Here is a 113536-nt window from a genome sequence, read left to right as displayed (position 1 = left end):
CTTCGAGGTTCTCGCCGTCCTCATCGCCCGCAGCAAAGACATGGTCGACTTCGGGAACGAGTGTGCGCCGATCAGCCGCCAGGATGCGCGGAGTGTCCCCGATCGAACCGGACAGGAACAACGCCCTCACCTGCGCGTCCCGCACGATGTAGGCAGCTTCCAGGGGCTTGAGATGAGTGGACAGCAGGGTGACGAAGCAGCCGCACCGCGTTGCACCCCAGTAGATGCACGAGAAATCCGGCGAGTTGCGAAGCATCACGCCTATCCTGTCGCCCGGCCTCAGGCCAAGGGAGCGCAGGAGCTGCGCCACCCTGTTGGATCGTTCATCCAACTCGCGGTATGTCAGCGCCTCTCCCGTGTCGGCAACGATCAGAGCAAGCGCCTCGGGAGTGGCGCGCGCATGATGGGACGGGTGGTGGCCGGGCATCGTCCTGTCTCCCTGAAGGGGCGCGGCGTTATCGCCGTCGCCCGTCAAGAGATCAGTATACGCCGCCTTGCTGTTCAGCAAAGTTCCCGATGTCACCCGCAGTGCTGGCGCTGGCCGCCGCGCGAGCCTCCCGCGCATTGCGGATGGACGCCACCAGAGCATCGCGCCGGCGGGTAAACTCGTCCTCCGCCGTGTACTGCCTTGGTTCCGTGTCCGGCTTGAAAGCCTCCCAGATCACCGCCGCCTTGGGCTCGTCGGAAGGCTCGACGCCCATGACCCGTTTGCCGGATGCGCGGTCGATCCGGACCATACGTATGCCCTGCGGCGCAACGAAAGGCCTGCCGCTCCAGCGTTCGCGCGTGGCGAGGACGACATCCTTGAATATCGGTGCGGCGATGCGCCCACCCTGCGCGTAACCGCCAAGCGAGCGAGGAGAATCGTATCCCAAGTACACGCCGCCGACGTAGTCCTGATTGCCGCCCATGAACCAGACGTCGGTCGGGCCATTCGTCGTGCCCGTCTTGCCGAACAGCGGTATCTTGAGATCACGAAGGCGTTCGGCCGTACCCCGCGTCACCACGCCTTCGAGCATGTGGACCGTCTGGTAGGCTGTCGGCGCATCCATGACCTGCTTTCCGACGCGCTGGATGCGCGGCATCGGCTTGCCGTTCCAGTTCGGCATGTTGCAGCCGTTGCAGGTGCTCTTGTCCGCCCGCCAGATGACCTTGCCGTTCCGGTCCTGCACGTAGTCAATCACGGAACCGGAGAACTGCACACCGTTGTTGGCGAGAGCCGCGTAGGCGTTGATCATGCGTGCGACGGTCGTCTCCCCGGCGCCAAGGGCGAACGAGAGGTACTTCTGGTAATCCCCGATGCCCATGTTTCGGAAGGTGCGCGTCACCTTCCCCATGCCGACGTCGTTGGCGATGCGTACCGTCATGAGGTTGCGCGACTGCTCAAGGCCCCACCGCATGGTATGGGAGCCGGAACCACCCGCGCCGCCGAAATTGCGGAAGCACTTGTTGCCGAGGCCGGCGCCCTGGAACACGCAGAACGTCCCGTCGAGCACCTGGGTGGCAGGGGTCATGCCGTTCTGCAGCGCCGTCGCATAGACGAAGGGCTTGATCGTCGAGCCCGGCTGGCGCTCGGCCTGCACGGCGCGGTTGAACGAGTCGAGCCCGGCATCGAAGCCGCCCTGCATCGCCACGATGCGGCCCGACACCGGCTGCTCGATGATCATGCCTCCTGAGACTTCGGGAATGCCGCGCAAGGCCCAGGTCGTGCTGCCGACCGGCTGCGCTGCTACCAGATCGCCCACCCTGGCGCGCTCCGAAACTGCGGTAAGCGTTCCTTCCGTGCCGTCGGAGAAGCCGATGCGGCCCGTGCTGCCCGAAGCCTCAAGGATGACGCCGACACGCCAGTTCCTGTAGTCGATCGTCTTGTTCGCGACGACAAGCTGGCTCTGCCAGTTCTCGAGATCCTTAAGGTGCGCGATCGGTCGCACGAAACCCCGATTGCCATGGTAAAGCAGCAGCCCCTTGCGCAGGGCGTCTCGAACCGCAACCTGCATCTCGGGGTCCAGCGACGTGCGCACCCAGAGACCGCCGGCGTAGACGCTGTTGGGCCCATCTTCGGCCTTTTCGCCATACTGCCCGATCAGGCGGCGACGCACCTCTTCGAGGAAGTACCCGTTGGACGGATCGTACTTACTGGCGCGTTGAGTGACGAGACCAAGAGGCTCGGCTTTGGCAGCCGCCGCCTCTTGCGCGCTTGCCCAGCCATTGCGAACCATCTGGTCCAGAACCCAGTTCCGGCGTTCGAGCGCACGCTCCTCGTGCTTCTTGCGGCCATAGACTTCGGGGGCCCGCGGAAGGATCGCCAGGAAAGCGCTCTGGCTCAGCGTCAGGTTCTCGACGTCGCGGTCGAAATAGGCCCGAGCCGCAGCCTGCACCCCGAACGAGCGGCGCCCGAGCGGGATCTCGTTAAGATAAAGCTCAAGGATCTGCTGCTTCGAAAGAACACCTTCGATGCGGTGTGCGACGATCATTTCCTTGAGCTTGCGCGTCACGGAGTATTCGTCACCGATCAGGATGTTCTTTGCCACCTGCTGCGTGATCGTGGAGCCGCCCTTCGCGCGCTCTCCGCTTCCGTACTTGGAGGCATAATCTACCACGGCACCGGCAAGACCACCGATGTCAACGCCACCGTGCGTCCAGAAGGTGCGATCCTCGGCGGAGAGGAATGCGTTCACGAGCGGCCGGGGAAAATCGACGTATCGCAACTGCACGCGCCGCTCACGAGCGTACGAATAGACGATCTCGCCGTCCATCGCGCGCACCATCGTCGGCAGCGGCGGTTGATACTCCAGCAGCCTGTTCGCATCGGGCAGGTCATGGGACAGGTACACGACAAACCCGGCAGCCCCAACCAGCCCGGCGGCGCCGACATAGCCGAAGCGGCGGAGCCACTTACGCTCGCGCCACGCCTTGCGGAGCGCGACAAAGCGTCCCGACCTTTCGCGGCGAATGCGGTAAGTCGCGTCTTCGGGCGGCTGTTCGCCGGGATCAATCGCGTCGTTCATTGCGGGCGCCCTCTAGCACGTCGTTTCCGCCCAAGGAAACCACCCTCGTCGCACGTCGCGCCCGGCCTGCATTCAGGCCCCCGCATTCCGGGCGAGATATGCGCGCACAGCCCTTGCCGCCACTTGCGCACGTGCATCCTGTCCCGCAGGCGAGGCGAGGATGGCGGCTTCCTCGGGATTGTTGATGTAGCCGGTTTCGAAAAGGATCGACGGTATGTCCGGTGCCTTGAGGACGACGAGAGAGGCCGTCTCCGGGTGCTCCCGGTGCATCGCAAGACCGGCCTCGCGCAGTTCCCGTAGCAGCAGGGTTGCAGCCTGGGCCGAGCGGGCCTGCGCTCCCCGCTGGGAAAGGTCGAGGAGGATCGCGCCCACCTCTGCGCTCGTCCGCGTCAGGGCCACGCCGTTGACACGTCCGGCCCCGTTCTCACGCGCGGCGAAGCGTTCGGCAGCCTGGCTCGAACCTCTTTCCGAAAGAACGTAGACGCTTGCGCCCCGGGCCGATTCGGCCTCGGCGCTATCCGCGTGGATGGAGATGAAGAGGTCGGCGTTCAGGCGCCGTGCAATGTCTGGCCGATCCTCGAGCGCGATGAAGCGATCCGTGTCCCTGGTCAGCGCGACGCGCAGCCCCCCTCCTGCAAGCAGGGCGTCCCGCAGCTTCAAGGCGATCTGCAACGCCACCGTCTTTTCCTTGAGCACACCCTGCCCGGCACCCGGATCGAACCCGCCATGACCGGGGTCGATCACCACCAGCGGACGACTTGCATCGGCCGGACCGTCCACGCGAGGAAGCCCTACAGGTGTGCCGACCGGGGGCAGGTCGAAGCGCACCACGTAGTCGTAGGCCCCGGCCCGCGCCATGAAGGTGCCACCAATCGCGATCGCCGCAGCAAGTAGCGCCAGCACCGCGACGAACGCGAAGATGATCTGCATGGACCGCGACATCGGCCCGCAGAACTAGGACCCTCCCGCCCTGCCTGCAATCCTGCACCCCGGCGCTTTCCCACAGTCTGATCGCACGGCGGCCGCCCCGGCCTGCCGTGAAAGTCCAGTCGGTCAAGCAACTTGCCGAGGTGCGCCATGGATGCTAGGCCCGGACAACCGGGGCGAGAAAACGCTTTCGGTCCTCGCAATCCGGCAACTCCATTCCCATATGGCGGCCGGGCAGGACCGATGAAGCAAAGAAAGCCCCGGCCCAAGGAGCCGGAGGAAATCGTTTTTCCGGAAAACCTTACAGGTTGAAGCGAGCCATGAGAAGCCAGTTGCCGCCCTGCCAGTCGACGCCCGAAGGGGCGTGGGCGGCGTGGTCGCAACGTCATGCGCCTTTGGCGACGCCGCGCAGTTCCTCGCTCGCGACCTCGGCTTCTGTCTTGATGACGGACGGCCCCCTTACCGCTGCCGCAACGGCAGCCACTACTTTCGCCGCGCACGGAGCGCTGGATTGCTCCAAACCTGCGCAAGAACACGCCCCCGTGACATCACCGGGAACACACATCGCCGCCGTGAACGGCCGCGTCGTGATGATCCGGGGCGCATCCGCCTACATCGAAAACAATCGCGTCCTCCTGGCTGATCCGGTCGGGCGTCGACGCGTACGGAGAATACCAAATGGCAACGCGCATGCTGATCGATGCGCGCCACCCGGAAGAAACGCGGGTGGCGGTACTCAAGGGCAACCGCATTGAAGAGTTCGACTTCGAGTCGACCGAACGCAAGCAGATCAAGGGTAACATCTATCTCGCGAAGGTGACGCGCGTGGAGCCTTCGCTCCAGGCCGCTTTCGTGGACTTCGGCGGCAACCGCCACGGGTTCCTTGCCTTCAGCGAAATCCATCCGGACTACTACCAGATCCCCAAGGAGGATCGTGAGGCCCTGCTGGCCGAAGAAGCCGCTCACGCCGAGGAAGAGGCCGCGCTGCGCGCTACCGAGGGCGAGGAAGAGGACGAAAACGAGGACTTCAACGACGATGGCGGCCTGACGGAAGTCGACACATCCGAAAAGGACCATGTCGCCACGATCGAGGACGGCTCGGTCGAGAACCCGTTCCACGCCGACGACGAAGGTGAAGCCGGCGACGAGGAAGGCGAATCCAACGGCGGACGACGCGGTCGCGGCCGTCGCCGCCAGGGTCGCTCGTCGGGCCGTTCCAAGGAAGCGGATGAACTGCGCGCAAAGCGCATGGCCCTGCGCCGCCGCTACAAGATCCAGGACGTGATCCATCGCCGCCAGGTGCTGCTGGTTCAGGTCGTCAAGGAGGAGCGTGGAAACAAGGGCGCTGCCCTCACCACCTATCTCAGCCTCGCGGGCCGCTACTGCGTCCTGATGCCGAATTCGAGCCACGGAGGTGGCATCAGCCGCAAGATCAGTTCGGCGTCCGACCGCAAGCGGCTCAAGTCGATCATCGCTGAACTGGAGCTTCCGCGCTCCATGGGCTGCATCGTCCGCACTGCGGGCCTTCAGCGCACGAAGACTGAAATCAAGCGCGACTTCGACTATCTCGCACGCCTGTGGGACGAGCTTCGCGAGCAAACCCTGCGCTCGGCCGCCCCTGCGTTGATTCACTCGGACAGCGACCTCATCAAGCGCGCCATTCGCGACATATACAACCGCGACATCGAAGAAGTGATCGTCGAGGGTGAGGAAGGTTATCGCGCGGCGAAGGACTTCATGAAGCTCCTGATGCCGAGCCATGGCCGCAAGGTTAAGCCCTACGCCGATCCGGTGCCGCTGTTCCAGCGCTTCGGCGCGGAAGACCAGCTTACGGCCATGTACGACCCTGTCGTCCAGCTCAGGTCCGGCGGCTACATCGTCATCAACCCGACCGAGGCTCTTGTTTCGATCGACATCAACTCGGGCCGCGCCACCAAGGAGCACGGCATCGAGCAGACGGCGGTCGCCACAAATCTCGAAGCCGCCCAGGAGATCGCACGCCAGCTGCGCCTGCGTGACATGGCGGGCCTCGTCGTCATCGACTTCATCGACATGGAATACGGCTCCAACGTCCGCAAGGTCGAGAAGGCGATGAAGGAAGCGCTCAAGAACGACCGAGCGCGCATCCAGGTCGGCCGCATCTCCAGCTTCGGCCTCATGGAAATGAGCCGTCAGCGCCTGCGTACCGGCGTTCTCGAAGCGACAACCCGGTCCTGCCCGCACTGCGACGGGACCGGTCTGGTTCGCACCGCCAGCTCGGCCGGTCTTGCGGCTCTTCGCCTGATCGAAGACGAAGCCGCCAAGGGCAAGGGCATCGTAATCTCGCTGTTCGCCTCGACGGAAGCAGCGGTTTATCTGCTGAACGCGAAGCGGACCGACCTCGCCGACATCGAGGACCGCTACGGCGTCACAGTCGAAGTCATCCCGGAAGGTGAGAACGAAGGCGCGAAGATGCGCGTCATGTCCTCGGGACCGCGCAACGACTTCGTTCCCCGCTTCGAGCCAATTGCCGAAGACGTCGAAGACGACTTCATCGAAGAGGATGAAGAGGACGAGATCGAGCGCGAGGAAGCGGCGGAACGTGGCGAAGCTGCGGATGCCGACGGCGAGAACGGTGAAGGAAACGGTCGCCGCAAGCGCCGCAAGCGCCGCCGGAGCCGCAACCGTGATCGTCGAGACGATCAGGCTGAGACCTCGGACAGCGAAGCGGATGATGCCGAAGCGGTCGAAGGCGATGAGCCCGAAGCCGAAGAGGCCGATGCCACTGAAGAAGCGGATGATGCCGAAACCTTTGCCGCCGACGCAGATGAGCCGGGTGCGCCGAAGAAGCGCCGCCGTCGTGGTGGTCGCCGCAGGCGGGGCCGTCGCGGCGACGAAGGCGATAATGGCGCGGAAACCGCTGAAACCGAGAATGCGGTAGAAGCAGCCGAAGCCGAAACCGTCGCGCTGCCGGAACCGGAATCGCATCCGGCTCCGGAGCCTGTCGCCGAGGCGCCGGTCGAACTCGCGAGCGAGGAAGCGCCCGCCAAGCCGAAGCGTACGCGCCGCAAGAAGGCTGAAACCGTTGCTGCCGAGGCCCCGGCCGCCGAGCCCGTAACGGAAGCGGATCCGGCTGCCGAAGAAGCGCCCGCGAAGCCCAAGCGCACGCGTCGCAAGAAGGCGGACGAAGGCACCGATGTCGCACCTGCGGCAGAGGAAGCTCCGGCGAAGCCCAAGCGTACCCGTCGCAAGAAGGCCGACGACACTGCTGAATCCGCTGCGGCGGCAGAGGCACCGGCGGAGGCGGCTGCCGCCAAGCCGAAGCGCACGACCCGTCGCAAGAAGGCTGAACCCGCGGCCGAAGTTCCGGCTCCCGCCGCCGAGCCGACAGACGAGCCGGCGAGTGAAGCAGGCGATGCCGTCGAAGCGGCAGACGCCGGCACTCTGCAGGGTCCTCGCCGCGGCTGGTGGCAGCGGACCTTCGGTAACTGATCACCGCACAAGACATGGGCGCCGCGCATGACGACAGGTCATGCGCGGCGCCTGCCGTTTGCAGCTCCCTTCTCTCCCTGTCCAACGGCGCAGCCCGGCACTTCTGCGCCTCCTGCCTCCGTCCAGTTGATTGCTTCCTGCGCACGAATGACATGCGTCCTTTCAGCGATGCTGCACCAGGACGCCGCACGATCTGCATGATGCGCCCCGCTCGCGCCTGCTCTCTCCGGGGTCGGACCGGCCGTGTTCGAGACAACTCTTGCCCTGCGCGGCCGAATCGTTAGAGGGGGACCACAAGGCGGCTCATGCCGCACTGCACGATCACGGGGATTCTTTCATGGCGACCTTCACCCTCCCGGCGAACAGCAAGATCAGCAAGCGTGGCAACGTCCACAAGGCCGAAGGCGCCACCCGGGTCAAAAAGTTCACCGTCTACCGCTACGATCCGGATTCGGGTGAAAACCCGCGCTACGACACGTTCGAGATTGATCTCGATAACTGCGGCCCGATGGTTCTCGACGCGATCATCAAGATCAAGAACGAAATGGACGCGACCCTGACGTTCCGCCGGTCCTGCCGCGAAGGCATCTGCGGCTCGTGCTCCATGAACATGAACGGCAAGAACGGTCTCGCCTGCACCACCGCGATCGAAGACCTGAAGGGCGACATTCGCATCACCCCGCTGCCGCACATGGACGTGATCAAGGATCTCGTTCCGGATTTCACGCATTTCTATGCCCAGTACGCCTCGATCCGGCCTTGGCTGCAGACAGTATCGACCACGCCCTCGGGCAAGGAGCGCCTGCAGAGCCCCGAGCAGCGCGAAAAGCTGGACGGTCTCTACGAATGCATCCTGTGTGCCTGCTGCTCGACCTCGTGCCCGAGCTACTGGTGGAACTCCGACAAGTTCCTCGGGCCGGCTATCCTGCTCCAGGCCTACCGCTGGCTGGCTGACAGCCGCGACGAGATGACCGGTGAGCGCCTCGACGAACTAGAAGACCCTTTCCGGCTGTATCGCTGCCACACGATCATGAACTGCGCCAACGTGTGCCCCAAGGGCCTGTCGCCCGCACGTGCCATCGCGGAAATCAAGAAGATGCAGGCCGAGCGCCAGGTCTGAGCGCAACCGGCTTCGACGAAGACGGCCCGTGGCAGACGCAGCAAGTTTCATCCACGCTCCCGACCCGGAGTTTCCGGGTTGGGCCTCGTGGCAGCTGCACGACAATTCGCGGTTCAATACGCAAGGCCTTGGCCGGATGCTCATCCGCTGCGAAGGAGAGCGTAGCGCTCGCCTTCGCCTCATCGAAGCGGAACAGCGTCATAGCAACATCCACAACAACGTGCATGGGGGCGTAACGCTCGCCCTGATCGATGTCGCCATGTTCGCGACCATCTATGCTGTGCTCGGCGCTGACGCGGCCGGCTCGGTGACGCTGGACCTTCAGAACCAGTTCATAGGGGCGGGCCGCGTCGGTGAGCCGCTGGACGTCGTCTCCGAAGTGATGAAGGAGACCCGGCGCCTGGTGTTCCTCCGCGGCACAGTTGAGCAGGGCGATCATCTCGTTGCCAGCTTCATGGGCAGCCTGCGCAAACCGAGCGTCCGATGAGCGGGATGATGGAGCGCTATGAGGCGCTTGTCGCTACAGGCGAACTGCGCTCCGACCCTGAACAGGCGGCAGCGTCCGAGCGGCTGAGCCGTCTCCAGCGCGACCTGTACAAAGCGAACGCCTCCACCAGCCTTATCGGTAAGCTCCTAGGCAGGAAGGCACACGCACCCCGGGGCGTCTACATGTGGGGCGGAGTCGGTCGTGGCAAGTCCATGCTGATGGACCTCTTCATCCAGACCCTGGACATTCCGGCGAAACGTCGCGTCCATTTTCACGCCTTCATGCTGGAGGTGCATGCCCTGCTGCGGGAGGAGCGCAAGAAGGAGACGGGCGACCCGATTCCACCTGTTGCCGCCGCCCTGGCCCGCAACCTGCGCTGCCTTGCCTTCGACGAGATGGTCGTCAACAACTCCGCCGACGCCATGATCATGAGCCGCCTCTTCACGCACCTCATCGAGAGCGAAGGCGTCACCATCGTGACCACGTCCAATCGCGCTCCGAGGGACCTGTACAAGGATGGGCTCAACCGGGAACACTTCCTGCCCTTCATCGCGCTCATTGAGCAGCAGCTCGATGTTCTGACGCTGAACGGCCCTACCGATTACCGCATGCAACGCCTTGGCGGCATGGCGACGTGGCACACGCCCTTGGGGGACGCGGCGACGGCCGCCGCAAGAGAGGCGTTCTATCGCCTCACCGACTATCCTCCCGAAGACAGCGAACACGTTCCCTCAGCCGACATAGAACTGGGTGGCGGCCGTATCCTTCATGTGCCCAAGAGCTTGAAGGGCGTGGGCGTTTTCAGCTTCAAACGCCTCTGCGGTGAACCCCGAGGCGCGGCCGACTACCTGGCCTTGGCACGGGCTTACCATACGGTAATCCTCGTCGGCATCCCCAAGATGGGTCCTGACCGCCGCAATGAAGCGGCGCGTTTTGTCACGCTTATCGACGCTTTGTACGAAAACCGGGTAAAGCTGATTGCCGCAGCCGATGCGGCGCCCGAGGATCTCTATGAGGCGGGAAGCGGTCGCTTCGAATTCGACCGGACGATCAGCCGTCTCAATGAAATGCAAAGCGCAGACTACCTTGCACTTGGTCATGGCGAGGACTGAGAGCTAAAGGCTCAGCCGGAGAGTGCGTTCTCCAGCACCAGACCAAACATGGCGTACAGCGTTCGCTGACAGCGCACCAGAACAGAAACGCGACGGCCTCGTGCCGCCCAATTCTCATCATCCAGACAAAGAAAAAGCGCTTTCCAAAAGACAGGAGTTCTTCTGGAAAGCGCTTCATTTTACTTGCGGTGGTTCGGCCTAACAGCTCGAACTACGGCAGGTGCGGCAATTACATGCCGCCGTTGCCCCACCAGCCACCGCCCCAGATGCTCTTGGTCATGACAGTTTCCCATGTGAACAACCGCGTTTCTGCGGTCGCCCAGATGGTTAACATTTCGTTAAAATGGCTACAAGACTTTTCTAGCTAATCAATCGCGCCCTTCTTCCCGAGACAAAGCTCAAAAAATCCCGATATGGGACAGGTCTGCTGATATGGTAGCCTTGTACGAGATCGCAGCCGAGGCGCGTGAGTGCCTCCAGGTTCTTGAGCGTTTCAACGCCTTCCGCCACCACCACCCGGTCCAGAGAGTGAGCCATTTCGATAATAGACTGCACCAGACGCAGGTCCGCTTCGCTGCTGTCCATCGTGGAGATAAAGGACTTGTCGATTTTGACCTCGCTCGCAGGGAGATAGCGCAAGTAGTCGATCGTGGCGTTGCCGGTTCCAAAGTCGTCGATCGAAAGACGAAGGCCTGACTGGACCAGACGTTGAAGCATCTGGAAGGTCTTGGAACTGCGATCGAGGCGATCTGTCTCGGTGATCTCGAGGATAAGGCGATTGGGGGAAAGGCCGTGGGCGGCGAGTATCTCCGCGATCATGCCTGGCAACGCGGGATTTCTAAGAAGCTGAGCTGCGATGTTGACTGACATCGTCATCTCGTAGCCCTCGCGCTCCAACTCCACTGCCGCTCGGACTGCGTCGTTGAGTACGAAGCGGGTAATGCGCTCGATCCGATGGAATTCTTCCGCAATTCGGATGAACTTGTCCGGGCCGATCGGGCCTCGCTCCGGATGCGTCCACCGCACCAGAGCCTCGGCGCCCGTGATCCTGTTCGACACGAGGTCAAGCTTCGGCTGATAGGCTACCCAGACCTCTCCATTGTCAATCGCGCGATCAAGCGAGGTCAGCAGGGATATCTCCCATTGCGCCTCATGTTTGCGAGCATCGTGCTGAAAGACGAGTTCATCACTGCGGACAGCCTCTTCGGCCGCTTGCATGGCGCTTGCAACGCGTCCTGACAGCGGTCGGTCGAATTCGGAATCGATGCCGCAGTTGAAGGACAGGTCGATCTCTATGCCACCCACCTGAATACCGTTTTGAACGATCCGGTGCAGCCCCTCCAGGTTCTCGAACAAGTCGAAGGTGCTCCGTATGGACGAAAGCCAGACGAACATCCCCCCCTCATGGTAGATCAAGACGCTTTCGTCGCTGATCCGGATCCGGCGAACGATCTCCTTGGCGAGCTGAGCTTCGACATGCTCGGCAAAGCTGCCGATGATTCCGCCGTAATTGCGGATCTTCAAAGCCACCAGAATGCGGGTCGACAGGTCTGGCGAATTCCTCAGCGCCTGAACGCTCGGCAAGCCCGACCCTGCGTTTGTCTCGCTGGCCTCTTCGACCCGGTCCAGATGACGCGTACGCACGATTGCGACCAGCGCAAGACCCAAGGCCGGAGCGATGCTGACTTGAACACTGAAATAGCTCAGGACAAATGGCGCAACACCCAAGAGAACTACAAGCATCCACAGGCGTCGCGAATCCAGGACCTTCCCTCGGCGAAGTCCAGATGCAACCACGAGAAGCGTGATCAGGAGCGCACCCGACCAGCCCAGATCTCGCGGCATGACAGACTTCAAGGTCTGCGCACCGACGATGTGAAAGATTCCTCCAGGAACAGCGACATTCTGGCCGGGAAGCCGGTGCTGATCGCTAAAGGCAGCGCCGACGGGAGCAATGACAACGGTCTTGCCACGTATTTGGTAAGGATCAGTATTGCCCCGCAGCACATCGATGTAGCTAAGTTGTGGGATACTCTTCGCGGAGATTGAAAAGTCGGGGTAGTACAACTCATCGCTGCCGCGGCGGACGCCTGCAATTTGAGCGGAGGCTGTAGGGATATGGCCGATCGGGCTATCGGAGGAAAAGGGGATTTGGACGCTTAGGTTAAGTGGGCGGTGACGCAGCAGCAGGGAAACAGGTTGAGCATACTCGCGGAACATCTTCAGCGGTAAAGCCCCGGCAAAGTTACCCCTGTTGCTGCTCTCTCCCAACGTCGCCCCGAGGTAAACCTTTCCGCGATGCCTCTTCAGCATCTCCAGAAAGCGCTGATCATCCTCTGGCAACCCGCGTTTCGAGAACGAGCGCGCGAAATAGACGTCCTTCGCTCCGGCCGCAAAAAGAGCCTTCAGGACATCGGCATCGTTCGATCTTGTGACGTCACTCCGGCCGAGTTCATCCAAGGTCCGATCGTCCTGGAGCACCGCGATGATCTGCTGGTCCGCCTGTCGCGTGTAGGCCCACCAGCGCACGTTGCGCAGACCTTCCTCAAGGGGCATCCCAAGATCGCTGAGCCCCATGACGACGCCGACGATCGTCGCCCAGAAGACGATCCGGGCACGGGGATTGTGCCAGAGCGAGCGGAGCTGGGCCCAGAATGGCGTCATGGCGCCCGCCCCGCTGAGCGTGCCATGGAAATCGGGACGGCGCGCGGCCGGTGTTGGGTCCCGTTATGAAGGCCGTGTCTGTTCATTCATGCCCTACGAAGGAGGCTTCGATAGGCACGGGCTAATCACAAGGTGCTAAGAAACTGTTTAGTTAATCCGGGGGTGGACGCAGATCAGCGTTTATACCTAAGCATGCCGATTGGCTCAGTGTGCATCCAGACCCGAGAGCGCCCTCTCCAGCATCAGCAGTTGCCACAGCAGGCGCGAATTGTCCGATGTGCCGGCGACATGCGCCTCCACCACGCCCAGCAGCTTGCGCTGGTCCAACCATCCGGTGCGGGCGAGAGCCGCGCTTCCTGCAATGTCGCGTGCGGCCTGGACGAGCGGGCCCCGGAACCATTGCGCAATCGGCGTCACAAACCCCTGCTTGGGGCGGTGCAGGATGTCGTCGGGGAGGTAGCGACGCATTGTGCGCTTCATCAACCACTTTCCCTGACCACGCTGGACGCGCATCGCTTCGGGCAACGTCGCGGCGAATTCGACGAGCCGGTGATCGAGCAGCGGTTCGCGCGCTTCAAGGCTCACTGCCATGCTGGTCCTGTCGACCTTGGTGAGGATATCGCCCGGCAGCCATGACTTCAGGTCAGCGTACTGCGCCCTGTCGAGCCCGGACCGCGCAGGAGCGCTCCTCATTAGATCGAGAACGGGTTCTTCGGCCCTGTAGTCTCCCCGCAGCCGGCGGAACTCGTCCGTGTAAAGCGCGTCCCGCAGTTCCGGCGGCAGGAACGCCATTGAGCGCGCGTAGCCCTCGGCCGAGTCCCCTGCGAGGGAAAGCAGGGTGGACTTGGCCCTCAACGGCCGTGGCGCCCAGTCCGCCTTTGGATAGAGACGGCCCAGAGCGCCGAACACCGGCCGACGCAGACCGGAGGGGATCAGCGTCCGGACCTTGTCTTCCGCGCTTTGGAATACATGCCGACGATAACCGGCCATTGCCTCGTCGGCACCGTCGCCCGAAAGCGCCACCGTCACCGATTCACGAGCGAGCTGGCAAACCCGCCAGGTCGGCAAAGCGGATGCATCGGCGAAAGGCTCATCGAACATCCCCGCAACGGCGTCTATCGCCGCAAAGTCATCCGGAGAGACAGTGCGCGATGCATGTTCCGTTCCGAACTGCCGCGCAATCCTTGTGGCGTAACCCGTTTCGTCCAGGGCTGCGACATCGAAGCCGATCGAGCAGGTGCGCACCGGATCGACGCTCGCCTCCGCCATCAGAGCGACGACGCTCGAGCTGTCCACGCCGCCCGACAGGAAAGCTCCGAGCGGCACGTCGGACACCATGCGCGAAGTCACCGCCTGCCGCATCAGATGGAGAAGTTCCGCCTCCAGGTCGGCCGGCCTGGCGGTTCGCCGCTCCGCGAACGAGACATCCCACCACTGGACGGGCCGCGGCAGCGGCGCGCCGTGCCGCAGCAGGAGGAAATGCCCGGCCGGCAGCTTGCACACGCCCTTGAGGATGGACCGGTGATCGGGAACGTAGCCCCAAGCCAGATAGTCTTCGATTGCCAGCGGGTCGATCTCACGCCGCAGCAGCGGGTGGGCAGTAAGGGCCTTCAGTTCGGACCCGAATACAAGGCTGCCATCGCTGAGCGGCGCATAGAACAGAGGCTTTACGCCCAGGCGATCGCGCGCGAGGAACAGAGTGCGTGCATCGAGATCATAGATCGCGAAGGCGAACATCCCGAACAGGCGGGATACGCATTGCGGCCCCCATCTGCGCCACGCGGCCAGTATGACCTCGCTGTCGCCGTCGGTGTGAAATACCTCGCCCAGTAGCTTCAGCTCCTGCCGCAGCTCACGGTAGTTGTATATCTCGCCATTGAAGACGAGCATCGCCCGGCCGTCCGAAGAGGCCATCGGCTGAGGAGAGCCGGCGAGATCTATGATGGACAGGCGGCGGTGGCCCAGCCCCACGCCCGGAGCCGTCCAGACGCCCTGCCCGTCCGGCCCCCGGTGCGCGATGGCGTCGCACATCGCTTCCACACGGGTGGCATCGACGGGCTTGGGCGTTTCCAGATGATAGATACCGGCGATGCCGCACATGCCTGAAGCCCTTAACGGACCCGCCCGATCCCGTCCATCCACGCGCCGAGCGGCCCGGTGGAGGATCGGAAGCGAGCGATGGACGTCACAGCCGGAATGGAAGCCGTATCCTCCGCCGAGAGAATGAGCATCATCGTAGGCCGGCGGCGGAACATGAGCCGGTCCGCCATGACCGCAAGCTTGAGCCGCGCATTGCTTCCGCTCAACCCTTCACCCAGCCGGTACCAGGTCATCGCCACGCGAACGACCTCACCATTCCCGAGAAGTCGCTCGCCCTTGCCGCCGTCGGGCGCCGCCACAGGTGACTGCCACGACCATGGGCTGGCGGGAACAAGGGCTCCCTGCCCGAAGCCGCCGGCTTCCTTCCCTTCGTCCTGACTGGCGTAGAGGGCAACGAATACATCAACCACCTGCCCTTCCGCATTGCGGTACCTTCCGAGCAGGCGATGATCGGCGCCTTGCGCCCGGGGCTCCCACCAGATCGAGGGGTTGTAATCCACACGGCGCCAGCCATTCACTTCCGGCAAGGCGATCCGCAAAGGCAAAGGCGCGGAAAGGCCGCCGGCGGCAGCCGCCCAGAGGTGGATACCGGCCACTATGGCGGCGAAGCCCATCATGGCTATTCTTGCGCTGCCGCCCGCCTCTTCCAGCCTTGCGAGGCGCCGGGACGCCTGGATTGCGGAGGCATCGATGACCGGCTCGTTCACGGGCCGGTCGAAGAAGCGCCAGGCACAGGCAATCACGATGGCCAGCACCAGAGCAAAGAATATCCAGCCGTAGACGATGTGATCGAAGCCCGCTGCCGCTTCCACCCCGAAGAACTGAGCGGCATAGATCGTGCCCCAGGCCCGCACGCCATTGGCGAGAATGGGCACGACGATGCAGGCCAGCAGCAGGATGGCCCGCCGCACAAGACCCAGGAAGCAGACGTTGGCGGTCAAAGCTCCGAACGCGGTCATCGCAATCAGGAACTTGACGCCTGAACAGGCTTCAGCGACCTCGAAAAGGCCGGCGGGGGTGTCGATGAACACTCCGTCGATCCTGGCCGGTATGCCGCTGAGGTGCGTCAGCCCGATGGTGATGTCGGCCGTTATCATCTGGAGCGCCGGCACCAGTTCCTCTCCGGCCGGGATCAGGAAGGCCAAATAGAACAGCGGAAAGGCGACACCTGCGGTGGCCCGAACGCCGAGCATCAACGGCACGCAGGCGCCGGCCATGCCGACCACGCCTGCCTGTCTGGCAAGATCGAGACCCGAGACAGCACCCAGCAGCCACAGGAACGCCGCACCGAAGAGGAGGACCAATCCGGGCGCCCAGGCTCTTGGCGTCAGAAGCTGAAGGCTGGGCCAACGCTGCCACACGAGCCAGCCTACGATCGGCGGGACCAGCAGGATGTGGTTGTAGGTCGAGATATCCCACCACTGCCGGGCCATGGCGAGCCAGTCCCCGGCAAAGGAAGCGAGCAGGAGCAGCCAGGCAGCACCCAGCCGCGCCGCCGCCGTTCGCCACGGCTGCGAAAGGGTGTGTCGGAGAGAGGGAGGCGACGCGGGTCTCCCTGCCGCCTCAGGCCGCATCGAGAGGTCTCCGGGCATTCGTCCCGACGTGCGAAGGAAGTCCGGCGAGGGCGGCCTCCCAGCTGGCGTTACGTACGATCCAGTCCCGCGCGCAGTTGCCTACCCGCCGCGCCTCGTCGGGCGATTGCGCCAGGTCGATCACTGCTTTGACTATCGACACATCGTCATCGCGGATGATGAAGTCCCTTCCGTCGACGGCATCGATACCTGTCGCCGCACCTTTCGTAAGAACCACGGGGAGAGCCATCGACATGGCCTCCAAAACCTTGTTCTGGACGCCTCGCGCGATATCGAGCGGAACGAGCGCGATATCGCTCCCAGCAAGCCAGGGACGGATGTCGTCGACACGGCCCCAGACTGTCACACCTTCGCGTCCCGAACGAGCGGTCAGCGCTTGGGGCGGGTTGCGGCCGACGACGTGCAGGGTGGCGGAGGGCAACGCCTGGCGCACCATCGGCAGGATGCGATCGATCGCGCGCATTGCCGCCTGGATGTTGGGCGCGTAGTCCATCTGACCCGTGAAGACGATGCGCGGACTTCCCTGCTCGAGCAGCCGCGGCTCCGGGTCCACACCGCCCGGATCGAACTCGACAGCATCGATGCCATTGCCCATGGTGGCGATGGCGCCACTCACAGGCGCAACACGGGACCGCAGCAGGTCGGCTTCCGCATCGCTGATGAGCAGGGTCAACGCCGAGGCGGAGCATATGCGTGCCTCTTCCCGCCGCAGCAGGCGCCCTTCCCGCCGCTCCAGCCAACCGCGCGCACTCCGCGGGCCGCGAGCAGCATAAGCCTCGAACTTCGCGGAATCCACGTCGACCAGATCGGCGACAACCCGGCCGCCGAAGTCGGTGGGTACGTACTGCGCCATCTGTCCGGAAAACACATAGATCGCCGTGACGTCATGCCGCGCCAGAACCTGCCGGACGTAAGAGTGAAGCCGCCGGTCGTCGAACGCTGCCAGGCTCAGCGCCCGTCCGGACCCGATTGCCTGCAGGCCTGCGATGGCAAGAGGCTTTCGGCGTCGCACGAGACGATAGGTGGCACTCACCTGCGCCAGCTGCCGCTCCCACTGCTGGTCACGGGCATCGTCATAGAAGGTGCCGACGTGAACCGGGCCCAGCTGTGCCAGCGCCTTCAGCACATGATGGGAGCGTATCTTGTCCCCGCGATCCGGCGGAAACGGGATGCGGTGCGACAGAAACAGAATATCGCCCATCAGCCGAGGCCACGTGCGATGAGCGGACCCAGCCGATTGGCGATCGGCAAAGGCAGCCGCTGCCAGAGCTTGATCTGCAACGCGAGCTTGCTGCTGGTGGGGTCTGCGTCACGAGGTGGGTGACCGGGCGCCGTCCAGCCTGCATAGGACAGCGGCTCGGGCTCGAACCCCCAGTTCCGCTTGAAGTGATAGGCACCGCTGCCGGTCTTGGAGCGGCCGAAGTCGAAGACCGAACAGCCGCGGCGCCGGGCATGGCACATCAGTTCGAAGTACATGCGATCGTTGGCTCTCAGGCGGCGAGCACCCCATGTTCCCCCGCCCCAATACGGCATCACCGCGCCGTTATGGTAGAGGCTGATGACGCTGGCGACAGGCAGACCAGCGTGACGCACCGTGAGGATATCCGCTCCCTCACCGAAGGCATCGACCACCGCGTCCAACAAGGCGCGGGAGAACACCGGAGTGCCGAGATTGCGGTAGCTTTCACGGAACACCGCATAATGGGCGGCCCGGTCGCGCTCCGATCTGCCGACCTCGATGGTCAGGTCCATGCCGAGCGAGCGGCGCACCTCGGCCCGTTGCTTGCGCGGGATCGCGGCGAGCTGCGCTTCATCGTCTCCGGCCAGACGGCGCGCGAAGTTGCAGTGCGACTGGGTCTTCAGAACCCAGCCGGAACCGGTGGGAGGCAGGTCTCCCCCGCGCAACTCTATGGCAGGGCAGGACAAGCGGAGCGCCAGTTCCTCTACCGCCCTGAACACCGGTTCTCGGTCCGCCTCATCCGTAGTCAGCAACCCTCCCCCGACGGCAAATCCCGTAGAGGCCAGGATCCGTCCGAAAACGGGCGAATGGATGAGGTTGAGCGGTAGAAACGCCGCGATTTCGCCGCCGCGTTCCTGGACAAGCGCAATGGCCCGGTTGCCGGTCGATCGGGCAACAGCGAGGAACCAGGCGGGCCTGTGAAAGGGTGTGCCCAGCGGGTGCAGGGCGACGAAGTCTTCCAGCCGCGCGACCTCCTCAGGCGCATCCAGATCGACAAGCCGCACGCCGTCGCGCAGATGGCCCACATTGAGGTTCATGCCTCCACGGCCCGCTTCAACGGAGCGGCGCGCGCTGCTTCCCGAGCGGCCAGTTCGTCCATCCGGCCCCACGCGAACTCATCGACAAGGCGCCTGAGCTTCGCGGCCATGACGGAAAGATTGGTGTAGTGCCTGAACCGGGATCGCAGGGACGCCCCTTCGACCCGGGGCTGGTCCGGGTCCACCTCCCACGGATGGAAGTAGAACACCGCCGGGCGCCGATCGCTGCGGTTCACCTGGCTCACAGCCCAGCGGGTGAAGCCATAGGGCAGGACGCGGAAGAAACCGCCGCCGCCGGCCGCCAGCCGCCGCCCGAAGGCATGGGCGGTCGTCACCGGGATTTCGATCAGGGCGCTGTCTTCGAGCGGCCTGAATGCGAAACGCGGGGCTGCCCGCCAGCCGTAGTGGTCGTGCGCGATCGGCGCGACGCTGGAACTGTAGACATAGCCCTGCTCTGCCAGCACCTCGAACGCCCACGGTGTGCGGGCGTCTATGGAGAAGCTGGGCGCGCGGTAGCCGGTGACGAGCCGGCCCGAGGCATCTTCCAGCACCTTGCGGGTACGATCGATGTCGGATGCGAAAGCCTGCCGCCCCAGCCGGAACACGCGTTCGTGGTCCCAGCCATGGCTGGCGATCTCATGCCCCTCATCCGAAATCCTGCGAAGCATCGCGGGATAGCGCTCCGCTATCCAGCCGAGCGTGAAGAATGTCGCCTTGACCTCGGCCTCCGAGAAAAGGCGCAGGATCTCGTCGCAATTGCGTTCGACGCGGCAGGGCAGCGAGGACCAGCTGTCCCGGTCGATCACCTTTTCAAAGGCGCCGACCTGGAACCAGTCCTCCACATCGACAGAGAGGCCGTTGATCGGCGCGGACATGGAACGTAGACTTTCGCGTGAAGGGGACAGGGTCAGGCTACCTTGCGCTCTCTGTCGCCGCTCTCGATCCATTCGATCAGCATGGTGAGGGTATGACGAAGCGTGCGATCCGTTTCCGCCAGCCGCGCAGTAAGGCTTTCCGTCCGGGCATCGGCTTCGGCCAACCGGCTTTCCAAAGCCGCAACACGTTCCACAAGATCCTGCGAAGCCGCGCCGCCCTGCTCCTGCGTCGTTGCGGAAAGCTCGGTCAGCGCGTCGCGCAGGTCCGCAATCTGTGAATCGCGGTCGGCGAGCTCCGCCGCGAGGATCCTGCGTACGTGCGTAGCATCAAGCCCGGGTTCCGAGAAAGCAGGCCCCTGCGCCACACCGACAGGGATGTGCGGCCCGCCTAGCGCGTGCTGCTCGTTGTCCTGTGAAGCCGCAGTCACCACGGACAGGGCGCCGTCTTCAGCCATCTCGTCAAGGACCTGCTTGAGCATGGCGACATCGATGCGTTCCTGCTGATCGACCGCTCCCAGAAGAAGCAAGCGGTTCACCAGCTGGTTGATCCGACGGGGAATGCCTCCGGTCGCCTCGTGGATGGCGGGGAACAGATCGGGTTCGAAGCCCGGATTTCCATGCCAGCCGACCCGGGAGAGCCGATGCTCGATGTAGGGCTGCACCTCCCGAACTTCCATCGGGCCCAGATGATGCGTCGCGATCACGCGCTGGCGCAACTGCTCGAGCTGATTGCTCTCCAGCAGCGTCTGGCGAAATTCCGGCTGACCCAGCAGGAGAGTCTGCAGCAAGGGATGCGAGCCGAGCTGGAAGTTGGAGAGCATGCGCAGCTCCTCCAGCGCGCCGATCGACAGGTTCTGCGCTTCGTCGACGATGAGCAGGCACCGGCGGCCCGCTCGTGCCTCGTCATGGAAGAAGGCTTCCAGTGTTCCGAGGGCGGACGCCTTGTCATGCCCCGCGACGGGCAGACCGAACGACTGCGCCACGACGTGGACGATCTCTTCGCCGTCCAGGGCGCTCGTCACGACGTTGGCAGCCGTCATGCGGCTGGGGTCGATCGTCGCCATCAGGTGCGCGACAAGAGTGGACTTGCCGGCCCCGACCTCGCCGGTGATGACCACGAAGCCCTCTCCCTGCGCCAGGCCGTAGCCAAGATACGACAGCGCCTTTCGATGCGTGCTGCTTTCGAAGTAGAAGGCCGGGTCGGGGGTGAGCTGGAAAGGCCTTCCGTCGAGCCCGTAGAAATCATCGAACATCAGGTTGTCCTCTCAGAACGTGTAGCGCAGACCTGCGAGCGCCGAAGCGGTCCACAGATCGTCGATGGAGGGCGCGCCATAGCTTACCCCGTCGAGGCCGAGGGCGACCGTGCCACGCAGGCGCGGCGCCAACAACTTGTAGTAACCGGCCGAGGCCCCATACCCGGCCAGATCGCCCGTGAAGGGATCGTTGCTGCTGATCCAGTTGGCGTAGAGGTTCGCTGACCAGCCTGCATCCGGTCCGAGGCTACCGCCCATGTAGGCCGCAAGCCACCAGTTCTCGTCGATCACCCCGTTCGCCGCGGCAAGGATGGTGCCCTCTGCGGCGATGTATCTGCGCCGGTCGTATCCCGCTCCAAGACCCGCCGAAAGCCGACCGAACTCAAGCGAGTAGCTGGCGGAGACGCCCCGTGCGCGGAAAGTGGACGAACGGACGGTGCCAAGGACACCGGTAAGGCAGTTCCCGCCTTCAAGAGAGGCAACGCAGCCGCGCAATTCCCCGGTAATCGGATCGCGGACGACCTCGAAGTCGTCCGGCAGCTGCTCCAAAGCCCGCCCCAGCTGGCCGCCGAAGCCGGATATGTTGTCGTAGACCGTCACGTTGAACTGGTGCCGATCGCTTGGCGCGTAGGCCAGCGTACCGCCGAAGCTGGTGGAGCCATAACGCCGCCCGAAATGTGCCGAAAGCGAGGTCCGGCGACTTGGTCGCCACATGACGGCCACGTCCCAGGTCAGCCCGCTGACGTCGTAGGCGAGTTCGCGCGGCGCGGACTTGTCCGTGACGTAGCGGCCGTCGGAGCCGATGACAGGGAGGCCGTTCTCATCCAGCAGGACGTCGCGACTGGAAATCTCCACATCCTCATAGCCGACGCTGCCCACAAGGCGGACCGTTCGGCTGACAGGCACCGTCACCATGGCACGCACCTGCATGTCCTGCGTGCGCTGATCCAGATTCGAGATGTCTTCGCGGTTGAAGCTTCCCGCCACGCCCAGACCCACGGGCAGGACCGTGCCGGGAGCGAAGCCTGCCTGAGCGTCCGCCGATTGCGTCACGCTCTTGTCGAACACGTCTGCCGCAGCGGCTGTCTGTGCATCGCGCGCGCCATCCGACTGTTCGACCCTGGTGAAGCCGGCGCGATAGTTTGCAGACACGTCGAGATCTCCCGCGCGCGTCGCGAGCGATGGGCCGGCGTAGACAGAATAGATGGTCGACGTGCCATCACCCGAAAGCGGACCTGCGACCAGGGCCGATCCGCCATTCTCGACGTCGACCTGCGACGCCAGCGCTCCAGCCTCCAACGTGAGACCGCGCGTGACGGTGGCATAGCCGCGGGCGACGCCGCTCACCGCATCGCCGTCGCCCGCTTTCCGCCCCCAGCCGAACTGGCGCTGGTAGCGGATCGATGCGGACGCACCATTGTTGCGCCCCTGAACCGACGCATCCACGCCCGCGGCGATCTGCGTGTAAGTCAGCAGATCATCGCCCGGAGACAGCTCCGCCGTCACGATCTGGTCGATCTCGATATAGGGCGCCACTTCGAGCCGCTTCGTACCCTTCCCACGGCGATTCCCCCGCTCGCTGCGACGAGAGGTCCCGTCCGACGAGGCGGAGGCGGAACTCGCGCTCGCGCCCATGCCGCTTTGGCCGCCGGCCTGCGCATGGCCGGCCGCAGGGACGAGCAGGAGCGCAAGTGTCGTCAGCACGGCAAAGCTGGTGGAAGCCTCCCTGACGCGCCTCATCCCTTATATCCGTAGTAGGAACCGAAACGCCGGCCGCTGGGGCTGAACTGCGCCGCGTTGAGCAGCAGCTGGACGTTGGGGCATGCATTCAGCAGCGTGATCGCATCATCGAGGGCGCCGCGTCCCGTCCTGTCCGCCCGTACGATCACGAGCACCTGCCCGACGTATTTCGCCAGCTCCGCGGCCGGCGATGCCGCGAGTGCAGGCGGCGAATCGAAAATCACGATACGGTGCGGCGCACCCTGCGTCAGCCTGTCCAGCACGCGCGACGTGCGCGAACTCGACAGATACTCGCTGTCCGTGCTGGTGGCTTCACCAGCAGGCAACACGTGCAGTCCCGGAATGTCTGTGCGAAGGACGCAGTCGGCGACGTCGATCGTGCTGTCGATCAGCGCGTCCATGAGCCCCGGTCCGCCCGGCAGCCCGAGAGCGGACAGGATCGACGGCTTGGCGAAATCCGCATCGACGAGAAGGACTTCGCTTTCCTTTTCCGCCGCGATCGAGAGCGCCAGGTTGAGCGCGCAATAGGTCTTGCCTTCACCGGGATGAGGCGAGGAAATGAGCACGCGCTGCGCCATAGGCCCGGCGTTCTGACGCCGTAGGTCGGCCGCCTGCACGAGGAGTTGGCGCTTGACGATCCGGAACTCCTCCAGAAGCGTGGTGACGGCGCCTTCCGGCACGATCAGGCCTTGCTCGCGCAGGTGCTCCCTGTCGACGGCGTGGACCTCACCGGTGAAGGTGGCCACTGCCCCCTCCTCCTCCTGGCGCGGCACTGACGGCGGGGTTGTTCCGGCCGCACTTCGCGCCTGTGCCGCGTCGGACACCGGCTGCCTCGCCCCCGCTGCCACGCGCTGGCCTTCCCGCCGGGAGGCTGCCGAAGCTGATGTTTCGGCTGCGGGGATTGGCCGCCCCATGAGGCTGTTGAAGTCAAAGCGGCCGTCCGCCCGCTCCAGGAGCGACTTCCCGTCCTCTGCATCCTCGTGCTCAGCCTGCGGTCTGCGGTGATGATCGGTCATGCCTGCCTCCTCACGCCACCATGCCGCGCTGGATGAACTCGGCGGCCAACAGCACCACGAAGAAGCCGCCAAGCGCAGCCGTGCCTGCGAAGAAGTACTTCAGACGCTTGGCCTGCAAGGCGCGGGCCGCGTCCGTCAGGTTATGCGAAATGGCTCCCAGGACCGGCAACCCGGTGGCTTTCTCCAGGCCTGAGGTTGTCGCGAAGACAGAACGGACGCGGCTGAGGACGAAGGCTCCCGCGCAGCCACCCGCAACACCGGCCATCAGCACGCCCAGCAGCAGCAAAGGACGGTTGGGGGCGACGGGTGTGCGCGGAGTCGTCGGAGGGTCTACCACCTGGAACTTCACCGCTTCACGCTCCGTCTTCACTTCGCCGCGCAGGCGCAATTCCTCGCGATCCTGCAGAAGCTTGTCGTATTGCTGGCGAAGAACATCGTAGTCGCGGTTGATGCGCTGCGCCTCCGTCGCCAGTTCGGGGTCGGAGATCGCGGACGCGGTGAGCGATGCGATATCGGACTGCGCGGCTGCCTTGCGGGATTGCAGGGCCTGCACGGAAGCCTGGCGTTCAGCCCGGATCGACTGGAGCGAGGTGTAAGCCGGGTTGGGTGTTCCCCCGCCGCTCGCCGCCTCCTGAGCAGCCGCAGCGCGCAAGGCTGCCGCCTGATTACGCGCCGCGATCACATCGGGATGGTTTTCGGTAAGGCCCCTGGCCCGCATGGCCGAAAGATCGGCCTGCGCGCGTGCGAACGCGGACTGAGCGCCGCCGTCCGCAGCGCCCCCCGAGATCGTGCGCGGCGTACCGGCAAGCTGCCCTTCGATGGCAGCAAGGGCGCTGCGCGCCGCCGAGAGATCCGCATCGATGTCCCGCAGGCTCGCACGTGACGTCTCCAGACGTTGCGCCAGGGCGGCACCGCCCAGAGCCATCTCGGGATGTTGGGCCTCGAACGCCACCCGCTTGGTTTCCGCGGCCTCAAGCTCCCGCTCGCGCTGGCGCAGCTGCTGGTTCACGAACTCCAGCGTCTCCACCATGTCGCCACGGTTTCCGGAAAGGTTTTCTTCCCGGAACAGGTCAATCAGCTTCTGGGCCACGTTCTGCGCCAGCTTGGCATTCTCGGCATCGGAGAAGGAAGAATCGTTAGCAGTTGCGGTGATCTCGAAGAGATTGTCCTCCTGTGTCACCACCTTGACGTTCTTGGCCAGTCTCAGCACCGCCGCTTCCATCGCCTTGGGGTTGTCGATCGTGTCGCCCAGACGGGTGGAGCGCACAACCTTCTCCAGATTGACGGCGCTGGTAAGGGTCTGACGGATACGTTCGATGTCGCGCTTCTTATCCGCCACCCCGATGCCGACCTGTTCCGCCAGGGCGTCATCCAGCTGGATGAAGATGCGCGCCCGCGATTCGTAACTGTTCGGAATGAGCGCGACGGCCAACCAGCCGACCAGACAGACTGCCCAGGCAATGCCGAGCGCTATCCAGCGACGATGCCATATGCTGTGCAACCCGGCCAGCAGCTCTTCGTAGAGCGACTCCATGTCAGAAGAAGCTTTCGGGAATGATTATCACGTCGCCGGGGCTGAGCATCACGTTGGCCTTGCTGTCGCCCTTGCGCAGGAGGTCGCCCAGCCGCAGCTTGTATTCCTGCTGCTTCCCAGTCGCCTTGTCGAAGCGGATCAGACGGGCGCTGTTGCCCGCAGCATACTCCGACAGCCCGCCCACCGCGATTATGGCGTCCAGCACGGTCATGTTGGCGCGGTAAGGCAGCGAGGCCGGCTTCTCCGTCGCGCCCACAATGCGGATCTGCTGGCTGAAGGTGCCGGAAAACCCGTCCACGATGACAGACACCAGCGGATCCTCAATGTACTTCGAAAGCTGCAGGCGGATGTCCTGTGCGAGCGCCGACGGAGTTTTGCCCACAGCCGGCATGTCGCTGATCAGCGGAGTGGTGATTCGACCGTCAGGCCGCACCTGCACCTTGGCGCCGAGTTCCGGGTTGCGCCAGACGAACACCGTCAGCTGGTCGAGAGGCCCGATGATGTACTCCTCGCCCGGGCCCTCTTCCATCGCCACGAACGATGCAGCCGGCAACTCCGCAGCGGGGCGAGCAGCGCCGCTGCACCCGGCCAGAGCAGTGCTCGCGAGCGCTGCCAGGGCGACGGATCGAGCGGGGAGTTGCGGCATGGAAAATATCCTCGTCTTGCGCCGGGTTTTCTCCCTCCGCCCGCAGGCGCACGGAACGACCGGCAAAATCAGCCCCGCTATCACCCGAAACGGTGAATTTTGCGTTAGCTGAACGAGACTAATCTCCTGCCGGTGCCATTTCGGGACGGACCTGAAAGCCGGCCGGCTCGGTCAGACCAGCACTTCCCTGGCCGGCCCCTGGCCCAGGAAGGTGGCAGGGCTTGCGCTCGCACCATAAGCGCCCGCGCAGAAGATGGCGACGAGATCACCAACATCGGCCCGCGGAAAGCCCCCCCTGTCCGCCAGCTTGTCAAGCGGTGTGCAGAGGCAGCCGACGATGGTCGCCTCTTCCTCGACTGGCGCGCCGAAGCGCGTGGCTATGGCCGAAGGATAGTTCCGCCGGACCACGGTGCCGAAGTTGCCCGAAGCGGCAAGCTGATGGTGAAGACCACCATCCGTAACCAGGAAAACCTCTCCGTGGCTCACCTTGCGGTCGATCACCTCGGCAAGATAGACCCCGGCTTCACCCACCAGATAGCGTCCCAGTTCCACGCAGAACTCGGTCTCGGCGAGCACGTCCGGCAGGTCGCGCAGACTAGCCGTCAGCTGCTCCCCCACGAACGCGAGGTCAAGCGGTGTGTCGCCGGGGAAGTAGGGAATGCCGAAGCCACCACCCAGGTTGCAGTGCGGCAGGTCCACGCCGCTTTCCTCGGCAAGTCGCCCGGCAAGAGCAATTGTCTGCCTTTGCGTATCGGCAACCGCTTCGGCGTCCAGCGCCTGACTGCCCGCGAAGATGTGGAAGCCGCGCCACGTCGCTCCACTGGCCACCACTTCGCGGACCAGGGCCGGAACGCGCTCCGCATCGATGCCGAATGGCTTAGCCCCGCCGCCCATCTTCATGCCCGACCCCTTGAGGTCGAAGTCTGGATTGACCCTGATGGCCATGCGCGGCGTGATCCCGAACTTTTCCGCTATGGCGAATGCCCGGCGCGCTTCGCCCTCGGATTCCAGGTTGAGCGTCACGCCGCCCCTGATCGCCGCTTCCAGTTCAGCGTTCCGCTTGCCGGGACCGGCGAAGCTGACGCGCTCAAGCGGGACACCGGCGGCACGCACGAGCTCGAGTTCGCCGCCCGAAGCGATGTCGAAACCATCGACCAGGCTCGACATCAACTCAACAACAGGAAGGAAAGGATTGGCCTTCAAAGCATAATGTATTGCCACGCGCTCAGGGAGAGCGGCGCGCAGGGCAGTCACCCGCTGGCGAATGCGATCACCGCTGTAGACGAACAGCGGGGTCGCTCCCGCCTCCGCGATCAGTTCCGTGACGGACCGACCGTCAATCGCCAGAATACCGCCCGCCGCGTCGAAGCCTGCCGGTATGGGACCCAGCGCCTTCATGCCTTCAGCCCCCCATCCAGTTCTGCAGCAAGAACGACCCGGTCCAGCTTTCCGTTCGGGCCTGTCGGCAGTCGCTCTCGCCAGTGAATAATCTTGGGCTGCATAAAGTTCGGTAAGTCCTGCATCAGTTTACGTGGAAGTTCTGAAGCAGCATCTGAAGCATCCGCAGCCGCGCGAACCACAAGGTGAACAGCCTGTCCCAGGCGGTCGTCCGGAACGCCAAGAGCCACGGCCTCCGCGACCAGACCCGTGGCGAGCGCAGCCTCCTCGATCTCCTGCGGCGAAATCCTGTTGCCTGCACTTTTGATCATCGCGTCGCGCCGACCGACGAAGTAGAGCAGGCCATCGTGAGCCCGGCGAACACGGTCACCGGACCAGACGGCTGTCCCGCCATAGCGCGACGCCGGCGGGGCTGGCCTGTAGCGTTCTGCTGTGCGTTCGGGATCCTGCCAGTAGCCTTGCGCGACAAGCGGCCCGCAGTGAACCAGCTCCCCTTCTTCATCATCCTCAGCGATGCGCCCCATGTCATTGATAACAAGCACTTCTGCATGTGGAATAGCCTTGCCCATCGATGTCGGATGCACGTCCACGAGCGCCGGATCAAGGTACGTGGAGCGGAAGGCTTCGGTCAGGCCGTACATGGGAAAGAGCCGGGCTGAAGGAAACGTCGATCGCAGCTTGCGCACGAGGTCCACTGTCAGCGCACCGCCACTGTTCGTCAGGCGCCTCAGCCTGCCGGCGACTTCTGGCGGCCAGTCGAGCTCCGTTACCTGCACCCACAGGGGGGGCACTGCGGCAAGCGTGGTGATGCCATGGCGCTCAACCGCCTTCAGCAGATCGCGCGGCACCAGATAGTCGATCGGAACAACGCACCCGCCTGCGTACCAGGTGGAAAGCAGCTGGTTCTGCCCGTAATCGAACGAAAGAGGCAGTACCGCCAGCGTGCGGTCATCCGAAGCAAGGCCAAGATAATCCGCCACGCTTTCCGCGCCGAGCCAGATGTTGGCATGACTGAGCATGACGCCCTTTGGACGACCCGTCGACCCGCTCGTGTAGAGAATGGCCGCAAGATCGTTCGGATCAGCCGTCGAAGCGCCTAAGTGTCCCTCGAACGCGGCCGCAGCCGTCATGGCGACATCCTCGGCGACAACCCGGCATGCGCGCGGCACATCCCGCACCGCTTCCAGGGTGGCAAGACGCGCCGGCGTGCCGAGCAGCAGGGCCGCCCCGCTGTCGCCAAGTATGTGCGCCACCTGCGCATGCTTGAGCAGGGGATTGATCGGAACGTGCACCAGCCCTGCCCGTGCCGCCGCCAACGGCATGAGACAGGTCATCTCCCCCTTCGCTGCCCAGGTGGCGACACGCGCGCCTTTTTCCGGCACTTCTCGCGCAAGCCAGGCGGCGAGACGTGACACACGTGTTCTTAAGTCCTTCCAGGTAAGGGTCTCCTTGCGAAGCACCAGAGCCTCATCAGCATCGGCGCCGCGCAGAACAAGGTGGTCGAGCGGCAGGATCGTGTATTCGGGACGGCCCGGCATCTGGGGAAAGGCTCCGCGGGGGGAAGGGACGAATTGCAGATCGACTATCACTCTGATCTTAACGAAGTGCAATCCGACGAGGCGCTTGGATCGCTTCTGTCCGCACCCCTTGCACAGGCGCCGTTCGACCGCCTCTCCTGGTGGCAAGGCCTGGCGATCCATTGCGGCATCTCCCCGTTGCTTGCCGTAGCGCGGACGGGGAGCGGCCTTGCGGTTCTGCCTCTGACCGGAGGCCGGGGACATCTGTCCAGTCTCGCCAATTGGTACACGTTCCGCTTCCGTCCCGTCGTGACGGACGGCATGGCGCTGTCGGCGCTTGCCCGGGATCTCCGGAACTGTGCACACCGGATCACCTTGCGCGGAGTGCCGGACGAAGATGGCAGCGCAACCCGGCTGCAGACCGCCTTCCACGACGCCGGATGGCGCGTCCATCGCTCGATCTGCGATACCAACCATATCCTGCCGGTCTGCGGACGTTCTTACGAAGCGTACCTCGCAAGCCGTCCGGGAACCCTGCGCAGCACCATTCGGCGCAAGTCCGGCAAGCTTATCACGCGCGTGTTCGACCATTTCAATCCGCATGCCTGGGATCAGTACGAGACCATCTACGCCCGGAGCTGGAAACCGGAGGAAGGGTCCCTGCCCTTCCTTCGCGCGTTCGCTCAGGCGGAAGGGTTGGCGGGACGCCTGCGGCTTGCCCTCGCTTTCCCCGCGCACGAGCCGGACGCTCCCGCCGTCGCGGCACAGTTCTGGACCGTGGAAGGGGGTACAGCCTTCATCCACAAGCTGGCTCATCGGGAAGATGCCAGGGCCCTCTCGCCCGGTTCCGTCCTTACAGCGCGATTGATGCAGCACGTGATTGACCAGGACCGCGTGACGCTGGTCGACTTCGGCACCGGAGACGACCCTTACAAACGGGACTGGATGGAGCAGCAGCAGGATCGATGGCTACTTGAAATGTTCGTTCCCCACCATCCGAGGAACTGGCGCCCACTCCTTGGCAGGCGCCTGCGGTCACTTGCCGCAAGTGCGAAGCGTCGCTAGAGGGCGGCCGTTGAAAACAGCGCGCCGAGGGGCCATGCCAGACGATACCGACCAGCTGCTCCGCCAGATCCTGACGGACGTGCTTGGCCTGAAGCCCGGTCAGGCGGAGGCCTTCGACGACGATACCGGCCTTTTTGGCCATCTTCCCGAACTTGATTCGATGGCTGTCGCTGGACTGCTGACCGAATTGGAAGATCGCCTGGACATCATTATCGAGGACGACGAACTGGAAGGCGAAATGCTGGAAACATACGGCGCCCTTCTGGCCTTCGTCCGGGCCAAGCGCGGCTGATGGAAGTCCGGGGCATCATCACCCCGGCAAGCTGGTCCTACCCGCTTCCCGCAGGCGGGATCAGAGAGGAATTCGCGATCTGCTGCGATGCGTCGGGTCCGGTACGACTGCTCATCGTGCCGGCGCTGTTCGAAGAGGGAAACAAGCTGCGCCGCCTGACGGTTCGCGTGATGCGCAACCTTGCCGACGCTGGCATCGACACGTTCCTTCCCGATCTTCCCGGCTGCAACGAAAGCCTTCAGGATCTGGCGCAGCAGGAGCCGGCTGACTGGCTCGACGCCGCGATGGCCGCAGCCCGCCACTTCGGAGCAACGCACGCACTCGGCATTCGCGGCGGCTGCATGTTCACGCCCCGCAACCTGCCTGCCCTCCACTACGCGCCTGCCAAGGCGGAGACCATCATGCGCCAGATGTATCGCGCACGGGTTCTCTCCGCTCGCGAGGCAGGGCGTGACGAAACGCGTGAGGCGCTTGCCGAGATCGCGATGACGCAGGGGATCACCCTCTCCGGCTATTCCCTCGGCGCGGACTTCTGCCGCCACTTCGGCACGATGGCACCTACGCCCGGTGGAGCACGGATCCCTCAGGAGGACATCGGCGGCAGCGGATTGTGGTTGCGGGCAGAGCCTGACGACAGCCCTGCGCAGGCTGCCACTCTCGCGAGCCGGATCGTACAGGCGCTCAGCCAGTGACGAGGCGCCACATCACGTTCACCTGTGAAGGCGATCGACTGATCGGCACCCTCGACAGCGCCCCTGGACGAACCGCACTCCTCATCGTCTCCGGCGGCAACGAGGTGCGCGCCGGCGCGTGGAACGGACAGGCCCTGTTCGCCGCCCGTGTCGCCGCACGAGGGTATCCCGTGTTCCGGTACGACCGTCGCGGTGTTGGCGACAGTGAAGGCCATAACAGTGGTTTTCGTGGCAGTGCGCCCGATATCGCGGCCGCATGCGCCGCGCTTCGTGCGGACTGCCCTCAGGTCGACCGCGTCGTCGGCTTCGGCAACTGCGATGCCGCCAGCGCACTGATGCTTGCCCGAGGCGGAGGTCTGGACGACCTGATTCTCTCGAACCCGTGGACGTTTGACGAAGAAAGCGTCTCCTCGCCGCCCGAAGTCGTGCGCGCTCACTATCTGAAACGGCTGAAGGATCTCTCTGCGTTTCGAAGGCTGCTTACCGGCAAGGTGTCGATGCCAGAGCTTGCGCGAAGCCTTCTGCTCTCGATTCGTCGTGTCCCGGTTCCGGCGGGCGGCCTGACGGCCGAGCTACAGCAAGGGCTTGCCGCCTTTCCGGGCCTTGTCCGCATCCTCGTTGCCGAGCGGGATCGGACCGGGCTTGCGTTCCTTGCGCGCTGGAGCCGAACAGACGAACGAATCCGCATCTGTTCCCAGGCATCCCACAGCTACGTGGAGCCCGAAGCTCAGGAATGGCTGCTGAACGAAGTCCTGCAGGTCCTCGATCACCTGCCGCGGTGAGGGATCAGGCCCGTTCCAGGGCCTCGGCGAGTTCCCTCCGAATGACGGCCAGCTGGTCGAAGATCCAGGGCTCGATAGGGCCGGGGCCGGTCATCGTCTCCGCCGTTGGCGCCGAAGCCTCAGTACCGCTCGGTGCGGGCAGAGCCGGCCTGTCCTGAATGGCCTTTGCGGCCCCCTTGAGCGTGTACCCTTCGCGATGAACCAGTCGGTTGATCTCGACGATCAGCGCCACATCTTCAGGACGGTAATAGCGGCGGTTGCCGCTGCGCTTGATAGGTTTCAGCGCCGGAAACTGCTCTTCCCAGTAGCGCAGCACATGCGTTCGGATGTCGAGCGCACTGGCAACTTCGCCAATGGTGCGCAGCGCCTGGGGATCCTTCCCATCCGAAAACGGGCTTTGCTCGCCGGTCTGGACCGACGTTTCTAGAGCCGCTTCTGAGAAAACCATACCTGCCCCTTTAGAATGGACGATACCGTCATTCCGCGGCGATACGGTCCTTCAGCATCTGACTGGCGCGAAACGTCATGACCCGGCGCGGCGTGATCGGTACCTCAACCCCGGTCTTGGGATTACGGCCGATCCGCTCACCTTTGTCCCGCAAAAGGAACGTGCCGAAGCCGGAAATCTTGACGTTCTCGCCATCGCCAAGAGCCGTACACATGTGCTGGAGGATCGATTCCACCATTGCAAGAGACTCGGCACGCGATATGCCCAGTTTGCGATGAATGGCCTCAGCGATTTCGGCCCTGGTCAAAGTATCCGTAGAGCGCATCAAAGCCCGCATCCCCATACTGCGCCGACAGCCCGATAATATTACAAACACGGGGAAAAGCAACGGTACGCCCAATATTGAAGGCAGTTTGACCGTTATTGCAGAAAGTCAGATCCGAATGAGGCTGGCACCCCAGGTGAACCCGCCGCCCATAGCTTCTAGCATGACGAGATCGCCCGGCTTGATCCGACCGTCACGCACCGCCTGATCCAGCGCAAGAGGCACCGAAGCGGCAGAGGTATTGGCGTGCTGGCCGACGGTCATGACGACCTTCTCCCGCGGAAGATCGAGCTTCTTGGCCGTGGCTTCCAGAATGCGCGCGTTAGCCTGATGAGGCACAAGCCAATCGATGTCGGAGGCAGTTATCCCTGCATCTTCAACCACTTCGCGTAGAACATCCGACAGGTTCACTACGGCATGGCGGAAGACTTCCCGCCCCTTCATCCGAAGCTTGCCGACGGTCCCGGTGGTCGAAGGGCCGCCATCGACGTAGAGCAACTGGTTGTGCGCACCGTCGGAATGCAGCCGGGTCGAAAGGATACCGCGCGGGCTGTCGCCGTCCTGCTCCTGCGCTTCAAGCACGACGGCGCCCGCTCCGTCGCCGAAGAGGACGCAGGTCGTGCGGTCTTCCCAGTCGAGGATACGGCTGAAGGTCTCAGAGCCGATGACCAGCGCGCGCTTCGCCATTCCCGCCCGCAGCATCGAATCGGCCACGCCCACCGCATAGAGGAAGCCGGAGCAGACCGCTGCCACATCGAAGGCGATCCCGCCGGGACGGCATCCCAGGCGGCTCTGCACGATCGTCGCGCTTGCGGGGAACGTCTGGTCGGGGGTCGCGGTGGCAAGCACGATCAGGTCAATGGAGGACGCATCGATGCCGGCGGCATCCAGCGCTCTCCGGCCGGCGTCCGTCGCCAGACTGGATGTCGTCTCGTCCGGCTCGGCCACATGACGATTCGAGATTCCGGTCCGCTCGACGATCCACTCGTCGCTGGTATCGACTCGCTCTGCAAGCTGGGCGTTGCTGACGGCCGTGCGCGGAAGCGCAGACCCAGTGCCGAGAAGAACGGACCGAAGCATCAGGCGCGCTCTTCCTGGACGCCGGGAACGCCCTTCGGCATACGCCAGGCCGACCCGCCAAGACGGGCGAGATCCGCAGAGATACGCTCGGTCACGTTTTCCTCCAGAAGCCGCGCGGTAACCGCCACCGCATTGGCCACGCCTGCAGCGTTGGCGCTGCCGTGGCTCTTCACGACGATACCGTTCAGCCCAAGAAAGACGGCACCGTTGTGGTTGTTGGGGTCAAGATGATGCTTGAGCAGCTCAGTCGCGGGTCGCGAGATCAGGAACCCGATCTTCGACCTGAGCGAGCTGGTGAAGCCGCGGCGCAGCAGATCGGCGACAAAGCGTGCCGTGCCTTCCACCGCCTTCAGGGCGACGTTTCCTGAAAAACCATCGGTCACTACAACGTCGACATCGCCGCGGCAGATCTTGTCCGCCTCGGTAAAGCCGTCGAATGACATGGACAGGTGTTCGGCCGCTCCCTTGAGCACAGCGGCTGCATCGCGCAGTTCCTCCGTCCCCTTGGTCTCTTCCGTACCGATGTTAAGAAGGCGAACGCGCGGCTCATCGCGACTGGTGGCGACTCGCGCATAAGCGGCGCCCATGATCGCGAATTGCACGAGATTGCGGCTGTCGCACTCAGTATTCGCGCCAAGATCGAGCATGATGACGTCGTTGTCACCCAGCGTCGGCAGCAGAGCTGCCAGCGCAGGGCGATCGATGCCCGGCATCGTACGAAGGGTCAGCTTGGCAATAGCCATCAGCGCACCGGTGTTGCCGCCACTGACGGCAGCCCCGGCATGCCCAAGCTTCACAGCTTCGATGGCACGCCCCATCGACGTACCCTTGGCACGACGAAGAGCCTGGCTGGGCTTGTCCTCGCCGCTGATGATGCCTTCGGTATGAAGAATCTCGGAGCTTGCCCGCAGGTTGGGATGCTTTTCGAGCGCAGCCTTGATCCGCGCCTCATCACCCACAAGCAGGAACTTGAAACGGTCATGCTGACGGCGCGCAAGCGCGGCGCCTTCGATCATGACGCGCACGCCCTCGTCGCCGCCCATCGCATCTATGGCGATACGCGGCAAACTCATGGGGCTTTCTCCGAAACTCGCCAGAGTATCTTAGGCTTCAACCGCAACGATTTCACGGCCGTTGTAGTGGCCGCAGGACGTGCACAGGTTGTGCGGACGCTTCAGTTCGCCGCAATTTCCACATTCATGGAATGCATCGACCTTCAGCGCGTCATGGCTGCGGCGCATGCCCCGGCGGGAGGGAGTCGTCTTTCTTTTAGGGACAGCCATTTCGGCACCTGTTCCTGCAAATACGTTTCTGTCAAAAAGGCCGCCGGTGACCGTCTCGGGACACGGCGGCTTGCGAAGGCGCGCCTATAACCGATTTGACGCGAGTTGCAACCCGTTACTCGGGATGGATACGCCGTCGCCAACCGCCACCTCAGGCGGGTGCACGCTGCTTTACCGCCTGATCGCTGACATAGGGGTTTGTCCGCCGCTCCTGGCCGAAAGTGCTTACAGGCCCGTGGCCCGGCACGAAGGTGACATCGTCGCCCCACCGCCAGAGCTTCTGCGTGATGGAATGGAGCAGGTCGTCCAGATTGCCGCGCGGGAAGTCCCAGCGGCCGATACCGTTCTGGAACAGAACATCGCCCACCATGGCGAAGCGGCTGGGCTCATGCACGAACACAACGTGCCCCGGTGTATGGCCCGGACAGTGCACCACATCGAGCTCCAGATTTCCCACGGTAACCTTGTCCCCGTCCTGCAGCCAACGGTCAGGTTCAAAGGTGTGCGCCTCCATGTTCCAGCGCGGACCGTCATCGCTCAGCTGCGCGATCCAGAAGCGGTCCTCTTCATGAGGCCCCTCGATCGGAATATCGAGTTCCCGCGCGAGCACACCCGCCTGGCCGCAATGGTCCAGATGGCCATGGGTGATCAGGATCTTTTCCAGCGCTACCCCGGCCTTCGCGACAGCGCCCTTGAGCTTGTCGAGGTCCCCGCCCGGATCAACGAGCGCGCCCTTCATCGTGGCCGTGCACCAGAGGAGCGAGCAGTTCTGCTGCAGGGGAGTCACGGGAATGATGGCCACACGCATGGGCGGCGTGCGCGGCTGGTCTGGGGCTTGCGTCATGCGTGAGGGAATGGCGACTGCGCCGCCGGAATGCAACCGGCCAGAGCCGCCTAGATGGGACCGCCCTTCCACACCACGCGGCCGACGAGTTCGACATCCTTGAGGTTGCATTCGAGAGGCGGATAGGCCGGGTTGTCGCTGAGGAGCACCAGAACTCCGGACCGGGATGTATCGACGCGCTTCACCAGCAGAGTGTCATCCAGTCGCAAAACATGGATGCCATCGCGCAGGCTCCGCAGCGTGCGGTCGACAAGTATTTCATCGCCATGACGCAATGTCGGTTCCATCGAATCGCCTCTGACCGCGATCGTGGAGAGATTGCCGGGCTGCAGGCCGAGTGAACGCAGCCAGCGGTCTGAAAAGCGCATCGTATCGAAAACAAGCTCTCCATTCGCCATCGCGCCGGGTCCGGCCGAAGCGCCGATGCTGAGGCGCGGCACAAGCACCCATTCGCCGCCAGAGCGCCCGTCCCCGCCGTAGGAATTTTCCTTCGAACGGCCGAGCTCCTCCTCCTCGACGCCGAAGAACCGCGCGAGCATGCCGCGATCCTCCTCTTCCAGCTTCCGCGGGCTCCCCTTTCTGACGAACTGCTGGAGATAACTCGGGTTCTTGCCGAGCATGAGCGACAACTTCGACAGGCTGATCTGCCTGCGATCGGCAAGTTCCAGCAAGCGCGCGCGGGCATCATCGTTCGAAACCATGGAATTCGCACCCGTAGGAAATTTCCTAGACATGTTGGATTTTAAGAGGAACAAATGCGGAACAGCAAGAAGAATCCTACAGGAAAGGACAAGACCGGATGCTACTGCGCCAGATTGAGCGCTTCCTACGCCAGACCGACATGCCTTGGACGAAGTTCGGCCGACTGGCGGCGCAGGATCCGCGATTCGTAGCCGACCTGCGGAACGGCCGCGCGCCCCGGGAGGAGCTCGCCGCGCGCGTGCAGCAGTTCATGGCCACCTATGACGCCCAGACGAGGGAGAACGCCCGTGTCCGCTGAGCCGCTCCAGCAAACATTCCGCCGCCCGACTCGCCATCGGCATTCCACGAACGAACCGTGGGCGCGTTTGCTGTCCGACGTACTTCGGCTGGCGGGACCGGGAGCGGAGCTGCTGCACCAGGCGGAACGGCCCTGGGCCAGCGCCACCTTCTCCGGCGCGCGTCACACGATAGCTCTGGTGTTCGAAGGTGAAGCCATCGAGCGTGGAGAGGCGTTTATCGCCGCCCTGCCCGATCACGAATTCACCATACCACGCCACCTTGTCGCCGATGCCGCCGTCGTCGCGGTCGAACATCGGCAGGCCCCACCCCGCCTCGCGATCGAGGTGGAACTTCTGCTCCTCGAGGACTGCTAAATGACGCCATCCCCTCCTGTCCTTCAAACGACCGGAGGGGCCTTACAGCGCCCGGGAAAGCTCCTTGATCTCCGTATTCAGGATAAGGTCGTTTTCCGAGTAGTCCACCGGGCAATCGATCAGGTGGACACCGGGCGTGTCGCGGCAGTGCGCAAGCAGCTCCTTCAGGTGCGCCGCGCTTTCCACCCGGTATCCATTCGCGCCGTAGCTCTGGGCATATTTGACGAAATCAGGGTTGCCGTAGGAGAGCCCGAAATCCGCAAAACCCATGTTCGCCTGCTTCCAGCGGATCATGCCGTAGGCATTGTCGTTGAGGATCAGTACCGTCAGGTTCAAGCCCAGGCGCACCGCCGTCTCGAGTTCCTGGCTGTTCATCATGAATCCACCGTCACCACACACGGCCAGGATCTTGCGGTTGGGATAAACCATCGCACTGGCCATGGCGGAGGGAAGCCCGGCGCCCATCGTGGCAAGCGCATTGTCCAGAAGAACCGTGTTCGGCTTCGTCGCACAGTAGCCGCGCGCGAACCACAGCTTGTAGATGCCGTTGTCGAGGCAGACGATCGCATCGTCCGGCAGACAATCGCGGATCTGCTGAACCGCGTGTGGCGGGAAGATCGGAAAGCGCTCGTCTGCCGCAAGCCGCGCCGTGTGCGCGATTTCCGCCGCGCGATACCGCAGCATCGCCTCGAAATTCCATTTCGGCGAGGGGGCGATGGCTTCCTTGATCTGCCACACGGCATTGGCGATATCGCCTATGACCTCGATGTGCGGGAAATAGACCGGGTCCACTTCCGCCGTCTTGGTCGACACGTGAATGACGACCCGGCTGTCCCGCGTGCCGTCGTTGTGCATGAAGAACGGCGGTTTCTCGATCACGTCATGACCGATGTTGACGATGCAGTCGGCATCTTCGATCGCGCGGTGGACAAAGTCACCGGCCGAAAGCGCGGCGCAGCCGATAAACTTCGGGTGACGCTCGTCGATAACGCCCTTGCCGAGCTGAGTCGTGAGAAACGGAATGCCCGTCTTCGCCACGAACTCGCCGAGCATCTTGCTGGTCATCTTGCGGTTTGCGCCGGCGCCGATGACAAGCAGGGGTCGCCGGGCGTTCTGCAAAGCCTCCACGGCCTGAGCGATCGACTTCTCATCCGCAGTTGGCCGCCGCACGATGGAGCGGGGGACCGGACGAGAATCGGTGTGCTCGTCGGCGATGTCCTCAGGAAGCTCGATGTGCGTTGCACCCGGCTTTTCTTCCTCGGCGATCCGGAACGCTTCGCGCACACGGCTCGGAATGTTGTCGGAAGAGGCTACCTGGTGGGCATACTTGGTGATCGGTTGCATCATCGACACGACGTCGAGGATCTGAAACCGCCCCTGCTTTGACTTCTTGATCGGCTTCTGGCCGGTGATCATCAGCATCGGCATGCCGCCGAGCGTGGCGTAGGCGGCGGCCGTCACGAAGTTCGTGGCGCCCGGCCCGAGCGTGGAAAGGCAGACCCCCGCCTTGCCGGTATGACGACCATATGTGGCCGCCATGAAACCGGCACCCTGCTCGTGCCGGGTGAGGATCAGCTTGATCTGCCTGGATCGCGACAGGGAATCGAGGAAATCCAGGTTTTCTTCACCCGGAACGCCGAAGATGTACTCGACGCCTTCCTGCTCAAGGCATTCCACGAACAGATCCGATGCCTTGCGCTTGTCACCTTCAGCCATGATCCTCTGATCCCCTCTGCACCGGATGCGGGCTGTGGCGTCCGCTTTTGCCGGACTGGCTGGATACCCGTGTTACATCGCCCTCGTCTCTGACGATTCCGCCAGCCCGTCCGAAGAAATTATCACCACGGCAAAAGGACAGCTAGTCCGGCAGCAATCGCGGGCGACGCTCAACCGAGCTTCCATTCCCAACCGAGCGGATCGCCGTCCATGACTTCGACCCCCTTGGCGGCAAGTTCGTCGCGCAGCGCATCGGAGGTCGCGAAGTCCTTCTGCGCCCGCGCATCCTTGCGCCGCAGCAGCACATCCTCGATTTCCGCTTCGGTGATCACCGCCGCCTTCGGGCGCAGGCGCAACGTGGTGCGGCTGGTTGCGAACAGGCCCAGACCGAGCACCGCATCCATGCGTTCGACGACGGCGCGCTTGGCACCAGCGTCTACCTTCTTGGCAGCCAGCGCATCTTCCAGCGCCGTCAGCGCGACGGCAGTGTTCAGGTCTTCGCCGATAGCCGTGTCAAACGCCTCCAGCATCGGAGCGAGTTTGGGGTGTCCTGCATCGCCTGCCTCCACGCCCGCGAGACGTTCGGCCGCCATGATCATGCGCTTGAGACGCACGAGAGCTGCGGCGAGCCCCTCCCATGAAAACTCGAGCTCGCTTCGGTAGTGCGCCTGGAGGCACATCATACGATAGCCGAGCGGGTGGTAGCCCTTGTCGATGAGCAGTTGCAACCGCAGGAATTCACCCGAGGACTTGCTCATCTTGCCGGATCGCTCAACCAGAAAATTGTTGTGCATCCACACCTTGGCTCCGGAGTTTGCCGGTATGTCGAGCCCGTTGGTGCAGCAGAATGCCTGGTTCTGCGCAATCTCGTTGGGATGATGGATCTCACGATGATCGATGCCGCCGGTGTGAATGTCGAACGGGAAGCCCAGGAGGTCACCGCTCATGACGGAGCATTCAAGATGCCACCCCGGAGCCCCTCGGCCCCAGGGCGAATCCCACTCCATCTGGCGCTTCTCACCAGACGGAGTCTTGCGCCAGATGGCGAAGTCGGCCGCGTTGCGCTTGCCCTCGACCGCGTCGATCCGGCTCTCACCCTCTTCCGTCACCGCACGCGCAAGCCGGCCGTAATCCGCCACGGTGGAGACATCGAAGTAGAGGCCGCTTTCCAGTTCGTAGCAGTGCCGGTCGGCGATCTTCTCCGCGAAGGCGATCATCTGCGGGACGTAGTCGGTCGCGATCGACCACTTCGCGGGCTGGCGGATGTTGAGGGCGGCGATATCGGCCCAGTACGCCTGCGTATAATGCGCGGCGATATCCCAGATGGACTGCGCCTGTGCGCGCGCCATCTTCTCCATCTTGTCCTCGCCCGCGTCGGCGTCGTCGGTCAGATGGCCGACATCGGTGATGTTGATCACGTGGGTGAGCCGGTACCCCTTGTAGCTCAGCGTCCGGCCGAGCACGTCAGCGAAGACGTAGGCACGCATGTTGCCGATGTGCGGGTAGTTGTAGACCGTCGGACCGCAGGTGTAGACACGCGCCTCGCCCGGGTGGACAGGCACGAACGGCTCGAGCTTGCGGGTCAGGCTGTTGAAGAGCGTGAGTGTGGGTGCGTCGGTCATGCGCGGGGGCATAAGCGGCATGCCGGCGCAGTCAAGCCACGCCGGCGAAGGCGGCTCAGTCGAAACCGATGAACCGGACCTGCTCGTTAAGCGGCACGCGCGGCCGTTCGAACGTGTTCACCGCCGCGTCGGGATCACGATATCCGATGGCGATACCACAGAAGAGAATGTGGGTTTCGTCGGATACACCGATGTGTTCCTTGATCAGCCGGGCGTAGAGCGACATCCACTCCTGTGGGCAGGAATCCAGCCCCTCCTCCCGAAGCAGAAGCATGATCGTCTGCAGCCACATACCAACATCCGACCACTGCGGCGGCCCCATGAAACGCTCGAAATGGCAGAGCAGGAGAGCCGGCGCGCCGAACGACACGATGTTAGCGTTCGAGAAGTCGCTGCGCGCGTCCGCGTCATCGCGCCGGATACCCATCGCCCCGTACATCGTCGCGCCCAGGTCCTTCAGGCGAGCGAGGTGGCGCGGGGATTGTTCGGGTTCGGAAAAGCTGTACTCGAGAGGATCCTGCGGCGCCGCCCGGCGCATCTTGTCCTGCAAGGCCGCCAGAGGCTCGCCCGTCAGGACCGTCGCTTCCCATGGCTGGAAATTGCATCCCGAAGGCGCCATCCGCGCCCGGTCCAGAACCCGCCGCAGCGTTTCCAGACTAACCGGATCGGACTTGAAGGCACGGATGGAGCGGCGGGTGGCAACGGCTTCTGCTACGTTCATGAATTACCTCGAAAGACGTTCCTGGCGTGATGCCTAAGCTGTCGCTTCAATCGGGAAATTCAATGCCGCCGGTTACGACACCGATCATTCTTCTTCGAACAGCCCTGCCAGTTGCTCGATCATTGTGCCGCCAAGCTGCTCCGCGTCCATGATTGTGACCGCGCGGCGGTAGTAACGGGTCACGTCGTGACCGATACCGATCGCCACCAGTTGCACCGGACTCTTGCCTTCGATCCATTCGATCACGCGCCGCAGATGCGCTTCGAGGTATCCCGCCGAGTTCACCGAAAGGGTGGAATCGTCGACCGGGGCTCCATCGGAAATGACCATCAGGATACGGCGATCCTCCTGCCGCGCCAGAAGGCGATTGTGCGCCCAGAGCAGGGCCTCGCCGTCGATGTTTTCCTTCAGAAGCCCTTCGCGCATCATCAGGCCGAGGTTCTTCTTGGCGCGGCGCCAGGGTTCGTCCGCCTTCTTGTACACGATATGCCGCAGATCGTTCAAACGTCCCGGGTGCTGCGGCTTCCCGTTCGCCAGCCACGCCTCCCGGCTCTGCCCCCCCTTCCAGGCCCGGGTGGTAAAGCCCAGAATCTCCACCTTTACGCCGCACCGCTCCAGAGTGCGTGCGAGAACGTCGGCGCTGATTGCTGCGATGGAGATCGGGCGTCCGCGCATCGAGCCGGAATTGTCGAGGAGAAGGGTGACGACGGTGTCCTTGAACTCCACGTCGCGTTCGATCTTGTAGGATAGCGATTGTCCCGGCGAGACGACCACCCGGGCGAGACGGGCCGCATCCAGCAGACCCTCCTCCTGATCGAAGTCCCACGAACGGTTCTGCTGCGCCATAAGGCGGCGCTGCAGCCTGTTTGCAAGACGCGTGACGACGCCTTGCAATCCCTTGAGCTGCGCGTCGAGATAGGCGCGAAGGCGAGTCAGTTCCTCTTCGTCGCACAAGTCGGATGCACCGACCACCTCGTCGAAGGCCTCGGTGAACACCTTGTAGTCGAAGCTCTCGGGTATGTCCGTCCAAGGGCGGTTCGGGCGGACGGGAAGCATGCCCTCGTCGCCCTCCTGGCCCTCGTCGCCTTCCTCCATGTCGTCGGAGGTATCGCCTTCGGCCTCGCTTTCCCCCTCGTCATCGCCCTGCGACGGTTCGGAAGCCATTTCGGCGGGTTGCTGGTCCTGCCCCTGCTCGCCTCCGTCTTCCTGTTCCTCGGTCTCCTCCTCGCCGTCCATATCGTCGGCTTCGTTGGGTTCCTGGGGGATTTCTTCGGCGCGCGTCAGTTCGAGATGCTGAAGCATGTCCAGCGAAAGGGACTGGAAGGCCTTCTGATCCGCCAGAGACCCGGCAAGCGCGTCGAAATCGGCGCCGGCCTTATGCTCGATCCAGTTACGCACCATCTCCACGCCGGCGCGAGCCGCTTCAGGGATTTCCTGTCCCGTCAGGCGCTCACGCAGGAGAAGCGCAAGAGCCGCCGGCACCGGCACGGCATCCGGCGTTTCGGCGCGGGTGATCGGATCGGAGCCGATGCGGGTCAGCAGGGCGGCGTCGAGGTTATCGCGCATGCCTTCGTAGGAGTTCGCGCCAAGCGCTTCATAACGAACGGTTTCCACTGCGTCGAAGGCAGCCCGCGCCGTTGGCTCTGACGGCGCGTTGCGCAAGTGCAGCTTGTCGTCGTGGTGCCTCAGCTTGAGTGCGAAGCTATCGGCGAAGCCCCGCGCCTGCATGGCTGCGGCCCGCGGGAGACTGCGCCCCGGCATCGGCACGCGGAATGTTCCACCGGTTGAACTGGGGGCGTCGGCGGTCCAGTTCACCTCGATTTCCGCCTCCTGGGCGATGGCGCGGGAGGCGCCTGCGAGGACGGACTTGAAGCGGTCTGCGGGAGATTCGTCGGACATCGTGAGAACGCGTAGCGCATCGCCGCTGCCGGCTCAAACAGGATGCGCAATCGGGCACGCCTGACGTGGAACAGGCCCAGCGCGGCTCGGAGCAAGCGGAACCTGCACCGAGCCCCCCGGACCTGTCCAAGGCGTGGAAGAGAGAGCCTTAGATCGACTGGCCGGTCTTGGCCCAGTCAGCCAGGAAGCCTTCGATGCCCTTTTCGGTCAGGACATGCTTGAACAGGCCCTTGATCACTGCGGGAGGCGCGGTCATCACGTCCGCGCCGATCCGCGCCGCTTCAAGGACGTGGACGCCGTGACGCACCGAAGCGACGAGGATTTCCGTCTCGAACGCATAGTTGTCGTAGATCAGGCGGATGTCGCTGATGAGGCCCATGCCGTCGAAGCCGTTGTCGTCGTGGCGCCCGACAAAAGGCGATACAAACGTGGCGCCCGCCTTCGCGGCAAGCAGGGCCTGGTTGGCCGAGAAGCACAGCGTCACGTTGACCATTGTGCCTTCGCCGGTGAGGGCCTTGCAGGTCTTGAGCCCGTCGATGGTCAGCGGAACCTTGATGCACACGTTGTCCGCGATCTTACGCAGGATTTCCGCCTCACGCATCATGCCGGCATGATCGAGCGCGACGACCTCGGCGCTTACGGGGCCGTCGGTCAGCTTGCATATCTCGGCGGTGACTTCCATGAAGTTGCGGCCGGACTTGGCGATCAAGGAAGGGTTGGTCGTTACGCCGTCCAGCAGACCGGTCTCGGCCAGTTCCTTGATGTCGGCGATTTCTGCGGTGTCTGCGAAGAATTTCATGGCGATGTCCTACTTGGGCGGGCGATTCTGGCCGCGCCTATAGGGGATGGTGTACCGGGGGGCCAGCGCCGGTTGCCACCACGTGCCTAGGGCCAGACCGTTCGCCGCAGGGCCGCGATCAAGCCGGGGTTATGCGTCGCCTCCGGGTTATCCCGTATCTCGGCTTCCTGAGCGCCGATTTCATACCAGATGGCATTGTCCGCCTCCAGCGCCAGAGCGTGAGCGGCATCGGCAAGATCGACGCCTGCAAGAGCGTTCACGGCGGTGTTGAGGATGGGATCCTCGGCGACACGCATGACCTGTTCCAGTTCGGGGATCATCACGTTGACCAGTGCGGACCCCATGGACTGCCTCAGGAACGTGGTAGCGGCCGTACTGCCGCCGCGTAGCAGAGCCAGCGCATCCGGTACGGAAAGAGTGCGTATGGCGTCGTAGACGACCGGCGCAGCAACGCGGGCACCATCCTCGGCGATGCGGTTCAGCTCTTGCTGCAGCTTGTCCTTGAAGTACGGGGAATTGAGCACCTTCTGAGTGACGCTGCCGGGGCGCCCGAACAGCACCGGCAGATTGATCCGCGCGACCGAACTGTCCCAAAAGCCTCCGGGCTGCGTGAGGCGGGCGAAGGCGCGGCGGCTGGAAAGCACGAGCAGGTCTTCGATCTGATCGGTGTATTCCGCCCGCCTCATGGTCGCACAGCCCGAGACCGCGAAACCGGCAGCGAGGAGTCCCCCAAGAATAACCCTGCGCGAGTAGCCGGATGGTGCCGCGACCTGATCCTGCCCCTGATAATCCATCCGCACCTCCTTCACGACACAGACTACCCGCGCCTATATGGGCGCAGATGCAACGTGTCCGACTCCTCGTCTTCAACGCCGCACTGGGCGTCCTTGACTATCGCGTGCCGCAAGGAGTGACGATCCCATTCGGATCAATCGTCGTGGCCCCTCTTGGTCCCCGTCAGATACTGGGCATCGTATGGGAGGCGGAACGCCTGAGCGCGCAGGAAGTGCCGGACGCCAAATTGCGCCCGCTGCTTGAGGTGATGCCCGTGCCTCCCATGTCGGAGCGGTTGCGACGGCTTATCGAATGGACTGCGGATTATTATTGCGCGCCCTTGTCCGCTGTGGCTCGGATGGCGCTCGGCAGCACGGCGGCGCTGCGGGGCGGCGGGACGAGCACCGAGTACCGCCTCACGGGGGCCGAGCCGGCCCGCCTCACACCGCAGCGCTCCGCAGCTCTGGACGCACTTCAGGGCGAGCAGGCCTCGATCCGCGAACTTGCGGAGCTTGCCGGAGTGTCCGAGGGCGTGCTGCGCGGGATGGTTGGCGCAGGCCTGCTGGAGGCGGTCACGGTCGATCTGGACCGGCCCTATCCCCGGGCGGCGCCCGGCTTCGCCCAGCCGGTGCTCAGCGACTTGCAGCGCAGCGCCGCGGACGTCTTCGTCCACGCCGTGCAAGACGCCAGGTTCGCTCCCTTCCTGTTGGACGGAGTGACCGGATCTGGCAAGACAGAGTGCTACTTCGAAGCCGTGGCCGAGGCCCTGCGGCTGGACCGGCAGGTTCTGGTCCTGCTGCCGGAAATCGCGCTGACGGAGAACTTCCTGCGGCGCTTCGAGCACCGTTTCGGCGTTACACCGATCCTCTGGCATTCCTCCCTGAAGTCAAGCGAGCGAAGGCGCGCCTGGCGCGCGATCGTGCAGGGCAATGCGCAGGTGATCGTCGGCGCCAGAAGCGCCCTTTTCCTGCCTTACGCGAACCTCGGCCTCATCGTGGTCGACGAAGCGCACGAGATTTCCTTCAAGCAGGATGACGGCGTGCGCTACAACGCACGCGACGTTGCGGTCATGCGCGCGAAGTTCGAGGGCCTGCCGATCATCCTGGCCAGCGCCACCCCCGCGCTGGAAACGATGCAACTGGCCGAAGCGGGCGTCTATCGCAAGATCGACCTTCCTTCTCGCTTCGGCGGCGCGCAGTTGCCGGATATCCAGGTACTCGACCTGCGCGAGCAGGCGCCCGAACGGGGGCGATGGCTCGCTCCGCCCCTCGTGGAGGCCTTGCGGGATCGACTGGCCAAGGGCGAACAGTCGCTGCTGTTCCTCAACCGCCGGGGCTATGCTCCGCTGACGCTCTGCCGAAACTGCGGCTATCGCTTTCAGTGCCCGAACTGCACCGCGTGGCTGGTCGAGCATCGCTTCAGCCGCCGGCTGGCTTGCCACCACTGCGGGCACGAGGCGCCTGTTCCCGATGCCTGCCCCGAGTGCGGCACCGGCGACTGCCTCGTCGCGTGCGGCCCGGGAGTCGAGCGAATTGCCGACGAGGTGGCGGAGATCCTGCCGGAGGCCCGCACCGCGCTGGTCACATCGGACACGATGAACAACCCGCAAGCCATCGGCGAATTCGTGGCGATGGCCGAAAGCAAAGCCATCGACGTCATCATCGGCACGCAGCTCGTCACAAAGGGCTACCACTTTCCCGACCTCACGCTGGTAGGGGTCGTGGATGCCGACCTCGGTCTTGAAGGCGGCGACCTTCGGGCAGGCGAGCGCACGTACCAGCAGATCGCCCAGGTCGCCGGGCGCGCGGGGCGCGGTGAAAAGCCGGGCGAGGTGCTCATCCAGACGCGCCATCCCGAAGCTTCCGTCATCGCGGCCCTCGCCAACGGCGACCGCGACGCCTTCTATGCTGCGGAAACAGAAGCACGCCGGGATGCCGGAGCGCCCCCGTTCGGACGCTGGGCGGCGATCATTGTCAGCTCCGAGGATCAGGCCGAAGCCCTGTCCGCCGCCCGCGCGATCGGCGGCACGGCGCCAGACCTGCCGGACATGCTGGTACTTGGCCCGGCCCCTGCTCCACTCGCCCTGCTGAGGGGCCGCCATCGCTTCCGCCTTCTCATCAACGCGCGGCGTTCGGCCGAACTGCAGAAGACGCTGCGCTCCTGGCTGGACCCGCTCGACTTCCCCAAAGGCGTACGCGTCAACATTGACATCGACCCGTACTCCTTCGTGTAGGCTAATCCGCCTTTCTCTCGCAGTCTGCCCGCTCGCGTTCAAGCAGTTCACGCTTGATCCGGTCGCCATAGGCATAGCCTCCCAGCGAGCCGTCCGACCGGATCACCCGGTGACACGGGATGAGCACGGCGACGGTGTTCGCCCCGTTCGCCGAGCCCGCAGCACGGACCGCGCCCGGACTGCCGACGGCTGCTGCAATCTGCGCGTACGTCCGGGTCTCTCCGGGCGGGATTCGCTGCAATTCACGCCAGACCGCCTCCTGGAAAGCGGTACCGCGGACGTCCAGCGGGATCGTCCTGGACCGTCCGGGCTGTTCGACCGCACCCACGACGTCTGCAAGCAGCGCGGCAAGCGCCTCGCCTCCCTCGACGAGCGTGGCGCGCGGAAAGCGCGAGGCCAGATCATCCCGGCCTTCGCCGAAGGACACGCGACAAACACCCTTTTCGGTTGCCGCCACCAGCATATCGCCCAAGGACGTCGAGACGACCGCCCAGTGGACGATGACTCCGAGGCCCCCGTTTCGCCACGCGGACGGTGTCATTCCCAGGCGACCGTTGCTCGCTTCATAGAAACGGGATGCCGCGCCGAAACCAGCCTCAAAAATCGCGTCGGTGACCCTTTCGCCTTCGCTCAACAGCGAGCCGGCGCGCTCTATCCGGCGTGCGCGCACGTAAGCGGCGGGTGAAAGCCCCACTGCGCGCTTGAACACCTTCTGGAAGTGAGTCGGACTGTACTCCACTCTGGCCGCCAGCTCTGCCAATGAGGGGCTGCGCTCAATCTCGCCCAGACATTCCAGAGCCTGGCGCACCGCCACCTCTTCCCGGCTGACGTCATTCGGGCGGCAGCGAAGGCAGGCGCGCAAGCCCGCCGCTTCCGCGTCCTCGATGGCAGTGAAGAACCGCACGTTCTCTCGTCGTGGATGCCGCGCGGAGCACGAGGGACGGCAGTATATGCCCGTGGACAGGACCCCGGTGACGAACCGTCCGTCATAGGCGCCGTCACGCTCCCGCACCGCCCGCCATGCGCGCTCATCATCTATGGCTTCCGAATTCATGACCTTGCCCTCATGGAAGGTGAGCACCGCGCCGAGCTTCCGCCATTCGCCATTCCCCATTTGAAAGGCACGGCCTTTTTCCTGCGGCGGCTCAAGACCTCGAATTGCGTCACATATCGCATCAGCGGTTCGCTCCAGTTCTCCACTCGCGTTGGCGCGCGGTGCCTCAGCCCGGCCGCCTTCCAGCGCAACGCCGTGAGGTGTGTTCACCCCAGGCACAAACCCTTGCCCGCGACAGGGCCGATGCAAGGTTTTCCGCCGTTGCCGGGGCACGGAAACCTCCGCCGCCATCCTCACGCTCCCTGCCCGCGAAGCGATTCGCCGCCGGCCTGGATGCCGTTGGACCGACCTTGAAGCGGCGCTGTACTTTGCGCATCCCGTTCCTTGCTTTCAAATGGCTTAGCCACCCATTGGCCACAGACCCCAAGGCGCACCTTGCACTGCATCCCTATCATCGCTATGCGCGCCCCGTCTGCGGGCCGGGGGAGCACGCTGCCGCGTTATGCCCCCAGTGCCCCAGCCCACCCGATGTAAGGATAGGACAGGCGTGGAGAATTCCGGAGGCATCAAGGCCAGCTTGCAGGGACGCTACGCTTCGGCGTTGTTCGATCTCGCCAGCGAACACGGTACGGTTTCGGCCGTGGAGACCGACCTCGAAAACCTCGGCCAGGCCATCCGCGAGAGCGATGAGCTCGCCGCGCTGATTCGCAATCCGCAGATCAGCCGCGACGCGGCCGGCAAGGCGATCGACGCAGTCGGAAGCGTGCTGGGCACTTCGCAACTGACGAAGAACTTCCTGGGCGTTCTGGCGGGCAACCGCCGCCTCTCCGCCCTCCCCGAGATCATCCGCGCTTTCGCCGCGATCGCAGCCGCCCAGCGCGGCGAGGCGACCGCCGAAGTCACTTCGGCTCATGCACTGTCCGACGAGCAGGTCGAGCAGCTGCGCCAGAAGCTGGAAGTGCGTGAAGGCCGCAAGGTGAAGATCAGGACCAGCGTTGATCCCGAGCTTCTCGGCGGCCTCGTGGTCACCATCGGCTCCAAGCGCATCGACAGCTCGATCCGCACTCGTCTCAATTCGCTCGCCCAGGCCATGAAGGGCTAAGAAAGGCAGAACAATGGATATCCGCGCAGCAGAAATCTCGAAGGTCATCAAGGACCAGATCGCCAGCTTCGGCACCGAAGCCCAGGTTTCCGAAGTCGGCTCGGTTCTGTCGGTCGGTGACGGCATCGCCCGTATCCACGGCCTTGACAAGGTTCAGGCCGGCGAAATGGTCGAGTTCGCCAACGGCGTTCAGGGCATGGCGCTCAACCTCGAAGCCGACAACGTCGGTGTCGTGATCTTCGGCTCGGACGCCGAGATCAAGGAAGGTGACAGCGTCAAGCGCACCAACACCATCGTGGACGTTCCCGTCGGCAAGGGCCTTCTCGGCCGCGTCGTCGACGCGCTCGGCAACCCGATCGACGGCAAGGGCCCGATCGTTGCTGACAAGCGCGCCCGCGTCGAAGCCAAGGCTCCGGGCATCATCCCGCGCAAGTCGGTGCACGAACCCGTGCAGACCGGCCTCAAGGCGATTGACGCCCTGGTCCCCGTCGGCCGCGGCCAGCGCGAGCTGATCATTGGCGATCGCCAGACCGGCAAGACCGCCGTTGCCATCGACACCTTCATCAACCAGAAGGAAGCGAACAAGGGCGACGACGAGAGCAAGAAGCTGTACTGCATCTACGTCGCCGTCGGCCAGAAGCGCTCGACCGTGGCTCAGATCGTCCGCCAGCTCGAAGAGAACGGCGCGATGGAATACTCCATCGTCATCGCCGCCACCGCTTCGGAGCCCGCTCCGCTGCAGTACCTCGCGCCCTACACCGGCGCCGCGATGGGTGAATTCTTCCGCGACAACGGCATGCACGCCGTCATCGTGTACGACGACCTTTCGAAGCAGGCCGTGGCTTATCGCCAGATGTCGCTGCTGCTGCGTCGCCCGCCGGGCCGCGAAGCCTACCCCGGCGACGTTTTCTACCTCCACAGCCGCCTGCTCGAGCGCGCTGCGAAGATGAACGATGAGAACGGCGCCGGCTCGCTGACCGCCCTCCCCGTCATCGAGACTCAGGCCGGCGACGTTTCGGCCTACATTCCGACCAACGTGATCTCGATCACGGACGGCCAGATCTTCCTTGAAACCGGCCTGTTCTACCAGGGTATTCGTCCGGCCATCAACGTCGGTCTGTCGGTGTCGCGCGTCGGCGGTTCGGCCCAGACCAAGGCGATGAAGAAGGTTGCCGGCTCGATCAAGCTGGAGCTCGCGCAGTACCGCGAAATGGCAGCTTTCGCGCAGTTCGGTTCGGACCTCGACGCTTCGACCCAGAAGCTGCTCAACCGCGGCGCGCGTCTCACCGAACTGCTGAAGCAGAAGCAGTTCTCGCCGCTTTCGTTCGAAGAGCAGACCGTGTCCATCTTCGCCGGCACCAACGGCTATCTTGACGGTCTGCCGGTCTCGAAGGTGACCGAGTACGAGGCCGAGATGCTCAGCTTCATGCACTCCGAATACCAGGACGTGCTGGACCTGATCCGCTCGACCAAGGACTTCGGCGACGAAGCGAAGAGCAAGACCAAGGCCGCACTCGACGCTTTCGCCAAGCAGTTCGCCTGATGAGCTATACGGTCTTCGCGACCATCCCGGTGAAGCCCGAGCATCTTGAAGATGCTCGGGAAGCGGTGGCGGGCATCGTGCCCCGGACCCGCGCCGAGGATGGCTGCGAACACTTTGAGCCCTATCGGGCGGCTGATGGATCGTCGAACCTCTATATCTTCGAGCGCTGGGCCGACCGCGCAGCGTTCGATTTCCACCATGCGCAGGAATACACCAAGGACGTCTTCGCCAAGTACGAAGGCTGGCTGCGGGGCGCTCCGACGCTGGTGGAAGTGACGGAACTGAAGGACTGACATGGCCAGCCTTAAAGAACTCAAGGGCCGCATCAACTCGGTCAAGTCGACCCAGAAGATCACCAAGGCCAAGCAGATGGTCGCTGCGGCCAAGCTGCGCAAGGCGCAGGCTGCCGCCGAGGCTGCACGCCCCTATGCCGCACGCCTCGCCGAAGTGATGGGCTCGCTGGCCTCGAAGATCACGGTCTCCGAGAACAGCCCCAAGCTCCTCGCCGGCACCGGCAGCGACAAGATTCACCTCCTGGTCGTCGCAAACTCGGACAAGGGTCTGGCGGGCGCCTTCAACTCGAACATCGTCAAGGCCGCCCGCGTCAAGGCGCAGGAACTGGAAGCACAGGGCAAGACTGTCCTGTTCTACCTGATCGGCCGCAAGGGTCGCGCGGTCATTCGCCGCGAATACCCCAACCAGATCGCGCACATGTTCGACACCACGGACGTGCGGGATCCCGGCTTCAACGAAGCGGAGCGGATCGCAGACGAACTCGTCGCCATGTACGAGGCGGGCAAGTTCGACGTCGCGCACCTGTTCTATTCGAAATTCCGCTCTGCCCTGCTGCAGGAACCGACCGATCAGCAGATCATCCCGGTTCCCGCTCCCAAGGCAGCCGCCATCACCGCGGATGCCGTCACTGAATACGAACCCGACGAGGAGGAAATCCTCGCCGCGCTGCTGCCGCGCTACCTGAAGACACAGCTCTTCGGCGCGCTGCTGGAGAACGCCGCGTCTGAACAGGGCGCCTCGATGACCGCGATGGACAACGCCACCCGCAACGCCGGTGAACTCATCCAGAAGCTGACCATCCAGTACAACCGCAGCCGCCAGGCCGCGATTACCACCGAACTCGTCGAAATCATCGCGGGCGCGGAAGCGCTCTAAGAACCGCAGGCAAGGAAACCATAATGGCCACCGCACCCGTGCTTAACCTCACCACTACCGGCAAGATCAGCCAGGTCATCGGCGCCGTCGTCGACGTGACCTTCGAAGGCGAACTGCCCGCAATTCTTTCCGCTCTCGAAACTGACAACAACGGCCAGAAGCTGGTTCTCGAAGTTGCGCAGCACCTTGGCGAGAACACCGTCCGCACCATCGCGATGGACGGCACGGATGGCCTGACCCGTGGCCAGGCCGTGACCAACACCGGCAAGCAGATCTCTGTTCCGGTCGGTCCCAAGACCCTGGGCCGCATCATGAACGTCGTTGGCGATCCCATCGACGAGCGTGGCCCCGTCGGTTCGGACATGTTCGCCCCGATCCACGCCAAGGCTCCCGAGTTCATCGACCAGTCGACCGAGGCTTCGATCCTCGTCACGGGCATCAAGGTCATCGACCTTCTCGCGCCCTACGCCAAGGGCGGCAAGATCGGCCTGTTCGGCGGCGCCGGTGTCGGCAAGACCGTGCTCATCCAGGAGCTGATCAACAACATCGCGAAGGGCCATGGCGGCGTGTCGGTGTTTGCCGGCGTGGGTGAGCGTACCCGCGAGGGCAACGACCTCTACCACGAATTCCTCGACGCCGGTGTCATCGCCAAGGACGCCGAAGGCAACCCGACCTCGGACGGTTCCAAGGTGGCCCTCGTGTTCGGCCAGATGAACGAGCCCCCGGGCGCCCGCGCTCGCGTCGCTCTTTCGGGTCTGACCATGGCCGAGTACTTCCGAGACCAGGAAGGTCAGGACGTTCTGTTCTTCGTCGACAACATCTTCCGCTTCACTCAGGCGGGCGCTGAGGTTTCGGCACTGCTCGGCCGTATCCCGTCGGCCGTGGGCTACCAGCCGACCCTGTCGACCGACATGGGCGCGCTGCAGGAGCGCATCACCTCGACCACCAAGGGCTCGATCACCTCGGTCCAGGCGATCTACGTTCCCGCGGACGACCTTACCGACCCGGCGCCGGCAACCTCGTTCGCGCACCTTGACGCGACGACGACCCTGAACCGCGCCATCTCGGAGCTGGGCATCTACCCGGCCGTCGATCCGCTCGACTCGACGTCGCGCGTCCTTGAGCCCCGCATCGTCGGTGCCGAGCACTACGAGACCGCCCGCCGGGTCCAGGAGACGCTGCAGAAGTACAAGTCGCTGCAGGACATCATCGCCATCCTCGGCATGGACGAGCTCTCGGAAGAGGACAAGATCACGGTCGCCCGCGCCCGCAAGATCCAGCGCTTCCTCTCGCAGCCGTTCCACGTGGCGGAAGTCTTCACCGGCATTCCGGGCAAGTTCGTGCAGATCGAAGACACTGTGAAGTCGTTCAAGGCCGTTGTGGACGGTGAGTACGACCACCTTCCGGAAGCGGCGTTCTACATGGTCGGCGGCATCGACGAAGCTGTCGAGAAGGCCAAGAAGCTGGCCGCGGAGGCCTGATTAGATGGCCCTGCACTTCGAACTCGTCACGCCTGCAAAGCTGGTCCGCTCCGAGGACGTCCACATGGTGGTCGTCCCCGGCACGGAAGGCGAGTTCGGCGTACTGGCGGGCCACGCGCCCTTCATGTCGACGATCGCCGACGGTGCGCTGAAGGTCTACAAGACCGAGAACGGCGCGCCTGAGGAAATCCGCATCACCGGCGGCTTCGCGGAAGTCGGCGATGCGGGCCTCACCGTGCTTGCCGAGCACGTCGAAGGCTGATCGTAAGACGCAAAGAAACAAGAGGCGTCGCCGGCATCTGTCGGCGGCGCCTTTTTTGTGTGTACATTGGCGAAGGTTTCCATCGGCCGGGATCGCTCCGAGGGGGCGATGGCAAATTCAGGCAGAGCGTTAGGTCCTGTTCAGCTTTCAAGCGTTAGCGTCAGGGAAGGAGATTACAGATGGTTGTGAAGTCGATCGGCCCCTCGGTTTTTCTTGTCGCCTCGCTTGCGGCATGCTCGACGCAGGCGGATAGCCCGCCCGCAACTCTGCCGCCAGCAGCCGGGTCTGAGGCGGACTGCGGCGCCGGCCGTTTTGCCAACTATGTGGGAAGCAAGGCCACGCCCGAGTTAATCGCCACCGTTCAGGCATCGCGCAGCAACGCTCCTTTGCGCGTCATAAAGCCTGGGATGGCCGTCACCATGGATTTCCGGAGTGATCGCCTGAATATCGAGGTCGACGAGAGCGAAACGATCAAGCGTTTCTACTGCTCCTGATCGTCCTTGCGGCTGTGCCGATCGGCGCTGGTTTCTACGAGGCTCCAGGTGACGGTTTTCGCCCCTGGCGCTTTGCCTCTTTACATCGCTGCCACACGTGCGCATAGGCACTCCATGACCCTTCGTCTCGGCCTTACCCTGCGACTTACCCGCCCTTGGGCGTGAGGTGACGCGTCGGCCTGCGGCGCGCTCGGCGCTCAAGGGACCCTGACCCGACCATAGCTGCAGACCAAATATCCGAGCGAGATTACCCATGACCATGCTGAAAGACCCCTCGGTCAAGTATCGCCCTTTCCCGCAGATCGATCTGCCGAACCGGCAGTGGCCGTCGCAGGTCATCACCAAGGCGCCGCGGTGGCTGTCGACGGACCTGCGCGATGGAAATCAGGCTCTCATCGATCCGATGGGTGCGGAGAAGAAGAACCGGTTTTTCGATCTCCTGGTGAAAGTCGGACTGAAGGAGATCGAGGTCGGATTCCCCAGCGCGGGTGCGACCGAGTTCGATTTCATCCGTGGCCTGGTCGATCACGATCGCATTCCGGATGACGTGCTGGTTCAAGTGCTCACCCAGTCGCGCCAGGATCTGATCGAGCGGTCATTCGAAAGCCTCGCCGGCGCGCACAGCGCCATCGTTCACCTGTACAACGCTGTTTCGCCGCTGTGGCGCAACGTGGTGTTCGGGATGGAACGCCACGAAATCCGCGCCATCGCTGAAGCGGGCGCCAAGGTCCTGCGCGATCAGGCGGCTCGCCACCCGCAGACGAAATGGCACTTCGAGTACTCGCCCGAAACCTTCTCGACGGCGGAACTCGATTTCTCGATCGAGTGCTGCGAAGCGGTGATGGAGATCCTCAAGCCTACGCCTGAGAACCCCATTATCCTCAACCTGCCGGCTACGGTGGAAGCCGCAACGCCGAACATCTACGCCGACCAGATCGAGTATTTCTGCCGTAACCTGCCCAACCGCGATGCGGCGGTGATTTCGCTGCACACACACAACGACCGGGGCACCGGCGTTGCGGCGGCCGAGTTGGGCCTGATGGCGGGTGCGGACCGTGTGGAAGGTTGCCTGTTCGGCAACGGTGAGCGCACCGGCAACTGCTGCCTCGTGACGGTGGCGATGAACATGTACACGCAGGGGGTCGCACCCGGCCTCGATTTCTCGGACATCGACGAGGTGATCCAGACCGTCGAGTACTGCAACCAGCTCAAGGTCACCGAGCGTCATCCCTATGGCGGCGAACTGGTGTTTACCGCGTTTTCCGGGTCGCACCAGGACGCCATCAAGAAGGGCTTCGCGGCTCAGGAAAAGCGGAACGACCAGATCTGGTCCGTGCCGTATCTGCCGATCGACCCGGCGGACCTCGGCCGCAGCTACGAAGCCGTCATTCGTGTCAATTCCCAGTCCGGCAAGGGCGGCTTCGCCTGGGTGATCGAGCAGGATCAGGGACTTAAGCTGCCCAAGCGGATGCAGGCGCACTTCTCCAAGCATGTGCAGGAACTGGCGGACGAACTGGGCCGCGAACTGCAGGCGACCGACATCTGGGATGTGTTCCGCAAGGCCTACCGCCTGGAAGACGGCCAGCGCTTCCAGCTGATCGATTGGGACGAAGCGAAGGGTGCGGACAACACGCGCATCTTCGCAGGCAAGATCGGCGTCGATGGTGAGGAACGATCCGTTTCCGGCCGTGGCAACGGCCTGATCTCGTCCGTTACCGCCACATTGGCGGATAGCTTTGGCGTTCAGCTCGAAGTGCGCGACTATGCCGAGCATTCGATGGGGCAGAGCAGCGATGCGCGCGCTGCCGCCTATGTGGAATGTGTCCTCGCCGATGGCCGCACCGTCTGGGGCGTGGGCATCGATGAGGATGTGGCTACCGCAGGCGTTCGTGCCGTACTGAGCGCGGCGAACGCCGCCTGACCGACGTCCGCTGCCGGGAAATAGAAAAGGGTCCGATCGAAAGATCGGACCCTTTTTCGTTGCGCGGCGGCCGGATGCGCCGACTTGGTGCAGATCAGCCCTTCTTTTTGGGCAGTTCGATCTCCGCGACGCCAACACACATCTTCACGCCCTTCTGGTTCTCCATCAGGTGCTTGACCTGCACGAGATGACGGCCCTCCTCGTCCACCATCTTGTCGACGACCTCAGCCGTCTGGATCGTGATGTCGCCCGAAAGCGCCGGCCCGCGGTAGTTGGCGGTGGAGTGAACGACCATTCCCCACTCACCGGCCCAGCCTGCGAGATAGTCCGTCACCCATGCACCCATCGATGCACCGTACCCGTAGGCGCGCGGCATCCCGATCTTGCGGGCGTATTTCGGGAACAGATGACCGCGTGAAGGGCCAAAGTAAGCGCCATCGGTCAGCTCCGGATTGATCCGTTCCATGTGCGGATCGTTCTCGTGGCCCGCCATTTCTTTGGTGAAGCCGAGCGCTTCCAGGTTCAGTTCACGGCGGTCGAGCGTCCCCCAGGTGGTAAACAGGAACGAGCGCCATTCCGTCGTGAAGCTGGCCACCGTGTGCGGGCCGAAAACACGCTCCGGCAGCTGGTCGCCCACGTTGACGTCATCCCACCAGCGCTCGTCATGACCCAGGTCATGCAGCATCTGAATCCATGCGAACTTGCGTTCCTCCAGCTGTTCCAGCTCTGCGTCCGTCCATTCCGGCTCCTCGAATTCGGCCGAGTTGACCGTGTCGCCACCTGCCGAAGCGCGGTAACGAATGGCCGTGGAACGCTGCTTTGCGATCAACTCGCCGTTCTGGTTGCGGTAGAAGTTGTCGCCACGCTGGAAGCACGTCGGTCCAAAGCCGGTGTTCTTGACGACGTAATCGAACGGGACCCGCTCGTTGGTGACGACATCTCCGCCGAAGATGCGAGGGCCGTAGTGCCAGAACTCGTCTCCACCGAAGAGCAGGTGCGAGTTCTCGATCTTGCCCACGCATGAAGGCGCCGTCCCGTGCCCATCGTCCATCACGATCGGAAAGCTTTGCGGTGCGACGAGGCGACCCCAGCGGCTGTTGGCGGCGTACGCGGGGTCGAAGTGAGCGAGATTTGGGTAATGCATCGCCTGAACCCAGCGCCGTATGTCATTGTTTCCCAACGGTTCCCGCAAGGGTGAGGAATCAATGACTTTGCCCAGATACTGATCGATATCCGAGCAATCGAACGTTTGCTCCGCAACCTCTGTCATGACGATAACTTCTCCCACAGCACTTAATCGACAATGGTGTCTATTAGTGCAGAGAGGAAACGTCATCCCTGTTGGCTGCTTCGCCAGGCGGGAAACGCGGGGGCGGTATGCCCATCCTCCCTCGACAGTTTTCGCGAGGCGGCTTATGCGAAACGCTTAAGCGTTCGATTAAACGGAGACATGATGCCCCTGCCCGCGCTGTTCCAGTCGCTGCGCCTTCCGGTGATCGCGGCGCCGATGTTCATCGTGTCTAATCCGGAGCTGGTCATCGCGCAGGTTCGCAGCGGGATCGTCGGCAGTTTCCCCGCGCTGAACGCGCGCCCCGCCAGCCAGCTGGACGAATGGCTTCACCGCATCCATGAGGAGACCGCCGGGAGCGGCGTGCCGTTCGCCGTAAACCTCATCGTTCACAAAACCAATTCACGCCTTCAGGAGGATCTCGCGATCCTTGAAAAGTGGAAGGTTCCTCTTGTCATCACGTCGCTGGGCGCGAACGTGGAGGTGAACGCCGCTGTCCACGGCTGGGGCGGAATCGTCCTGCATGATGTGATCGACAACACCTTTGCCCGCAAGGCCGTAGAAAAGGGCGCCGACGGCCTGATTGCCGTTGCCGCCGGCGCGGGCGGCCACGCCGGTCCGCAGTCGCCTTTCGCGCTGGTGCAGGAAATCCGGGAGTGGTTCGACGGTCCGCTCGCTCTCTCGGGCTCCATCGCGAATGGCCGGTCGATATTGGCAGCCCAGGCGATGGGCGCGGATTTCGCCTATATCGGAACGCCGTGGATCGCCACGACGGAGGCCAACGCCGCTGAAGGCTACAAGCAGGCGATCGTCGACGGTCACGCCTCGGACATCATCTATTCCAACCTCTTCACAGGCGTTCACGGCAACTATCTTCGTGCCTCTATCGTGGCGGCCGGGATGGACCCGTACAATCTTCCTCAAGGCGACAAGAGCCAGATGGATTTCGGCTCCGGCGGCAGCAGCGCAGCCAAGGCCTGGAAGGACATCTGGGGCGCGGGACAGGGCATCGGGGCCATTCACCGGGTCGAGCCTGTTGCGGACCGGGTGGCCACTCTGGAGGCTCAGTACGAGGCTGCGAAAGCCGAACTGCAAGCCCGCGCTCCTATAGCGTGATCCCACGGTGAAAGGGCGGCATCAGTCGTCCTGGCCCCAGATATGCAGGCGCTTTCCGAAGCGGGAGGGCTCGACAAGGAATTTACGCGCACCGACGCTGAGCGAGCCCGGTGCGTTCATGCCGCCACGCTTCACCAGATCGTCGATCACAAGTTGCGCAACCTGCACGCTATCGGCGGAGGCGCCTTCCATCTGAATCTCCTGCCCGATGAAGGCGGACAGGCCACGGCTGGTCAGGCCGCCGTCCGGCGCCGGCACGAGTGCGACAAGGCCGCGCGCCGGGAACAGGCCACCGCTAAGCCAGCCAAGCACCATGCGGCAGAAATATCCCGGCTCCATCAGGATGCCCGACGGTCCCCATCCGACAGCGCGAACTGGAAGATCAAGTGCGAGAGCAGCCACAAGGCTGGTCATCACTTTCATCACGGGGTGCAGGGAAGCCCCGGCGCGGATGTGATTTCCCGCCCGCACTTCCACCCGCTCGATCAATGAGCGGTCCGGTGAGCCTTCGAAGCCAAGCCATTGCAGCGGCTGGAAAGCAGGTAGAGCCGCTCCTGGAGCCAGTCCACCAAGGTCGAACGTCAAACCGGCAGCCGTGACTTCAAGCAGGCCTCCCGACAACTCCGCTTCTTCACTGGCGTGTACCCGAAACCCCGCCTCCCGAGCGCGTGCGAGGCATCGGACCATCGCCGCCGCATCCGGCCTCTCGCCACGCCTGAACAGCAAGGTGAATGCGTCCGGACTACCGGTCATCATCTGCCCGTCCGCTGGCTCCGACAGTGCTGACACATTATTCCCCACGTCCGTCATCCTCTCAGAATATGCCCAGGGCCAATCCCTCTGCGATCGCCGCACCAAGTTGGTGGCACTGGTCCAGAGCTTCGGACGCTACCCGTTTTTCGGCAAGTATGGCCTCGGGAGATTGCACGCCAAGGTTTACGATCAGCGGGTCTGCCACTCTCCGCAGCCGCCAACCCGTGACGATGCGATCGATCTGCGCCTGCGCGCCGCGTCCGTCCGAACCCGCCGCTATCGCCGTGGCATAGGGGCGCCCTTCGACCCGGCCAAGCAGCGGATAATAGCAGCGATCGAATAGGTCCTTCATCATGCCCGTCATCGAGCCGAGGTTTTCGGGGCAGACAAAGACGTAGCCGGAGGCGGAGAACAGATCCGCGGGCTGCGCCTCCTCGGCAGCCAGCAGCCGGCCGCGGCCTTCTGCGCCGTCGCAAATTGCCGACGCCATCGCGCGGGCAGCTCCTGTGCGGCTATGCCAGATTATGACGAACACAGAATCGTCTCCCCTCCCCCCGGCTGATCATACCGACGGCACTTCCCGTGGGAAGGACCGTACGGTAACGCTGCCGGCATGGAATCACGATCCGCTTGTGTTTTCGGGATCGACCGTTCGCTGACAGGCAAGGCCTGGCACTGGCGCGGCGGCAATATGGACCTGAGCGAAGGTCCGTCTGGCCTCGAAGATGATATCGTCACGCAACTCCTCCTCTCGCGCGGCGTCGCCCGCGACGATCTGGACCGCCATCGCAACCCTTCGCTTCGGGCGTTCCTGCCCGACCCTTCCGCGTTCCGCGACATGGACGCTGCCGCCGAGAGGCTGGCGCAGGCGGTGATGACGAATGAGACCGTCACCATCTATGGCGACTACGACGTCGACGGTGCGACCAGCGCCGCGTTGCTGATCCTGCTGCTGAGGGGACTGGGCCACACGGCCGGCTACTACATACCCGACCGCCTTCTGGAAGGCTACGGCCCCAGCGGTGAGGCGCTCGTGCGGCTATCCGCAGAGGGCTCCAGCCTGATCGTCACGGTGGACTGCGGAGCAATGGCGCACGAAGCGCTGGAGATGGCCCATGAGGCCGGCGTGGACGTCATCGTGGTGGACCACCACAAGTGCTCTCCGGAGCTTCCGCGAGCCGCCGCCCTCGTCAATCCCAACCGGCTTGACGAGGATGTTCTCGCCGCCTCCCACGGGCATCTAGCGGCTGTCGGCGTTGCCTTTCTCCTCGCCGTCGCGACCGTACGGGCGCTGCGCCGCCACGGCTACTTCGAGAGCCGCCGGGAACCGGACCTCTTCGCTCTTCTCGATCTCGTGGCCCTCGGCACCGTGGCGGACGTTGCAGCCCTGCATGGCCTGAACCGCGCGCTGGTGGCGCAAGGGCTGAAGATCATGGCACGGCGCGACAACATCGGCATGTCCGCCCTGATCGACGCGAGTCGCCTCGGACGCGCCCCCACCTGCAGCGACCTCGGATTCGCGCTGGGGCCTCGCATCAACGCGGGCGGACGCGTCGGGGAATCGACGCTGGGCGTGCGCCTCCTCACCACCACCGACGCGGAAGAGGCCCGGACGATCGCTGCGCAGCTATCCCGTCTCAACGACGAGCGGCGGGCCATCGAACAAGCGGTGCAGGAGATGGCCGAAGCGCAGATCGAGCGGCAGCACAACCGCTCCGTGCTCGTGCTGGCGGGAGCCGGATGGCACCCCGGCGTGATCGGCATCGTTGCGGGCCGGATCAAGGAGAAGACGGGAAAGCCCGCTCTGGTCATCGCGCAGGAGGCCGACGAGGCCGGCAACGGAAAGGGTTCGGGGCGCTCGATCGCGGGCGTGGATCTGGGCGCCGCCATAATCGCCGCGCGTGAGGCAGGCCTCCTCGTGGCTGGCGGCGGTCATGCCATGGCCTGCGGTCTCACCGTGGCCCCCGGCAAGCTGGAGGCGCTGTCGGAATGGCTGGACGACCGCCTTGCCGCCGACGTCACCCGCGCCAGCGCCAACCGCCACATGCTGCTGGACCTCGCGGTGTCGCCGGGCGGACTGACCCCGTCCCTCGTCGAGACACTCGAAAGCGCCGGTCCTTACGGTATGGGCTGGCCTGGCCCGCGTGTCGCGGTCGGCCCGGTGCGGATCGTCAAGGCTGACGTGGTCGGCGCAGACCACCTGCGCCTGATCGTGTCCGGGCCCGATGGCGGCCGCTTCAAGGCCATGGCTTTCCGATCTGCGGAAACGGACATGGGACAGGCTCTGCTCCACGCCTCTCAGGGTCGCAAGCTGTGGCTGGCGGGCCGCGCAAAGATCGACGATTGGGGCAGCCGCCCCGCAGCCGAACTCCACCTCGACGACGCAGCGTTCTGCGATTGAAAAGAAAATCCACAAATTCGCATCGGCAGGGTTGACCACCCCGGGACCGGCCGCTAGAGGGCCGGTCCTGCCTCCGGCGCAACCCGGCTGGCCCCTTCGTCTAGCGGTCTAGGACGCGGCCCTTTCACGGCTGAAACACGGGTTCGAGTCCCGTAGGGGTCACCATCGGTTGCGCGGGAGGCAGCGTTAAATTGCCTTTATGGCCCCTTCGTCTAGCGGTCTAGGACGCGGCCCTCTCACGGCTGAAACACGGGTTCGAGTCCCGTAGGGGTCACCACCAGATCTTGGCGGAACAACAAGGCCCCTTCGTCTAGCGGTCTAGGACGCGGCCCTTTCACGGCTGAAACACGGGTTCGAGTCCCGTAGGGGTCACCAGCTAAGTAGTTGATATTGTTAGGGGGAATCGCGAAAATGCGGTTTCCGTGGCACTTTCGTGGCACATTTGGCGTTTTTCGAGGCCACCCCAGCCCCCGTTCCAGGCTCTTTTAGATCACCTCAATAGCTGCCCAGTAGACGAGGGATTCGTTCGCGGCAGCCGCCACCGACAGGCAAGCCCTCCCCACAGACCAGCCAGACATCCGCGTCAGGAACCGTAGATCTGATTGAGCTTGGCTGCTTCGCGGCCATAGTCCGCGTGATCGATCCATTTCGAGTAGTGCCGGAACAGCATTGCCGCGCTCTTGTGGCCAAGCTGACGGGCGATATAGGCCGGGTTCACCCCGCCCATCAGCGCCGTCGTCGCGTAAGTGTGGCGCGTTTGATAGGCATCACGGCTGCGGATGCCGAGCGCACGCAGTGCGGGATGGAAATAGAGCTTCCGCTGATCCTGCACGTCCGGCCACGGCGTGTTTGTGACCGGGTTGATGAAGATCGGCGAATCGAGCCCCCGCATGAAGCTGTGCGCCTTCTGGCGTCTAAGCACGGCCATCATTCGCGGAGTAAGATCGACGTCGCGCACGGTCCTGGTCTTGGTCGATTTCTCCACGGCCCGGACGCGGGCACGCTCGACCCGGATGGACTGGCGCTTCCAGTCGACGTCGCGCCACTGGACGACGATCTGTTCGCTGGGACGCATGCCGGTCCCGAAGGCGAACTCATACCAGTTCCAGACCTGCTCGTCGTAACGCTCGTGCATATAGGTGAGGATGCGTTCGGTCTCTTCCCGGTCGAACGGGTCCGGCTCGCGTTTCTGATGCTTCTGGCTCTTGATCCGTTCCAGCGGCGAGCGGTCGATCAGCTCGTCGTCGAGAGCCATCTCGAAGATGCCGCGCAGCGGAATGACGTTGTTGTTGATCGTCTTGCCGCTGACCTGCTTCGCCCGGTCGGCGATGACCTTCTTGATCTCGCTCGGCTTGATGCTCTTGAGTTGCCGCTCACCGAAAGCCGGCGACCAGACATTATTGATCGCCGACACATAGTCGGACATCGTCGATTTCTCGACTACGAGCGTTGCGAGCCACTCTTTCGCATAAGTCTTGAAGCCCGCGTATTTGTTCCGGTCGGGTTTGGCATCACCCTTGGGAAACGTGCTTTCATAATCGAAGACGCCGAGATCGATTTCCTGATGGACACGGGCCATCAAGCGCTCGGCCGCCTTGATGTTAGCGGATGTGGGTTGGAGCTGGAGCGTTTCGCGATAGAGCCGCCCGTTCCAGCGGAAGCGGACGCGAATGCAGCTTTTCAGCGGCTCGACGCCAGTCCCTGGCCGTTTTCTACCCATTTGTGGAAGCCTTCGAGGTCGATGCAGATGCTGCCATCGGGAGCGCGGCGATATTCGCGGCCCTGAATCCACACGCCGTCGGCGATCTTTCGATAGACCGCTTTCTCGGTGTAGCCGGTCAGCTCGGCGAAGCGCTTGATGCGCACGTAGCGCGCGCCCGTCATGACAGTGCTCCGGTTGAGGAAAGGAAACCACGGACAGCCAACCGTCCGCTGCTTCCTCTCTCCTCCCGCTCCCTTCCCTTCCGGCCGATCTGCGATGACCGCATGGCCGGCCGACCAGGACGGGCAGGCGCTCGCGAACGTGGGTCTGGATAATCCTCGCAGAAATGGCGCATGGATCGCTGGCCTGTTGGGCAGCGCAAGCAGGCCATGACGCGACGTCAGTCTAGCATTTCGATCCTGGTCCTAAAAAGAGGCCAAGATCGCATATTTGGGCAACCCACTGCCTAATCTCGTGCTTTCGCCTGTCAGCCTATTGGCGTTGTCGCGCCTTGGAAGAGACTCGCAGCGTTCCACTCGCCGTTGTTGATGGCCTCGAAGAATGGGACAAATGATCGGGACGCATGGCGGCCTGCCGCGCGCGATCGCGGGCGCGCTGATTGACAGGAGGGGGTGGAGCCTCGATCGTCTCGGCGTCATCGTCAACATGACCGGTCCGCTCGCCGGCATGGCCTCCGCAATGCTCACCGGGTGGCTGGCCAACAGGCTCGGTCGGCGGCGGATACTTCTTGTCGCAGCGGCCGTTCAGCTTCTAGCCGTTTTCGCCGTGGCGGCAGCGGTCATGGCGACGGCAATCCCTGCCGCTGCCGTCGCCGCATGTGCAGTCGGTTATTTTCTCCTCTACACGCCCGCCGCAACCGCCCTCGCCGTCGTCATGATGGACCGCACCGCCGGTGAGGCGCCGGCCACGGACTATTGTCAGGATGTTTGCCGGGCGCGCGCCGCGATACGCTTGCGGGCCATGCCGATATGCTTAACCGGCGGAGCGTCGATGCCGCGTTCTTCGTTGGACCGATGATCGACGCGGACATCATAGCCGAGCGCCGCGAACTTATCGTTCAGCATCATCGCCCAGGCCGCGCGGATTTCGAGCAGCTTCACGCGGCTGTTCCATTCGCGCGGTTTCCGGCCGAACATGCCGTCGACAATCGGACGGGTCGGTATCAGCACATAGCCATGGTGGCGCTTGCCTCTGGGCGTATCGCCCATTTCGATCAGTGTCAGGTCGGCGGCAAAACCCGCGATGCAAAATATCTCGCTGGCGAAACGCTGCAGAACCGCGATCGACGCCGGCAGGTCCAGTTCATCGGGCAGCGCCACGTCGAACTGACGGCCAAGCTGCGCATCCTTGCGGATTTCGGCGGCTTCGAGCGCGTTCCAGAAACACTCGCGATCCTCCCACTGCGCGGGGCCCCCGGACGGCAGTATCAGCGCAGACCAGGCAACCGCCCGCTTGTTCACGAAATTGGAAAACCGGCCGTAGCGCTCATCGTACAGGCGGCAGCTGTTTTGCCATGCCGCGGCCGCGACGATACTGCGTCCGGCGCCGCGGCTGATGATATTCACATGGAAATGAAAGATCGCCATCTTTTCCGCCTGTCCCAGCGTCACGCCCGAACCGGACCGTCAATTTTCATGACTGGTCCTTCCCGCCGTCCCGCTACCATTCGGGTGAGAGGTCCTGTTTCAGCCCGGCGATCACCGCATCCGAGATCGCCTCAATGCATGTGCGTTCGATGCTGGCCAGGTCACCGTGGATCAGTTGCCGCGGGAACCGCATGCGTTGGCCCGCATAGAGGACAGGCAGCGCGATATGCGCGGTCGATGCACCGAGCCGGAGCAGTGCGATCAGATGATCCTCCAGCCTAATCCCCGGATCGCCGGACTCGATCGCGCGATACCAGCGCAGGCTTCCGCCCATTTCGGTGGCGACCTCCAGCTGCGTCAAACCGAGCGCCTTTCGCGCCTGCCTGATCTTCTCGCCGGAGAGCTTCTTGAGTTCCTTGAAGATCGACAGGTCGACGTCGGCGAATTTTCCATCGGATGCCATATGTCCTTCCTCCCCGGTTCGGCCCGTCGGGCTCTGTGGGTAATCCGGCAAAGGTAGGATCGTGGAGTAACCAGCATCAAGAATAGATGCCGATGATTTTAGAGGAATATCTCTGCCCATTTATAGCGGATGCGCGACCATATTTATGTTTCGACGCACAATGAGCAGTTAATTTCCATTTTCCTCCAAATCGGATCATTCAGGAACTTTATTGCCGAACCGGGACCAGATCAGTCCATGTGATCCCGAAAGCGAATTTATAAGGCTAAGTTCGCATATTTACGGCTAATATCGCCATTTCAGGCACCCCACTGCCGGGGCCTGTTGCAATCCTCTTCGTTTCAAATCACTCAGATCGTGTTGCGAGGGTTCAAGTCGAATCGGACCTGATACTTCGGACCATTAAGTATTCATCAACCATGGCGCGGGGCGCCAACATGGAGTCGTGCATGATGCCGATTGCCAAAGCGATGACGGCTGCCCTGGGCACACTGATCGTCACGACGACAGCCTGTGCCGGACCCGGCGGACATGGCCGACAGACAGTTATCGCGCCGGTGGCCGAGCAGCCGCGCATCGTGGTGGCGACGGTCGATGGGTTCGTTCTGCGCGCCGCCGTGACGAACCGGATGGAGTCGATGCCCGCACCCGTCACTGCCGAGCACATCCCGGTGGGGTCGGGCACGCATGTCGATGCGCGCCTGCTCTCCCGCCCTGCCAGCACTCTTCAGGAGAGATCGCATGCACATCCATAAGCCCACCCGCCTGTTTGGTGCGGCAGCCCTCGTCCTCCCCTTGTTGCTCGCTGCTCAAGGCGCAGCGTTCGCGCAAGCCGCCGATCCGCTTACCGCCGCCGCGCGCGATGCCGAAAGCGAGTTGCGGCAGACCTTCGTCAATCTGCAATTCGAGGATTTCGGGCCGGCGCCCGTCAAGGGCCCGATCTATCAGGCGACGGCGGGCGGCCGCATCATCTACTATGCGCCTGACAGCGAACATCTGTTGTTCGCGGAAATCTACGACCGCAACGGCCAGAACCTCACCGCGCTGGCGCAGAACGCCGCTTCAGCGAAGAAACTCGCCGGGATCGACACCGGCATGGCCCTCGCCATCGGTCCGGCGGGCGCGCCCACGGTGATTGAGTTCACCGATCCCGACTGTCCCTACTGCCGGGCGCTCGACCGCTTCTGGGCGGCGAAAGCGGCCGAAGGCAAGCCGGTGCGGCGCCTGATCTTCTTCGTCTCCGGCATCCACGCCGAGGCCGCCGCCAAGGCCGAGCATGTCCTTTGCTCCCCGGACAAGGAAGCGGCGTTCAAGGCGATCTACGCCGGAACCGCGCCCACGCCTTTGCGCACATGCGCGGAAGGCAAGGCCAGGGTCGAGGCGCATGCCGGGATCGTCGGCAAGACCGGCATCACCGGCACGCCGACCCTGATCGCGGACGGACAGATGATTTCCGGTTTCCGGCAGGCCGAGATCGAGGCGTTCCTCGACGGTAAGAAGGCGCTCGCCAATGCCGGCCGCTGATCGCCTTCCGGCTCCTCACATCGCGAACGCGCGGTGCATCGGCTCTGCCGCTGCCGCGCAAATCCCAATGCCGGCGGCGGGACCCGAACCGGGCCGTCCAGCCTCGCCGTCGGCCGACAGCGATCCTCATCGATGCCGGCAAGCAGTCCCCGGAGCGGCCCATCTTCCCTGGAGCAAGTGCATGTTGAAAACACTCGGCAGACAATCCGCCTCAATCGCCAATGTCGGCATTCCCGTAACCCTGCTCGCGCTGCTCGGGGCCGGTGGGGCTCACGCCTTCTCGGCGCCGGCGGCCGGCGACCTCGGCTACGACATCTACGATATCGTGGTCAATCAAGGGGTCAAAGGCCCGCTCGGCTTCGTCGGCGGCGTCGCGGCCTTCCTGTTCGGCGTGAGCAGGCTCTTCTCGAACATCATGATCGGCATCCCGACCATCGTGGCGGCCGTCTGCCTGATCAAGGCGGACTCGATCCTCCAGACATTCGGAATGGTCATCTGACGGATTGGTCCGCCGCCGCGCCTGGGCGCGGTCGGCGGACCTCAACGGGCCAGGGCGCATGAGGCGCACTGGCGGGACAACCCCCGAAGTTCAACCAGCTTCGCAGGGAGGTCACGACGCAAGGAGGAGAAGGCTCGTGGACGAGCGGCTACCCCAATATCTGCACAAACCCGTCCAGATCCTGTGGTTCGGATCGGACGAGTTCGTGCTCGTGATCACGGTGATCTTCGTCGCCGTGATCGTGGGCGGGATGCTCGGTTGGGCGCTCGTCGCGGGTCTTCTCCTTTTCGTTCCCTGGCTCCGCACCAAGCCGCGCGGCTTCATCCCGCACATGGCCTGGCGCTGGGGCCTGGTCCGCTGGTCCAACTATCCGGGTCCGACCCAGACTCGGTTCTACGAATGAGGCGGGCCATGTTCGGACGCAAATCCCCCGGCACACCCCCACGCGATCCGCTGATCGGCAAGCCGGGCAGCTATGGCATCCACCGCTACCTGCAAGGGGCGAGCAACCTGTTCGAGGAGAACCGGCTGTTGAAGCTCGCCGTCATCGGCCTGTTCGGGATCACGGCGGTGCTGGGCACGGTGATCTACACCTCCAACCAGAACACCCGGACGATCATCGTCCCCTACGGCGCGGGCGGCGACCTCTATGTCACGGGCGGCGAGCCGTCCGAGGCCTATCTGCGCTCGATCACGCGCAATGTCGTGTCGCTCTCGGGCACCTACTCCGCCTACTCCGCGGATCGGCAGTTCCAGGAACTGCTGAGCATCACGCACCCCTCGACCTACAACAGCCTGCGCGACAGCCTCAACCGGCTGCTCGACGAACTGGCCAATAATCCGACGCTCTCGATCGCGACCTATATCCGCCCCGACCAGCCCGTCACCTGGACCCGGACCGAGATTCTCGTGCCGGTCGAGAAGGTCCGGGTGATCGGCGGGGTGATCCGCAAGTTCCGGGGCAATCTTCGGATCCGTTACGTGATCGACAATGGCCGCTTCTGGCTGACCGCCCTCAATGAGGAAAATTTCGATGTCCAGCCTCGCTAAGTCCGCGCGGCCGAGCCTGATGCTGCTCGCCCTGTCGCTTGCCGCTCCGGCCGCCGCGCAATCCATCATGGTTCTGCCCGACCAGACCAGCACGATCCGCCTGTCAAACCGCGACATCAACCATGTCATCTGTTCGGGCGGAGAAATCGAGGACGTCAGGTTCAGCGCCGAAAAGGCGATCGCCGTGGAGCGCGCCGGTTCCGACGCCTGGATCAAGTTCCTCGTTCGCGAGATCGACGACGCCGGGATGGTGACGCGCAGCTTCGTCACCGTGCCGTCTGAGTTCTTCATCACCTGCAACGGCGCGGTCTATGCGCTCTATGCCGAGCCGTCGGATATTCCGGCGCAGACGGTGATGCTCCAGCCCGGCGCTCCCCAGCGCGCCCGCGCCAATGAGGAACTGCTAGGACCCCTGGTCGAAGAAGAGCGTGCAGTCTCGATCACGCTCTCGATGCTCCAGGACCGGATCCCGGCGAGCTTCACCAGCGTTGCGCCCCGATCCGGGCCGATCCGGCTCGCGACGCTGCCGGGCGCCACGCTGGAGGAACGACGCCGCATCGAAATCGACGGGTCCGGCCTCTCGGCATCGGAATATCTGGTCTCTGCCGCCGGCGGCGCGCAGCTCGACGAACGCGGTTTTCTCGACGGCGCGCTCGGCGCCAACATCTTCGCGATCACCCTCGACCGGGGCAATATCGAGGCCGGGGAAGCCGCGCGGCTGATCGTCGTTCGCCGGGGAGCCGGGCAATGAGCGGCGGGGACTCTCGCGGCGGTCGCGGGCCCCGCGGGCGCGGTCCTGCCGATCGCGCGGAGGAACTCGACCTCGACGGCTATGAGGCGGACCGCCCTCGTCCTGGCGAGAATACGCGCGGCCCCGCGCTGCTCGATCTCAAGACGCGGTGGCAAACGCTGACCGCACGCCAGCAGCTGCGTTTGAGGCAGCTTGGCGTTGCCGGTGCGATCGGCGTGCTGGGGCTCGGCCTCTACACGGCCAGCGGCGACAAGACCGAGCAGGCCGCGCCATCGCCCAGTTCGAAGCTCGACATGGGCGCGGGGCTTCGCGGCGACAGCCTAGAGGTCAAGCTGCGCGGCGACCTGCAGAAGATTCTTGATGGACAGCAATTGCTCGGCGATCGCGTCTCCGCCATCGAGGAAGGCAAGGTCGCGCCCGGTTCCGGCACGCCGCCCCATGCGCTGGACGGCGATCTTCCTCCGGCGATCCCCGGCTCGGTTCCCGACTTTCCCGAACCGCCCGCGACCGGTGACATCGATCCTTCCGTCGCGAAGCCGCCCGCGCCGCCCGCCGCGCCGCCAGCGCCTCCGGCCCCGCCGGTCGAGAAGACCGTGGGCGCGATCGGCGCCGCGACCAGTCCGGTCGCGGCCGCCGATGGGGCACAGGCCGCTAAAAAAAAGACGCGGACCATCTATTTGCCACCTGGTTTCATGAAGGCGCGGCTGCTGACCGGGATCGATGCGCTGGCGAGCCGGGATGCGACCAACAATCCCGAACCGTTGATCGCGCGGGTGCAAGCCCCCGCCGTCCTGCCCAATGACGTCAAAGCCAACCTCGCCGGCTGCTTCGTCATCGGCAACGCCACCGGCAGCCTCGCGAAGGAACGGGTCGAAGTCCAGTTGGTCAGCCTCTCTTGCGTCGATTTCGACGAACGCTCGGTGGTCGACCAGCCCATCAAGGGCTTCTTCGTCGACGCCGACGGCAAGAAGGGCCTCTCCGGCAAGGTCGTCACCCGCGCCGGCGCGGCCCTTGCCCGCGCGTTCATCGCCGGGACCATCACCGGGGTCGCCGATACGGTCCAGAATACGGTCGGCGACGTCTCGACCTCGGCGCTGGGTTCGGTGCGCACGCTCGATGCGGGCGACGCCGCCAAGGCCGGCATCGCCGGCGGCCTGTCGCGATCGTCCGAGAAGCTCACCGATTTCTATCTCGATCTCGCGCGCCAGGCGGGGCCGATCGTTGAGGTCGGCGCGGCGAAGGACGTCGTGGTCGTGATCCAGGAGGGCGTCACCCTCGATATCAAGCCGACCGCCGGAAGCAAGTTCTGATGCGCCGGCTCCTCATCCAACAGGGAGTATCGCCCATGCGGCCTCTATCGCCCGCGCGCCGATCGCGCGCCCTCTCCCCGCTTCTTCCGGTCTGCGCCGCCTTCATGCTGAGCGGCTGCGCGACGATGGGCTCGATCATGTCGCCCTATAGCGAGAAGTTCAGTTGCAAGAACGACGATCACGGCCAGTGCATCCACCCTGAGAAGGCCTATGCCGATGCCGTTGCGGGCGTCGCGTCGAAGTCCGATCCGGCGGTCACCAGGGACAGGAAGTTGCTCAGGGACGGCAAGGCCGCGCGCGGTTCCACTGGAACAACGTCGGGCGCCTTCGCCGGTTATCGCGACAGCGTCTATCGCGAGCTTCAGGGGCTGATCGAGCAGCCGGTCACGCCGATGCTCAAGCCCCCGCGCTCGGTCCGCACGCTGATCCTGCCCTATGCCGACCGGCAGCGTCCCGACCGGCTCTATATGCCGCGCTATGTCTATTCGCTGGTCGAGCGTCCACAATGGGTGGTCGGCGACTATCTCGTCGCCCCGGTTTCGCCCGCGTCTCGCGCAAACGTCCTCGAGCAGGTCCGGGACCGCCCCGACGATGGCCAGAATGATGCGGGGCCCCGGCCATGAGCAGCTATCAATCGGGCATGACGCTGGCGCGGCTGCGCCGCAGCGTCGAGCGCGACAGCTATTCCGATTTTCTTCCCCTCGCCGCCTGGGTCGAGGAAGAACAGGCCTTCCTCACCATCGACGATGGCTGGGGATATAGCTGGGAGCTTGTCCCCTCCCCCTACATGTTCGCGCATGTCCATGAGGCGCTGCTGGGGCTGCTCAACGTCAATTTTCCCGAAGGCACGATCCTCCAGCTTCAGAGTTTCGCCGACCCGCTTATCGACGATGCGCTCGACGCCTTTCTCGACCTCAAGACGCGGCCCGATCCGCTGATCCAGGCCTCGGCGCGGCGCACCTTCGACTATCTGCGCGCCGGCACCATGGGCCTGAAGGCCCTGCATGGCATTCCGATCCGCGATTTCCGCACCTTCCTGTCGGTCAAGACGCGCGCGCCGATGGACAGCGACCTGCGCCGCCAGATCGAGGAGCAGCTCGCCAAGCTCGGCATCCGCCCGATGGCGCCGAGCGAGATCATCTCGCTCTACCGGCGCATTTTCAACGGCGTTCATGCGCCCGCGCCCGGCGTCTTCACCCAGACCGCCGACGTGCCGCTGCGCCGCCAGATCATCGATGCCGGGCCGGCGCTCCGCTTCGACGGGCCGGAAGTATATCTGGGCAACCAGGTGGCGCGCTGTCTGACGCCCAAGTCGCCGCCGCGGCGGATCACCGCCGAACGTGCCAATCGTCTCACCGGCGGCATGCGCGGGTCGTCCGAGGACAGCGACCAGATCGGCGGGCCGTTCCTCTATACGCTCAATGTCCTCTTCGATCACTCGGCCTTCGAGATCCACAAGCGCGCGCAGATTCTCTCGGCGCAGAAGGCGGCGGGGTCCTTCGCGGTCGAGGTCGGCAAGCAGATCGAAGAGATCGGGTGGATCCTGGACGAGGCCGGAAACACCCGGTTCGTCTCGGTGATCCCCACCATGTGGGTGTTCGGCCGCGACCGCCATCAGGCCCGCGAGATGGCGGCGCGCGCCAAGCGGCTGTGGGAGAGCGAACCGCTGCCGTGGATGGTCCAGGAGGAATCCTACCTCAACCCGATCCTGCTGGCCGCGAGCCTGCCCTTCGGCCTGTACCCCGAGCGACGCACGATCGGTATGCTGCAGCGCGATTTCCGCGTGCCGGTGCGCGCGGGCGTGCTGATGTCGCCGATCCAAACCGATTTCCGGGGCGGCGGGCGGCCGGCGCTGCTCTACACGGGCCGCAAGGGGCAGCTCATCACGCTCGACCTCTTCGATCCGCGTATCAACAACTACAACTTCATCGTCTCGGCGGAATCGGGCGCGGGCAAGAGCTTCCTGCTCAATAACCTGTGCCAGCAGTATTTCGCGCAGAACGCGCTCATCCGCATCATCGACATCGGCGGCAGCTACAAGAAGCTCTGCACGCTCTGCTCGGGCCGCTACATCGATCTGGGCGAAGAGCATCTCGTCCTCAATCCGTTCGACCTGGGGCTCGCTCTCGACGGCGACGATCGAGAGTCCGCGATCTCGATGGCGGTGTCGATCGTCGCGGAGATGGCCAACGCCGGGACGCGCAAGGGCGTCACCACGTCCGAATGGAACCTGCTCAAGTCCGCCGTGCAATGGGCGATCGAGAGCGGCCGCGCGGAAGCCGGGATCGATGCGGTGCGCGAATGGCTCGGCTCCTATCCGGCCAACACCGTCTCCGATCTCGACCGGGTCGACCACCTCGTGCCCACGGCGCGCGAATTGGCCTTCAACCTGCGTGATTTCGGGTCGGACGGAGCCTACGGCCATTATTTCAACGGTCCCAGCACGTTCGACATCTCGAACGATGAATTCGTGGTGCTCGAACTCGAGCGCCTGAAGGCCATGCCTGACCTGTTCAACGTGGTCGTCATGGTGGTGATCAACGCGGTAACGCAGGAACTCTACCTGTCCGCCCGTGATCGCCCCCGCTTCGTGCTGTGCGATGAAGCCGCGCAGTTCATGACCCGCGAAGAGGGCCAGGACCTGTCGCGCCTCGCCGAGGCGATCAGCCAGGGCTATCGCCGCGCCCGAAAATATCGCGGCAGCTTCGGCATCATTCTCCAGAGCATGAACGATCTGCTGCTGTTCGGCGGCACGGGACAGGTGATCCTGGAAAATGCCGCGACGCGCTTCCTCCTGCAGGGATCGACCTATGACAAGGCGGTCGAAAACAAGATCCTCGACTATTCGGGTTTCGTCCTCGACCTCCTGAAATCGGTCCGCAACAACAAACCGAACTATTCGGAAGTCTTCATCGACAGCCCGCTTGGCCTCGGCATCGCCCGGCTCGTCGTCGATCCGTTCAGCTACTGGATCAACACCTCCGCGCCCGAAGACGTGGCCGCGTTCGAGGCGCTGGTCCGCGCCGGACGCTCGCCGCTCGAAGCGGTGTGCGATCTCGCCGGCGTCGATCCCGCCGGGATAATCGGCACGTCCTGCGATGACGCAGCGCCGCTGAAGCGGAGCGCGCTGTCATGACGCGGCGCTCCCCCTCCCCCGACCAGTTGCCGCTCCGGCTCGTGGAGAGCCCGGATGAGGATATCGAGCGGATCATCGAGGCGCGCGTCGCCGCACGGGCGGAAGCCGACGCATTGCGCTGGCGCTTCCGCCTGGTGGTCATCGAATCCGTGATGATCGCATCGCTCGTGCTCGCGGCCGGGCTGGTGCTCGAACAGCCCGCTGGCATCGTTCTTCGCGGCGCGGCGATCGTTGGCGGCGGCTGTTTCCTGACCGGGCTCATCCTCATCGGCCTGACCGGGGCCGCGGGCCGCTTGCTCGCAAAACTCAGGAGGAAAAGATGATGCTGGACATACTCCCGCCCAGTGGCGGCAATGAGCGCCTGACCCTCGTCGTGCGCAGGCCGGACGAATCCCTTCACGACTACCTGGTCCGCTGCCAGTGGGAACTGGGCGACCGGGTCCGGTTCCTCGCGTCCGTTCGCGATGCGCAATGGACCATCCTAGAAAGCGAGCGCCAGCGCTGGCGGCGGCACGCTCTCCTGCTAACCTTCACCGGGCCGGTCATCACCGCCCTGGCCTATGCCGCTCTTGGCTTGTGCGGGGCCGCGGACAGCGTGCTGCCAGTGCCGCTCATGGCCGGGCTGATCGCCTGTGCCGGAATTGCCGGCGCCGCGCTGGCGATCGGCATCGCCCGCATCATCGACAGCATCCCGAATTGGCTGGTCACGCGGAGGGCACGGAGATGGGCATGAACGGCAGCTTCTCCGGCTCGCCCGACCCGTCGTCGATCCGGCCGCTGATCGGCGACATGATCCGTTGGCTTGCCCGACAGATCGACGGCGGGATCGACGAAATCCCTCCTCGTCCCGGAAAACGGCCGGAGAATCTTTTGATCCGTCCAGGGATGGCCCCGCGCCTGCCGGGCGAGACGCAGGAAGCCTACGTCGAACGCCTGCATCGCTCGAATGAAGCCGTGCTCCTGATCATGACCCGTTCCGCGCTTGCCATGGAATATACGTCCGGTCGGGACGAGAGGATCGCGGCTCTGCGCTTTCGGCAGATCGTGGGCCTCGAAGCGGCGGCGGCCTCGATCATCGTCGGCCTGTTCCTGCTCGTCCCGGAAATGCCCCTGTTCATGCGGGCGGCCATTCTTGTCCTGACGCCGATCGCGCTTGTGCGGGGAGGACTTTGGTTCCTGCACCGCGCGTCGAGGATGGCAAATGCCCTCGCCCGACATGCCGAAAGGTGGGGCCGATGAACGGCATCTTCTCCGGCGCGCCTTGTCCGTCATCCATTCGCCTGCTGGTCGGCACCCATCTGCTGTTGATCCTCCAGTCTTCGCTGGTGCTCTGGTCGGCCCCCGACCTCGGCGGCAGCCAGGCGCTGATCTGGCTCACGCTGTTCCTGGGCGTCACCGCGTTCATCTGCGCGGTCTGCGGCGAGAGTCGTACGCCTGCCGTTCCATGGAGGGAGCGCCGCCGTGGTCGATAGACGTGTCCCCCAAGGCTGGCATGTCCTCGCCATCCAGTCCGCGCTCATCGCCGGGTGTCTGGCCGGCGCGCTGATCGTCGCGGGGGTGGCCCACGCCGAGACATCGACCATTGGTCGTACATGGCCGATCGCCGAGCCCGACGCGATGGCCGAGATCGAGGCGCGTGCCGCAAAGCAGCCGCCCAATATGGCCGAAAAGTTCGGGCCGCGTTCGGGCTGGAGCGCATTGAAAGGCGCGACGCTCGGTGTCGCGCGCCAGAACCAGGTTCGCAGCGTTGTGCCGTTCTACACGCTCGATCAGGAAATCCGGCTGCCGGACGGCAAGCTGCTCTATCCTGCGGGCTTCACCTTCAACCCGCTGACCTATGTGTCGCTGCCGCAGAAGCTGGTGGTCGTGCATCCCCGCGATCTGGGCTGGGCGCTGAAGACCGCCGCGCTCACCGACTGGATCATCCTCACCGGCGGTGGGGACGCAAAGGACGATGCGCTCTCGCTTGGCGAGAAGCACGGCCGTGCCCTCTTCATTCTCGAGGAGCGCGTGAAGGAGCGGTTGGGCCTCACCGTCGCGCCCGTGATCGTCCGGCAGGTCGGCCAGAAGCTGGAGCTGACAGAGGTGCGCGTCGATCGCGCTCCCGTACGAAAGGCCATCCCATGAGTCGGCTCATCTCGATGCTGCGCACCGGCGCGGCGGCCCTCGCTCTTGCGCTCGTCGCGCCCGCCACGCCTGCGCATGCCTCCAAATGCGAGGCGGGCACCGTGTTCAATCCGATCACCAAGGTGCGCTGGAACTGCATCTTCCCGATCACGATCGGGGGCGTGCGGGTGGGCTCCTACGATAAGCTCGACAAGGAACTGGACGCCCAGTCGGCCTCCAAACCGCTCTGCGCCTGCCGCAAGGGTGCGACCTTCTGGTTCGGGGTCAAGGTTTCGTTCTGGTCACCCAATCGCATGGTTGATGTCGTGACCGAGCCGGGCTGCATGATGGCGCTCGGTGTCGATCTCATGCCGACCGGTGGGAAATTGCAGGGCAGCCAGTCGTCGATCTCGGACGGCACCAACACCCGCAAGATGTTCGCGCAGGCGCATTATTACATCTCGCCGGTCTGGAAGATGCTCGACATGTTCACGGACCTGCCGTGCATCGAGGATGATGGCTTCGACGTCGCGATGATCACCGAGGTGCTGCCGACCTGGCAGTCGGGCACATTGGGCGCTATCATCCAGCCCGAAGGCATCCTGTTCGGCAATCCGGCGGCCGGCCTCGCCTGTATGGCCGACAGCGCCGCCGCAGCTGCTGGCAAGGTCATCGATCCCCTGTTCTGGTGCATGGGCTCCTGGGGCGCGACCTATCCGGTCGCCGGCGACATCCATTTCGGGGACAGCGTCGAGGCCTGGGCGGGTCTCGCCGCGCGCTCGACGTTCATGATGGGCAGGCTGGGCGCTCTCACGATCCACTCGGCGGACGGCTGCTCGTTCAAGCCGCAGCCGATCTGGACCAAGAGCCGCTACAAGATGCAGATCATGGAGCCGGTCAAGGGCGGCAAGTGCGTCAACATCGGCCGTCCCGGCGCGCTCTGGACATCGGGCAAGCACGCGCCGGGCAAGGACAATGCCCAATTCATGTTGTTCGAGAAGGCGATCTGCTGCGCGGGGATTTCCACGCCATGAGCAGATCGCTTCCCCCAAACCGTGCGTCTCGCGCGGGTAGCTGCCCCGCTCGTCACGGAACGCTCCCCACCGTGAGCGGGCGCGCGGAAGGAGCGGCGGTGTGCCTTTCAACCGCCGCTCCCCCCTCGGTCAGCGCGGCCGAAAGCCCCCCGCCGGGGCCGGCAATGCCCCCTCCCGCCGTATCTCCGGTGGCGGCCGCGCTGACCATTTTTGAGGGACAGGCCGTCTTCAGGATACTCTCGCCCGGATCCAGCGCGTTCCGGGCGGGAGACGTGCTGCGCTTCGCCCATGGCTCGCGAACCACCCGCGCGAGGACGCCATGGTGAAGCGCGGCATCCTCCTCCTCGCGGCCAGCGCTCTGGCGCCGGCGCCGCTCTCGGCCCAGACGGTCGAGGACCGCGCCCGCGCCGCCGCCGAAGCATCCCGCGCGAAGACCTCGGACAGCGATGCGATCCAGCAGAATTATCTGACGCCGGGGCTTGCCGGACAACCGATCTCGACAGTCGACAACAGCCGGACGTTCAACCCCAATATAGCGTGCCAGAAGACGGCGACGCTGCTCGAACTGATCGCGCAGCCGGCGGCGACCGGCGATATCGGCACGCTGCGGATATCGCGCGACAAGGATCTCGACGGCACGGTCGACCAGACATTGACCCTGCCGGTGCCGGTATCGGGCATTTGCGCCAATGGCGTCGTCTCCTGTCAGCCGGGCACCTGGAACCAGTGCAAGAGCTTCAAATGGGATGTTGCGTCAGGCGGCGATCTCAAGCTCGCGCAAGTCGACCTGACCGATCTCGCCGGTTGCTACTGCATCAACAACAGCTGCGGCAGCAACCTCGTCTGGGGCAATATGGCCTCGGTGCTGAAAGACCTGGGCGGCGGCGTCATCGGCGCGCTCACCACGGCCGATCCGCGCGTCGGCGTCGCGCAGGCGGTGATCGACGGCCCGGCCATCCGTTACACTGGCGCCCAAAGCACGGCCTGCTCGCCCAACCCCGCGCTCCCGCAGACGGCCTATCGCGCCAGTCCCGCCACGATCCAGGGCGATGCCGCGAGCGTCGCCGCATCGAACAGCATCTTCCAGGCGCTCAAGGGCTCGCCCGCCGGCGTCGGCAAGGCCGAGCAGATCCGGTCCTGCACGATCACGCGGGAGGTGTCGTTGAACGCCGTCAAGGCGGACGATGTGATCGCGCATCTCGGCGGCGCCTATGCGATCTATGCGCCCGCACCCGATCAGCTCACATTGCAGATGGGCTCGCCGCGCGACGACAGCCTGCGAGGCGGGAGCTGCCGCATCTTCGAGTTTTCCATGCGGCTGCGGATCGATGATCCCGATCGCCTCGCGCAGTTCCGGCTCTCGCACTATTTCTTCGACGACTGGCTCCAGCTTCGCATCGACGGCGAGCTCATGCTGTCCAATCCGGCGAACTGGACCGGGACCGGCCTGCCGCCCGGCAAGTGCGAGCGGAAACGGACCTGGCATGCCTATCCCAATCTCGACCTCAAGCCGTGGCTGACCCGCGGCGAGCATGTCATTTCCATGCGCATCGCGGTCGGCGGTGAAGGAGAGGCCTTCGCGCAGTTCGATGCAATGCTCGACCTCAGTTGCAACCCGACCGAGCGGATCGTCGACCTGTGCGCGGGCTATGCCGGCGACGTCAATTGCGCGCTTCATGACGAAAGCGTCGATGGCGTCGAGACGTTCCGCAACGGCGTCGGCACCGGCCTTACACCCCTCCCCCAGGCACGCCTGTTCGAGAGCGGCGCCTGCTCGCTCCGTCTCGCGCGGCCATGGTTCGAGCGTCAGCGCCGTTATCGTTGTACCGTCGATACCGGATCGATGCCGGAACCTGATCTGAGCCGCGGCGCCTATATCATCGACCATTCGACCGAGACCATGCTGGCCGACCGGACGAGGACCTCGGACGGGGGTTATGCCACCGCGTCACGGCCCTTCGCGCTGCCCGATCGCGGCTCGGTTCCGGCCTGCGAGCCGGTCTGCAAGACCCGCGCGCCCGCGCGCAATACGGCGGCTACCCTCGACGGAGTGGTCGGCACGAAACAGAATGCGCCTGTCGGGTGGGACACCTTCTACCATGCCTGCACGGCGGCAGGCGGCGGCGATGTCTGCCCTGTGGGTCCGGGCGAGGAAATCGTCTCGGCCTGCGGCTGCCTCGACGATTTTCCCGAAGCCGTCGTCATGATGCAGACCGTCCGCCTCGGTGGGGCCGACATGGTCTGCACGGGGGAAGTCCGATGATCGGGCGCCTCCTTCCCTGGCGGAAGCGCGCACAGCTGCTTGCGCTCGGCCTGTACGGCTTGCTGCTCGCGGGGCATGTCACGCCAGCGCAAGCGCAAACGCTCCCGGTCTGCGCGGTCGATCTCGATGGCAACGGCGATGCCGGTGATCCTGGCGAGGTCGCGAACTGCACGATCATGGCGGATGAAGAATGGCTCTGCCCGATCCAGCAAGTGATGTGCGTGGCCGATGCCGAGGGCGCGTATAGCTGCCCGCTCGGCAGCCAGCACTCATGCCTGACGCCGGTCGGCGGCGGCACGCCGATGTGCTCGCCCAATGCCTGCACCGGCAGCGACGGCACCGGAATTGAGGACGATCCCATCGTCGACGATCCCGGCGCGCCTGCCGATGGCGAAGTCGATGCCGAAGGGCATTGCCTCGGCAATATCGAGATATTCGCGGGACGCGCGGTGCGCTGCCGCCCAGCGGGTCTCAAGACCACCTTCTCGAACTGCTGCAAGGACAAAGGCAAGATCGTCAAGGACGGGATGGGCTCGTCCATCTCGTCGATCGGCACTAAGATCGCGGTGGCGAAAGGAGTCTTCACCGGCATGAAGGCCGCCTATGGCGCGTTCAAGGCGGGCGCGACCGCCGGCCAGGCCGCGAGCTCCGGCGCGAACGCGATCATCGCCGGGATCGATCCGACCTCGATCGCCATCAGTCTCGCGATCAATTTCATGATGGATTTCCTCCTGTCCGGCTGTGACCAGCAGGACATGGAAGTGGGCATGCTGCGCGGGTCGGGCATGTGCCACGAGGTCGGGACGTATTGCTCCTCGAAGATCCTCGGCATCTGCGTGCAGAAATCCAAGGGCCACTGCTGCTTCAACACCAAGCTTGGCCGCATCATCCAGGAACAGGGTCGCCCGCAGCTCAAGAGCTTCAACGGCCTTGGCTGGGGCACGCCGAAGAACCCCTATTGCCGCGGATTCACCCCCGAGGAATTCCAGGCGCTGGATTTCAGCAAGATGGACCTCTCCGAATATTATTCCGAAATCGAGGCCCGCGCCCAGGCCGACATCCAGATCGACATGAAGGACAAGATCGATGCCTATATGCAGGTCATCGGCCAATAACGCGCGCGTCTCGCTCGCGCTGGCCGGTATCGCTTTCCTCTCCACCTCCGCGCCAGCGCAGGACACCGCTCCGCCGGTAAGCGCGAGGGAGCGCGCGCAAGAGCAAGGCGACACGGCGATGGACCGGCTCGAACGCGCCACCGCCGCGCGCAAGGCCGAAGCGGAAATGCTCGGTCCGACCGCGCTGCCGACGCCATCGGACGAGACCCGCCGCCGCGCTTTCGAGGGGCTGCGCAAGCGCGCTCCGTCGCCGGCGATGGATGCGCGGGCGCGAACCGCGCTCGACAACGGCAAGGAGGCCATGGCCGCCGAGCACGACGCCATGGCCAGACGGCTCGGCCAGGCGCTCGGTCTCGATGCGCCCGACATGCAGGCCGTAGCCGGCATCACCACGCCTCCCGAAACCAAAGGCTGGGTGCCGGTGCTGTTCGTCTCGTCCTCGATGCCGGTGACGACATTGCGCATCTATGCCGGGCAGCTCGAACGGGTCGGCGGCGTGCTGGCCTTTCGCGGGATGCCCGGCGGGCTCACGAAGGTCGCGCCGATGGCGAAACTCTCCGCGGAAATCCTGCGCCATGATCCGGGATGCGAAGGCCCGGCCTGCGCGATGCGCGACGTGCAGTTGATCGTCGATCCGCTCATTTTCCGCCAGCACGGCGTCACCCGCGTCCCCGCACTCGCCATGGTGCCCGGCGATCCGGCGCTACCCTATTGCGAGCGCGAGGATGATGCCCCGCGCGCCGCGCATGTCATCTACGGCGACGCCGCACTTTCAGGATTGCTCGAAGAATATGCCCGCCTCGGCGGCAAGCAGGAGGTGCGCGATGCTCAGACTCGCCTTCAGGGCCGCTAGATCCGGCTGGGCCGAACTGAAGCTGCTGCCGCTCAAGGCCGCGGTCGCGCTCGGCAGTTCGGGGCTCGGCCAGCCACCCCGACCCGAACAGTTGTGGAAGGCGTTCGGCATCGTCCTGCCGGTGGGCCTGCTGACGTGGTGGGCCATTCCCCAGGCGACGATCGTGATGAGCCCGTCGATCGACGCCTGGCTCGTCCGCAAGGCGCCGGGGCCGATCCATCGCGGCGATTTCGTATCGTTTACCCTGTCGCATCCGCTCGCCGGTCCCAAGCCGGTCGATGTTACCAAGATGGCGCTGTGCCTGCCGGGCGACCGCATCGACTGGATCGAGAAGCCGTCGTCTGCATCTGGCCCCATACATCCCGGCGAATGGGATGGCTGGTACTATTGCAACGGCAAGCTGCTCGGGATCAGCAAGCCTTATGGGCACAATGGGCAGAAGCTCGACCATTGGCGTCCGATGATCGGAACGATCCCGCCGGGCATGATCTATGTCGGCTCGTCGCACGCCAGCGGGTTCGACAGCCGCTACTACGGCCCGGTCGAGATCGAGCGGCTGAAGCGCATGGAGAAGCTGCTGTGATCCGCGTCGCCCTCCTCATCGTGGCGGTGCTCCTGCCGATCCTGCCTGTCCATGCGCAGACCGGCGAGCAACGCACCGGCTACTGGTGGTATCAGGCGCCGCCCAAACCCACGGAAGAGGATGCCGATCCCGACGCTCTCAAAAAGCCGGTGATCCCGCCGATGGTCGAACTGGCCACCTGGACGCCGCCGAAGATCAGGAAGCTGATCGAGGAACAGCGCGACTACGCGGCGACCGTGCTCACCGTCGATGCGGTCGCGGATTTCTGGCGTCTGCAGGACTTCGCCCGGCGCAAGGCCCGAGCCTTCGCCGGTGTCACGCAGATCGCCATGCTGCAAAATCCCGAACTCAACGCCAAGTCCGCCAATCCGATGGTCGGCGAGGCGCGTGACCAACTCTCCGCTCAGAAGGATCAGGTCCGCCGCCAGTATCTGCGTAGCCGCGCCAATGAATTCGCGCTGGTCATGTTCTCGCGTTCGACCTGCGGCTACTGCCGCGTCCAGTGGCCGATCGTCCAGCGCTTCCAGGACGAGATGGGCTGGCAGGTCACACTTCAGGACATCGACCGCAAGCCGGAACTCGCGCAGCGCTTCGGGGTCGAGGTCACGCCCACGACGATGGTGATCCGGCGGGGCAGCCAGCAGCGCATGGTGATCGCCAGCGGGGTCGAGGCCTATCCCAACCTCATCCAGATGGCCTACCAGGCGGTCCGGCTGCTCGCGGGCGATATCCGGCCCGAACAGTTCCTGACCGGCGCGGGCGAGGAAGACGGGTTCTTCGACGCGCTCGCCAACGGCCCGGTCTCCGCCACCGATCCGCGCGTCCTGGGCGGCGATCTGGTGGACGTTCGGATGGGACCCCGGCCATGATCCGCTTTGCCCCCATCCTGCTTACGGCGATGCTCATGGCCAATGGATCCGCGCACGCGCAGGCGCCGACGCACGAACAGGCGATGCGCGCGGCGATCCACCCGGTCGCCACCGACGCGGAGATGCGCCAATGGCTCGCCCGCGTTCCGGTGACGCGCGACTGGCCGCCCGACTTCGCCGAAACCATGAAAGGCCAGGCCCCCGCGTTCATCGTCGAGATGAGCACGGCGCCCGGCTGCATCCCCTGCGCCGATCTCTGGGCGCGGCTCGGCACATTGGGGCAACGCTATGGCTGGAAGGTCCGCACGATCGGCAGCCAGGAAGCGATGCTGCGCTCCGGGCGCCTCGGTCTGCCATGGGTCGGGCATCCGGTCGCCTGGGTCCGCCCTGTCGCCGATTCCAATCGCATCATTCCCGTCGCGATCGGCACCGATCACGCGCCCAACCTCGCGCGCAATCTCTACCTCGCCGCCAAGATGCTGACCGGGGTGAAGCCCGCTGTCGGCGTGCGCGGCATGGCGAAGTTCACCGGAATCGTGGCCGCGCCCACGCCTCCATCCTCCAACCGAGCAAGGAACTGACATGGGGAGCCAGACCCTTGCCCGCGCAAACGAAAGCTGCCCGCCATGGCAAACCCGCGCCGCCGCCTGACCCTGCTCGCCTTGCCCCTGCTGGCTTGCGTTGCCTTCGCCACACCGGCTTGTGCGCAAAGCTGGGCCGAAAGCTGGTTCGACAATGTGACCTATACCAGCCCCGGCTCGTTCGAGGACCAGACCCGCGGCTATATCACCGCGGGCGGCATGTCGGGCCGGATCGATGTCCATAACGACTATCTCATGTCGGTCACGCTGCCCAAGGTCCGCGCGGGCTGCGGGGGAATCGACATGTTTTTGGGCGGCATGTCGTTCCTCGATCCCGACTATCTCGTCCAGAAGCTCGAAAGCATCCTTCAGGCCGCCCCGGCGGTCGCTTTCCAGTACCTGCTGGAAACCCTCGATGAAAAAATGGGCAACATCATCTCGAAGATGGAGGCGGCGACCAACTTCCTCAACTCGATCCAGGTCAACGATTGCCGGCTCGCCAACCGCATGGTCCAGATCGCCCGGGGCGACGACAATATGTCGGGCATCATCGAAGAGATGACCGGCTACAAGAGCGTCCGCGAGGGCTTCTCCAAGAGCTATCAGCAGAGCCGCGAAAAGATTCAGGCGAACCAGGGCAATCCGACCGAGGATCTGCGCGACGCGCTGGAAAACTGCCCGGCCGAGGTCACCGACATCTTCAAGACCGGCTCGCTCCTCGCCCATGCCGCCGCGCGTGTCGGCGCGTCCGACTGGGCCGGCGTCATGCGCGCCCGCGTCGGCGACGTCTATATGCGCTGGGACCCGGCGGACAAGGTACCGCTGTTCACGGCTATCCCCGCCTGCGCGCGGCAGGACACCGAGAGCGTCGATGATTTCCTGACCGGCAAGGTCCAGACCCGCGCGATCGCGGTGCCGCCGACCTCGGCCGACTGCTCGACCGACGGCAGCGGCAAGGGCGCGCTGGTGCTCGCGCGCGGCCGGATGGAGTCGATCGCGATCAAGATCCGCACGCGCGCCGCGCTGACGGCGGAGGAACGCCAGTTCGTCGCCAATGTGCGCACCCTCCCCGTCTATCGTCTTCTGGAATGGGGCGTGCGCCAGGGGCTGGTCGAGAGCGTGATCGGCGATACCGACGAACTGGTCGCGTTGACGCTCGCATACCAGATGCTCAACGACCTCACGCGTAGCATAGATTTTGCCGTGTCCAATGCCGAACGTGGCGTGACCGCCGCCGGCGCGGCCGATGCCGGCAGCGCCCGGATCTGCCAGACCCGCATCCTCGCCAAGGGCATTGAGCAATTGAGCGGGCTACGCGACGAGGTGCTGCGCCAGCGCGCGCAGATGCGCCAGTCCTACATGGCCGCCCTCAACCAGGCGAACCTCTCGGCCAACTATGCCGGGGTCGTGCGCCAGCGCGACCGTGATGCGCGCGACGCCGCCGGCGCCGCCGCCAACCGCAACCGCTGACGGAGGGCCGCGTCATGCACCGCTTAGTTCGCGCGATCTCGGTCCTGATCGCTCTCTTCTCGGCCAGTCCCGCGCTGGCGATCGATGCGAGTTTCCACACCTATGACGGCTTTGCGGAGACGGTGGACGCCTTCCGCCTCGTCTCGATGATCTTCGGGGATTCGCGTTACGAGACATTGGTGCTGATCGTCGCGGTGGTGGGCATCGCGCTCGGCGTCCTGCTCGCCAGCATCCGCGGGCAAGGCATGGGCATCGTCGCCTTCGGGTTCCAGATGCTGATCGGCGTCGGCCTGTTCGTCGGCCTGGTCGCGACGACGGGCACGGTCCATGTCTACGACCGCGTCCGCAACGCCTATCAGCCGGTCGGCGACGTGCCGAACCTCATCGTGCTGGTCGCGGGCATGACCAACATGATGGAGCGCGCGCTCGCGGAAGTGATCGACGACAACACCACCGATCCCCATGCCAAGCTTGAGTTCGGGGCGGGCGGGCACAGTTTCGACCTGTTCCTCAATGCAGCGAGCCCGCGCGGCCCGATGACCGACACGTTCCTTGACGCGACGATCAAGGACTATGTCCGGCAATGCTATCCGGTCGCGCGGGTCTCGCCCGCCTATGGCGTCGACGACGATCAGCTGTTCCGCACGGCGACCGATCTTCCTGCCGCCTTTGCCGCGATGGCGGGGCCGGCGACCTTCAGCACGGTGTTCACGTCCACCGACAAGGGCGGCACGACGGTGAGCTGCAACGAGGCGTGGGAACATATCTCGACACGCCTCTCCGAACCTGCGCTGTTCGACAATTATGTCGCGCAGGTCTGCACCCGCACCGGCTACGACATCGGCAATGCGACCCAGCTTCAGCGCTGCCGCTCCAACATCGGCGAACTTGGCCAGATGATGATGGATACGCCGCTCTCGCTCCAGCAGTTCCTGACCAATGTGATGCTCGGCAGCACGGTGGGCGATGTGCTGTTCGAGGACAGTCCTGCAACGGCGGCGCGTGTCATGGCCAATCGCGCTGTCGTCTCGTCAGGCCTCGCCACCATGTCGACGGCCAACGAGTGGATGCCCACGATCCGGGCGACGGTCTTCGGGATCATGCTCTTCATGATGCCCGTCGCGCTGCTGTTCATCCTCACCCCGATCAATCTGCGCGTGGCTTCCTTCGCCCTCGGCCTGTTCGTCTTCGTGGCGCTCTGGGGCGTGATCGACGCCGGGATCTATCAGCTGACGCTCGGCCGCGCGACCGATGTGCTGGCCGAGATGCGCGCCAACCATGTCGCGGCCAATGCCTGGATGCTGGCGCCGTCGTCCGCGATGAAGGCGCTCGCCATCTTCGGGAGTTTCCGCACCGCGTCCGCGGGTCTTGCGGGGGCGTTCGTCTTCACGGTTTTCCGGTTCTCCGGTAATGTGTTCACCTCGTTCACATCCGGCGCGCTCGGTGTGCAGGGTCAGGGCACGGCAGCCGCCGCACCGCTTGCCACCAGCGAAGGCTATGCCGGCGCGCTCGAGGCGCAGGCGGGAGCAGCGGGCACCATGGCGCGGCGGGGCGCGGCTTCGAACTTCGGGGATTTCGGGGAGCGCTCGGCCTTCGGCGCAACCCGTGCGTTCGGTGCCGCGAGCAGCGTGCTCGGCGAACATGGCGGCGGCGCCAGCGGGACGGCCGCATTCGGCATGGGCAAGCTCGATGCGGCACGCGAACTGGGCGGGCTCTCCCCTGCCCTCACCGGCCGCAGCCTCACCGATCCCGCGACCGTGCGCGCCGTGCGCGACAATGCCGCGACCAGTGCGATCCATAATTTTGCCGAGAAGGATGCGCTCCGCAGCCTTGGCACCGGCTATTTTGGCGAGGGGCAATCCGGGGAACGTTCGTTCGCGGCCTTCACGCAGAAGATGGTCCAGTGGAAGGCGTTCGGGGATACGCGCGCCTATGACATGATGCTGTCCGGAGCCCAGCGGCATTTTGAGAGAAACGGCTACGACCAAAAGGATGCCGCGCTCAAAGCCTCGACGGTGATCGCCCAAGCGTCGGCTGATCCGACCTTCGCCAAACTGATCGCCAATACCTTCGACCAGGAGCAGATGCTGCGCAACGATCTTACCGGCGCGCAGATTCAAGTCGGCGCGATGGAAGGCCGGCGCGATTTTGCTGGCGACAATGTAAGGCGGATCGAGCGCGGCAATGTCGCGACCGAGCAGGCGCATAGGACCGGCAGCAATGAGGGCCAGCGCAACGCCGCCTCCATGCTCGGCCTCTCAGTCCAGGAAACCTCCCGCCGCATCGCCTTTATCAATGCGCTATCCGGAGAGGCTCGGTCGACAGCCATTTCCCAACTCTCCCGCGCAACCGGCCGCAACGAGGCGCAGGTCATGCGGGCGCTCGAAACCTACAATGCCGCCGTGCAGGTCGGCACCGCCGACGGTGCGACCGTCGAGGCCGCGCGCGAGGGCGCCAGCGTCTATGGCCGCACCCGCGAGGCAGCGGGCTTCGATTTTGCGGAGCGGTCGGGCAAGCTCGACGCGCAGCGTGAGGTCGGTCACGACGGTACGCGCTCGGCCGCCCGGATCGGGGAGCAGCGGCGACAGGCCGACAATGCCGGGTTCGCGGAAGGCGCGGCCGCCGCGGGCATGTCGGTGCGCCAGGCCGCACATCTCGACAGCTTCATCCGCACGCTGTCGCAGGGCGCCGGCAATCAGGTCGACATGGCCGAAGGTGGTGCGGCCGGGATCGCTGACCGCGCTCGCAACGAACGGATGACGCGGATCATCGATAATGAGCGCCTGACGCGCATGCAGAAGCTGCTGGCCGATCATGGTGTCGACATGTCGAAGCGGCAGATCGCCATGGCGCAGAATGGCGATCTGAGCCTCAATCTCACCCCGGAGACGGCGGCGCAGATGTGGCGCGGCGGGCTCATCAACGAGAGCCAATTGGGCGCGGTCGCCAATGGCGGGCGGGCAAGGTTCTCGTTCGCCGACAACGATCTTCTCGTCTCCAGCTCGGTCGGGTTCCAGCAATCGGCCCGCAACGATACCTCTACGCGGTTCGAGGCAGGGAAACAGGCCGGGCCCGACACGATCGAGCATTTCCTCAGCAGCGGCGAACAGGGCCAGGCGATGATGCAGAACTGGCTCAAGGGCGGGTTCGAGATGGACCGTCATGGCAACTGGCGTCTGAACCCGCAGGTGGCCGATACGCTTACGCGCGACGTGCAGGCGATCATCGCGCAGACCGGGTGGCAGCGCGGGCTCTCGCGATCCGCGCAGGATAATGTCACGATCGGTACAAGCGTCGGCGCTCAACTCGGAGGCTCGGTTGGGGTCGATGAATCGGAGGCGATAGGCGGTCGCGGGCAGCCTGCAGAGAAAGGCAAGCAAGCGGGCCAAGCGCAGTCGCCACAGAAGACCACGTCGACCTCAGGTCGAGTGGGCGCCAGTCTTGGTTTTGAAAGTCGTGACGTCGGAATCAGCAACGAGACAGCACAGTCGTCGATTGACATCGTCAACTACGACGTGCGCGAAGCGATTGCCGCCGCCGAGCGCGAAGCCGCGCGCTCGAGCGACCCGGCGGCGACCTTCTCGCGTGAACTGTCGGACCGGATTCTTGGCCCGGATGGCATACGCAACCGATATCTCCATGATGCGGATTCCGGCCGGGCAACTTTCGACATTACCGGGCCCCTGACTTCGGTCGAACAGAACTCCGTCCTGAAGAGCGGTAGATTTTCCACGGACGTGGATGGCAGCCCCGGCGATGGCGACAGCAGCTTCAAGAATCGTTAGTGCTTGAAGAACCGACTAGGGTGCTGAAGGCTCAGCGGGTTGCCGATGTAGAGACCTCCCGACCGTGGATCGAATATATCGGTGCCAGCACGAAGGTCTTCCATACCTCGCTCATGTTCCTCCCACATTCTTTTGGAGGTTCTGGCCACCGCTTCATCGGACACAGGCGTACCCTCGCCCGTCGATGAAAACCCGGCCACCCACTGCTGCACATAGCCGAGTCCAAGCACCATGAGTGCCGTCATCGGAAAGAACAGGAGGTTGAGAAAACCGGCCGCCGCACTGTCGTAGAACGCCTCAAGCGGCGCGATCCTGGTCGATGTAGCCATGCCAATCCACCAGACCGGAATTGCCGACCACCACAGCTTCGCGTACCACGGACGCCAGAGCCAATCGGACGGTTTCAGCCGGGGCGATGCCGGTTCGGGCGCTTGAATATGGGCGGCGTTGTTCATCGCTATATCCTCACCGGAGGACTATAGCAGAATTCTGTCGGTGTTCCATCATTTGTGAATCGGCTCGATCTGGAAACCGATTGGGAACAACGCTTCTAATCTATCGGCATTGACCCATCTTTGCGAACAGGGATCGATGTGGCGGCGTCAATTCCAGAGAGAGGGTATTGGCGCCGCCGCAATAACCGTCACCAATGTCAATGCATGACGGTCGTTCTTGCCAGTTCCGGTAAATGTCGCGGTTGGGACAGCTTTTGCGGTGTCCAACACGGACTGCGTCTCAGCCGCTTCTGCTGGGCATATGACTTACAAGGTCGGCACGAGACCGTGCATTTTCCATATCTCGAGCATCTCCATCCCCGGGCAACCCCATTCTCGGCACCTCCGCTGATGCGAGCGGCGGCGCGACCTGTAAGGCTGGCAGTCATGATGTTTTCAAAATCTGAAGTCCGGCTAACGGCTCGGAAACCATAAAATAGCGCATGGCACCTTCGCGCAAAAAGCCAGCGCACAACAATATCCAAGTTGGGGGTTGTTGTTGATGAAAATCCCGCGATTTCTGTCATGCTCCTCTGCAACTAAGAAGGAGGTGAGAGCATGGGGAGCGGTAACGAGCCGGGCAACGACGAATTGAAAGAACAAGCGCTGGAAATGATGGAGCAGTCCTTGGCGATCCTATACGCCTTGCAGGAACCCGCTGCTGCCGATCTCCACGATGTGATTGAGAGGGTCATGGGGTCGTCGGGCAAGATGGGGGAAGAAGGCGAGGTATGGGATTCTGTTTTTACCGATCTACCGCACCTGACCATGCGGGCCTTGTTCCTTCATCGCAATGACGGCTTTACCGTTGGCCAGATCGCACGCCGCCTCCGCATCAGCGAGGCCGACGCGGCGGAGCGCCTCGACCACGCTGTGCGCTATGTTCGCGCGCCTGCATCACCAAGAATATAGGCAGCGCTAGCGGAAAGACATTGCCCGGCCATTCCGCCAAAATCCATGTCGAACCGTAAGCCTTCAATGTACCTGCTGGTCCCAAACGCGAGCGGCTCCCTCTCCCATCACCTCCACCCTTTCCTCGCTGCTCCCGCACTTCACCTAACCACCACCCTTCCGCGCTGCTCGCCGCAAACAGGCTGACCTGCAGGCGTCGGAGGGGCGCCTGACCTATCCCGGCAGCAATTGCTTCTCCAACGCGGCAACAAGCTCCTGCCTCTTGCCAGGGTCCAACCGGTCCAGGTTACGTTGCTTCCACAAGACCGCGGGCAGTCGCCTCGCCTCATCAATGCCCGCAAGCGCCCAGTCCGGTTCACCACGCTTGAAGCCGACAAGGAATTGCCGATGAGTGTCAGGCATCCCGGCAACCATGCGCGCGATGATGTCTTCACGCGCTGATTCCAGTTCCGCCAGAGTGATCGGCTGGTGAGTCATTCCGACGAAACCGCGCTCGAACTCCTCGGCGAGCGGTTTACGGGCGGGAGCGAGAACCTCGGCCATCGGGCGATTATGGCTGGCGAGGTAGACGAGAAATGCACGTCGCAAATCGTCTGTGACGCCTTCGTTCGCCAGCAAGTCGCGGACGTCGAAGAGGTCGCGAGGGTGCTGCCGGTCGAGCGCCGCCACGATTTTTCCCGCATAGAGATCGGCGAAGGACACCACCTGAATCTCAGCAAAACCAAAGGCGTCCTCGACTGCGGGAACGACACCCATAACGACGGGATCATAGACCGTCCCGCGCAACACTGGCGTGACCTCGATCTTGATCTGCACATCATCCGCACGAACGATGAGCTTGGTGACGATTTTTTCGTCAGCGGAACGCGACGCATGAATCCTGGCTCCGACCAGTCCTTCCTCGATGCGTTCCTTGATCCGCAGCATCGCCGCATCGATCGTGGCGAGCGAGGTCGCGCGGTCCTCGATCGGCAGATAGGTGAGGTCGATGTCCACCGAAAGTCGCGGCAGGTCACGCACGAACAGATTGATCGCTGTTCCGCCTTTCAGCGCGAAGATATCCTCCTTCGCGACGTGAGGCATAACACGCAGAAGAAGAGCGACCTGTCTCCGGTAGCCGTCGAGAAACGCCATACAGCTATTCTCCCGCCAGGTCGGAGGGCACGGTGATGTTGTAGCGCCGGTCGAGCTTCCCTCCTTTGACCAGGACGCGTTTGCCCGATCCGAGATCCAGGCGGGAAACATCGAGCTTCGAACGCCAGGCATGGCCATGGCGATCCGCGAAGAAGAGGAAGAGACGCTTCACTTTTACGCTCGCGCACGCCTCAAGAAGTGTCTGAAGGCGACGTGGGCTGAGGTCGCTCATTCCTTCCATCAGCATGTCGACCTGATGGAAGCTCTCATGGGGAAGCTCATCGAGCAGTTCGAGAACGGCGCGTTCCTTGCTCGAACAGCGGATCGGCAAGGTCGTGCCGGCGGTGCTGGACATCCGGGGCGCAGGCTCGGGAGGAATCTCGCCGTCGACTGGAAACAGCCGGAGGCTGTTATGCCAGCGGAACGAGACATCGAGTGGCAGGCTGTCGAGCCATGTCGGCGGCCGGCTTGGCCCATAGAGATGGACTTCGCGCACCGTTATGGAGAGATAATGAGCGTAGCCCTGCTGTTCGAGCGCTGTGCGCCCGCCAACTGTCAAAGGCAGGTCCAACAGGGATTGCAGTGAGATAACGGCCTGTTCCCAGGTGAGCGGTCCACGCGAGCGGCGATAGACGCGCCGGGTCGGGCTATCGAGCCATCCCGCGCGAACATATTGGCTCCGCAGCGATGATGAGTAACCATGGGCTTCCATCCATGCCGCGTCGACCAGCAGGCTCTCTGGGAGATCCCGTTGCAGCCGGTTTAATTTTCCTAATGTTTGCGAAGCCATGCTATGCATTTTGACAGATTGGGAAACTACTGTCGAGTTTATTAATTTCGAAATTGGCTAAGCCTTGCTTGGCATTATCAGAGCTCGGCAAACTGGATCGTGCGACCGTAGGTCAATACACTTATCTGCCCTAGGCATGGCGGTTCGCGGGCCAATTGACGGGATGCGCAACACGGCGACACCGACAGGACTGTCAAGGACTGCGCCGTTTCGCCCTGTGGCGCGGGCGGCGGGGTCCAGCCTCAATGATCCCTTGGTCGTTTCGAAGGATCTGCGCGTCGATGAGCGCCCTGGCGACAAGCTCTGAGCGCTTGTAGACGCCGTAACGCTGCTTTGCGTGGGAGACGAAATAGCGCACCGAGGTCTCGCTCAGACCGAGTATCTGGCTGATCTCCCAATCGCTCTTGCCGACGGCGACCAATGCCGTGCATTGAGCTTCGCGGCGCGTGAGCCTGGGTACGTCATGTCCGCGCGAGGCATGATGTAGTCTGAGGCCCGCCTTGAACCCGAAGGCAGCGACGATGTGGAGCGTCGTCAGTAGCGATGGCGAAGCCATGATCGGCTCCGCGCGTGCGAAAGTGCAAGACGCATGGGATTCGCTCGGTATGTGGAGCGGCACGGTGACACCGTGGACGAGACCACGCAGCCGCGCTTCTTCGAACAGGGCTGATTGTGTGCCTGTGAGATCGACATAACCGGGAATCTCGTCCCAGCTGAACGGGCGGTCCAGCAACTGGCTCACCTCATAGACTGGATCGATGACGTACGCGTGGCTCTCGGTGTAGAAACGCACGAACTCCGCCGGATAGTTGGTAATAACCAGCGCCCGTTCGACCAAGCGTGGGAGGCCGCCATGTTGGATCATCGCGACATAGGGGAAGCCCATTTTCGTGGCGGCATCAGCTAAGGCGGCGAGCAGCGCTTCCATTGAAGAAGCGGCATTGAAGCGTGAGAGTGTCTCACGCATTCTGGCATTGACATACATGGCATCCTCCTTGGGTTGTGTTGGCCGTGCACCGGCAAACGTGCCAGAAGAGGCCGTTGTGATACCTATGGGAGATAGGGGGCATTCACAGCCGTCAGCCAGCGCTATGGCTGACGCGTGAGGCTGCTAGGGCAATCGTGGATTCGCTGTTTCGAAAACCTGGCTCAGGATCCGCGACACCGCCGCCGGTATTATTCTCCTGCGAAACCTGCGCGGAACCGTTCGGCAATCGTTATTCTGAAGCATCGTTACGATGTCCCACGCAATTTGGTGTTCTGACATTCGACTGCCTCCTCACGCCATCGTGCCGATGGTTCGCCGGAACCGCGCCAACGCAATGGCGAAGAAGATCGCGCCGATAGCAATGATAGCCAGGAACTGGGGCCAGACCACGTCAAAGCCCGCGCCCCGGTAAAGGATGGCCTGCGCCATCTTCACGAAATGGGTGGTGGGCGCGGCCAACATGACCGTCTGGACGAACTCCGGCATGCTTTCGCGCGGCGTCGAACCGCCGGACAGCATCTGCAACGGCAGCAGCACCAGCATCAGCAACAAGCCGAACTGCGGCATGGAGCGCGCGATCGTCCCCATGAAGATGCCGATGGAGGTCGTGGCGAACAGGTGCAGCCCCGCTCCGGCGAGGAACAGCGCGATCGACCCTTCGACGGGAACGGACAGTACCCCTTCCACCATCACGAAAAGCGCGAAAGCGCAGGCGACCAGGACAACGAGCCCCATGGCCCAGACCTTGCTGGCCATGATCTCGAACGGCGTCACCGGCATCACTAGCAGGTGTTCGATCGTGCCGTGCTCGCGCTCGCGGATCAGGGCCGCGCCCGTCAGCACGATCGACAGCATGGTGACGCTGTTGATGATTTCCATGACCGCGCCGAACCAGCTTTGCGCCAGCGTAGGATTGAACCGCACGCGCAGCGCCAGCTCGACCGGGACCGGCGTGCTCGCACGCGTGCCTTTCATGAATTCGGCAACTTCGCCCTGCACGATCTGCTGGATGTAGCCGCCACCCGTGAAAGCCTGGCTCATCCGCGTAGCGTCAACGTTGAGCTGCAAGCCGGGTTGGCGTCCCGCAAGTACGTCTCGCTGAAAATCGGGCGGGATGTCGAGAGCGAACGTATAGCGCCCGGCATCCAGCCCCTTGTCCACTTCGTTCAGTCCCACGATCGAAGGGGGCGTGAAGTGCGGCGGATAAAAGGCGCCGGTTATCCGGCTGGAAAGCTGCGACTGGTCTTCATCGACGATCGCGATAGGCGCCTTGTGCAGCGTTTCCGGCATGGCGGTTGCCGCGACGTAGATCCCCACCGAGAACGAATAGAGGATCAGGAACAGCATCATCGGATCGCGCCACAGGCTGCGCAGTTCCTTGATGCCGAGCCGGTAGATGTTGGCCGCGTGGCGCATATCAGCTCTCCTGCTTACGCAGCAACGCGACACACAGCGCCAGGATGACGGGAAACGTCGCGAACAGCACGAGAAGGTCAGGCCAGAGGTCGGCGAAGCCCAGCCCCTTGGAAAAGACGCCGCGGCAGATGGTGACGAACCAGGTCGCGGGATATATCGATCCGATCACCGCGCCCGCCCCCTCGAGCGAGGACACCGGGTTGATCAGGCCGGAAAACTGCACGGCGGGCAGGATCGTGCCGATGGCGGTGGCGAACATCGCGGCAATCTGGCTGCGCATGAAGATGGAGAACAGCAGGCCGATGGCCGTCGCCGACAGCGTATAGAAGAGAGCGCCCAGCGTCATCGCGAGGAAACTGCCCGTCAACGGCACACCGAACATCGTGACGGCGAGGAACACCAGCAAGACATAGTTCAGCATGGCGAGCGCGACATAGGGAAGCTGCTTGCCCAGCAGGAATTCCACCTTGCTGATCGGCGTCACGTAGAAATTGACGATGGAACCCAGCTCCTTTTCCCGCACCACGCTCAAAGCCGTCAGCATCGCCGGGAACAAGAGCAGCATCATCGGAATCACGGCCGGCGCGATGGCTACAAGGCTTTTCACGTCCGGATTGTAACGATAGCGCAGCTCGATATTGACGAGACCCATCGATGGCCGCGCACCTGTTTCCTGCACGGCCATTTCACTGAGCCAGTGGGCATGCAGGGCCTGGACATAGCCTTGCACGGTCTCGGCCCGCTGCGGCATGGCGCCATCGACCCATACACCGATCTGCACCGGCACGCCCCGGCGCAGGTCGCGCGCGAAATTGGGCGGAATCTCCAGGGCCACGCTCAGTTCGCCCGAGCGCATCCGCCGGTCCAACTGGCTATAGTCGGTGATCGGCGGCCGTTCGATGAAATAGCGCGATCCGGCCAGGTTGAGGACGTAGTTCTCGCTGGTGGTCGTGCCGTCGCGGTCCAGCACGGCGAACGGCAAGTCCTCCACGTCCATGCTGATGCCATAGCCCATGATGAACATCAGGATGACGCTGCCCAGCAGGGCCAGGGTGGCGCGGATGGGATCGCGGCGCAATTCCAGCCCTTCGCGCCGGGCATAGCTCATCATCCGGCGCCGCATGAACCATGGGGAGCGGGCCGGTGCAGCCGAAATGTCCTGATCGGCCGCGGCAGGCGCGCCCGCAGGAACCGGATCGTCCCTCTTTTCTGTCGGCGTCTCGCCGCTCGCATCCTGAAGATAGGCGATGAACGCTTCTTCCAGGTCCGCCGCGCCGCGGTTCTCGACAATGGCGGCGGGGGTGTCGCTGACCAGCACCTTGCCCGCATGCATCAGCGATATGCGGTCGCACCGCTCCGCTTCGTTCATGAAGTGCGTGGAAATGAAGATCGTCACCTTGTCGCGCCGGGACAGGTCGATCATCATCTGCCAGAACTGGTCCCGCGCGATCGGATCGACGCCGGACGTCGGTTCATCCAGGATCAGCATTTCCGGCTTGTGGATCATGGCGACGGCTAGGCTGAGCCGCTGGCGCTGGCCCAGCGGCAAGGCGCCGGGCAACGCATCCATGATGCCATCCAGGCCGAACCGCTGCGCCATTTCCCTCACGCGGGCCGGCACTTCCCCGGCGGGAACATGGAAGAGCTGGGCATGCAGCTCGAGGTTCTGCCGGACCGTCAGTTCCGAGTAGAGCGAGAAGGCCTGGCTCATATAGCCAACGCGCCGGCGCGTCGCCATGTCGTCATTCTCGACCTCGCGGCCGAACAGCCAGGCCTGGCCTTCGCTGGCTTTCAGCAGGCCGGTCAGCATCTTCATGGTGGTCGACTTGCCGCAGCCGTTGGAGCCGAGGAATCCAAAGATCTCGCCGCGCTCGATGCGAAAATCGACATGATCGACTGCCGTGAAATCACCGAAACGCATGGTGAGCCCCTGCGCCTCGATGGCGATCTCGGCCTCGCCGCCGTCGCTGCGCGGCGGAATCTCCACCGGCTTGTGCCCGCGGCGGCGCTCCTCGGGAAGCATCGAGATAAACGCCTGTTCCAGCGACTGTTCGCCGGTGCGTGCATAGAAGTCGGCTGCGGTGCCGGTGGCCAGCACCTTTCCCGCGTCCATCGCGATTAGCCAGTCGAAGCGTTCGGCCTCTTCCATATAGGCCGTGGCGACCAGCACGCTCATGTGCGGGCGGTTCGCGCGGATGCGGTCGATCAGATCCCAGAATTGCGCGCGCGACATGGGATCGACGCCGGTTGTCGGCTCATCCAGCAGCAGGAAATCGGGATCGTGGATGAGCGCGCAGCACAAGCCGAGCTTCTGCTTCATGCCGCCCGAAAGCTTGCCCGCCGGGCGCTTGCGGAACGGCGCGAGGCCCGTGCTTTCGGTGAGGTCGGCAATGCGGCGCTCGCGTTCGGCCGCGTCCTGCCCGAACAACCGCCCGAAGAATTCGAGATTTTCGTCGATGGAGAGCGTAGGATAGAGGTTCTTGCCCAGCCCCTGCGGCATATAGGCGATGCGCGGACACACGGCGTTGCGGTGGCGGGCCTCGGCCATGTCGCCGCCCAGCACCTCGACCCGGCCCTCCTGGATGGCTCGCGCGCCCGCGATCAGGGAAAACAGGCTGGACTTGCCGACGCCGTCCGGGCCGATCATCGCCACCATGCGCCCGGCGGGGATTTCAAGATTCACATCATCGAGCGCCAGCACCTTGCCGTAATGCAGGCTCACGCCCGAAACGCGGGCGACAGCTTCCGTCATTGCGGCACGTTGACGGTCAGTTTCGCGGGCCATTCGGATTTCGGATCGATCCGCACATAGGCCATGCCCGGAAGGCCGGTCTTGACCTGGGTGATATAGCGATCGAGCAACTTGCGATCGATCTGCGCCTTCACGCGGAACATCAGTTTCTGGCGCTCGCTTTGCGTCTCCACCGTCTTGGGCGTGAACTGGGCCACATCGGCAACGAAGCTGACTTTCGCAGGGATCGCACGATCCGGAAGCGCATCGAGCACGATGCGTACATCGCTGCCCAGCGCCACCTTGCCCGCGACCGTTTCCGGCAGGAAGAAGGTCATGTAGACGTCGCCCAGATTGACCAGGTTGAGCACGCGCCCGCCGCCACCCACGACTTCGCCCGGCTGGGCGACGCGATATTGCACGCGGCCGGCCGTCGGCGCCTTGAGGTCGCTGTCGCGGATATCGGCCTCGATCCGCTGGATGGTGGCGCGCACGGCATCGACCTGCGAACGCGCGCCGATCACCTGGTTGCGCGCCGTCGTGATCGCCGCGTCGACGGCCGCGAGTTGGGCGCGAGCGGCCTCCACTGCCGCCGCCGCGCCTTCGACGCGGGCCTGATCGTCATCCCGTTCCTGCACGGCGGTCGCACCTTCTCGCGCCAGCGTTTCCGATCGCGCCAGCCGCTTGCGCGCCGCGTTCAGCTCCGCCTCACGCTGGCGGACGCCGGCGAGAGCCGCCGCCCGGTTGCTCTGCTGCTGCGCGACCTGGCTGGTCGCGATCTGGATGCCGTTCAGCGCCTGCGCCAGTTGCGCTTCGGCTTCGGCCCTCTGGGCACTCAGCACGTCCGTATCCATATGGGCGACGACTTGCCCCGCCTGCACGAACGCGCCTTCGTCGACCAGGATTTCGCGGATGCGGCCGGGCGATTTGGCGGAAACGTCGATTTCAACCGCTTCGATCCGGCCGTTACCGCCGACGATGCCTTCGGGCAAATCGCCGGGCTTGAGCACCTGCCAAAGGAGCAGAGCTACAACGACGAGCGCCGCCGCGATGCCGCCCCTGATGAGCCATGTCTTCCGGGACGCCGTCATCGCCTGTGTTCTCCGCCTTGATCGTTGCTGTCGTGGACGACTTCGGCGGGAAAGCCCCCGCCAAGCGCCGCGTAGAGGGCTATGCCGCTCGCCAGATGAGCGCGGCGCAACTGGATCAGCGCCTGTTCGGTGTCGAAAAGGTCGCGTTGCGCGTCCAGCACTTCCAAATAGGCCGAACGCCCGTTGTCGAACCGCAACCCGGCCAGCCGAGCCCGTTCGCGCAAGGCGTCCAGCGAGCTGCGCGCGGTGTCGATCCGCAACGCCAGTTGCCGGCGCCGGACCAGCGCGTCGGAAACATCACGAAACGCGCCCTGCACGGTCTTTTCATAGCTGGCCACGGCTTCGACCTGCCGCGCTTTCGCCAGATCGAGGTTGCCGGAAAGGCGGCCCGCATTGAACAGCGGCAGGGCGATCGTCGGGGTGAAGCTCCACGCGCGGCTCCCGTCGCCGAACAGCCCGTCGAGATCGGAACTCGCCGTGCCGAAGGCACCCGTCAGGCTGATATTGGGAAAGAACGCCGCCCGCGCCGCGCCGATATCGGCGTTGGCCGCCCGCAATTGATATTCCGCCGCCACGATATCAGGCCGGTTGACCAGAAGGTCGGAGGGCAAGCCCGGCGGAAGGGCGATATCCGGTCCGGTTTCGGCAAGACCGAGGGGCCCAGGCACGATCTCCACGGGCCGCCCGACCAGCAGCGCCAGCGCGTTGCGGTTCACGTCGCGGTCCTGCTCAAGCGCTTGCAGCGCATCCTGCGCCTGCGCCAGCAGCAACTGCGCCTGGGTCATTTCGAGCTTCGAGCCGGACCCGACTTCATAGCGGCGGCGCATGATCCGCAGTGAGTCCTCGCGCGTGACGATCGTCCGCCGGGCAAGCGCGAGGCGTTCCTCATATTCGCGCTCCAGCAGATAGCCATTGGCGACCTGCGCGATCAGGCCGGTGGCAACGGCGCGCTTCGCCTCTTCCGTCGCCAGATAACGATTGCGCGCGGCGTCGTTCAGGTTGCGCAGACGGCCCCAGAAATCGATTTCCCAGCTCGCGCTCACCTGCGCGGTGACCTGCTTGATGTCATAGCTCTGCGTGCCTGCGCCCGGCAGGCTGATGATGGAACGACCCCGCGTGCCGGTGCCGACGGCGTTGAGTTCGGGATAGAGCGCCGATCCCTCGATACGCCAGGCCGCGCGCGCCTGATCGACGCGGGCCGCGGCGATACGGATATCGCGGTTGTTCTCCAGCGCGGCCGCGATCAGCGCACGCAGATGCTCTTCCCGGAAGAAATCATGCCAACCGATCCGCGCGATGGACGCGCCCAGCGCGGCTGGCGCGGGATAGTCCTGCGGCACCGGCTGGGCCGGCCGGACATTGGGCGGCGCGAAGGAACAGCCGGACAGGAAAGATGGCACGATCATCGCCGCCATGACGGCCCGGAACCCGCATAAACGGCCAGTAATATGAGCGCTGCGAGCCATCTAGTCCGGTTCCATTCTGGTTCAAACAGGCGGTACGCCTATGGGCAAGCACCTCTCCGGACTATTAGTATCTACACTTAGTGGTTTTGATATTGCCCGGTATCACTTGCCGATCAAGCGCGAAAGCTGGAATGAAGCAGCGATGGGCCGCGAGCGATTCATGAAAGATGACGGCGCCGCATCGGGAACCGGCTCGCGTCTGCCTGCCCGCGATCCCAGGGGAGGAAGGCCGCCACAGGAGGTCGCAGCCCGGCTTGGACATCATATCCTCGAGACGGCGCTTGCCCAATTCATCGCCGGCGGCGTCGAGGGTACGAGTATGGAAGCTATCGCCGCCGCCGCACAGACATCGAAGCGAACGCTCTATTCCCGCTTCGGCTCAAAGCTCGCCCTGCTCGTCGCCGCCATGGAACACGGCCTTGCCCGCTATCTCGATCCGATCGCGGCATCGGTCCCTCGAGGAAGCAGGCGATCTTCCGTTCCTCGCTGCTTTTCTCTTCGACGCGCTGGTCACCGTGCCGCGCCAGCGCATCCTGCAGCGCCATGATCTGCACAACACCACCCGGACAAAGGCTGCCTATATCGAGCGAGCGCTCGACCTCATGGCAAAGGCCATTCCGTTCCTGAACGAAGGGCGCGGTAACCGCCTCACATCCTGAAGCCCTCGCCAAGATAGCGATGCCGGACTTCGGGGTTGTCGAGTACCGCTTCTGGGCCGCCCTCGAACAGCATCCTGCCCTGATCGATGATATAGGCCCGCTCGACCAGTTCGAGCATCTCATGCACATTGTGGTCGGTCAGAAGGATCGCCACGCCTTCTCGCTTGAGCTTTCGCACCATCGCCTTGACGTCGGCGATCGACATGGGATCGATGCCCGCGAACGGTTCATCGAGCAGGATGACCGAGGGCGCGGCCGCCATGGCCCTGGCGATCTCGCAGCGCCTGCGTTCCCCGCCGGACAACCGCTGTGCGGGAACGTCGCGAATGTGGGCGATATTGAACTCGGCAAGAAGTTCATCGAGCCGCGCGGCAGCTACATCGCGATCGGCGATATGCAGTTCGAGCACGGCCGCGATATTCTCCGCAGCCGTCATGCCGCGGAAGATCGATCCTTCCTGGGGAAGATAGCCGAGGCCCAGCTTCGCTCTTCGATCCATGGGAAGCGCGGTGACATCCTGACCGCCAATCTCGATCCTGCCGGCATCCACGCTCATCAGGCCGGCAATCGCATAGAAGCAGAGCGTCTTGCCGGCCCCGTTTGGCCCCAGAAGCCCCACGATTTCGCCTGCCCGCACTTCGAGCGCGACATCGTCAAGCACCTTCCGCTTGCCAAAGGACTTCTCGATCCCGGCGATCGAAAGAACCGTCGGCGCGCGCTCGACTGCGACCGGTCCGATTGACGCGGGCGCAAGCGGCTCGCTCTCCGAACGCGCGGCCGGCGATACGAGTTGGGCATCATGCCCGAGATTTCCGCCAAGGTCCCTCAAAAGCCGGGTCAGTACGCGTCTCCATCCCGGCCGGCCAGCACCAGCGCAACCGCTGCCATCATGGCGATCTCGCGGATCATCCATTCTCCTTCAATTTCCCGCAAAATTGCCCGGGATGACGACCGCCGTACACTGTATCTCCAGGCAATGCATCGCCATCGTGAACTATACCTAGTGGCTTTACGCTCAATGATTGAGGCTCCTTTTTCTCCAGCAGGCCATGGCCGAATATCCCCGCGCCCGCGGTTGCGACTGGCCGTCAGACAGCCGTCCGGTCGCAACCAAGCTCCGTGCGGCTTGCATTCTATCTTACCTATGCAGTACCGTTCGGCATAAGAAGAACCGGGAGGGGCGGCCCAAACATCTGCTGTGGAATCCTGTCGGAGAGACGAGGCACCTTCCAGCGGAACTCGGAGTATATAGTCATGGCCACGTCCCCTCCGCCTTCCGACGATCCGCTGGACGGAATCAGCGAAACGCTCGACCGCACGGCATCGGCGGCCATCGCGCAGACGACTTTCGGCCTTTCGCCGGCCACGCTCCTGCTTGCCATGGCCGATTGGGGGATTCATCTCGCCACGTCGCCGGGCAAACAAATGCAGCTTGGCGCCAAGGCCATCCGCAAGCATGCCCGGCTTTTCGACTATCTGCAGCGCCGCATGGAAGACAGCGAGGCCGAACCGGCCATCGAACCATTGCCGCAGGACCGGCGCTTCGCCGATCCCGCCTGGAAAGAATTACCTTTCAATCTCGTCGCTCAGGCCTTCCTGCTCAACCAGCAATGGTGGCACGCCGCGACGACAGGCATTGGCGGTGTCTCGAAACATCATGAAGACATGGTGGAATTCGCCGCACGGCAGATGCTGGACATGCTCGCGCCGACCAACTTTCTCGCCACCAATCCCGTTCTCCAACAGAAGATCGCGGAAACAGGTGGCCAATGCCTGGTCGACGGCTTCCGGCACCTGGTCGAGGACATGCAGCACATGGCGCGCGGCCTGCCGCCGGTCGGCGCCGAAGCCTTTCGCGTGGGCGAAAACGTCGCCACGGCCAAAGGCAAGGTCGTCTACCGCAACAAGCTGATCGAACTGATCCAGTATGAACCGCCCACGGACACCGTGCGGCCCGAGCCAATCCTGATCGTGCCCGCGTGGATCATGAAATACTATATTCTCGACCTGTCGCCCGAGAACTCGCTGGTCCGCTGGCTGACGGCGCAAGGCTTCACCGTGTTCATGATTTCGTGGCACAATCCCGGCAGTGCCGACCGTGACCTCGACATGGACGCCTACCGGCACCTCGGACCGATGGCGGCGCTCGATGCGGTGACGGCGATCACCGGCGCGACGGGCATCCATGCCATGGGCTATTGCCTGGGCGGCACGCTGCTCTCGATCGCGGCCGCGGCCATGGCGCGCGACGGAGATGACAGGCTCGCCAGCGTCACACTGCTGGCCGCACAGACGGAATTCAGCGAGCCGGGGGAATTGGGCCTGTTTATCGACGAAGGCCAGCTCAACCTGCTGGAGAACATGATGTGGAGCCGGGGCTATCTGGACAGCAGCCAGATGGGCGGCGCCTTCCAGATCCTGCGTTCCAACGATCTGGTCTGGTCGCGTGTGCTCGCCACCTACCTGATGGGCGAGCGCGAACCGATGAACGACCTCATGGCCTGGAACGCCGACGGCACACGGATGCCCTATGCCATGCACAGCCAGTATCTGCGCCGCCTGTTCCTCGACGACGACCTGGCCGAAGGAAAATACCGGGTGGATGGGCGAACCATCAACCTTGCCTCCATCCGCAAACCGCTGTTCGTGGTCGGAACCGAGCGCGATCATGTCGCGCCATGGCATTCCGTCCACAAGATCCACCTGCTGACCGGGGCCGAGATCACTTTCGTCCTGACCAGCGGCGGGCACAATGCCGGCATCGTTTCGGAACCGGGCCACAAGGGCCGCCGCTACCGCGTGTTGACCCGCGAGGTCGACGGCACCTCCTACGATCCCGAAGAATGGGCAAGCCGCGCCGAGCAAAAGCAAGGCTCATGGTGGACGGCGTGGGGAGAATGGCTGGCCGCGCGTTCGGGAGAACCTGGTGCGCCGCCGCCCATGGGCGCAGCGGACAAGGGCTATGCGGCGATCGCCGATGCTCCCGGCCATTATGTGCTGGAGCATTGAGCAATGACTGACGGAACCATGATCGAGAACCGCACCTTCGACGAGATAAAAGTGGGCGATACCGCCAGTATCTCGCGCACGCTGACCGAAGAGGACATCCAGCTTTTCGCGCTCGTGTCCGGCGACGTGAACCCGGCGCATATGGACGCCGACTATGCCGCGACCGACATGTTCCGCCGCGTCATCGCGCACGGACTATGGGGCGGCGGTCTCATCTCCGCCGTGCTGGGCACCGAACTGCCCGGCCCCGGCGCGATCTATCTCAGCCAGTCGCTGCAGTTCACGCGGCCGGTAGGCCTTGGCGACACGATCACGGCGTCGGTGACGGTGGCGGAAAAACGCGCGCACCATGATATCCTGTTCGATTGCCGCTGCGTCAACCAGGACGGCGAGGAAGTCATCAGCGGCCAGGCCGAAGTCAAGGCGCCGGCCGAGAAGGTCCGCCGCCCCCGTGCGGCGCTGCCGGAGGTCAGCCTGCGCGACCATGACGGCTACCGCAAGCTGATCGAGATGACCGCCAATGGCGTGCCGGAACCGACGGCGGTGGCTCATCCCTGCAGCGCGGCCGCCATGCTGGCCGCGATTGAAGCCGCCGAAGCCAATCTCATCATGCCGATCCTGGTCGGGCCGGAAGCGAAGATCCGCAAGGCGGCCGAAGACGCCGGCAAGGACATTTCGCCTTTCCGCATCGTATCCGCCGCCCATAGCCACGAAGCGGCGGCAAAGGCCGTGGACCTGGTGCGCGGCGGCGAAGCGAAGCTGTTGATGAAAGGCTCGCTCCATACCGACGAATTGATGGGCGCCATCGTGCGCTCCGCCACGGGCCTGCGAACCGAGCGCCGGATCAGCCATGCCTATGTCATGGACGTCCAGAACCATCCGACACCGCTCATCATCACGGATGCCGCGATCAACATCGCGCCGACACTCGAGGAGAAGGCGGACATCATCCGCAACGCCATCGACCTTGCCCATGTCATCGGCATCGCGGAACCGAAAGTGGCGATCCTTTCCGCCGTGGAGACTGTCAATCCCGCGATGCAATCCACACTCGACGCCGCTGCCCTGTGCAAGATGGCCGATCGCGGTCAGATCACGGGCGGCGTGCTGGACGGACCCCTGGCTTTCGACAATGCGATCAGCGAAGCCGCCGCGAAGGAGAAAGGCATCGTCTCGCCGGTGGCGGGCAAAGCGGAAATTCTCGTCGTGCCAAACCTGGAGGCTGGCAACATGCTGGCCAAGCAACTCACCTTTCTGGGCGGTGCGGACGCGGCAGGCATCGTGCTGGGCGCGCGCGTGCCGATCATCCTCGCCAGCCGGGCCGACAGCCTGCGCACCCGCCTCGCCTCCTGCGCGGTCGCGGTGCTGATGGCGCGCGCCGCCACCAAGGCCGCGCCCGGCCTGCCGGGGACGGCGAGCGCATGAAAGCCGTCGTCGCGATCAACTCCGGTTCGTCCAGCATCAAGTTCTCGCTGTTCACGCTCGATGGCCGGGACGGGCTGACGCTCTCGGCAGGCGGCAAGATCGAGAAGATCGGCATCGCGCCCAGCCTGCGGGCCCGCTCCGCGACGGGAGAAATCCTCATCGAGCGGGACTGGCCGGACGGCGCAGCGCTCAGCCATGCGGATCTCCTGGCGGACCTCTTCGCCTGGGCGGGAGATCATCCGCTGGAAGGGCGGGACGTGATCGCCATCGGCCATCGCGTGGTGCATGGCGGCCTGGACTTCGTCACGCCCCGCCTGGTCGATGCCGACCTGCTGGACAGGCTGGAAACGCTGTGCCCCCTCGCCCCGCTGCATCAGCCGCACAACCTCGCGGCGATCCGCGCGATCGCGAAGCTGAAACCCGACCTGCCGCAGGTCGCCTGCTTCGATACGGCCTTCCACCACGACAAGCCGGACGTCGCCTCGCGCCTGGCCATCCCGCGCAAGTTCCACGATCAGGGCATCCGCCGCTACGGCTTTCACGGCCTGTCCTATGAATATGTCGCAATGCGTCTCGCGGAGATCGACCCGGCGCTGGCCGCGGGCCGCGTGGTCGCGGCGCACCTGGGCAACGGGGCCAGCCTCTGCGCCATGCGGGACTGCAGGAGCGTCGATACGACCATGGGCTTCACTGCGCTCGACGGCCTGGTGATGGGCACGCGCTGCGGCACTATCGATCCCGGCGTGATCCTGCACTTTCAGCTCCGCATGGGCATGAGCGCGGCCGATGTGGAGGACATGCTTTACCGGCAGTCCGGCCTGCTCGGCGTGTCCGGCCTGTCGAGCGACATGCGGGCGCTCGCGGCCAGCGATGCGCCGGAAGCGGAAGAGGCGATGGCGCTGTTCGCCTGGCGCGCCGCGCGCGAGACGGCCGCGCTCGCCTCGTCGATGGGCGGGCTGGACGGCATCGTCTTCACCGCCGGGATCGGAGAGAACGACGCCGCGATGCGCCAGCGTATCTGCGCACGCCTCGCATGGCTGGGCGTGGAACTCGACGAACAGGCGAACGCTGCCGGCGCCCCGCTTGTCAGCACGCCCGGCAGCCATGTCGCGGTGCGCGTCATTCCCACCGACGAGGAACGGATGATCGCGCTCCACACCTTGCATGTGCTGGGGGAGAATCCATCATGAGGCGCGCGATAAGCCTTGCCGCCATCGCGCTTGCCACCCCTGCCGCGGCTCATGCCGCATCGCCCGTCGAAATCCTGATCAGCGATGCCGGGCAGGAGGACGAAACCGGCGCCGTTCTGGTCGATCTGCGCCTGCTCAATGACAGCGGCGATCCGCAGGGCATGGCCCTTCCGGACCGCATCGAAGCGCAGGTGGAGCAGAGCGGCGTCTCTCGCACCGTCTGGCTGGAGCGCATGGCGACGACGCCTCCAAACCCGATCATTCCACCTGGCGGTTTCACGCGCGCGACCTACCGGCTTGCGCGGAGGACCAATCTGTCGCTGGAAGGCGCCGCGATCTCCGTTCCCGCATGGGGCACGCGGCAGATCACGCTGGCATTGCGGCCCGCAGACCGAGGGGCGCAAATAGCCACGAACACCTCCGCGCAATCCGGGCCTCCCAACGCGCCGGGGTTGGAAAACAAGGCTGTGCCGCCTCCCTCGGACCGGTCGGCGGGCAACGCCTTTTTCGCCAACCTGTCGGCCTATGAACCGATCTATGCTGTCTATGGTCCGAGCACCGACAGCGCCGCACGCATCCAGATCAGCTTCAAATATCAGATTTTCAGAACGAGACGCGCCCAGGGCTTGCCACTTTCCTGGCGCGACGGACTGCATTTTGCCTATACCCAGCGCATGTTCTGGGATCTTGGCGCGGATTCCTCGCCTTTTCGTAACATCGACTATCAGCCGGAACTCTTCTACCTGACCCCTTCAGCTACGTTGACACGCGGCATCTCGCTGAGCGCACAGGGCGGCTTTCGCCATGAATCCAACGGTCGCTCCGGTCTCGATTCCCGCAGCCTCAACACGCTCTATGTGGCGCCGATGGCCGCCTTCCCACTGGGCGGCGGCTATCGCCTGTCGGTAGCTCCGCGCTTCTCCCTCCTTGTCGGCGACAAATCCGACAATCCCGATATCCGCCGCTACAGGGGCAATAGCTCGCTCTTCCTGGAAGTCGGGAAAGATGACGGCCTACGCCTTACGACATCCACGCGGTTCAGCGTCTCCAGCGGCAAAGGCGCACTCGCCGCCGATCTTTCCTATCCGCTCTCGCGGCTATTGGGTGGGGGACCCGACTTCTATCTCTTCGGCCAGAGCTTCATCGGCTATGGCGAGAATCTGCTCGACTATGATCGCCATACGACCCGTTTTCGTCTGGGCGTGGCACTGGTGCGTTGAAACCCGCCTTCATGCACATCACGCACTTGAGCGACGCCTCCTGCGACATCAGCGCTTCCTGCTCGACTTGAGGTTGCACTCTGGCAATAGTCGACACGCTCACAGCAAAAGTTCCGAGTCACCAAGAAGGAGCCCTTCACATGCCGTCACAATCGAGGCGCTATTCCAGCCCCTATGGTATGGCCGACCCGGCATTGGAGACCAGTTGGGGCTGGGTCCTGGCTTATGGGCTGCTCGTGATCCTGATCGGCGTTTTTGCGCTCCTCAACCCAATCGCGACGGGCTTCGCGACAGGTGTTTTCCTTGCCGTGGCGCTCCTCATATACGGAATACTGGCTATCGCGGCCGGGTTGTCCTCGCTCTCCCGGCGCGCACGCTGGATCGAGATCCTCCTCGGCGTGCTGAGCCTCGTCGCGGCCGCCATCACTTTCTTCAATCCCTTCGCCGGGGCCTTGACGCTCGTCGCGCTGATCGGCGCCTGGTTGCTCATCATCGGCGTTTTCGAAATCGTCGGCGCATTCCAGTCTGCGCATGACCGGGGCTGGCGCCTGCTACTCGGCGTTCTCGACACTGTTCTGGGCGGTCTCCTCCTGTTCAGCGATCCCGCGACCGGACTTGCCTTCCTGGCATTGGCGGTCGGCCTGAGCTTCCTGCTGCGAGGAACCTTCCTCATCATCCTCGCCATGGGTCTGCGCCGCATCGGTAAGCTATAGACTTAGTGCGGCAAGGGTGCCCTGCCCCGAACAACAAAGGAAACGCCAGGATGATCGGAGGATACAAACCGCTTTCGGTCTTGCTCATCCTGGCGGCAACGGTCGGAAATGCTCCGGCATCGAGCATTTCCGGGACTATCTGGCGCAACCCTGCAAACAGTGTGCATATCCGCGCGCAACCGTGCGACGACAGGATGTGCGGTGTCGTCGTCTGGGCTAACGACAAGGCGAAAGCCGATGCGCGCAAGGGCAGCCCGGATCCTCTGGTGGGCGCACAGCTGTTTCGTGATTTCGAGCAGGAGCAGCCCGGCGTGTGGCGCGGCCGCGTTTTCGTGCCCGATATCGGCCGGACCTTCACCGGGCGCGTCACGGTACTCGACAGCAACAGGCTCGAGGCGAACGGCTGCCTCGTCGGGCGCATCGGGTGCCGGTCGCAGATCTGGACGCGCGTCGAGAAGTAGACGCATGGATTGACAGGCTGAAAGACATCTCTCCCATCCGGCTCGCTGACCCTGCGCAAATGCGATAACGCCGAAGGCGAAATGACCGCGTGCCTGATTCTCTTCCTGATCGTCCTTGGTATCAACCTGTTGCCCGCGTTCGGTCCCCCGACATGGTCGATCATCGTTCTCTATGGCCTGACGACCGATCTGCCTGTCGCCTTGATCGTGTTCATTGGCGCGCTCGCGGCCGCTCTTGGACGTTTGCTGCTTGCCTGGGGCTTTCGATTTCTCAAGGACTATTTGCCCGCGAAACAAAAGCGCAACCTCGAAGCAGCGAAAAAAGTCGTCGAGGACCGACCGAAAAGCGCGATTTTCGGGCTCGCACTGTTCGCTCTCTCTCCGCTTCCCTCGGCGCAACTGTTCGAAGCGGCCGGCCTTGCGGGTATCAGGCTGGGGAAGTTCACAGCAGCGTTTTTCGTCGGGCGTCTCGTCTCCTATTCGATCTATGCCGCGACAGCAGGCGTGATCCGCAAATCGAGCCTGGGTGACGTCTTTACCGAGCGCCTCACCAGTCCGTGGGGCATCGCGATGCAGATCGGCATGATCATCCTGCTTGCTGCGCTCGCCCAGATCGACTGGAGCAGATTTCTGCGCTCCGACAACGATCCGCGCTCAAGCGCATGATCTCAAGGAAACAGGTCCCCGTCGCAGACGGTCCATTCGTCGGCAACACGCAAAATTGAAGACGGCGCCGAAAGCCTGCTTGGGTCAAAGCTGCGATTCCAGCGGCAGAAGGCCAATGGCCTGTGCGGTTAGTCTGCGCCAGAACGAGGCTTCCGGTTCCCGGTCGTATCGGACGGGCACGCCGTTCCGGCTCCCGGCCCATTCCACGTCGCCATCCGACGTCAGACAGACCTCATAGCTGCGGGAGGGCGCGGTATCGCGCTGCCAGATGGCAGCCATCTTCCGGGCCAGGGCCTCGGACTCGAAGAGGACGCCCATTTCCGTGTTGAGGGAAGCCGAACGAGGATCCAGGTTCATCGAGCCGATGAACCCCATATGCCCGTCGGCAGTGAAAGCCTTGGTGTGCAGGCTTGCCCGGCTCGATCCTCGCAGGGAAAAGTCCCGCTCCTGATGCTCGGGCCACAATTCCCAGAGCTTGATCCCTGCCTCGAGCAGCGGAACACGGTAGCGCGCATAACCGCCATGGACCGCGGCGACATCGGTTGCCGCAAGAGAATTGGTCAGGACCGAGACCGAAACCCCCTTTGCCGCAATCGCGGCGAGCGCCGCCGTGCCTTCCTCGCCGGGGATGAAATAGGGCGAAGTGATTTCAAGCCTTTCCCGCGCCGCATCGAAGACCGGCAGCAGGTCGTGCATCAGCCAGTTCTTGCCCTCCTTGCCCAGCACTTTGCGCGGCGGATCGGCGATCACGCGGGCGGCGCGAGTCCAGTCGGGCCGCGTGGTCTCGGGATCGAGAAGCGAGAGCCGTTTGGCGATGCGCTCCAGATAGGGGCGCGCGGCAGCCTCATTGGCAGCGTTGCTCAATTCGGCGGCGATCCGCGTCAGCGCCACGCCAGGATCTTTCAAGGGCGAAAGCCTATCGACCGGCAACGCCAGGCCGCTGTTCCAGTAATCGTCGAAGATCTTCTCCGTCTGGGCGACGGCTGGCCCCATCACCAGCACGTCCATGTCGCGGAAATTGGTTTGCGTCGCGGCATCGAAATAGGCGTCGCCGATATTGCGCCCGCCAAGGATGGCGACGCGGCCATCAGCGATCCAGGCCTTGTTGTGCATGCGCCGGGTCACGCTGAAGGCGCGCAGCATCATTTCGATGCCGCGCCGCAAGCCGCCCTGCCGCGCCCGGGTCGGGTTGAAGATACGGATCTCGATATGCGGATGATGCGCCATGGCGATCATCGCATCAGATGTATGGCTGGTGCCGATGTCGTCGATCAGGATCCGCACCCTGACGCCGCGATCGGCCGCGGACAGGGCCTCGGCCAGAAGAAGGCGGCCGGTCAGATCGTCGTGCCAGATGTAATACATCAGATCGAGCGAGCGCTCGACCTTGCGCGCCGACAATCCACGTGCCGCGAAGGCGTCGAGATTCTCGTCCAGCAAAAGCAGGCCGCTCTCACCGGGGTGCGCATCCGTCGTGGCGCCAATACGCTGATCGAGCGGCGTCCGGCCGCGTTCGATCGACAGTGCGTAGGAAGGCTCCCCCTGCGCGCGACTGGCGAACAGGCCGTAGACCCAGGTCGCGAGCATCGACGCCGCGACGAAGCCCAGGCAGGCAAGGATGACGATCCGGATCAGACGGCAGCATCCGCCTGCGGCTGCTGGCGCACGAGCAGGACATCGCAATCGAGACGGCTGAGCAGCGCCCGCGCCGTGCTGCCGAGCACCGCCACCGTCAGGGCCGATCGACCGTGCGTTCCGATCACGGCCAGGTCGGTTTCGCTCAGCTTCACATGATTGCGGACAACCTCGCAAACCTCGCCATAGTCGACATTGATATCCAGCCTGTCGCGTGCGTCGGCGGGCAGATCGGTCCTGTCCAGAAAGGCATCCAGATCATAGGCTATCCTGGCCTGCAGCGCAGCTGCCGGCCCTTCCCGGCCCCGAAGTGCCTCCAGCGGCACGTGATAGGCGTGAACGAGAGTGATCTCGGCAGCGGGGAATGCGGCCATGGCCGTGCGAAGCGCCTGGGCCGAGCAGCCGGAGAAATCGGTTGCGACCAAGACCCGGCGATAGTGGTGCTGAGTCTTTTCCTTCACGATAAGCACCGGCGCATGAGCATGGCGTATCATGCGCTCCACGGTCGTGCCGATCAGGAAATCCCCGATATCGTCATGGCGCGAGATGCCGGTCACGATGAGATCCGCCCCGCATGCGGTTGACGCTTCCAGCACCGCCTGCGAGACGGCGCCGGTGGCGAGGCGTGTCTCGACCGGAATATCCGGGTCCGCCACCTCCGCCCGCAAGCGGGCATGAAGGCGACTCTCGGCAGCCTGCAGTCCGTCGAGCATGTCTGCGGGATCGGGATCCCTCTGAACATGGAGAAGAACCAGATGTGCGCGCCACTCGCTCGCCAGCTGTATCGCGCGGTCGCGGGCTCGGTCGCAGCGACCGCTAAAATCGGTTGGAAACAGAATCGTTCGCGGGGTCATATCGACGCAACATAGCAGCAGTGGTCCGCCAACCAAGGAACGTGTCGCCGTGTATTTGCAGGACGGACAGAAATGTTCTTCGGCAAGGATTCGCTGGCCGTCGCGAAGCAGACCGATATTATGGCCTGATCAGAAGAGGATGGATAAGATCACAACACCAGACATCATATTGCGAACCCCGACGCTCACTGCCGTGGCAACGGCCGGCGCATCCCACGCACCATCGACACGCTTCTCGCGCCGAACGCTTCTTGCCGGCACCATGACTGCCGCGCTCTGCCTGACCGCCGCTCCGATCCGCGCTATGGCGCTTGATCCAGGATCGATCGCGGCGAGCGTGGAAGCGTTACGGCCAGGAGAGTTCCTGTGGGCGCCCGAAGCGGCTCCCGATGGTCCGGTGGTCATCATCGTCAGCCTCGCCAGGCAGCGGGCCTATGTCTATCGCAACGGCGTCCTGATCGGCATCTCGACCGTTTCCACCGGCGCAGCCGGCCACGAAACGCCCACCGGGGTTTTCACCATCCTCCAAAAGAAAGTCGCGCACAGATCGAACCTCTACAATGACGCGCCGATGCCCTACATGCAGCGCCTCACCTGGGACGGGATTGCCATGCACGCCGGCAATCTTCCGGGCTATCCCGCCTCGCACGGATGCATCCGGTTTCCCCTGACGTTCGCCGAGCACCTCTATGATGTCACGCAGCTTGGCCTGACGGTCATCATCACGCAGGCAAGCGAGATTCCGCGCTTTGCCCCAGCTCCCCGTATCCTGCAGGATACGGCCCGGCGCTCGTCGTTCGGGAATGCCTTTTTGACGGTCTGGCAGCCAGAGAAAGCACTCACAGGGCCGATCTCCATAATCGTCAGCGCGGCGGACCAGCGCGCCGTGGTGTTGCGAAACGGCATCGAAATCGGTTCGGCGCCTGTCGCCATCCGCGGCAAGATCTCCGGCCTTCAGGCCTTCAACCTCGCCTCCATCGACGAACACGGGACGCATTGGATGTTCCTCCCTGTATTTGGCGGTGCACAGACGGGGGAAGTCTCGCGGCAGGACCGGGAGCGGCTAATCCTTCCCGAGGACTTCAGACGGGGCCTGCTGTCGGTGCTCAAACCGGGAAGCACGCTGATCGTCACGGCCGATACCCTCGAAAGCGGGAGTACAGGCACATCCCTGACCGTGCTCACGGGCGAGGATGCCCAAGCGGATACAAACGAACGATGACGTTGTGCAATCCCGACTTCGCGTCCATCGCAGCGTCTTACCGCCTGATTCCAAACAATCCCCTGCCGTAATTGCGAAGACCGGCCTAATTACGACATACTCACCAGAGGATTTGACTTCGATGTCCCGATCATTGCGCGTTCCAGTTTCCCTTGCCGCCGCCATCCTGCTGGGGCTGTCCTCGGCGGCTCCGTCACTGGCTGAAACCGCGCCCGCTGCGCCGCCTTCGGCCGACGCCACGGCAATCGCGGTACCCGACGGATTTGAGTTGGCGCCGGACGGCACAACTCTTGTCCACGTGGCCAGCGGCCTGCGCTTCCCGGAGGAATTCGAGGGCTTTACCCGCCTCAGGGAACGGGCATTCGATCCGGGCGGCGAGTATATCGCCATCGGCTACGACCGGCCACTCGGCACCGGCGACGATCGCATCGTGGTGCGGATGGCGGTGGTCCATATCGACCAGATGCCGCCACGCGACCACTATATGATCATGCGTCAGGCTACGATGTCCCATTTTGCCGCGCCGACCATCGTGTCGGAAGGACCGGCGACGATCCCAACCAATCGCCGCCTCAAGGCCTATCGCGGAACTTTCACCGGCTATCGCGACGGCAAACCATGGCGTTCCAGCCTGACGACAGTCGACTATGGCTATTGGAGCGGACGCATGACGGCCGCCTATCCCGAAAGCGAAGCTGCCGAAGCTGAGAAATATCTTGGCGTGCTGCTGGCGGAAATCCGCGCGCAGCGCCCAAAGGCGCCGAAACGGTAGACTGGGGACGATGCCCGCGCGAAACCGCTCACTTTGACGGAGCAAGCAGCGAGAGGAGGCGCCGCCAATCTTGTTCGATCATCCGCCAGCGAAAAACGGCAAGCATGTGGGTCAGCAATCGGGAAAGATAATTCCTTTCCCGTGATCGGGCTACGATTTCGTGGACCTCCCTTTCGGTCCACGGCTTCCATTGTCCAGCGACGGCGATCATGTTCGAGCGGAAGGCCGTATCGCTTCATCTCGCAATATACGCTCGGTTTCCGTTATCCGAATGGGGATTGCCGCAGTTATTGAGCGACGCAGTGCAAGTTATCCTTGCCCAGTTCGGCTCCCGTTCCGCTATTTCCTGGGCTGGAAGCTGATGCGGCTTGTAAGCCCCTCTAACGCGCCTCTCACTCATACGCGACGTTCCGCAGCGATCAAAGCGGCCTGATAGGCCGCATCCTCACCCATAATCGCACGCGCTGTCGCGATTAGTTCAGGACTCGCATTACGTGGACGACCCGTATCGAACGGGGGGCTGGATCATATTCGATCGCGAGTTACGTAATTTTTGCAGTCTCTTCACCCCGAAGTTTCGCAAGAAGACGGATTCCGAAATCGATCCCTGTGGAGCGGCGTGCAAAATTGACCCCCTTAGCGGGGTGATCGGCGTCTAAAATTGACCCCCTTCATCTCATCATGAGAAGCGCCGCCGTTTGGGTTCCGGACGGCGGGTACAGGGATGTTGGTTGT

104 protein-coding genes, 3 tRNA genes and 1 pseudogene (1 of these 108 cut by a window edge) are annotated in these 113536 nt (G+C 64.0%); 59 read left to right on the top strand and 49 right to left on the bottom strand.

The window, feature by feature from the left end:
- The 3 genes from C2R25_RS17915 to C2R25_RS17905 form a co-directional block, all read right to left on the bottom strand.
- Nucleotides 1–427, bottom strand: partial view of an AMP-binding protein gene (locus C2R25_RS17915; protein WP_103730472.1) — the 5' portion only. The gene continues 1151 nt to the left of window position 1, outside the view; 427 of the gene's 1578 nt are visible here — the first part of the coding sequence; the start codon lies at nucleotides 425–427; the stop codon falls past the left edge of the window.
- A 52-nt stretch (nucleotides 428–479) separates the two neighbouring features.
- On the bottom strand, nucleotides 480–3008 hold the full coding sequence (locus C2R25_RS17910) for a penicillin-binding protein 1A (RefSeq protein ID WP_103730471.1): 2529 nt from the start codon (nucleotides 3006–3008) through the stop codon (nucleotides 480–482).
- A gap of 72 nt (nucleotides 3009–3080) precedes the next feature.
- Nucleotides 3081–3950, bottom strand: a complete 870-nt coding sequence (locus C2R25_RS17905; protein ID WP_103730470.1) for an N-acetylmuramoyl-L-alanine amidase — start codon at nucleotides 3948–3950, stop codon at nucleotides 3081–3083.
- Nucleotides 3951–4613: 663 nt separating this feature from the next.
- On the opposite strand from C2R25_RS17905, the gene C2R25_RS17900 reads away from it, so the two are divergent.
- The 4 genes from C2R25_RS17900 (at nucleotide 4614) to zapE (ending at nucleotide 10125) form a co-directional block, all read left to right on the top strand.
- The gene (locus C2R25_RS17900; RefSeq protein WP_103730469.1) at nucleotides 4614–7406 is read left to right on the top strand and encodes a ribonuclease E/G; all 2793 of its coding nucleotides are present in this window, start codon (nucleotides 4614–4616) and stop codon (nucleotides 7404–7406) included.
- Nucleotides 7407–7743: 337 nt separating this feature from the next.
- Nucleotides 7744–8526: a succinate dehydrogenase iron-sulfur subunit gene (locus C2R25_RS17895; RefSeq protein ID WP_103730468.1), complete on the top strand. Its 783-nt coding sequence runs from the start codon at nucleotides 7744–7746 to the stop codon at nucleotides 8524–8526.
- 28 nt (nucleotides 8527–8554) lie between these two features.
- A complete protein-coding gene (locus C2R25_RS17890) occupies nucleotides 8555–9013 on the top strand; it encodes a PaaI family thioesterase (RefSeq protein WP_103730467.1) in 459 nt (152 codons plus the stop codon).
- A complete protein-coding gene (zapE, locus tag C2R25_RS17885) occupies nucleotides 9010–10125 on the top strand; it encodes a cell division protein ZapE (protein WP_103730466.1) in 1116 nt (371 codons plus the stop codon). The genes C2R25_RS17890 and zapE overlap by 4 nt, the downstream gene beginning before the upstream one ends.
- Nucleotides 10126–10485: 360 nt before the next feature.
- On the opposite strand, the gene C2R25_RS17880 is transcribed toward zapE, so the two are convergent.
- The 13 genes from C2R25_RS17880 to C2R25_RS17820 all read right to left on the bottom strand — a co-directional run bounded on the left by C2R25_RS17880 (nucleotide 10486) and on the right by C2R25_RS17820 (nucleotide 28758).
- Entirely contained in the window at nucleotides 10486–12789 is a 2304-nt protein-coding gene (locus C2R25_RS17880) for an EAL domain-containing protein (RefSeq protein WP_103730465.1), read from the bottom strand.
- A 204-nt stretch (nucleotides 12790–12993) separates the two neighbouring features.
- Nucleotides 12994–14889 carry an XrtA/PEP-CTERM system amidotransferase gene (locus C2R25_RS17875; protein WP_103730464.1) on the bottom strand — a complete coding sequence of 632 codons (1896 nt, stop codon included), beginning with the start codon at nucleotides 14887–14889 and terminating at the stop codon, nucleotides 12994–12996.
- Between the two features lie 11 nt (nucleotides 14890–14900).
- Nucleotides 14901–16481, bottom strand: a complete 1581-nt coding sequence (gene xrtA / locus C2R25_RS17870; RefSeq protein ID WP_233204120.1) for an exosortase A — start codon at nucleotides 16479–16481, stop codon at nucleotides 14901–14903.
- On the bottom strand, nucleotides 16453–17682 hold the full coding sequence (locus C2R25_RS17865) for a TIGR03087 family PEP-CTERM/XrtA system glycosyltransferase (RefSeq protein ID WP_103730462.1): 1230 nt from the start codon (nucleotides 17680–17682) through the stop codon (nucleotides 16453–16455). The genes xrtA and C2R25_RS17865 overlap by 29 nt, the downstream gene beginning before the upstream one ends.
- Nucleotides 17682–18758: a FemAB family XrtA/PEP-CTERM system-associated protein gene (locus tag C2R25_RS17860; protein WP_103730461.1), complete on the bottom strand. Its 1077-nt coding sequence runs from the start codon at nucleotides 18756–18758 to the stop codon at nucleotides 17682–17684. Before C2R25_RS17860 ends, C2R25_RS17865 begins: the two co-directional genes overlap by 1 nt.
- Complete coding sequence (locus C2R25_RS17855) at nucleotides 18755–19633, bottom strand: XrtA system polysaccharide deacetylase (protein ID WP_103730460.1); 879 nt, start codon at nucleotides 19631–19633, stop codon at nucleotides 18755–18757. The genes C2R25_RS17860 and C2R25_RS17855 overlap by 4 nt, the downstream gene beginning before the upstream one ends.
- A 32-nt stretch (nucleotides 19634–19665) precedes the next feature.
- Nucleotides 19666–20886 carry an XrtA/PEP-CTERM system-associated ATPase gene (locus C2R25_RS17850; protein WP_103730459.1) on the bottom strand — a complete coding sequence of 407 codons (1221 nt, stop codon included), beginning with the start codon at nucleotides 20884–20886 and terminating at the stop codon, nucleotides 19666–19668.
- A 12-nt stretch (nucleotides 20887–20898) separates the two neighbouring features.
- Nucleotides 20899–22626 (bottom strand): preprotein translocase subunit YajC, encoded by a 1728-nt coding sequence (locus C2R25_RS17845; RefSeq protein ID WP_103730458.1) that lies wholly within the window; start codon nucleotides 22624–22626, stop codon nucleotides 20899–20901.
- Nucleotides 22623–23642 (bottom strand): AAA family ATPase, encoded by a 1020-nt coding sequence (locus C2R25_RS17840; RefSeq protein ID WP_103730457.1) that lies wholly within the window; start codon nucleotides 23640–23642, stop codon nucleotides 22623–22625. The genes C2R25_RS17845 and C2R25_RS17840 overlap by 4 nt, the downstream gene beginning before the upstream one ends.
- A 10-nt stretch (nucleotides 23643–23652) precedes the next feature.
- Nucleotides 23653–25176, bottom strand: a complete 1524-nt coding sequence (locus tag C2R25_RS17835; RefSeq protein ID WP_103730456.1) for an XrtA system polysaccharide chain length determinant — start codon at nucleotides 25174–25176, stop codon at nucleotides 23653–23655.
- A 1-nt stretch (nucleotide 25177) separates the two neighbouring features.
- Nucleotides 25178–25822: an XrtA/PEP-CTERM system exopolysaccharide export protein gene (locus tag C2R25_RS17830; protein WP_103730455.1), complete on the bottom strand. Its 645-nt coding sequence runs from the start codon at nucleotides 25820–25822 to the stop codon at nucleotides 25178–25180.
- Nucleotides 25823–25993: 171 nt separating this feature from the next.
- Nucleotides 25994–27220: a pyridoxal-dependent decarboxylase, exosortase A system-associated gene (locus tag C2R25_RS17825; RefSeq protein WP_103730454.1), complete on the bottom strand. Its 1227-nt coding sequence runs from the start codon at nucleotides 27218–27220 to the stop codon at nucleotides 25994–25996.
- Entirely contained in the window at nucleotides 27217–28758 is a 1542-nt protein-coding gene (locus C2R25_RS17820; protein ID WP_103730453.1) for an acyl-CoA ligase (AMP-forming), exosortase A system-associated, read from the bottom strand. The genes C2R25_RS17825 and C2R25_RS17820 overlap by 4 nt, the downstream gene beginning before the upstream one ends.
- A gap of 33 nt (nucleotides 28759–28791) precedes the next feature.
- On the opposite strand from C2R25_RS17820, the gene C2R25_RS17815 reads away from it, so the two are divergent.
- From C2R25_RS17815 to C2R25_RS17800, 4 genes are read left to right on the top strand one after another with little or no spacing between them, the layout of a single operon-like run.
- On the top strand, nucleotides 28792–29802 hold the full coding sequence (locus tag C2R25_RS17815; RefSeq protein ID WP_103730452.1) for a GNAT family N-acetyltransferase: 1011 nt from the start codon (nucleotides 28792–28794) through the stop codon (nucleotides 29800–29802).
- Between the two features lie 34 nt (nucleotides 29803–29836).
- Entirely contained in the window at nucleotides 29837–30094 is a 258-nt protein-coding gene (locus C2R25_RS17810; RefSeq protein ID WP_103730451.1) for an acyl carrier protein, read from the top strand.
- Nucleotides 30094–30786 (top strand): hypothetical protein, encoded by a 693-nt coding sequence (locus C2R25_RS17805; RefSeq protein WP_233204118.1) that lies wholly within the window; start codon nucleotides 30094–30096, stop codon nucleotides 30784–30786. Before C2R25_RS17810 ends, C2R25_RS17805 begins: the two co-directional genes overlap by 1 nt.
- On the top strand, nucleotides 30783–31568 hold the full coding sequence (locus C2R25_RS17800) for a hydrolase 1, exosortase A system-associated (protein WP_103730450.1): 786 nt from the start codon (nucleotides 30783–30785) through the stop codon (nucleotides 31566–31568). The genes C2R25_RS17805 and C2R25_RS17800 overlap by 4 nt, the downstream gene beginning before the upstream one ends.
- 4 nt (nucleotides 31569–31572) lie before the next feature.
- Here the strand turns inward: C2R25_RS17800 and C2R25_RS17795 are convergent, their stop codons facing one another.
- The 7 genes from C2R25_RS17795 to C2R25_RS17765 all read right to left on the bottom strand — a co-directional run bounded on the left by C2R25_RS17795 (nucleotide 31573) and on the right by C2R25_RS17765 (nucleotide 36249).
- Entirely contained in the window at nucleotides 31573–32016 is a 444-nt protein-coding gene (locus C2R25_RS17795) for a MerR family transcriptional regulator (protein ID WP_103730449.1), read from the bottom strand.
- Between the two features lie 28 nt (nucleotides 32017–32044).
- The gene (locus C2R25_RS17790) at nucleotides 32045–32341 is read right to left on the bottom strand and encodes an integration host factor subunit alpha (RefSeq protein WP_103730502.1); all 297 of its coding nucleotides are present in this window, start codon (nucleotides 32339–32341) and stop codon (nucleotides 32045–32047) included.
- A 108-nt stretch (nucleotides 32342–32449) separates the two neighbouring features.
- The gene (locus C2R25_RS17785) at nucleotides 32450–33421 is read right to left on the bottom strand and encodes a beta-ketoacyl-ACP synthase III (protein WP_103730448.1); all 972 of its coding nucleotides are present in this window, start codon (nucleotides 33419–33421) and stop codon (nucleotides 32450–32452) included.
- A complete protein-coding gene (gene plsX / locus C2R25_RS17780; RefSeq protein ID WP_103730447.1) occupies nucleotides 33421–34494 on the bottom strand; it encodes a phosphate acyltransferase PlsX in 1074 nt (357 codons plus the stop codon). The genes C2R25_RS17785 and plsX overlap by 1 nt, the downstream gene beginning before the upstream one ends.
- A 30-nt stretch (nucleotides 34495–34524) precedes the next feature.
- Nucleotides 34525–34704, bottom strand: coding sequence for a 50S ribosomal protein L32 (rpmF, locus tag C2R25_RS17775; protein ID WP_103730446.1), 180 nt, complete (start codon nucleotides 34702–34704; stop codon nucleotides 34525–34527).
- Between the two features lie 151 nt (nucleotides 34705–34855).
- Nucleotides 34856–35512 carry an MBL fold metallo-hydrolase gene (locus tag C2R25_RS17770; RefSeq protein ID WP_103730501.1) on the bottom strand — a complete coding sequence of 219 codons (657 nt, stop codon included), beginning with the start codon at nucleotides 35510–35512 and terminating at the stop codon, nucleotides 34856–34858.
- An 86-nt stretch (nucleotides 35513–35598) separates the two neighbouring features.
- The gene (locus C2R25_RS17765) at nucleotides 35599–36249 is read right to left on the bottom strand and encodes a S24 family peptidase (RefSeq protein ID WP_103730445.1); all 651 of its coding nucleotides are present in this window, start codon (nucleotides 36247–36249) and stop codon (nucleotides 35599–35601) included.
- Between the two features lie 98 nt (nucleotides 36250–36347).
- Between C2R25_RS17765 and C2R25_RS17760 the strand changes: the two genes are divergently transcribed.
- Both C2R25_RS17760 and C2R25_RS17755 read left to right on the top strand, forming a co-directional pair.
- Nucleotides 36348–36548, top strand: coding sequence for a hypothetical protein (locus C2R25_RS17760; protein ID WP_103730444.1), 201 nt, complete (start codon nucleotides 36348–36350; stop codon nucleotides 36546–36548).
- Nucleotides 36538–36903, top strand: coding sequence for a hypothetical protein (locus C2R25_RS17755; RefSeq protein WP_369825720.1), 366 nt, complete (start codon nucleotides 36538–36540; stop codon nucleotides 36901–36903). The genes C2R25_RS17760 and C2R25_RS17755 overlap by 11 nt, the downstream gene beginning before the upstream one ends.
- A gap of 42 nt (nucleotides 36904–36945) precedes the next feature.
- On the opposite strand, the gene C2R25_RS17750 is transcribed toward C2R25_RS17755, so the two are convergent.
- The 6 genes from C2R25_RS17750 to C2R25_RS17725 all read right to left on the bottom strand — a co-directional run bounded on the left by C2R25_RS17750 (nucleotide 36946) and on the right by C2R25_RS17725 (nucleotide 44454).
- Nucleotides 36946–38619, bottom strand: a complete 1674-nt coding sequence (locus C2R25_RS17750; protein ID WP_103730443.1) for an acetolactate synthase large subunit — start codon at nucleotides 38617–38619, stop codon at nucleotides 36946–36948.
- A 170-nt stretch (nucleotides 38620–38789) separates the two neighbouring features.
- Nucleotides 38790–40241: a cysteine--tRNA ligase gene (cysS, locus tag C2R25_RS17745; protein ID WP_103730499.1), complete on the bottom strand. Its 1452-nt coding sequence runs from the start codon at nucleotides 40239–40241 to the stop codon at nucleotides 38790–38792.
- A 55-nt stretch (nucleotides 40242–40296) separates the two neighbouring features.
- Complete coding sequence (locus tag C2R25_RS17740) at nucleotides 40297–40962, bottom strand: nitroreductase (RefSeq protein WP_103730442.1); 666 nt, start codon at nucleotides 40960–40962, stop codon at nucleotides 40297–40299.
- An 84-nt stretch (nucleotides 40963–41046) separates the two neighbouring features.
- Nucleotides 41047–42861, bottom strand: a complete 1815-nt coding sequence (cobT, locus tag C2R25_RS17735; RefSeq protein ID WP_103730441.1) for a cobaltochelatase subunit CobT — start codon at nucleotides 42859–42861, stop codon at nucleotides 41047–41049.
- 148 nt (nucleotides 42862–43009) lie between these two features.
- Nucleotides 43010–43660, bottom strand: a complete 651-nt coding sequence (gene fsa, locus C2R25_RS17730; protein ID WP_103730440.1) for a fructose-6-phosphate aldolase — start codon at nucleotides 43658–43660, stop codon at nucleotides 43010–43012.
- 86 nt (nucleotides 43661–43746) lie between these two features.
- The gene (locus C2R25_RS17725) at nucleotides 43747–44454 is read right to left on the bottom strand and encodes a DUF4197 domain-containing protein (RefSeq protein ID WP_103730439.1); all 708 of its coding nucleotides are present in this window, start codon (nucleotides 44452–44454) and stop codon (nucleotides 43747–43749) included.
- Nucleotides 44455–44501: 47 nt separating this feature from the next.
- Between C2R25_RS17725 and C2R25_RS17720 the strand changes: the two genes are divergently transcribed.
- A complete protein-coding gene (locus C2R25_RS17720) occupies nucleotides 44502–46667 on the top strand; it encodes a primosomal protein N' (RefSeq protein ID WP_103730438.1) in 2166 nt (721 codons plus the stop codon).
- A 1-nt stretch (nucleotide 46668) separates the two neighbouring features.
- On the opposite strand, the gene C2R25_RS17715 is transcribed toward C2R25_RS17720, so the two are convergent.
- Nucleotides 46669–47721: a bifunctional transcriptional activator/DNA repair enzyme AdaA gene (locus C2R25_RS17715; protein WP_103730498.1), complete on the bottom strand. Its 1053-nt coding sequence runs from the start codon at nucleotides 47719–47721 to the stop codon at nucleotides 46669–46671.
- A 547-nt stretch (nucleotides 47722–48268) separates the two neighbouring features.
- On the opposite strand from C2R25_RS17715, the gene C2R25_RS17710 reads away from it, so the two are divergent.
- The 8 genes from C2R25_RS17710 (at nucleotide 48269) to leuA (ending at nucleotide 55694) form a co-directional block, all read left to right on the top strand.
- A complete protein-coding gene (locus tag C2R25_RS17710; RefSeq protein WP_103730437.1) occupies nucleotides 48269–48823 on the top strand; it encodes a F0F1 ATP synthase subunit delta in 555 nt (184 codons plus the stop codon).
- Nucleotides 48824–48836: 13 nt separating this feature from the next.
- On the top strand, nucleotides 48837–50366 hold the full coding sequence (gene atpA, locus C2R25_RS17705) for a F0F1 ATP synthase subunit alpha (protein ID WP_103730436.1): 1530 nt from the start codon (nucleotides 48837–48839) through the stop codon (nucleotides 50364–50366).
- Complete coding sequence (locus C2R25_RS17700; RefSeq protein ID WP_103730435.1) at nucleotides 50366–50659, top strand: putative quinol monooxygenase; 294 nt, start codon at nucleotides 50366–50368, stop codon at nucleotides 50657–50659. The genes atpA and C2R25_RS17700 overlap by 1 nt, the downstream gene beginning before the upstream one ends.
- Nucleotide 50660: 1 nt before the next feature.
- A complete protein-coding gene (locus C2R25_RS17695) occupies nucleotides 50661–51536 on the top strand; it encodes a F0F1 ATP synthase subunit gamma (protein ID WP_103730434.1) in 876 nt (291 codons plus the stop codon).
- A gap of 23 nt (nucleotides 51537–51559) precedes the next feature.
- Nucleotides 51560–53017 (top strand): F0F1 ATP synthase subunit beta, encoded by a 1458-nt coding sequence (gene atpD, locus C2R25_RS17690; protein WP_103730433.1) that lies wholly within the window; start codon nucleotides 51560–51562, stop codon nucleotides 53015–53017.
- Between the two features lie 4 nt (nucleotides 53018–53021).
- Entirely contained in the window at nucleotides 53022–53279 is a 258-nt protein-coding gene (locus C2R25_RS17685; RefSeq protein ID WP_103730432.1) for an ATP synthase F1 subunit epsilon, read from the top strand.
- 179 nt (nucleotides 53280–53458) lie between these two features.
- Complete coding sequence (locus tag C2R25_RS17680) at nucleotides 53459–53773, top strand: I78 family peptidase inhibitor (RefSeq protein ID WP_103730431.1); 315 nt, start codon at nucleotides 53459–53461, stop codon at nucleotides 53771–53773.
- A gap of 253 nt (nucleotides 53774–54026) precedes the next feature.
- Nucleotides 54027–55694: a 2-isopropylmalate synthase gene (leuA, locus tag C2R25_RS17675; protein ID WP_103730430.1), complete on the top strand. Its 1668-nt coding sequence runs from the start codon at nucleotides 54027–54029 to the stop codon at nucleotides 55692–55694.
- A gap of 94 nt (nucleotides 55695–55788) precedes the next feature.
- Here the strand turns inward: leuA and C2R25_RS17670 are convergent, their stop codons facing one another.
- Nucleotides 55789–56964, bottom strand: a complete 1176-nt coding sequence (locus C2R25_RS17670) for a MaoC family dehydratase N-terminal domain-containing protein (protein ID WP_103730429.1) — start codon at nucleotides 56962–56964, stop codon at nucleotides 55789–55791.
- Between the two features lie 183 nt (nucleotides 56965–57147).
- Here C2R25_RS17670 and C2R25_RS17665 point away from each other — a divergent pair, with 183 nt between their 5' ends.
- Nucleotides 57148–58098 (top strand): nitronate monooxygenase family protein, encoded by a 951-nt coding sequence (locus C2R25_RS17665; protein ID WP_103730497.1) that lies wholly within the window; start codon nucleotides 57148–57150, stop codon nucleotides 58096–58098.
- 21 nt (nucleotides 58099–58119) lie between these two features.
- On the opposite strand, the gene C2R25_RS17660 is transcribed toward C2R25_RS17665, so the two are convergent.
- Together C2R25_RS17660 and C2R25_RS17655 are read right to left on the bottom strand one after the other, a co-directional pair.
- Nucleotides 58120–58899 carry a hypothetical protein gene (locus C2R25_RS17660; RefSeq protein WP_146049695.1) on the bottom strand — a complete coding sequence of 260 codons (780 nt, stop codon included), beginning with the start codon at nucleotides 58897–58899 and terminating at the stop codon, nucleotides 58120–58122.
- Nucleotides 58900–58912: 13 nt separating this feature from the next.
- Nucleotides 58913–59341, bottom strand: coding sequence for a flavodoxin family protein (locus C2R25_RS17655; RefSeq protein WP_103730427.1), 429 nt, complete (start codon nucleotides 59339–59341; stop codon nucleotides 58913–58915).
- 123 nt (nucleotides 59342–59464) lie between these two features.
- Between C2R25_RS17655 and recJ the strand changes: the two genes are divergently transcribed.
- The 4 genes from recJ (at nucleotide 59465) to C2R25_RS17635 (ending at nucleotide 61627) form a co-directional block, all read left to right on the top strand.
- Nucleotides 59465–61252, top strand: coding sequence for a single-stranded-DNA-specific exonuclease RecJ (gene recJ / locus C2R25_RS17650; RefSeq protein ID WP_103730426.1), 1788 nt, complete (start codon nucleotides 59465–59467; stop codon nucleotides 61250–61252).
- 89 nt (nucleotides 61253–61341) lie between these two features.
- A tRNA-Glu gene (locus C2R25_RS17645) sits at nucleotides 61342–61417 on the top strand.
- A 36-nt stretch (nucleotides 61418–61453) separates the two neighbouring features.
- Nucleotides 61454–61529 (top strand) — tRNA-Glu (locus C2R25_RS17640).
- Nucleotides 61530–61551: 22 nt separating this feature from the next.
- Nucleotides 61552–61627: transfer RNA gene (locus C2R25_RS17635), tRNA-Glu, on the top strand.
- A gap of 208 nt (nucleotides 61628–61835) precedes the next feature.
- Here the strand turns inward: C2R25_RS17635 and C2R25_RS17630 are convergent.
- From C2R25_RS17630 to C2R25_RS17615, 4 genes are all read right to left on the bottom strand, one after another.
- Entirely contained in the window at nucleotides 61836–62972 is a 1137-nt protein-coding gene (locus C2R25_RS17630; protein ID WP_021246312.1) for an Arm DNA-binding domain-containing protein, read from the bottom strand.
- Entirely contained in the window at nucleotides 62933–63136 is a 204-nt protein-coding gene (locus tag C2R25_RS17625) for an excisionase (protein ID WP_021246311.1), read from the bottom strand. Before C2R25_RS17625 ends, C2R25_RS17630 begins: the two co-directional genes overlap by 40 nt.
- Before the next feature lie 756 nt (nucleotides 63137–63892).
- Nucleotides 63893–64561: a MobA/MobL family protein gene (locus C2R25_RS17620; protein ID WP_021690788.1), complete on the bottom strand. Its 669-nt coding sequence runs from the start codon at nucleotides 64559–64561 to the stop codon at nucleotides 63893–63895.
- 73 nt (nucleotides 64562–64634) lie between these two features.
- Entirely contained in the window at nucleotides 64635–65144 is a 510-nt protein-coding gene (locus C2R25_RS17615) for a helix-turn-helix domain-containing protein (protein WP_233204115.1), read from the bottom strand.
- 332 nt (nucleotides 65145–65476) lie between these two features.
- Between C2R25_RS17615 and C2R25_RS17610 the strand changes: the two genes are divergently transcribed.
- From C2R25_RS17610 to C2R25_RS17500, 23 genes are all read left to right on the top strand, one after another.
- The gene (locus tag C2R25_RS17610; RefSeq protein WP_146049694.1) at nucleotides 65477–65779 is read left to right on the top strand and encodes a hypothetical protein; all 303 of its coding nucleotides are present in this window, start codon (nucleotides 65477–65479) and stop codon (nucleotides 65777–65779) included.
- The gene (locus tag C2R25_RS17605; RefSeq protein ID WP_021246307.1) at nucleotides 65766–66548 is read left to right on the top strand and encodes a DsbC family protein; all 783 of its coding nucleotides are present in this window, start codon (nucleotides 65766–65768) and stop codon (nucleotides 66546–66548) included. The genes C2R25_RS17610 and C2R25_RS17605 overlap by 14 nt, the downstream gene beginning before the upstream one ends.
- A 181-nt stretch (nucleotides 66549–66729) precedes the next feature.
- Complete coding sequence (locus tag C2R25_RS17600) at nucleotides 66730–67047, top strand: hypothetical protein (protein WP_013846818.1); 318 nt, start codon at nucleotides 66730–66732, stop codon at nucleotides 67045–67047.
- Nucleotides 67048–67183: 136 nt separating this feature from the next.
- Nucleotides 67184–67450 carry a type IV conjugative transfer system protein TraL gene (locus tag C2R25_RS17595; RefSeq protein ID WP_013846819.1) on the top strand — a complete coding sequence of 89 codons (267 nt, stop codon included), beginning with the start codon at nucleotides 67184–67186 and terminating at the stop codon, nucleotides 67448–67450.
- A gap of 8 nt (nucleotides 67451–67458) precedes the next feature.
- Entirely contained in the window at nucleotides 67459–68097 is a 639-nt protein-coding gene (locus C2R25_RS17590; protein WP_021246306.1) for a TraE/TraK family type IV conjugative transfer system protein, read from the top strand.
- Nucleotides 68081–68848, top strand: a complete 768-nt coding sequence (locus tag C2R25_RS17585) for a type-F conjugative transfer system secretin TraK (RefSeq protein WP_021246305.1) — start codon at nucleotides 68081–68083, stop codon at nucleotides 68846–68848. Before C2R25_RS17590 ends, C2R25_RS17585 begins: the two co-directional genes overlap by 17 nt.
- Complete coding sequence (locus tag C2R25_RS17580) at nucleotides 68845–70158, top strand: TraB/VirB10 family protein (RefSeq protein ID WP_021246304.1); 1314 nt, start codon at nucleotides 68845–68847, stop codon at nucleotides 70156–70158. Before C2R25_RS17585 ends, C2R25_RS17580 begins: the two co-directional genes overlap by 4 nt.
- Before the next feature lie 35 nt (nucleotides 70159–70193).
- On the top strand, nucleotides 70194–70781 hold the full coding sequence (locus C2R25_RS17575; protein ID WP_103730496.1) for a TraV family lipoprotein: 588 nt from the start codon (nucleotides 70194–70196) through the stop codon (nucleotides 70779–70781).
- Nucleotides 70778–73294, top strand: a complete 2517-nt coding sequence (locus C2R25_RS17570) for a TraC family protein (protein ID WP_103730425.1) — start codon at nucleotides 70778–70780, stop codon at nucleotides 73292–73294. The genes C2R25_RS17575 and C2R25_RS17570 overlap by 4 nt, the downstream gene beginning before the upstream one ends.
- Nucleotides 73291–73617, top strand: a complete 327-nt coding sequence (locus tag C2R25_RS17565; protein WP_013846825.1) for a hypothetical protein — start codon at nucleotides 73291–73293, stop codon at nucleotides 73615–73617. The genes C2R25_RS17570 and C2R25_RS17565 overlap by 4 nt, the downstream gene beginning before the upstream one ends.
- Nucleotides 73614–74027: a hypothetical protein gene (locus tag C2R25_RS17560; RefSeq protein ID WP_021246300.1), complete on the top strand. Its 414-nt coding sequence runs from the start codon at nucleotides 73614–73616 to the stop codon at nucleotides 74025–74027. Before C2R25_RS17565 ends, C2R25_RS17560 begins: the two co-directional genes overlap by 4 nt.
- Nucleotides 74024–74533: a hypothetical protein gene (locus C2R25_RS17555; protein ID WP_037484338.1), complete on the top strand. Its 510-nt coding sequence runs from the start codon at nucleotides 74024–74026 to the stop codon at nucleotides 74531–74533. The genes C2R25_RS17560 and C2R25_RS17555 overlap by 4 nt, the downstream gene beginning before the upstream one ends.
- Complete coding sequence (locus tag C2R25_RS17550; RefSeq protein WP_021246298.1) at nucleotides 74530–74766, top strand: hypothetical protein; 237 nt, start codon at nucleotides 74530–74532, stop codon at nucleotides 74764–74766. The genes C2R25_RS17555 and C2R25_RS17550 overlap by 4 nt, the downstream gene beginning before the upstream one ends.
- Nucleotides 74756–75421, top strand: a complete 666-nt coding sequence (locus C2R25_RS17545; RefSeq protein ID WP_021246297.1) for a conjugal transfer protein TraW — start codon at nucleotides 74756–74758, stop codon at nucleotides 75419–75421. The genes C2R25_RS17550 and C2R25_RS17545 overlap by 11 nt, the downstream gene beginning before the upstream one ends.
- Nucleotides 75418–76434, top strand: a complete 1017-nt coding sequence (locus C2R25_RS17540) for a TraU family protein (protein ID WP_103730424.1) — start codon at nucleotides 75418–75420, stop codon at nucleotides 76432–76434. The genes C2R25_RS17545 and C2R25_RS17540 overlap by 4 nt, the downstream gene beginning before the upstream one ends.
- A 319-nt stretch (nucleotides 76435–76753) precedes the next feature.
- Nucleotides 76754–78697, top strand: a complete 1944-nt coding sequence (locus C2R25_RS17535; RefSeq protein WP_103730423.1) for a hypothetical protein — start codon at nucleotides 76754–76756, stop codon at nucleotides 78695–78697.
- Nucleotides 78694–79812: a conjugal transfer protein TraN gene (traN, locus tag C2R25_RS17530; protein ID WP_021246295.1), complete on the top strand. Its 1119-nt coding sequence runs from the start codon at nucleotides 78694–78696 to the stop codon at nucleotides 79810–79812. The genes C2R25_RS17535 and traN overlap by 4 nt, the downstream gene beginning before the upstream one ends.
- Nucleotides 79784–80665 (top strand): type-F conjugative transfer system pilin assembly protein TrbC, encoded by an 882-nt coding sequence (locus tag C2R25_RS17525; protein ID WP_103730422.1) that lies wholly within the window; start codon nucleotides 79784–79786, stop codon nucleotides 80663–80665. The genes traN and C2R25_RS17525 overlap by 29 nt, the downstream gene beginning before the upstream one ends.
- A complete protein-coding gene (locus C2R25_RS17520; protein ID WP_021246293.1) occupies nucleotides 80637–81248 on the top strand; it encodes a S26 family signal peptidase in 612 nt (203 codons plus the stop codon). The genes C2R25_RS17525 and C2R25_RS17520 overlap by 29 nt, the downstream gene beginning before the upstream one ends.
- Nucleotides 81245–82117: a conjugal transfer protein TraF gene (locus C2R25_RS17515; protein ID WP_103730421.1), complete on the top strand. Its 873-nt coding sequence runs from the start codon at nucleotides 81245–81247 to the stop codon at nucleotides 82115–82117. The genes C2R25_RS17520 and C2R25_RS17515 overlap by 4 nt, the downstream gene beginning before the upstream one ends.
- Nucleotides 82114–82698: a hypothetical protein gene (locus tag C2R25_RS17510; protein WP_103730420.1), complete on the top strand. Its 585-nt coding sequence runs from the start codon at nucleotides 82114–82116 to the stop codon at nucleotides 82696–82698. Before C2R25_RS17515 ends, C2R25_RS17510 begins: the two co-directional genes overlap by 4 nt.
- A gap of 45 nt (nucleotides 82699–82743) precedes the next feature.
- Nucleotides 82744–84168 (top strand): conjugal transfer protein TraH, encoded by a 1425-nt coding sequence (locus C2R25_RS17505; RefSeq protein ID WP_021246290.1) that lies wholly within the window; start codon nucleotides 82744–82746, stop codon nucleotides 84166–84168.
- A gap of 14 nt (nucleotides 84169–84182) precedes the next feature.
- Nucleotides 84183–87953, top strand: a complete 3771-nt coding sequence (locus C2R25_RS17500) for a conjugal transfer protein TraG N-terminal domain-containing protein (RefSeq protein WP_021690792.1) — start codon at nucleotides 84183–84185, stop codon at nucleotides 87951–87953.
- Here C2R25_RS17500 and C2R25_RS17495 read toward each other — a convergent pair.
- Entirely contained in the window at nucleotides 87950–88408 is a 459-nt protein-coding gene (locus C2R25_RS17495; RefSeq protein WP_021246288.1) for a hypothetical protein, read from the bottom strand. The genes C2R25_RS17500 and C2R25_RS17495 overlap by 4 nt on opposite strands.
- A 597-nt stretch (nucleotides 88409–89005) precedes the next feature.
- Between C2R25_RS17495 and C2R25_RS17490 the strand changes: the two genes are divergently transcribed.
- Nucleotides 89006–89359 carry a hypothetical protein gene (locus tag C2R25_RS17490; protein WP_013846840.1) on the top strand — a complete coding sequence of 118 codons (354 nt, stop codon included), beginning with the start codon at nucleotides 89006–89008 and terminating at the stop codon, nucleotides 89357–89359.
- 213 nt (nucleotides 89360–89572) lie between these two features.
- Here C2R25_RS17490 and C2R25_RS17485 read toward each other — a convergent pair whose 3' ends face one another.
- The 7 genes from C2R25_RS17485 to C2R25_RS17455 all read right to left on the bottom strand — a co-directional run bounded on the left by C2R25_RS17485 (nucleotide 89573) and on the right by C2R25_RS17455 (nucleotide 98915).
- Nucleotides 89573–90493, bottom strand: coding sequence for a nucleotidyl transferase AbiEii/AbiGii toxin family protein (locus C2R25_RS17485; protein ID WP_021690793.1), 921 nt, complete (start codon nucleotides 90491–90493; stop codon nucleotides 89573–89575).
- A 4-nt stretch (nucleotides 90494–90497) separates the two neighbouring features.
- A complete protein-coding gene (locus tag C2R25_RS17480; protein WP_021690794.1) occupies nucleotides 90498–91283 on the bottom strand; it encodes a type IV toxin-antitoxin system AbiEi family antitoxin in 786 nt (261 codons plus the stop codon).
- Nucleotides 91284–91476: 193 nt separating this feature from the next.
- A complete protein-coding gene (locus C2R25_RS17475) occupies nucleotides 91477–92211 on the bottom strand; it encodes an autoinducer binding domain-containing protein (RefSeq protein ID WP_233204114.1) in 735 nt (244 codons plus the stop codon).
- A gap of 351 nt (nucleotides 92212–92562) precedes the next feature.
- Nucleotides 92563–93687, bottom strand: a complete 1125-nt coding sequence (locus C2R25_RS17470; protein WP_021246284.1) for an ABC transporter permease — start codon at nucleotides 93685–93687, stop codon at nucleotides 92563–92565.
- A 1-nt stretch (nucleotide 93688) separates the two neighbouring features.
- A complete protein-coding gene (gene rbbA, locus C2R25_RS17465; RefSeq protein ID WP_021246283.1) occupies nucleotides 93689–96439 on the bottom strand; it encodes a ribosome-associated ATPase/putative transporter RbbA in 2751 nt (916 codons plus the stop codon).
- On the bottom strand, nucleotides 96436–97509 hold the full coding sequence (locus C2R25_RS17460; RefSeq protein ID WP_021246282.1) for an HlyD family secretion protein: 1074 nt from the start codon (nucleotides 97507–97509) through the stop codon (nucleotides 96436–96438). Before C2R25_RS17460 ends, rbbA begins: the two co-directional genes overlap by 4 nt.
- Complete coding sequence (locus C2R25_RS17455; protein WP_103730495.1) at nucleotides 97506–98915, bottom strand: efflux transporter outer membrane subunit; 1410 nt, start codon at nucleotides 98913–98915, stop codon at nucleotides 97506–97508. The genes C2R25_RS17460 and C2R25_RS17455 overlap by 4 nt, the downstream gene beginning before the upstream one ends.
- 100 nt (nucleotides 98916–99015) lie before the next feature.
- On the opposite strand from C2R25_RS17455, the pseudogene C2R25_RS21360 reads away from it, so the two are divergent.
- Both C2R25_RS21360 and C2R25_RS21095 read left to right on the top strand, forming a co-directional pair.
- Nucleotides 99016–99321: pseudogene (locus tag C2R25_RS21360) on the top strand (hypothetical protein); the annotation flags it as partial.
- Between the two features lie 73 nt (nucleotides 99322–99394).
- Nucleotides 99395–99634, top strand: coding sequence for a hypothetical protein (locus tag C2R25_RS21095; protein WP_233204112.1), 240 nt, complete (start codon nucleotides 99395–99397; stop codon nucleotides 99632–99634).
- Here the strand turns inward: C2R25_RS21095 and lptB are convergent.
- Nucleotides 99624–100547, bottom strand: coding sequence for an LPS export ABC transporter ATP-binding protein (lptB, locus tag C2R25_RS17445; protein ID WP_062066091.1), 924 nt, complete (start codon nucleotides 100545–100547; stop codon nucleotides 99624–99626). The two genes, C2R25_RS21095 and lptB, sit on opposite strands and share 11 nt — an antisense overlap.
- Nucleotides 100548–100888: 341 nt before the next feature.
- Between lptB and C2R25_RS17440 the strand changes: the two genes are divergently transcribed.
- The 7 genes from C2R25_RS17440 to C2R25_RS17410 all read left to right on the top strand — a co-directional run bounded on the left by C2R25_RS17440 (nucleotide 100889) and on the right by C2R25_RS17410 (nucleotide 108318).
- Complete coding sequence (locus C2R25_RS17440; protein WP_103730417.1) at nucleotides 100889–102643, top strand: alpha/beta hydrolase; 1755 nt, start codon at nucleotides 100889–100891, stop codon at nucleotides 102641–102643.
- A 3-nt stretch (nucleotides 102644–102646) separates the two neighbouring features.
- On the top strand, nucleotides 102647–104068 hold the full coding sequence (locus tag C2R25_RS17435) for a bifunctional enoyl-CoA hydratase/phosphate acetyltransferase (RefSeq protein WP_021690796.1): 1422 nt from the start codon (nucleotides 102647–102649) through the stop codon (nucleotides 104066–104068).
- Nucleotides 104065–105258, top strand: coding sequence for an acetate/propionate family kinase (locus tag C2R25_RS17430; protein WP_021246276.1), 1194 nt, complete (start codon nucleotides 104065–104067; stop codon nucleotides 105256–105258). Before C2R25_RS17435 ends, C2R25_RS17430 begins: the two co-directional genes overlap by 4 nt.
- Nucleotides 105255–106478, top strand: a complete 1224-nt coding sequence (locus tag C2R25_RS17425; RefSeq protein ID WP_103730416.1) for a phospholipase A — start codon at nucleotides 105255–105257, stop codon at nucleotides 106476–106478. The genes C2R25_RS17430 and C2R25_RS17425 overlap by 4 nt, the downstream gene beginning before the upstream one ends.
- Nucleotides 106479–106618: 140 nt before the next feature.
- Nucleotides 106619–107191, top strand: a complete 573-nt coding sequence (locus C2R25_RS17420; RefSeq protein ID WP_021246274.1) for an HdeD family acid-resistance protein — start codon at nucleotides 106619–106621, stop codon at nucleotides 107189–107191.
- A gap of 50 nt (nucleotides 107192–107241) precedes the next feature.
- Complete coding sequence (locus C2R25_RS17415) at nucleotides 107242–107652, top strand: DUF2147 domain-containing protein (protein WP_021246273.1); 411 nt, start codon at nucleotides 107242–107244, stop codon at nucleotides 107650–107652.
- Between the two features lie 81 nt (nucleotides 107653–107733).
- Complete coding sequence (locus C2R25_RS17410) at nucleotides 107734–108318, top strand: hypothetical protein (RefSeq protein WP_021246272.1); 585 nt, start codon at nucleotides 107734–107736, stop codon at nucleotides 108316–108318.
- 84 nt (nucleotides 108319–108402) lie between these two features.
- Here the strand turns inward: C2R25_RS17410 and C2R25_RS17405 are convergent, their stop codons facing one another.
- Entirely contained in the window at nucleotides 108403–109905 is a 1503-nt protein-coding gene (locus tag C2R25_RS17405) for a phospholipase D family protein (RefSeq protein ID WP_103730494.1), read from the bottom strand.
- A 44-nt stretch (nucleotides 109906–109949) separates the two neighbouring features.
- Nucleotides 109950–110807, bottom strand: coding sequence for a universal stress protein (locus C2R25_RS17400; protein WP_021690797.1), 858 nt, complete (start codon nucleotides 110805–110807; stop codon nucleotides 109950–109952).
- Nucleotides 110808–110946: 139 nt separating this feature from the next.
- Here C2R25_RS17400 and C2R25_RS17395 point away from each other — a divergent pair, with 139 nt between their 5' ends.
- Entirely contained in the window at nucleotides 110947–112029 is a 1083-nt protein-coding gene (locus C2R25_RS17395; RefSeq protein ID WP_081856543.1) for a L,D-transpeptidase, read from the top strand.
- Nucleotides 112030–112150: 121 nt separating this feature from the next.
- Nucleotides 112151–112801, top strand: coding sequence for a hypothetical protein (locus C2R25_RS17390; protein WP_021246268.1), 651 nt, complete (start codon nucleotides 112151–112153; stop codon nucleotides 112799–112801).
- A 28-nt stretch (nucleotides 112802–112829) separates the two neighbouring features.
- Here C2R25_RS17390 and C2R25_RS20570 read toward each other — a convergent pair whose 3' ends face one another.
- Entirely contained in the window at nucleotides 112830–113012 is a 183-nt protein-coding gene (locus C2R25_RS20570) for a hypothetical protein (RefSeq protein WP_062066092.1), read from the bottom strand.
- Between the last annotated feature and the right edge of the window lie 524 nt (nucleotides 113013–113536).

This window comes from Novosphingobium sp. HII-3 (assembly GCF_002916655.1).
Lineage (GTDB): Bacteria > Pseudomonadota > Alphaproteobacteria > Sphingomonadales > Sphingomonadaceae > Novosphingobium > Novosphingobium panipatense.
This window is presented reverse-complemented; position numbering and strand designations above follow the sequence as displayed.

What these genes read in the sequence shown, in the direction of transcription:
- C2R25_RS17585 (WP_021246305.1), top strand. Translation starts at nt 68,081, where the DNA reads ATGTCCAGCCTCGCTAAGTCCGCGCGGCCGAGCCTGATGCTGCTCGCC.
- C2R25_RS17770 (WP_103730501.1), bottom strand. Translation starts at nt 35,512, where the DNA reads ATGCGTGTGGCCATCATTCCCGTGACTCCCCTGCAGCAGAACTGCTCG.
- C2R25_RS17600 (WP_013846818.1), top strand. Translation starts at nt 66,730, where the DNA reads ATGTTGAAAACACTCGGCAGACAATCCGCCTCAATCGCCAATGTCGGC.
- C2R25_RS17430 (WP_021246276.1), top strand. Translation starts at nt 104,065, where the DNA reads ATGAAAGCCGTCGTCGCGATCAACTCCGGTTCGTCCAGCATCAAGTTC.
- leuA (WP_103730430.1), top strand. Translation starts at nt 54,027, where the DNA reads ATGACCATGCTGAAAGACCCCTCGGTCAAGTATCGCCCTTTCCCGCAG.
- C2R25_RS17510 (WP_103730420.1), top strand. Translation starts at nt 82,114, where the DNA reads ATGATCCGCTTTGCCCCCATCCTGCTTACGGCGATGCTCATGGCCAAT.
- C2R25_RS17505 (WP_021246290.1), top strand. Translation starts at nt 82,744, where the DNA reads ATGGCAAACCCGCGCCGCCGCCTGACCCTGCTCGCCTTGCCCCTGCTG.
- C2R25_RS17575 (WP_103730496.1), top strand. Translation starts at nt 70,194, where the DNA reads ATGCGGCCTCTATCGCCCGCGCGCCGATCGCGCGCCCTCTCCCCGCTT.
- C2R25_RS17620 (WP_021690788.1), bottom strand. Translation starts at nt 64,561, where the DNA reads ATGGCGATCTTTCATTTCCATGTGAATATCATCAGCCGCGGCGCCGGA.
- C2R25_RS17725 (WP_103730439.1), bottom strand. Translation starts at nt 44,454, where the DNA reads ATGGATTATCAGGGGCAGGATCAGGTCGCGGCACCATCCGGCTACTCG.
- C2R25_RS17840 (WP_103730457.1), bottom strand. Translation starts at nt 23,642, where the DNA reads ATGACCGATCATCACCGCAGACCGCAGGCTGAGCACGAGGATGCAGAG.
- C2R25_RS17655 (WP_103730427.1), bottom strand. Translation starts at nt 59,341, where the DNA reads ATGGCGTCGGCAATTTGCGACGGCGCAGAAGGCCGCGGCCGGCTGCTG.
- C2R25_RS17615 (WP_233204115.1), bottom strand. Translation starts at nt 65,144, where the DNA reads ATGGGCAGAGATATTCCTCTAAAATCATCGGCATCTATTCTTGATGCT.
- C2R25_RS17395 (WP_081856543.1), top strand. Translation starts at nt 110,947, where the DNA reads ATGGATAAGATCACAACACCAGACATCATATTGCGAACCCCGACGCTC.
- C2R25_RS17435 (WP_021690796.1), top strand. Translation starts at nt 102,647, where the DNA reads ATGACTGACGGAACCATGATCGAGAACCGCACCTTCGACGAGATAAAA.
- C2R25_RS17865 (WP_103730462.1), bottom strand. Translation starts at nt 17,682, where the DNA reads ATGGGCGATATTCTGTTTCTGTCGCACCGCATCCCGTTTCCGCCGGAT.
- C2R25_RS17790 (WP_103730502.1), bottom strand. Translation starts at nt 32,341, where the DNA reads ATGCGCTCTACGGATACTTTGACCAGGGCCGAAATCGCTGAGGCCATT.
- C2R25_RS17460 (WP_021246282.1), bottom strand. Translation starts at nt 97,509, where the DNA reads ATGACGGCGTCCCGGAAGACATGGCTCATCAGGGGCGGCATCGCGGCG.
- C2R25_RS17625 (WP_021246311.1), bottom strand. Translation starts at nt 63,136, where the DNA reads ATGACGGGCGCGCGCTACGTGCGCATCAAGCGCTTCGCCGAGCTGACC.
- C2R25_RS17560 (WP_021246300.1), top strand. Translation starts at nt 73,614, where the DNA reads ATGATGCTGGACATACTCCCGCCCAGTGGCGGCAATGAGCGCCTGACC.
- C2R25_RS17895 (WP_103730468.1), top strand. Translation starts at nt 7,744, where the DNA reads ATGGCGACCTTCACCCTCCCGGCGAACAGCAAGATCAGCAAGCGTGGC.
- C2R25_RS17400 (WP_021690797.1), bottom strand. Translation starts at nt 110,807, where the DNA reads ATGACCCCGCGAACGATTCTGTTTCCAACCGATTTTAGCGGTCGCTGC.
- C2R25_RS17440 (WP_103730417.1), top strand. Translation starts at nt 100,889, where the DNA reads ATGGCCACGTCCCCTCCGCCTTCCGACGATCCGCTGGACGGAATCAGC.
- C2R25_RS17500 (WP_021690792.1), top strand. Translation starts at nt 84,183, where the DNA reads ATGCACCGCTTAGTTCGCGCGATCTCGGTCCTGATCGCTCTCTTCTCG.
- C2R25_RS17880 (WP_103730465.1), bottom strand. Translation starts at nt 12,789, where the DNA reads ATGACGCCATTCTGGGCCCAGCTCCGCTCGCTCTGGCACAATCCCCGT.
- C2R25_RS17590 (WP_021246306.1), top strand. Translation starts at nt 67,459, where the DNA reads ATGTTCGGACGCAAATCCCCCGGCACACCCCCACGCGATCCGCTGATC.
- C2R25_RS17485 (WP_021690793.1), bottom strand. Translation starts at nt 90,493, where the DNA reads ATGGCGTTTCTCGACGGCTACCGGAGACAGGTCGCTCTTCTTCTGCGT.
- C2R25_RS17520 (WP_021246293.1), top strand. Translation starts at nt 80,637, where the DNA reads ATGCTCAGACTCGCCTTCAGGGCCGCTAGATCCGGCTGGGCCGAACTG.
- C2R25_RS17695 (WP_103730434.1), top strand. Translation starts at nt 50,661, where the DNA reads ATGGCCAGCCTTAAAGAACTCAAGGGCCGCATCAACTCGGTCAAGTCG.
- C2R25_RS17905 (WP_103730470.1), bottom strand. Translation starts at nt 3,950, where the DNA reads ATGTCGCGGTCCATGCAGATCATCTTCGCGTTCGTCGCGGTGCTGGCG.
- xrtA (WP_233204120.1), bottom strand. Translation starts at nt 16,481, where the DNA reads ATGCCCGGAGACCTCTCGATGCGGCCTGAGGCGGCAGGGAGACCCGCG.
- C2R25_RS17715 (WP_103730498.1), bottom strand. Translation starts at nt 47,721, where the DNA reads ATGAATTCGGAAGCCATAGATGATGAGCGCGCATGGCGGGCGGTGCGG.
- C2R25_RS17425 (WP_103730416.1), top strand. Translation starts at nt 105,255, where the DNA reads ATGAGGCGCGCGATAAGCCTTGCCGCCATCGCGCTTGCCACCCCTGCC.
- C2R25_RS17490 (WP_013846840.1), top strand. Translation starts at nt 89,006, where the DNA reads ATGGGGAGCGGTAACGAGCCGGGCAACGACGAATTGAAAGAACAAGCG.
- C2R25_RS17605 (WP_021246307.1), top strand. Translation starts at nt 65,766, where the DNA reads ATGCACATCCATAAGCCCACCCGCCTGTTTGGTGCGGCAGCCCTCGTC.
- C2R25_RS17760 (WP_103730444.1), top strand. Translation starts at nt 36,348, where the DNA reads ATGCTACTGCGCCAGATTGAGCGCTTCCTACGCCAGACCGACATGCCT.
- C2R25_RS17750 (WP_103730443.1), bottom strand. Translation starts at nt 38,619, where the DNA reads ATGGCTGAAGGTGACAAGCGCAAGGCATCGGATCTGTTCGTGGAATGC.
- cysS (WP_103730499.1), bottom strand. Translation starts at nt 40,241, where the DNA reads ATGACCGACGCACCCACACTCACGCTCTTCAACAGCCTGACCCGCAAG.
- C2R25_RS17680 (WP_103730431.1), top strand. Translation starts at nt 53,459, where the DNA reads ATGGTTGTGAAGTCGATCGGCCCCTCGGTTTTTCTTGTCGCCTCGCTT.
- cobT (WP_103730441.1), bottom strand. Translation starts at nt 42,861, where the DNA reads ATGTCCGACGAATCTCCCGCAGACCGCTTCAAGTCCGTCCTCGCAGGC.
- C2R25_RS17665 (WP_103730497.1), top strand. Translation starts at nt 57,148, where the DNA reads ATGCCCCTGCCCGCGCTGTTCCAGTCGCTGCGCCTTCCGGTGATCGCG.
- plsX (WP_103730447.1), bottom strand. Translation starts at nt 34,494, where the DNA reads ATGAGTTTGCCGCGTATCGCCATAGATGCGATGGGCGGCGACGAGGGC.
- atpA (WP_103730436.1), top strand. Translation starts at nt 48,837, where the DNA reads ATGGATATCCGCGCAGCAGAAATCTCGAAGGTCATCAAGGACCAGATC.
- zapE (WP_103730466.1), top strand. Translation starts at nt 9,010, where the DNA reads ATGAGCGGGATGATGGAGCGCTATGAGGCGCTTGTCGCTACAGGCGAA.
- C2R25_RS17405 (WP_103730494.1), bottom strand. Translation starts at nt 109,905, where the DNA reads ATGCTCGCGACCTGGGTCTACGGCCTGTTCGCCAGTCGCGCGCAGGGG.
- lptB (WP_062066091.1), bottom strand. Translation starts at nt 100,547, where the DNA reads ATGGATGATCCGCGAGATCGCCATGATGGCAGCGGTTGCGCTGGTGCT.
- C2R25_RS17700 (WP_103730435.1), top strand. Translation starts at nt 50,366, where the DNA reads ATGAGCTATACGGTCTTCGCGACCATCCCGGTGAAGCCCGAGCATCTT.
- C2R25_RS17740 (WP_103730442.1), bottom strand. Translation starts at nt 40,962, where the DNA reads ATGAACGTAGCAGAAGCCGTTGCCACCCGCCGCTCCATCCGTGCCTTC.
- C2R25_RS17855 (WP_103730460.1), bottom strand. Translation starts at nt 19,633, where the DNA reads ATGTCCGCGCCGATCAACGGCCTCTCTGTCGATGTGGAGGACTGGTTC.
- C2R25_RS17565 (WP_013846825.1), top strand. Translation starts at nt 73,291, where the DNA reads ATGACGCGGCGCTCCCCCTCCCCCGACCAGTTGCCGCTCCGGCTCGTG.
- atpD (WP_103730433.1), top strand. Translation starts at nt 51,560, where the DNA reads ATGGCCACCGCACCCGTGCTTAACCTCACCACTACCGGCAAGATCAGC.
- C2R25_RS17610 (WP_146049694.1), top strand. Translation starts at nt 65,477, where the DNA reads ATGCCGATTGCCAAAGCGATGACGGCTGCCCTGGGCACACTGATCGTC.
- C2R25_RS17495 (WP_021246288.1), bottom strand. Translation starts at nt 88,408, where the DNA reads ATGAACAACGCCGCCCATATTCAAGCGCCCGAACCGGCATCGCCCCGG.
- C2R25_RS17720 (WP_103730438.1), top strand. Translation starts at nt 44,502, where the DNA reads ATGCAACGTGTCCGACTCCTCGTCTTCAACGCCGCACTGGGCGTCCTT.
- C2R25_RS17455 (WP_103730495.1), bottom strand. Translation starts at nt 98,915, where the DNA reads ATGATCGTGCCATCTTTCCTGTCCGGCTGTTCCTTCGCGCCGCCCAAT.
- rpmF (WP_103730446.1), bottom strand. Translation starts at nt 34,704, where the DNA reads ATGGCTGTCCCTAAAAGAAAGACGACTCCCTCCCGCCGGGGCATGCGC.
- C2R25_RS17415 (WP_021246273.1), top strand. Translation starts at nt 107,242, where the DNA reads ATGATCGGAGGATACAAACCGCTTTCGGTCTTGCTCATCCTGGCGGCA.
- C2R25_RS17835 (WP_103730456.1), bottom strand. Translation starts at nt 25,176, where the DNA reads ATGGAGTCGCTCTACGAAGAGCTGCTGGCCGGGTTGCACAGCATATGG.
- C2R25_RS17685 (WP_103730432.1), top strand. Translation starts at nt 53,022, where the DNA reads ATGGCCCTGCACTTCGAACTCGTCACGCCTGCAAAGCTGGTCCGCTCC.
- C2R25_RS17845 (WP_103730458.1), bottom strand. Translation starts at nt 22,626, where the DNA reads ATGAGGCGCGTCAGGGAGGCTTCCACCAGCTTTGCCGTGCTGACGACA.
- C2R25_RS17480 (WP_021690794.1), bottom strand. Translation starts at nt 91,283, where the DNA reads ATGGCTTCGCAAACATTAGGAAAATTAAACCGGCTGCAACGGGATCTC.
- C2R25_RS17550 (WP_021246298.1), top strand. Translation starts at nt 74,530, where the DNA reads ATGAACGGCATCTTCTCCGGCGCGCCTTGTCCGTCATCCATTCGCCTG.
- C2R25_RS17860 (WP_103730461.1), bottom strand. Translation starts at nt 18,758, where the DNA reads ATGAACCTCAATGTGGGCCATCTGCGCGACGGCGTGCGGCTTGTCGAT.
- C2R25_RS17785 (WP_103730448.1), bottom strand. Translation starts at nt 33,421, where the DNA reads ATGCTTCGGTCCGTTCTTCTCGGCACTGGGTCTGCGCTTCCGCGCACG.
- C2R25_RS17830 (WP_103730455.1), bottom strand. Translation starts at nt 25,822, where the DNA reads ATGCCGCAACTCCCCGCTCGATCCGTCGCCCTGGCAGCGCTCGCGAGC.
- C2R25_RS17900 (WP_103730469.1), top strand. Translation starts at nt 4,614, where the DNA reads ATGGCAACGCGCATGCTGATCGATGCGCGCCACCCGGAAGAAACGCGG.
- traN (WP_021246295.1), top strand. Translation starts at nt 78,694, where the DNA reads ATGATCGGGCGCCTCCTTCCCTGGCGGAAGCGCGCACAGCTGCTTGCG.
- C2R25_RS17670 (WP_103730429.1), bottom strand. Translation starts at nt 56,964, where the DNA reads ATGACAGAGGTTGCGGAGCAAACGTTCGATTGCTCGGATATCGATCAG.
- C2R25_RS17795 (WP_103730449.1), bottom strand. Translation starts at nt 32,016, where the DNA reads ATGGTTTTCTCAGAAGCGGCTCTAGAAACGTCGGTCCAGACCGGCGAG.
- C2R25_RS17535 (WP_103730423.1), top strand. Translation starts at nt 76,754, where the DNA reads ATGGTGAAGCGCGGCATCCTCCTCCTCGCGGCCAGCGCTCTGGCGCCG.
- C2R25_RS17555 (WP_037484338.1), top strand. Translation starts at nt 74,024, where the DNA reads ATGAACGGCAGCTTCTCCGGCTCGCCCGACCCGTCGTCGATCCGGCCG.
- C2R25_RS17570 (WP_103730425.1), top strand. Translation starts at nt 70,778, where the DNA reads ATGAGCAGCTATCAATCGGGCATGACGCTGGCGCGGCTGCGCCGCAGC.
- C2R25_RS17475 (WP_233204114.1), bottom strand. Translation starts at nt 92,211, where the DNA reads ATGGAAGCGCTGCTCGCCGCCTTAGCTGATGCCGCCACGAAAATGGGC.
- C2R25_RS17410 (WP_021246272.1), top strand. Translation starts at nt 107,734, where the DNA reads ATGACCGCGTGCCTGATTCTCTTCCTGATCGTCCTTGGTATCAACCTG.
- fsa (WP_103730440.1), bottom strand. Translation starts at nt 43,660, where the DNA reads ATGAAATTCTTCGCAGACACCGCAGAAATCGCCGACATCAAGGAACTG.
- C2R25_RS17630 (WP_021246312.1), bottom strand. Translation starts at nt 62,972, where the DNA reads ATGGGTAGAAAACGGCCAGGGACTGGCGTCGAGCCGCTGAAAAGCTGC.
- C2R25_RS17910 (WP_103730471.1), bottom strand. Translation starts at nt 3,008, where the DNA reads ATGAACGACGCGATTGATCCCGGCGAACAGCCGCCCGAAGACGCGACT.
- C2R25_RS17810 (WP_103730451.1), top strand. Translation starts at nt 29,837, where the DNA reads ATGCCAGACGATACCGACCAGCTGCTCCGCCAGATCCTGACGGACGTG.
- C2R25_RS17850 (WP_103730459.1), bottom strand. Translation starts at nt 20,886, where the DNA reads ATGTTCGATGATTTCTACGGGCTCGACGGAAGGCCTTTCCAGCTCACC.
- C2R25_RS20570 (WP_062066092.1), bottom strand. Translation starts at nt 113,012, where the DNA reads ATGATCGCCGTCGCTGGACAATGGAAGCCGTGGACCGAAAGGGAGGTC.
- C2R25_RS17525 (WP_103730422.1), top strand. Translation starts at nt 79,784, where the DNA reads ATGCCTATATGCAGGTCATCGGCCAATAACGCGCGCGTCTCGCTCGCG.
- C2R25_RS17580 (WP_021246304.1), top strand. Translation starts at nt 68,845, where the DNA reads ATGAGCGGCGGGGACTCTCGCGGCGGTCGCGGGCCCCGCGGGCGCGGT.
- C2R25_RS17540 (WP_103730424.1), top strand. Translation starts at nt 75,418, where the DNA reads ATGAGTCGGCTCATCTCGATGCTGCGCACCGGCGCGGCGGCCCTCGCT.
- C2R25_RS17470 (WP_021246284.1), bottom strand. Translation starts at nt 93,687, where the DNA reads ATGCGCCACGCGGCCAACATCTACCGGCTCGGCATCAAGGAACTGCGC.
- C2R25_RS17420 (WP_021246274.1), top strand. Translation starts at nt 106,619, where the DNA reads ATGCCGTCACAATCGAGGCGCTATTCCAGCCCCTATGGTATGGCCGAC.
- C2R25_RS17390 (WP_021246268.1), top strand. Translation starts at nt 112,151, where the DNA reads ATGTCCCGATCATTGCGCGTTCCAGTTTCCCTTGCCGCCGCCATCCTG.
- C2R25_RS17820 (WP_103730453.1), bottom strand. Translation starts at nt 28,758, where the DNA reads ATGCCGGGCCGTCCCGAATACACGATCCTGCCGCTCGACCACCTTGTT.
- rbbA (WP_021246283.1), bottom strand. Translation starts at nt 96,439, where the DNA reads ATGACGGAAGCTGTCGCCCGCGTTTCGGGCGTGAGCCTGCATTACGGC.
- C2R25_RS17805 (WP_233204118.1), top strand. Translation starts at nt 30,094, where the DNA reads ATGGAAGTCCGGGGCATCATCACCCCGGCAAGCTGGTCCTACCCGCTT.
- C2R25_RS17875 (WP_103730464.1), bottom strand. Translation starts at nt 14,889, where the DNA reads ATGTGCGGCATCGCCGGTATCTATCATCTGGAAACGCCCAAGCCCGTC.
- recJ (WP_103730426.1), top strand. Translation starts at nt 59,465, where the DNA reads ATGGAATCACGATCCGCTTGTGTTTTCGGGATCGACCGTTCGCTGACA.
- C2R25_RS17765 (WP_103730445.1), bottom strand. Translation starts at nt 36,249, where the DNA reads ATGGTTTCGAACGATGATGCCCGCGCGCGCTTGCTGGAACTTGCCGAT.
- C2R25_RS17825 (WP_103730454.1), bottom strand. Translation starts at nt 27,220, where the DNA reads ATGAAGGCGCTGGGTCCCATACCGGCAGGCTTCGACGCGGCGGGCGGT.